At 35.8% G+C, this 115,343-nt stretch carries 108 protein-coding genes, 2 pseudogenes and 1 riboswitch (1 of these 111 running past the window's edge); of the genes and pseudogenes, 15 read left to right on the top strand and 95 right to left on the bottom strand.

All coding sequences use genetic code 11. From position 1 onward, the window contains the following. Positions 1–2,240, bottom strand: the 5' portion of a protein-coding gene (parC, locus tag H3T43_RS00545) for a DNA topoisomerase IV subunit A (RefSeq protein WP_198211794.1). 214 nt of this gene lie to the left of the window's left edge; the window shows 2,240 of its 2,454 coding nt (coding positions 1–2,240); it begins with the start codon at positions 2,238–2,240; its stop codon lies off the left edge, out of view. Positions 2,241–2,255: 15 nt separating this feature from the next. Beyond that, positions 2,256–4,214 (bottom strand): DNA topoisomerase IV subunit B, encoded by a 1,959-nt coding sequence (gene parE, locus H3T43_RS00540; RefSeq protein ID WP_198211793.1) that lies wholly within the window; start codon positions 4,212–4,214, stop codon positions 2,256–2,258. Positions 4,215–4,310: 96 nt separating this feature from the next. Here parE and plsY point away from each other — a divergent pair, with 96 nt between their 5' ends. Further along, the gene (gene plsY / locus H3T43_RS00535) at positions 4,311–4,946 is read left to right on the top strand and encodes a glycerol-3-phosphate 1-O-acyltransferase PlsY (RefSeq protein WP_034979190.1); all 636 of its coding nucleotides are present in this window, start codon (positions 4,311–4,313) and stop codon (positions 4,944–4,946) included. 160 nt (positions 4,947–5,106) lie between these two features. Here the strand turns inward: plsY and H3T43_RS00530 are convergent, their stop codons facing one another. From H3T43_RS00530 to H3T43_RS00480, 11 genes are all read right to left on the bottom strand, one after another. Continuing rightward, entirely contained in the window at positions 5,107–5,997 is an 891-nt protein-coding gene (locus H3T43_RS00530) for an aldose 1-epimerase family protein (protein WP_198211792.1), read from the bottom strand. 18 nt (positions 5,998–6,015) lie between these two features. After that, the gene (hslU, locus tag H3T43_RS00525) at positions 6,016–7,425 is read right to left on the bottom strand and encodes an ATP-dependent protease ATPase subunit HslU (protein WP_034979196.1); all 1,410 of its coding nucleotides are present in this window, start codon (positions 7,423–7,425) and stop codon (positions 6,016–6,018) included. Positions 7,426–7,446: 21 nt separating this feature from the next. Further along, a complete protein-coding gene (hslV, locus tag H3T43_RS00520; protein ID WP_045928061.1) occupies positions 7,447–7,971 on the bottom strand; it encodes an HslVU peptidase proteolytic subunit in 525 nt (174 codons plus the stop codon). Continuing rightward, positions 7,968–8,897, bottom strand: coding sequence for a tyrosine recombinase XerC (xerC, locus tag H3T43_RS00515; RefSeq protein ID WP_198211791.1), 930 nt, complete (start codon positions 8,895–8,897; stop codon positions 7,968–7,970). Before xerC ends, hslV begins: the two co-directional genes overlap by 4 nt. Before the next feature lies 1 nt (position 8,898). Then, positions 8,899–10,215 carry a methylenetetrahydrofolate--tRNA-(uracil(54)-C(5))-methyltransferase (FADH(2)-oxidizing) TrmFO gene (gene trmFO / locus H3T43_RS00510; RefSeq protein WP_198211790.1) on the bottom strand — a complete coding sequence of 439 codons (1,317 nt, stop codon included), beginning with the start codon at positions 10,213–10,215 and terminating at the stop codon, positions 8,899–8,901. 95 nt (positions 10,216–10,310) lie between these two features. Beyond that, complete coding sequence (topA, locus tag H3T43_RS00505) at positions 10,311–12,422, bottom strand: type I DNA topoisomerase (RefSeq protein ID WP_198211789.1); 2,112 nt, start codon at positions 12,420–12,422, stop codon at positions 10,311–10,313. A 59-nt stretch (positions 12,423–12,481) separates the two neighbouring features. After that, positions 12,482–13,333 (bottom strand): DNA-processing protein DprA, encoded by an 852-nt coding sequence (dprA, locus tag H3T43_RS00500; RefSeq protein WP_198211788.1) that lies wholly within the window; start codon positions 13,331–13,333, stop codon positions 12,482–12,484. 44 nt (positions 13,334–13,377) lie between these two features. Then, positions 13,378–14,133, bottom strand: coding sequence for a ribonuclease HII (locus tag H3T43_RS00495; RefSeq protein WP_198211787.1), 756 nt, complete (start codon positions 14,131–14,133; stop codon positions 13,378–13,380). After that, positions 14,130–14,969 (bottom strand): ribosome biogenesis GTPase YlqF, encoded by an 840-nt coding sequence (gene ylqF, locus H3T43_RS00490; protein ID WP_198211786.1) that lies wholly within the window; start codon positions 14,967–14,969, stop codon positions 14,130–14,132. The genes H3T43_RS00495 and ylqF overlap by 4 nt, the downstream gene beginning before the upstream one ends. 51 nt (positions 14,970–15,020) lie before the next feature. Then, positions 15,021–15,251 carry a YozE family protein gene (locus H3T43_RS00485; RefSeq protein WP_034979215.1) on the bottom strand — a complete coding sequence of 77 codons (231 nt, stop codon included), beginning with the start codon at positions 15,249–15,251 and terminating at the stop codon, positions 15,021–15,023. Positions 15,252–15,254: 3 nt separating this feature from the next. Next, positions 15,255–16,115, bottom strand: coding sequence for a DegV family protein (locus H3T43_RS00480; RefSeq protein WP_034979218.1), 861 nt, complete (start codon positions 16,113–16,115; stop codon positions 15,255–15,257). A gap of 121 nt (positions 16,116–16,236) precedes the next feature. Between H3T43_RS00480 and H3T43_RS00475 the strand changes: the two genes are divergently transcribed. Further along, a complete protein-coding gene (locus H3T43_RS00475; protein WP_198212339.1) occupies positions 16,237–16,902 on the top strand; it encodes a hemolysin III family protein in 666 nt (221 codons plus the stop codon). A 1-nt stretch (position 16,903) separates the two neighbouring features. Here the strand turns inward: H3T43_RS00475 and H3T43_RS00470 are convergent, their stop codons facing one another. Further along, a complete protein-coding gene (locus tag H3T43_RS00470; protein WP_198211785.1) occupies positions 16,904–18,103 on the bottom strand; it encodes a CCA tRNA nucleotidyltransferase in 1,200 nt (399 codons plus the stop codon). A gap of 87 nt (positions 18,104–18,190) precedes the next feature. Between H3T43_RS00470 and H3T43_RS00465 the strand changes: the two genes are divergently transcribed. After that, the gene (locus tag H3T43_RS00465) at positions 18,191–19,078 is read left to right on the top strand and encodes a YitT family protein (RefSeq protein ID WP_198211784.1); all 888 of its coding nucleotides are present in this window, start codon (positions 18,191–18,193) and stop codon (positions 19,076–19,078) included. A 147-nt stretch (positions 19,079–19,225) separates the two neighbouring features. Here the strand turns inward: H3T43_RS00465 and H3T43_RS00460 are convergent, their stop codons facing one another. The 16 genes from H3T43_RS00460 to H3T43_RS00385 all read right to left on the bottom strand — a co-directional run bounded on the left by H3T43_RS00460 (position 19,226) and on the right by H3T43_RS00385 (position 36,335). Next, on the bottom strand, positions 19,226–20,479 hold the full coding sequence (locus H3T43_RS00460; protein ID WP_198211783.1) for a tetratricopeptide repeat protein: 1,254 nt from the start codon (positions 20,477–20,479) through the stop codon (positions 19,226–19,228). Positions 20,480–20,592: 113 nt separating this feature from the next. Continuing rightward, positions 20,593–20,868 carry an HU family DNA-binding protein gene (locus H3T43_RS00455; RefSeq protein ID WP_034979230.1) on the bottom strand — a complete coding sequence of 92 codons (276 nt, stop codon included), beginning with the start codon at positions 20,866–20,868 and terminating at the stop codon, positions 20,593–20,595. Between the two features lie 184 nt (positions 20,869–21,052). Next, complete coding sequence (gene der, locus H3T43_RS00450; RefSeq protein WP_198211782.1) at positions 21,053–22,363, bottom strand: ribosome biogenesis GTPase Der; 1,311 nt, start codon at positions 22,361–22,363, stop codon at positions 21,053–21,055. 59 nt (positions 22,364–22,422) lie between these two features. Next, the gene (gene rpsA / locus H3T43_RS00445; RefSeq protein WP_045928051.1) at positions 22,423–23,628 is read right to left on the bottom strand and encodes a 30S ribosomal protein S1; all 1,206 of its coding nucleotides are present in this window, start codon (positions 23,626–23,628) and stop codon (positions 22,423–22,425) included. A gap of 72 nt (positions 23,629–23,700) precedes the next feature. Beyond that, positions 23,701–24,375: a (d)CMP kinase gene (gene cmk / locus H3T43_RS00440; protein ID WP_198211781.1), complete on the bottom strand. Its 675-nt coding sequence runs from the start codon at positions 24,373–24,375 to the stop codon at positions 23,701–23,703. A gap of 39 nt (positions 24,376–24,414) precedes the next feature. After that, a complete protein-coding gene (locus tag H3T43_RS00435) occupies positions 24,415–24,891 on the bottom strand; it encodes a LysM domain-containing protein (protein ID WP_198211780.1) in 477 nt (158 codons plus the stop codon). Between the two features lie 104 nt (positions 24,892–24,995). Then, positions 24,996–25,682, bottom strand: a complete 687-nt coding sequence (locus tag H3T43_RS00430; protein WP_034979471.1) for an ECF transporter S component — start codon at positions 25,680–25,682, stop codon at positions 24,996–24,998. Between the two features lie 82 nt (positions 25,683–25,764). Further along, a riboswitch (FMN riboswitch) is annotated at positions 25,765–25,879 on the bottom strand. Positions 25,880–25,908: 29 nt separating this feature from the next. Next, on the bottom strand, positions 25,909–26,628 hold the full coding sequence (locus tag H3T43_RS00425; RefSeq protein ID WP_198211779.1) for a pseudouridine synthase: 720 nt from the start codon (positions 26,626–26,628) through the stop codon (positions 25,909–25,911). Continuing rightward, entirely contained in the window at positions 26,628–27,236 is a 609-nt protein-coding gene (gene scpB, locus H3T43_RS00420) for an SMC-Scp complex subunit ScpB (RefSeq protein WP_198211778.1), read from the bottom strand. The genes H3T43_RS00425 and scpB overlap by 1 nt, the downstream gene beginning before the upstream one ends. Continuing rightward, positions 27,226–27,963 carry a ScpA family protein gene (locus H3T43_RS00415; RefSeq protein ID WP_034979251.1) on the bottom strand — a complete coding sequence of 246 codons (738 nt, stop codon included), beginning with the start codon at positions 27,961–27,963 and terminating at the stop codon, positions 27,226–27,228. The genes scpB and H3T43_RS00415 overlap by 11 nt, the downstream gene beginning before the upstream one ends. Further along, positions 27,960–28,319: a reductase gene (locus H3T43_RS00410; protein ID WP_187154746.1), complete on the bottom strand. Its 360-nt coding sequence runs from the start codon at positions 28,317–28,319 to the stop codon at positions 27,960–27,962. Before H3T43_RS00410 ends, H3T43_RS00415 begins: the two co-directional genes overlap by 4 nt. A gap of 9 nt (positions 28,320–28,328) precedes the next feature. Next, positions 28,329–29,228, bottom strand: a complete 900-nt coding sequence (xerD, locus tag H3T43_RS00405) for a site-specific tyrosine recombinase XerD (RefSeq protein ID WP_370520761.1) — start codon at positions 29,226–29,228, stop codon at positions 28,329–28,331. Beyond that, positions 29,221–30,108 carry a S1 RNA-binding domain-containing protein gene (locus tag H3T43_RS00400; protein WP_198211776.1) on the bottom strand — a complete coding sequence of 296 codons (888 nt, stop codon included), beginning with the start codon at positions 30,106–30,108 and terminating at the stop codon, positions 29,221–29,223. Before H3T43_RS00400 ends, xerD begins: the two co-directional genes overlap by 8 nt. Before the next feature lie 162 nt (positions 30,109–30,270). Beyond that, on the bottom strand, positions 30,271–32,040 hold the full coding sequence (gene pyk, locus H3T43_RS00395; RefSeq protein WP_034979262.1) for a pyruvate kinase: 1,770 nt from the start codon (positions 32,038–32,040) through the stop codon (positions 30,271–30,273). 29 nt (positions 32,041–32,069) lie between these two features. Continuing rightward, the gene (gene pfkA, locus H3T43_RS00390; RefSeq protein ID WP_198211775.1) at positions 32,070–33,029 is read right to left on the bottom strand and encodes a 6-phosphofructokinase; all 960 of its coding nucleotides are present in this window, start codon (positions 33,027–33,029) and stop codon (positions 32,070–32,072) included. A gap of 165 nt (positions 33,030–33,194) precedes the next feature. Further along, on the bottom strand, positions 33,195–36,335 hold the full coding sequence (locus tag H3T43_RS00385; protein WP_198211774.1) for a DNA polymerase III subunit alpha: 3,141 nt from the start codon (positions 36,333–36,335) through the stop codon (positions 33,195–33,197). A gap of 106 nt (positions 36,336–36,441) precedes the next feature. Here H3T43_RS00385 and H3T43_RS00380 point away from each other — a divergent pair, with 106 nt between their 5' ends. Next, positions 36,442–36,648, top strand: coding sequence for a YjzD family protein (locus tag H3T43_RS00380; RefSeq protein WP_034979269.1), 207 nt, complete (start codon positions 36,442–36,444; stop codon positions 36,646–36,648). A gap of 39 nt (positions 36,649–36,687) precedes the next feature. Here H3T43_RS00380 and H3T43_RS00375 read toward each other — a convergent pair whose 3' ends face one another. The 8 genes from H3T43_RS00375 to uvrC all read right to left on the bottom strand — a co-directional run bounded on the left by H3T43_RS00375 (position 36,688) and on the right by uvrC (position 45,719). Beyond that, complete coding sequence (locus tag H3T43_RS00375; RefSeq protein ID WP_198211773.1) at positions 36,688–38,235, bottom strand: bifunctional UDP-sugar hydrolase/5'-nucleotidase; 1,548 nt, start codon at positions 38,233–38,235, stop codon at positions 36,688–36,690. Between the two features lie 79 nt (positions 38,236–38,314). Further along, the gene (rpmF, locus tag H3T43_RS00370) at positions 38,315–38,506 is read right to left on the bottom strand and encodes a 50S ribosomal protein L32 (protein WP_034979275.1); all 192 of its coding nucleotides are present in this window, start codon (positions 38,504–38,506) and stop codon (positions 38,315–38,317) included. Positions 38,507–38,615: 109 nt separating this feature from the next. Then, positions 38,616–38,837 (bottom strand): lipopolysaccharide assembly protein LapA domain-containing protein, encoded by a 222-nt coding sequence (locus H3T43_RS00365; RefSeq protein ID WP_198211772.1) that lies wholly within the window; start codon positions 38,835–38,837, stop codon positions 38,616–38,618. An 8-nt stretch (positions 38,838–38,845) separates the two neighbouring features. Beyond that, entirely contained in the window at positions 38,846–39,640 is a 795-nt protein-coding gene (locus tag H3T43_RS00360; RefSeq protein ID WP_198211771.1) for an SDR family oxidoreductase, read from the bottom strand. Then, entirely contained in the window at positions 39,633–40,574 is a 942-nt protein-coding gene (gene rnz, locus H3T43_RS00355) for a ribonuclease Z (RefSeq protein ID WP_187154752.1), read from the bottom strand. Before rnz ends, H3T43_RS00360 begins: the two co-directional genes overlap by 8 nt. Positions 40,575–40,585: 11 nt before the next feature. Further along, a complete protein-coding gene (locus H3T43_RS00350; protein WP_198211770.1) occupies positions 40,586–42,505 on the bottom strand; it encodes an acyltransferase family protein in 1,920 nt (639 codons plus the stop codon). 21 nt (positions 42,506–42,526) lie between these two features. Continuing rightward, positions 42,527–43,831, bottom strand: a complete 1,305-nt coding sequence (gene obgE / locus H3T43_RS00345) for a GTPase ObgE (protein WP_198211769.1) — start codon at positions 43,829–43,831, stop codon at positions 42,527–42,529. Between the two features lie 85 nt (positions 43,832–43,916). Next, the gene (gene uvrC / locus H3T43_RS00340) at positions 43,917–45,719 is read right to left on the bottom strand and encodes an excinuclease ABC subunit UvrC (RefSeq protein ID WP_198211768.1); all 1,803 of its coding nucleotides are present in this window, start codon (positions 45,717–45,719) and stop codon (positions 43,917–43,919) included. A 210-nt stretch (positions 45,720–45,929) separates the two neighbouring features. Here uvrC and H3T43_RS09495 point away from each other — a divergent pair, with 210 nt between their 5' ends. After that, positions 45,930–46,058: an SPJ_0845 family protein gene (locus H3T43_RS09495; RefSeq protein ID WP_255534797.1), complete on the top strand. Its 129-nt coding sequence runs from the start codon at positions 45,930–45,932 to the stop codon at positions 46,056–46,058. 39 nt (positions 46,059–46,097) lie between these two features. Here the strand turns inward: H3T43_RS09495 and yihA are convergent, their stop codons facing one another. The 7 genes from yihA to rpsO all read right to left on the bottom strand — a co-directional run bounded on the left by yihA (position 46,098) and on the right by rpsO (position 53,963). Next, positions 46,098–46,682, bottom strand: coding sequence for a ribosome biogenesis GTP-binding protein YihA/YsxC (yihA, locus tag H3T43_RS00335; protein WP_198211767.1), 585 nt, complete (start codon positions 46,680–46,682; stop codon positions 46,098–46,100). Further along, positions 46,672–47,949, bottom strand: a complete 1,278-nt coding sequence (gene clpX, locus H3T43_RS00330) for an ATP-dependent Clp protease ATP-binding subunit ClpX (protein ID WP_198211766.1) — start codon at positions 47,947–47,949, stop codon at positions 46,672–46,674. Before clpX ends, yihA begins: the two co-directional genes overlap by 11 nt. A 122-nt stretch (positions 47,950–48,071) precedes the next feature. Further along, the gene (tig, locus tag H3T43_RS00325; protein WP_198211765.1) at positions 48,072–49,397 is read right to left on the bottom strand and encodes a trigger factor; all 1,326 of its coding nucleotides are present in this window, start codon (positions 49,395–49,397) and stop codon (positions 48,072–48,074) included. A 143-nt stretch (positions 49,398–49,540) separates the two neighbouring features. Continuing rightward, positions 49,541–50,731: an elongation factor Tu gene (gene tuf / locus H3T43_RS00320; RefSeq protein WP_045928030.1), complete on the bottom strand. Its 1,191-nt coding sequence runs from the start codon at positions 50,729–50,731 to the stop codon at positions 49,541–49,543. 185 nt (positions 50,732–50,916) lie between these two features. Next, the gene (locus tag H3T43_RS00315) at positions 50,917–51,750 is read right to left on the bottom strand and encodes a tetratricopeptide repeat protein (RefSeq protein ID WP_034979301.1); all 834 of its coding nucleotides are present in this window, start codon (positions 51,748–51,750) and stop codon (positions 50,917–50,919) included. 2 nt (positions 51,751–51,752) lie between these two features. Then, the gene (locus H3T43_RS00310; RefSeq protein ID WP_081945342.1) at positions 51,753–53,534 is read right to left on the bottom strand and encodes a ribonuclease J; all 1,782 of its coding nucleotides are present in this window, start codon (positions 53,532–53,534) and stop codon (positions 51,753–51,755) included. 159 nt (positions 53,535–53,693) lie between these two features. Beyond that, positions 53,694–53,963 (bottom strand): 30S ribosomal protein S15, encoded by a 270-nt coding sequence (rpsO, locus tag H3T43_RS00305; protein WP_034979304.1) that lies wholly within the window; start codon positions 53,961–53,963, stop codon positions 53,694–53,696. Between the two features lie 200 nt (positions 53,964–54,163). Between rpsO and rpsT the strand changes: the two genes are divergently transcribed. After that, on the top strand, positions 54,164–54,415 hold the full coding sequence (gene rpsT / locus H3T43_RS00300; RefSeq protein WP_034979307.1) for a 30S ribosomal protein S20: 252 nt from the start codon (positions 54,164–54,166) through the stop codon (positions 54,413–54,415). Between the two features lie 70 nt (positions 54,416–54,485). Here rpsT and holA read toward each other — a convergent pair whose 3' ends face one another. The 9 genes and pseudogenes from holA to typA all read right to left on the bottom strand — a co-directional run bounded on the left by holA (position 54,486) and on the right by typA (position 64,059). Next, entirely contained in the window at positions 54,486–55,472 is a 987-nt protein-coding gene (gene holA / locus H3T43_RS00295) for a DNA polymerase III subunit delta (RefSeq protein ID WP_198211764.1), read from the bottom strand. After that, the gene (locus H3T43_RS00290; RefSeq protein WP_198212337.1) at positions 55,469–57,757 is read right to left on the bottom strand and encodes a DNA internalization-related competence protein ComEC/Rec2; all 2,289 of its coding nucleotides are present in this window, start codon (positions 57,755–57,757) and stop codon (positions 55,469–55,471) included. The genes holA and H3T43_RS00290 overlap by 4 nt, the downstream gene beginning before the upstream one ends. Further along, positions 57,726–58,451 (bottom strand): helix-hairpin-helix domain-containing protein, encoded by a 726-nt coding sequence (locus H3T43_RS00285; RefSeq protein ID WP_198211763.1) that lies wholly within the window; start codon positions 58,449–58,451, stop codon positions 57,726–57,728. The genes H3T43_RS00290 and H3T43_RS00285 overlap by 32 nt, the downstream gene beginning before the upstream one ends. A gap of 66 nt (positions 58,452–58,517) precedes the next feature. Beyond that, positions 58,518–59,563, bottom strand: a pseudogene (locus H3T43_RS00280) (SepM family pheromone-processing serine protease). Continuing rightward, a complete protein-coding gene (coaD, locus tag H3T43_RS00275) occupies positions 59,556–60,050 on the bottom strand; it encodes a pantetheine-phosphate adenylyltransferase (protein ID WP_198211762.1) in 495 nt (164 codons plus the stop codon). The pseudogene H3T43_RS00280 and the gene coaD overlap by 8 nt, the downstream one beginning before the upstream one ends. After that, entirely contained in the window at positions 60,050–60,601 is a 552-nt protein-coding gene (gene rsmD / locus H3T43_RS00270) for a 16S rRNA (guanine(966)-N(2))-methyltransferase RsmD (RefSeq protein ID WP_198211761.1), read from the bottom strand. The genes coaD and rsmD overlap by 1 nt, the downstream gene beginning before the upstream one ends. After that, positions 60,598–60,939 (bottom strand): YlbG family protein, encoded by a 342-nt coding sequence (locus H3T43_RS00265; protein ID WP_045928022.1) that lies wholly within the window; start codon positions 60,937–60,939, stop codon positions 60,598–60,600. Before H3T43_RS00265 ends, rsmD begins: the two co-directional genes overlap by 4 nt. Then, positions 60,929–62,116, bottom strand: coding sequence for a putative peptidoglycan glycosyltransferase FtsW (locus tag H3T43_RS00260; RefSeq protein WP_198211760.1), 1,188 nt, complete (start codon positions 62,114–62,116; stop codon positions 60,929–60,931). The genes H3T43_RS00265 and H3T43_RS00260 overlap by 11 nt, the downstream gene beginning before the upstream one ends. Positions 62,117–62,217: 101 nt before the next feature. Next, a complete protein-coding gene (typA, locus tag H3T43_RS00255) occupies positions 62,218–64,059 on the bottom strand; it encodes a translational GTPase TypA (protein WP_034979335.1) in 1,842 nt (613 codons plus the stop codon). A 254-nt stretch (positions 64,060–64,313) separates the two neighbouring features. Between typA and def the strand changes: the two genes are divergently transcribed. The 5 genes and pseudogenes from def (at position 64,314) to H3T43_RS00230 (ending at position 69,830) form a co-directional block, all read left to right on the top strand. Then, positions 64,314–64,868 (top strand): peptide deformylase, encoded by a 555-nt coding sequence (gene def, locus H3T43_RS00250; RefSeq protein WP_045928019.1) that lies wholly within the window; start codon positions 64,314–64,316, stop codon positions 64,866–64,868. Between the two features lie 176 nt (positions 64,869–65,044). Continuing rightward, positions 65,045–65,269 carry a DNA-dependent RNA polymerase subunit epsilon gene (locus tag H3T43_RS00245; RefSeq protein WP_034979341.1) on the top strand — a complete coding sequence of 75 codons (225 nt, stop codon included), beginning with the start codon at positions 65,045–65,047 and terminating at the stop codon, positions 65,267–65,269. A gap of 5 nt (positions 65,270–65,274) precedes the next feature. Continuing rightward, the gene (rnjA, locus tag H3T43_RS00240) at positions 65,275–66,954 is read left to right on the top strand and encodes a ribonuclease J1 (RefSeq protein WP_198211759.1); all 1,680 of its coding nucleotides are present in this window, start codon (positions 65,275–65,277) and stop codon (positions 66,952–66,954) included. A gap of 46 nt (positions 66,955–67,000) precedes the next feature. Then, positions 67,001–67,888, top strand: coding sequence for a diacylglycerol kinase family protein (locus tag H3T43_RS00235; RefSeq protein WP_232350218.1), 888 nt, complete (start codon positions 67,001–67,003; stop codon positions 67,886–67,888). A gap of 161 nt (positions 67,889–68,049) precedes the next feature. Beyond that, a pseudogene (locus H3T43_RS00230) lies at positions 68,050–69,830 on the top strand (oligopeptide ABC transporter substrate-binding protein). Positions 69,831–69,952: 122 nt separating this feature from the next. Here the strand turns inward: H3T43_RS00230 and H3T43_RS00225 are convergent. The 30 genes from H3T43_RS00225 to H3T43_RS00080 all read right to left on the bottom strand — a co-directional run bounded on the left by H3T43_RS00225 (position 69,953) and on the right by H3T43_RS00080 (position 97,905). Further along, positions 69,953–70,375, bottom strand: coding sequence for a GNAT family N-acetyltransferase (locus H3T43_RS00225; protein WP_198211758.1), 423 nt, complete (start codon positions 70,373–70,375; stop codon positions 69,953–69,955). A 134-nt stretch (positions 70,376–70,509) separates the two neighbouring features. Next, the gene (locus tag H3T43_RS00220) at positions 70,510–71,301 is read right to left on the bottom strand and encodes a hypothetical protein (RefSeq protein ID WP_198211757.1); all 792 of its coding nucleotides are present in this window, start codon (positions 71,299–71,301) and stop codon (positions 70,510–70,512) included. Between the two features lie 8 nt (positions 71,302–71,309). Further along, the gene (locus tag H3T43_RS00215; RefSeq protein WP_198211756.1) at positions 71,310–72,023 is read right to left on the bottom strand and encodes an ABC transporter ATP-binding protein; all 714 of its coding nucleotides are present in this window, start codon (positions 72,021–72,023) and stop codon (positions 71,310–71,312) included. Positions 72,024–72,114: 91 nt separating this feature from the next. Next, positions 72,115–72,510: a DUF1828 domain-containing protein gene (locus tag H3T43_RS00210; RefSeq protein ID WP_198211755.1), complete on the bottom strand. Its 396-nt coding sequence runs from the start codon at positions 72,508–72,510 to the stop codon at positions 72,115–72,117. 15 nt (positions 72,511–72,525) lie between these two features. Further along, complete coding sequence (locus H3T43_RS00205; protein WP_198211754.1) at positions 72,526–74,904, bottom strand: ATP-dependent RecD-like DNA helicase; 2,379 nt, start codon at positions 74,902–74,904, stop codon at positions 72,526–72,528. Further along, positions 74,897–75,544, bottom strand: a complete 648-nt coding sequence (locus H3T43_RS00200) for a tetratricopeptide repeat protein (RefSeq protein ID WP_198211753.1) — start codon at positions 75,542–75,544, stop codon at positions 74,897–74,899. Before H3T43_RS00200 ends, H3T43_RS00205 begins: the two co-directional genes overlap by 8 nt. Further along, a complete protein-coding gene (locus H3T43_RS00195) occupies positions 75,541–76,197 on the bottom strand; it encodes a histidine phosphatase family protein (RefSeq protein WP_198211752.1) in 657 nt (218 codons plus the stop codon). The genes H3T43_RS00200 and H3T43_RS00195 overlap by 4 nt, the downstream gene beginning before the upstream one ends. Positions 76,198–76,315: 118 nt before the next feature. After that, entirely contained in the window at positions 76,316–77,440 is a 1,125-nt protein-coding gene (gene mnmA, locus H3T43_RS00190; RefSeq protein ID WP_255534796.1) for a tRNA 2-thiouridine(34) synthase MnmA, read from the bottom strand. 5 nt (positions 77,441–77,445) lie between these two features. Further along, complete coding sequence (locus H3T43_RS00185; RefSeq protein WP_034979365.1) at positions 77,446–77,787, bottom strand: DUF1831 domain-containing protein; 342 nt, start codon at positions 77,785–77,787, stop codon at positions 77,446–77,448. A 54-nt stretch (positions 77,788–77,841) separates the two neighbouring features. Further along, positions 77,842–78,993, bottom strand: a complete 1,152-nt coding sequence (locus tag H3T43_RS00180) for a cysteine desulfurase family protein (RefSeq protein WP_198211751.1) — start codon at positions 78,991–78,993, stop codon at positions 77,842–77,844. Between the two features lie 3 nt (positions 78,994–78,996). Then, positions 78,997–79,692, bottom strand: a complete 696-nt coding sequence (locus tag H3T43_RS00175) for a 5'-methylthioadenosine/adenosylhomocysteine nucleosidase (RefSeq protein ID WP_198211750.1) — start codon at positions 79,690–79,692, stop codon at positions 78,997–78,999. A gap of 19 nt (positions 79,693–79,711) precedes the next feature. After that, positions 79,712–80,050 (bottom strand): hypothetical protein, encoded by a 339-nt coding sequence (locus H3T43_RS00170; protein ID WP_198211749.1) that lies wholly within the window; start codon positions 80,048–80,050, stop codon positions 79,712–79,714. Position 80,051: 1 nt separating this feature from the next. Then, positions 80,052–80,615 carry an NUDIX hydrolase gene (locus tag H3T43_RS00165; protein WP_034979378.1) on the bottom strand — a complete coding sequence of 188 codons (564 nt, stop codon included), beginning with the start codon at positions 80,613–80,615 and terminating at the stop codon, positions 80,052–80,054. A gap of 14 nt (positions 80,616–80,629) precedes the next feature. Then, positions 80,630–80,836 (bottom strand): cold-shock protein, encoded by a 207-nt coding sequence (locus H3T43_RS00160; protein WP_198179357.1) that lies wholly within the window; start codon positions 80,834–80,836, stop codon positions 80,630–80,632. Continuing rightward, a complete protein-coding gene (ileS, locus tag H3T43_RS00155; protein ID WP_198211748.1) occupies positions 80,836–83,625 on the bottom strand; it encodes an isoleucine--tRNA ligase in 2,790 nt (929 codons plus the stop codon). Before ileS ends, H3T43_RS00160 begins: the two co-directional genes overlap by 1 nt. A 223-nt stretch (positions 83,626–83,848) precedes the next feature. Then, positions 83,849–84,661, bottom strand: coding sequence for a DivIVA domain-containing protein (locus H3T43_RS00150; RefSeq protein ID WP_198211747.1), 813 nt, complete (start codon positions 84,659–84,661; stop codon positions 83,849–83,851). Continuing rightward, the gene (locus H3T43_RS00145; protein ID WP_232350229.1) at positions 84,628–85,410 is read right to left on the bottom strand and encodes an RNA-binding protein; all 783 of its coding nucleotides are present in this window, start codon (positions 85,408–85,410) and stop codon (positions 84,628–84,630) included. The genes H3T43_RS00150 and H3T43_RS00145 overlap by 34 nt, the downstream gene beginning before the upstream one ends. A gap of 211 nt (positions 85,411–85,621) precedes the next feature. Next, positions 85,622–85,927: a YggT family protein gene (locus H3T43_RS00140; protein ID WP_198211745.1), complete on the bottom strand. Its 306-nt coding sequence runs from the start codon at positions 85,925–85,927 to the stop codon at positions 85,622–85,624. Further along, on the bottom strand, positions 85,927–86,367 hold the full coding sequence (locus tag H3T43_RS00135; RefSeq protein ID WP_198211744.1) for a cell division protein SepF: 441 nt from the start codon (positions 86,365–86,367) through the stop codon (positions 85,927–85,929). Before H3T43_RS00135 ends, H3T43_RS00140 begins: the two co-directional genes overlap by 1 nt. Before the next feature lie 15 nt (positions 86,368–86,382). Beyond that, positions 86,383–87,717: a cell division protein FtsZ gene (gene ftsZ / locus H3T43_RS00130; protein WP_034979393.1), complete on the bottom strand. Its 1,335-nt coding sequence runs from the start codon at positions 87,715–87,717 to the stop codon at positions 86,383–86,385. Positions 87,718–87,731: 14 nt separating this feature from the next. Further along, positions 87,732–89,090, bottom strand: a complete 1,359-nt coding sequence (ftsA, locus tag H3T43_RS00125; RefSeq protein WP_198211743.1) for a cell division protein FtsA — start codon at positions 89,088–89,090, stop codon at positions 87,732–87,734. 61 nt (positions 89,091–89,151) lie between these two features. After that, positions 89,152–90,006, bottom strand: coding sequence for a cell division protein FtsQ/DivIB (locus tag H3T43_RS00120; RefSeq protein WP_198211742.1), 855 nt, complete (start codon positions 90,004–90,006; stop codon positions 89,152–89,154). A gap of 16 nt (positions 90,007–90,022) precedes the next feature. After that, a complete protein-coding gene (gene murG, locus H3T43_RS00115) occupies positions 90,023–91,129 on the bottom strand; it encodes an undecaprenyldiphospho-muramoylpentapeptide beta-N-acetylglucosaminyltransferase (protein ID WP_198211741.1) in 1,107 nt (368 codons plus the stop codon). A 1-nt stretch (position 91,130) separates the two neighbouring features. After that, positions 91,131–92,510: a UDP-N-acetylmuramoyl-L-alanine--D-glutamate ligase gene (murD, locus tag H3T43_RS00110; RefSeq protein ID WP_198211740.1), complete on the bottom strand. Its 1,380-nt coding sequence runs from the start codon at positions 92,508–92,510 to the stop codon at positions 91,131–91,133. 10 nt (positions 92,511–92,520) lie between these two features. Then, positions 92,521–93,483 carry a phospho-N-acetylmuramoyl-pentapeptide-transferase gene (mraY, locus tag H3T43_RS00105; protein WP_232350217.1) on the bottom strand — a complete coding sequence of 321 codons (963 nt, stop codon included), beginning with the start codon at positions 93,481–93,483 and terminating at the stop codon, positions 92,521–92,523. A gap of 7 nt (positions 93,484–93,490) precedes the next feature. Continuing rightward, positions 93,491–95,656: a penicillin-binding protein gene (locus H3T43_RS00100; RefSeq protein WP_198211739.1), complete on the bottom strand. Its 2,166-nt coding sequence runs from the start codon at positions 95,654–95,656 to the stop codon at positions 93,491–93,493. Continuing rightward, positions 95,656–96,018 (bottom strand): cell division protein FtsL, encoded by a 363-nt coding sequence (gene ftsL, locus H3T43_RS00095; protein WP_198211738.1) that lies wholly within the window; start codon positions 96,016–96,018, stop codon positions 95,656–95,658. Before ftsL ends, H3T43_RS00100 begins: the two co-directional genes overlap by 1 nt. A gap of 12 nt (positions 96,019–96,030) precedes the next feature. Then, on the bottom strand, positions 96,031–96,978 hold the full coding sequence (gene rsmH / locus H3T43_RS00090; protein ID WP_198211737.1) for a 16S rRNA (cytosine(1402)-N(4))-methyltransferase RsmH: 948 nt from the start codon (positions 96,976–96,978) through the stop codon (positions 96,031–96,033). Positions 96,979–96,980: 2 nt separating this feature from the next. Next, positions 96,981–97,412, bottom strand: coding sequence for a division/cell wall cluster transcriptional repressor MraZ (mraZ, locus tag H3T43_RS00085; RefSeq protein ID WP_045927989.1), 432 nt, complete (start codon positions 97,410–97,412; stop codon positions 96,981–96,983). A gap of 166 nt (positions 97,413–97,578) precedes the next feature. Beyond that, positions 97,579–97,905 carry a DUF3397 domain-containing protein gene (locus tag H3T43_RS00080; RefSeq protein ID WP_198211736.1) on the bottom strand — a complete coding sequence of 109 codons (327 nt, stop codon included), beginning with the start codon at positions 97,903–97,905 and terminating at the stop codon, positions 97,579–97,581. Between the two features lie 100 nt (positions 97,906–98,005). On the opposite strand from H3T43_RS00080, the gene H3T43_RS00075 reads away from it, so the two are divergent. Further along, on the top strand, positions 98,006–98,146 hold the full coding sequence (locus H3T43_RS00075; protein WP_081945343.1) for a DUF4044 domain-containing protein: 141 nt from the start codon (positions 98,006–98,008) through the stop codon (positions 98,144–98,146). Positions 98,147–98,174: 28 nt separating this feature from the next. Here H3T43_RS00075 and mreD read toward each other — a convergent pair whose 3' ends face one another. The 10 genes from mreD to ezrA form a co-directional block, all read right to left on the bottom strand. Then, entirely contained in the window at positions 98,175–98,708 is a 534-nt protein-coding gene (gene mreD, locus H3T43_RS00070; RefSeq protein ID WP_198211735.1) for a rod shape-determining protein MreD, read from the bottom strand. Continuing rightward, on the bottom strand, positions 98,708–99,559 hold the full coding sequence (gene mreC, locus H3T43_RS00065; RefSeq protein WP_198211734.1) for a rod shape-determining protein MreC: 852 nt from the start codon (positions 99,557–99,559) through the stop codon (positions 98,708–98,710). Before mreC ends, mreD begins: the two co-directional genes overlap by 1 nt. Positions 99,560–99,609: 50 nt before the next feature. Further along, entirely contained in the window at positions 99,610–100,614 is a 1,005-nt protein-coding gene (locus H3T43_RS00060; protein WP_034979431.1) for a rod shape-determining protein, read from the bottom strand. A gap of 98 nt (positions 100,615–100,712) precedes the next feature. After that, positions 100,713–101,336, bottom strand: coding sequence for a RadC family protein (locus H3T43_RS00055; protein WP_034979433.1), 624 nt, complete (start codon positions 101,334–101,336; stop codon positions 100,713–100,715). 35 nt (positions 101,337–101,371) lie between these two features. After that, entirely contained in the window at positions 101,372–102,052 is a 681-nt protein-coding gene (locus tag H3T43_RS00050; protein WP_198211733.1) for an HAD family phosphatase, read from the bottom strand. Then, on the bottom strand, positions 102,033–103,310 hold the full coding sequence (locus H3T43_RS00045; protein WP_198211732.1) for a folylpolyglutamate synthase/dihydrofolate synthase family protein: 1,278 nt from the start codon (positions 103,308–103,310) through the stop codon (positions 102,033–102,035). Before H3T43_RS00045 ends, H3T43_RS00050 begins: the two co-directional genes overlap by 20 nt. A gap of 1 nt (position 103,311) precedes the next feature. Next, positions 103,312–105,951, bottom strand: coding sequence for a valine--tRNA ligase (locus tag H3T43_RS00040; protein WP_198211731.1), 2,640 nt, complete (start codon positions 105,949–105,951; stop codon positions 103,312–103,314). Positions 105,952–106,220: 269 nt separating this feature from the next. Then, a complete protein-coding gene (thiI, locus tag H3T43_RS00035) occupies positions 106,221–107,438 on the bottom strand; it encodes a tRNA uracil 4-sulfurtransferase ThiI (protein WP_198211730.1) in 1,218 nt (405 codons plus the stop codon). 7 nt (positions 107,439–107,445) lie between these two features. After that, on the bottom strand, positions 107,446–108,603 hold the full coding sequence (locus H3T43_RS00030; protein WP_198211729.1) for a cysteine desulfurase family protein: 1,158 nt from the start codon (positions 108,601–108,603) through the stop codon (positions 107,446–107,448). 161 nt (positions 108,604–108,764) lie between these two features. Beyond that, positions 108,765–110,483 (bottom strand): septation ring formation regulator EzrA, encoded by a 1,719-nt coding sequence (gene ezrA / locus H3T43_RS00025; protein WP_198211728.1) that lies wholly within the window; start codon positions 110,481–110,483, stop codon positions 108,765–108,767. A 421-nt stretch (positions 110,484–110,904) separates the two neighbouring features. On the opposite strand from ezrA, the gene rpsD reads away from it, so the two are divergent. The 3 genes from rpsD to H3T43_RS00010 all read left to right on the top strand — a co-directional run bounded on the left by rpsD (position 110,905) and on the right by H3T43_RS00010 (position 113,357). After that, the gene (rpsD, locus tag H3T43_RS00020) at positions 110,905–111,516 is read left to right on the top strand and encodes a 30S ribosomal protein S4 (protein WP_034979449.1); all 612 of its coding nucleotides are present in this window, start codon (positions 110,905–110,907) and stop codon (positions 111,514–111,516) included. 71 nt (positions 111,517–111,587) lie between these two features. Then, positions 111,588–112,055 (top strand): YueI family protein, encoded by a 468-nt coding sequence (locus tag H3T43_RS00015; RefSeq protein ID WP_198211727.1) that lies wholly within the window; start codon positions 111,588–111,590, stop codon positions 112,053–112,055. Continuing rightward, positions 112,056–113,357 carry a replication-associated recombination protein A gene (locus H3T43_RS00010; protein WP_198211726.1) on the top strand — a complete coding sequence of 434 codons (1,302 nt, stop codon included), beginning with the start codon at positions 112,056–112,058 and terminating at the stop codon, positions 113,355–113,357. Between the two features lie 76 nt (positions 113,358–113,433). Here H3T43_RS00010 and H3T43_RS00005 read toward each other — a convergent pair. After that, on the bottom strand, positions 113,434–115,343 hold a 1,910-nt coding region (locus H3T43_RS00005), incomplete at its 5' end, for an SLAP domain-containing protein (protein WP_198211725.1).

The following is a 115,343-nucleotide window of genomic DNA, read 5'->3' as shown; positions in this document are numbered from 1 at the left end:
TCCCTTAAAACTAATACTCCTCGTTTGGCACGGGATACTTTATTGACTAGCCCAGCCCTAAACTGCTTAAAAGCTCCTCTTTGTGTAATAATACCTATGCGAATTAAATTAAGATAATCAGGATTTATGACTATATACGAAACTACATAGTCTTCATCCTTTAAATTCACAGATTTGACTCCAAATGATTTGGCACCAGATGCAGGAATTTCAGTCAAATCATAGCGGACAGCATAAGCTTTATGCGTAAATAAAATAATCTCTTTATTACTTTCAGGTTTTACTAAATCAACACGAACAACCTTACTGTCTGTTTTTTTCATTTTCATTGCAGTAATTGCGCGTGAACGGTAAGTTCTAGTAGGCTGGAGATTACATAGTTCCAATTGTTTTATATAACCATCATTAGTTGCAATTAAAAAGTTTAGTTTTTGGTTTAATTGTTCAAAATCAAAGACGCGAATGATGTTCTCATTCTCGCTTAAGCCAATTTCCTGAGACAAATGCTGACCGGTTTCTTTCCACTTCGTTTCGACTAATTCATTTACTGGTCTAAAAATGACATTACCACGGTCAGTGAATAAATATAAATTAGTTAACGTTGACAGAGTCTTTTCGAATACAACGTCATCCCCACTCGGCAAACCATTATCCTCATCATCACTAGATTGCCAGGAACGAATAGATGACCTCTTTAAGTACCCATCACGACTGATTAAAACACGTACTTGTTCATCCGCTACCAGTGCTTTTTCATCAATTTGAATCTTAGCGGTTTCGGAAGAAATCTCAGTACGTCGAGGATTACCAAATTCCTTTTTGACGGTCGTTAGTTCCTTAATTATTTCTTTATCTAAGATTTTTTTATTAGACAAAAGTTCTTTAAAACGAGCTATTTTTTCATTTAGTTCGCTTTGCTCTTTAACCAAAGCATCAACATCAGTGTTAGTTAACCTATACAGCTGTAAAGACACAATTGCTTCTGCTTGCCGGGCAGTAAACTTGAACTTATCTGATATATTTTTCTTTGCCTCTGCTTTATTTTTAGATGCTCGAATTACCTTAATTACCTTGTCTAAAATATCCATGGCATGAATCAAACCCTGAATAATTTCAAGACGCTCTTCTGCTTTATTTAAATCAAATTTGGTTCTCTTGATTACTACATCTTTTTCATGTTCTAAGTACGAAGACAATATATGCTTTAAACCAACTTGCATGGGAGTCATATGATCAATGGCAACCATATTAAAGTTATAGGAAACTTGCAATTCAGTATTCTTGAATAAATAATTCAGAATATTTTGTGCATCAGCACCCTTTTTTAACTCTACTACGATTGATAAACCATGACGGTCAGTTTCATCACGCACTTCCGCTATACCATCAATCTCCCTGTTAAGACGAATTTCATCCATCTTTTTAACTAACAAAGCTTTATTAACAGCAAAAGGAATCTCAGTAATGACAATTTCTTCGCGATGCCCTCTAATTTCCTGAATTGAACTTTTTGCTCTTACCTGAATGCGTCCACGTCCAGTTTCATAAGCTTCCCGTAATCCTTTTTGTCCTAAAACAATGGCACCTGTAGGAAAATCAGGACCTTTAACAAAATGCATTAAATCATCAAGACTTGCATCAGGATTCTTTAACAAATAAATAGTAGCATCAATTACTTCTGCCAAGTTATGCGGTGGAATCTCGGTAGCGTAACCAGCCGAAATACCTGTAGAGCCATTAACTAGTAAATTAGGAAACCGAACAGGTAAAACCGTTGGCTCATACTCAGTATCATCAAAGTTCAAGACCATGTTGACAGTATCTTTATCAATATCTTGTAACAACATATTGGAAATCTTGCTTAAACGTGATTCGGTATAACGCATTGCAGCGGGACCATCGCCATCCATTGAACCATTGTTACCGTGCATTTCAATCAGAGGTTCTCGCATTTTCCAGTCTTGAGAAAGGTGAACTAGGGCACCGTAAATGGAACTGTCACCATGGGGATGAAAATTACCCATGATATTACCCACTGCTTTAGCCGCCTTTTTGAATGGCTTGTCATATGTATTATTATCTTGAAACATAGCGTAAAGAATTCTTCTTTGCACTGGTTTTAAACCATCACGAATATCTGGCAAGGCACGCTCTTGGATAATATACTTAGAATATCTGCCAAATCGCTCACCCATGACTTGCTCAAGGGGCATTTCACGAATTCGTTCTTTTGTAGCCATTAATTAAAAACCTCTTTATTCATTTTCTTTTTCTAGGATTGAAACATTATCCCCTAGTCTGAACTTAACGTTTTCTTCAATCCACTTTCGCCTTGCATCTGCTTTGTCACCCATTAGTGTAGTCACACGGCGTTCAGCCAAGGCAGCATCATCAATTTTTACCCGAATAAGCAGCCTTGTTTCTGGATCCATTGTTGTTCTCCACAACTGTTCAGCATTCATCTCTCCCAGACCTTTAAATCGTTGTAAAGCATAACCACGGCCCATTTTCTTTTCATCGGCAGCAAGTTCTTCATCAGTCCAGGAGTACTTTACCTGAGCCTTTTTGCCGCGACCTTTTTGCAAGCGATAAAGAGGAGGTAAAGCAATATAGACTTTGCCGTGCTCAATCATTGGTCTCATATACCGGTAAAAAAAGGTTAACAATAAAATCTGAATATGGGCACCATCATCATCGGCATCCGTCATAATGATTACTTTATCGTAATTTGAATCTTCTACATTAAATTCAGTACCAACACCAGCACCAATAGTGTAAATCATGGTGTTAATTTCTTCATTTTTAAATATATCCTGCAATCTTGCTTTTTGAGTATTTAAAACTTTTCCACGTAAAGGCAATATTGCCTGGAACTTACGATCTCGTCCCTGCTTTGCGGAACCGCCGGCAGAATCCCCCTCAACTAGAAAAAGTTCATTCTTTTTTGGATTACGTGATTGCGCCGGTGTTAGTTTACCAGACAGGACTTCTTTTTTATGGCGTTTTTTGCCATTTCTACTCTCGTTACGAGCCTTTTTCGCAGCTTCACGAGCATCTCTTGCTCTTTGTGCTTTTTTCACCAGCTCTTGTGCCAGTTCACCTTTTTCCATCAGGTAATAAGACATTTTTTCATAAACAATTGCATCAACAACTGATCTAGCTTGAGGAGTTCCCAGTTTGCCCTTGGTCTGCCCTTCAAACTCTAATAGCTCTTCTGGAATTTTAACTGATAAAACAGCGCTTAAACCTTCACGGTAATCTGACCCATCAATATTTTTGTCTTTCTTACCTAACAATCCTTGTTTTTTGGCATAATCATTAAAAGCACGAGTAAAGCCACTTCGTGCACCTACTTCATGACTCCCACCATCTGATGTACGCACATTATTTACAAAAGAAACCAGATTTTCGGAATAACTGTCACTATATTGACCACTAAATTCAACTTCAATTTCGTCCTGTTTACCGGAAAAATAAAAAATATCGCTTAAAGTATCTTTACCTTCATTCAGATAGGATACAAAAGCCTTTATTCCTTCATCATATTTAAAATCATCATGATGTTGGGGATCACGCTCATCTACTAAGACAAAGCGCACACCTTTAAGCAAAAAAGCCGACTCACGTATGCGTTCCTGAATAGTTTCATATTTATATTTAATAGTCGAAAAAATTTTTTCATCTGGTTTAAAAGTAATGGTGGTACCTGTAGATTCCTTTGTTTTACCTAAGCGCTTCAATGTGCCAACGGGATGACCGCCATCTTTAAATTCTTCTTCATATTCAATTCCATCCCGTATAACTTTAACATCCATATAACTGGAAAGAGCATTAACGACAGAGGAACCTACTCCATGAAGTCCGCCGGAAGTTTTATAATTTTGCTCGGTAAATTTACCACCAGCATGCAAGACAGTCAGGATAACTTCAATTGTAGGCTTGCCAGATTTATGCATGCCTGTAGGCATTCCACGACCAAAATCACGTACCGTCACACTGTTATCTTTATGAATCGTTACGTCAATTTCTTTACCAAATCCGGCCATTGCCTCATCTACTGAGTTATCTACAATTTCATAGACTAGCTGATTAAGACCATGAACATCAGTTGATCCAATATACATACCCGGCCTTTTCCGTACAGCTTCCAGGCCATGAAGAATCTGAATTGATGAGTCATCATAGGAATTTGTTTTTTTACTTGTTTTAGTCAAATAGACTCCTCCAGTTAAAAATCATTTATTATTTTAATCCTCATACTTTGTAAACTCTGATAAAATAGCATTAGACTTTAAGAGAGCAGGATATACATGATAAATTTAAATTTAATTCTGATATTTATTCTAGCATATTTAATAGGTTCGTTTCCTACTGGCGTGATCGTCGGCAAGGTGTTTTTTGCAGAAGATATTAGAAATTATGGCTCTGGCAATATCGGAACCACTAACTCTTTTCGCGTTTTTGGACCACTGGCAGGTAGTCTGGTTTTGATTGTTGATGTCCTCAAGGGAACGTTAGCCACAAATTTGCCTAGAATCTTTCATATCAATGCCCCTAAATATTTTTTGTTAATTTCAGGGGGATTAGCCATCCTGGGACACACATGTTCCATCTTTCTAAAATTTAAAGGTGGTAAAGCTGTAGCAACCAGTGCGGGTCTTTTCTTGGGCTATAACCTAAAATTCTTTGGCGTCTGTGCTCTCATTTTCTTACCATTGGTTTTTATCACGTCTTATGTTAGTCTGTCCAGTTTAATTGCAGTTGTCTTAATATTTATTGTAACTTTCTTCTTTCACGATATTTATCTTGAAATTATCGTGGGCTGCATCATGATTATCTTATTTATTCGTCACAGAAGCAATATTAAACGATTATTGCACCATCAAGAGAATATCATTCCCTTTGGTTTATGGTACTGGTATAAGAAAAGACATCATAAATTATGATTGTATATCAAATAAGTATGGCTAGCGAGTTTAGCTAGCTATTTTATTATAGACATAAGAACATTAGTTCGCAAGAAGGTTTTTGCTTGAGTAAATAGGGAACTGTAAAAAAAGAAAGCCTTGAGGCTTTCTTTTCAACCTAAATAATTTATTTTTATACTCATTCATCTTGATCATGAAAAGCCATACTAAAACCAGCTGTAAAAGTGCCACCAGCTTCAAGGTGATTCATGCCGTATTTTTCTTCTAATTTTTGATTAGTGTCACTGCGGTCAGCTATGCCCCACCAGGGTTCAATACAGACATAGTCTGCAGACTTAGGATATTGGGACCACACACCTACAAAAGGAGCATCCCTTAACCAAACATTTACATGAAAATTATTGGCATCTGTTCTTAAAGATACACGGTTGTCGTGTCCACGCATTTGAAAAATCAAAGCATCATCTTTAAACAAATGATCACTCAGTGTAATCAAACTATTGGTCGAGGCTAGCGACCGATTAGGCCAGTCTAAAAATGCTCCTTTAAGAGGAATACGAACTCGGGCACGAGAAGGCTTAGTACTGAAGTAAAAATCTTCCTTAGACAAAGTCTTACTTGTGGGAATGTTAAAGCCGGGATGTCCACCAATGCCAAAAATCATTTCACCATCTGACTTATTAATGACAGAAAAATTCTCTTCCAGCAGATTATTAAGTAAGTTATAGTTCACACGCAATTCAAATTTGAATGGATAAACTTCCCTGGTTTCTGCAGAATCCGTCAGTAAAAAAGTGATGCTTTCCTCTGTATGTCGTTCAACTTTAAACTCTAAATCACGCGCAAAACCATGTTGGGTCAAATGGTATGTTTTGCCCTGATAAGTATATTCATCATCTTTAAGTTTCCCAACAATAGGAAAAAGTACAGGAGCATGTCTATTCCAAACTTCAGGATCAGCCTGCCAAATATATTCATACCCGCTATGTAAACTTTTCACACTTTGAACTTCAGCACCTTTACTCGCAATTTTGACCTGTAAGATGCTATTTTTGATAGTGTAATCCATGCATAATCATCACCTTTGTTAAAGAATGAACTTAGTTAAATCTTTATTTGTTATTATATCACTAAGTTTTTCATTAACGTATGCTTCAGTCACCGTAATTTCGCCCATAGACATATCTGGACCTTCATACAAAACATCTTCCAGTAACTTCTCAAGAATTGTTGACAATCTTCTGGCACCAATGTTATCAGTTCCCTGGTTTACGTCATATGCAATTTGAGCAATTCGATCAACTGCTTCTTGCGTAAAGACTAATTTGATTCCGTCAGCTTTCATCAAGGCTACATATTGTTCTAAAAGTGAATCTTCAGGATCCTTGAGAATCTTAACAAAATCGTCTTTTGTTAAAGCATTGAGTTCTACTCTAATTGGAAAACGACCTTGCAGTTCAGGAATTAAATCACTCGGCTTGGATTCAGAAAATGCTCCAGCGGCAATAAAGAGAATGTGGTCAGTTGCTACTGGACCATATTTAGTTTGAACAGTAGAGCCCTCTACAATTGGCAAAATATCTCTTTGCACGCCTTCACGTGATACTTCACCAGAAGTTTTCTTATTGCCAGCAGTAATTTTATCAATTTCATCAATAAAAATAATACCGTTGTTTGCCGTACGCTCAATAGCTTTTTGATAAAGAGAGTCATAATCAATCAACTTGCGAGACTCTTGTTGAATTAAAACTTCACGTGCGTCTTTTACTTCCAGTGTACGCTTAATTTTCTTTTTAGGAACCAAATCGTTAAGCATCGAACTCATATCGATTCCCATTTGGCCCATCATATCACCCATTGGATTGACTTTAGGAGCTTGCTCAACATTGATAGTGACCTCTCGATTTTCAAGCAGGCCTTTGTTTAACTGCTCAGATACTGTAAGACGCTGATTGCGGACATCATCGGTTATTTCTTCCTGGTCTGCGTCAGAAGACTGATCATTGTTCTGACCTCCTGACATGAGCATTGACATCATATCTTGCCATTCCTGCATCTGATTTTTTCTTTTGTCCTGCTTGATTCCGGGAACAAGCAAACGTACTAAAATTTTATTGGCTTCTTTAGTTGCTTGAGTGCGAACACGGTCAAATTGATCTTTTTCTTCCATGCGCACTGCTTCATTTACCAAATCGCGTACCATTGATTCAACGTCACGACCAACATAACCAACTTCAGTAAATTTTGTAGCTTCCACTTTTACAAATGGCGCATTAACAATCGCTGCTAATCTTCTGGCAATTTCGGTTTTACCAACACCTGTGGGGCCTGCCATTAACAGGTTTTTAGGTGTGATATCTTCCTGCATTTTTTTTGGCAGCTGCATTCTGCGATAACGATTATAAAGGGCCACAGCAACTGCTTTTTTTGCTTCATCTTGACCTATAATGTATTCATTAAGTAAATTAACAATTTGCTTTGGTGTTTTTGTTTCCATATTATTTATCTGCCTCGTTTTTTACAATTCGTCAGTGATAATCTGATTATCAGTAAAAATATCAATTCCGGACGCTATTTCAACAGCTTCATGAGCAATTTCGCTGGCACTCATATTGGAGGAATGTCTGGTCATTGCTATTGCTGCAGCCTGCGCAAAGTTTCCACCAGAACCAATTGCAACTACATTTTCATCTGGTTCAAGCACTTCACCATTGCCAGAAATTAATAAAAGATCTTTTTCATTAAAAGCAATAAGCATTGCTTCCAGTTTTTGCAGGGTGGCATCTTTGCGCCAAGCTTGAGCCATTTCCACAGCAGCTCTGCGCAAGTCACCCCCAAATGCTTCCAGTTTACCTTCAAGCATATCTTGCAAACTGACTGCATCGGCTACGCCTCCCGCAAAACCAATTACTACTTGATCGTGATAAATTCGTCTAATCTTTTTAGCGGTAGATTTTGCAATTACTTTTTCACCCAGCGTTACCTGTCCATCGCCAGCAATTGCGGTTTTACCATTAAATTTTACTGAACATATTGTTGTCATTTTTTTGCCTCATCTTTCTTATCATTGCGAGTGAAGTATTTTTCATAATTTGCCTGTAAGTGGCTCATAGTCACGTGAGTATATATTTGTGTGGTAGATAAATTGTCATGACCCAAAAGTTCCTGTACACTGCGTAAATCTGCTCCATTATTCAACATTGCCGTAGCAAATGAATGTCGCAATTCGTGCGGGTGTACCTTACCATTAATGCCAGCCTTATTAAAAACCCTTTGCATAATATACTCGATGCCACGTTCTGTTAATGGTTTGCCTTTATTATTTAAAAAGACATAATCTGAACTGTCATCATCTTTTACAAGTTGATCGCGACTGTTTTCCAAATAATTAACTAACGCGCCTTTAGTTTTATCATCAAACGCAACGTACCTGTCTTTATTACCTTTACCGTGTACCAGAATTATCTTTAAATCTAAATCTATTTGCTTTCTTGTTAAGTTGCTTACTTCGCTAACCCTCATCCCAGTAGTATAAAACAATTCAATTAATGCTAAATTACGTAAAGTCAAGGGTTCATTTCCACTTAAAGAGTCAAATACCTGCTTCATTTCTGGTGCATAAAAAAACTGGGGTAACTTTCGTTCTTTAGTGCGCAAAACAATTGTTTGCGTTGGATCTATTTTAACAATTTTTCGTCTAGTTAAAAAGTGATAAAACGACCTGAGGCTAGACATTTTACGCGACTGCGTCGAGCGCGCCAATTTGCGTTCTGTTAAGTTTTGTAAAAAAATTTCAACATCACGTCTATTTATTTTTGACCAGCCAGTAAAGCCGCCATTTTTCTGCCAAAATCTCTTAGCCTCAAGCAAATCAGTTTGATACGACAGTATTGTTTTGGGACTATATTGACGTTCAATACGCAAATATGAGGTAAACAGCTTTATCAGTTCGTCTTTTTCAGTATCCATCTTAATTCAGCACTTCTTTTTGAAATTCCTTAAGACATTCTAGACCGCGTTGGCTGATTTTTAAGTGGCGCTCTTTCTTGTTGCGCACTTTAGAACCTTCAAGTCCCGGAATTAATGCAAAACTGGCATTCATAGGTTGAAAATGCTTAATGTCAGCAGTAGTTACGTAATTAGCCATTGATCCTAAAGCTGTTTGTTTAGGAAAAGCAACCGGTTCTTGTCCAATTGCTCTTCTAGCAGCGTTAATCCCTGAAACCAAACCACTGCCAGCACTTTCAACATATCCTTCGACTCCAGTCACTTGTCCTGCAAAGAATAGACCTGGTTGCTTTTTTGCTTCATATGTGGCAGATAATACAGCTGGAGAAGCCATATACGTGTTGCGGTGCATTTTGCCATATCTGATAAAACGGGCATGAGCCAAGCCAGGAATCATAGAAAAAACACGTTTTTGTTCACCATACTTTAGGTGGGTCTGAAAACCAACAATGTTATACATTGAAGCTACGGCATTATCTTGTCTAAGCTGAACAACAGCGTAGGGAGTTTTTCCAGTGACAGGATTTTCCAATCCTACTGGTTTAAGTGGACCAAAAAGCATAGTTTTCATACCTCTTTCAGCCATAACTTCAATCGGCATACAGCCCTCAAAAACATCACTGTTTTCAAAGCTGTGAACTTCTGCAGTCTTCGCACTAACCAATTCCCGGGCAAATCTTTCATATTCTTCCTTTGTCATAGGACAATTTAGATATGCAGCTTCACCTTTGTCATATCGAGATTTTTTATAGACGATATCCATATCAATCGAATCAGCCGCAATTATAGGTGCCGCTGCATCAAAAAAATGCAGGCTTTCATTGCCTGAAAACTTTTGTATCTCTTCGGCCAGTTTGTCACTCGTCAAGGGACCAGTAGCAATAATTGCAATACAATCTTGCGGAATCTGTGTAATCTCTTCATTATGAAAATTAATATTTGACATTGCGTGAAGCTTACTGGTCACAAAATCACTGAATTGCTCTCTGTCAACAGCTAATGCTCCACCAGCAGGTACCTGGGAATGATCAGCAGCTGCCATAATAAGCGAATCAAGCTGACGCATTTCTTCTTTTAATAAACCTACAGCATTAGATAACTGATTTGAACGCATTGAGTTTGTGCACACCAATTCAGCTAGCTTGTCTGTTTTATGCGCCGGGGTCATTTTTTTAGGTCGCATTTCGTAAAAATCGACAGCGATTCCACGCTTTGCTAGTTGCCAGGCTGCCTCACTTCCGGCCAGGCCGCCACCAATTACAGATACTCTTTCAGGCATATGATCATATTCCTTTACTAAAAATATTTTACTTTTTTACTTTATATACAAGAATATCATCAAATCATGAATGATCTGATGATATTAACATAAATTTAACTTTCTACAGTATCTTTTTCAGCACTTGTTTCTTCTTTATAGTCGCCATTTGGACAAAGAACAACAGGTCCTTTTTTATTTCTTTTTTCAACTAGAAAATGGCCACAGTTAGGACAATTTCGGTTAATAGGCTTGTCCCAAGAAACAAAGTCACAATCAGGATAACGTGAACAGCCATAAAACTTGCGGTTACGCTTTGATTTTTTCTCAATCACGTCACCTTTGCCACACTTCGGACAAATAACGCCAACCTTTTTTACAATTGCCTTTGTATTGCGACAATCTGGGAAACGTGAGCAGGCGTAAAATTTACCATAGCGTCCCATTTTAATGACCATGGGTGCACCACAAATATCACAATTGAAACCGGCAGGCTCATCTTTAATTTGCACCTTTTTGATATCAGCATCGGCTTTATCCAGTTCTTTTTTAAAGGGATGGTAATAATCATCAATCACTTTGACCCAATTTTTCTTGCCCTCTTCAATTCCGTCAAGATCATTTTCCAGTTGCGCTGTAAAGTCGATGTTGACAATATCAGGGAAAAATTTTTCGATCAAATTATCGACAATTTCGCCTAGCTCTGTAGGCACAATAGATTTACCATCTAATTTAACGTAGTAGCGTCGCTGGATAGTATCAATTGTCGGTGCATAGGTTGAAGGACGACCAACACCATTTTCCTCTAATGAATGAACTAAGCTGGCTTCAGTATATCTTGCAGGTGGCATAGTGAAATGCTGCTTATTATCAGACTTGGCTAACTTAACTTTATCTCCCTCGTTTAATTCAGGTAATTCGACATTTTTTTCCTGTTGATTATCATAAACTTTTGTAAACCCGGCAAATTTCATTTTTGAGCCTGTAGTTCTGAATACTACTCCATTTTGCGTAATGTCTGCTCTTACTGTGTCATAAACAGCCGGAGTCATTTCACTGGCTAAAAATCTGGACCAAATCAATTTATACAAACGATATTGTTCAGTAGTTAAAACAGATTTGAGAGACTCTGGAGTTCGATAAACACTGGTTGGTCTAATAGCTTCATGTGCATCTTGTGCATCCTCTTGGTTTTTGAAATGGCGTGCTCCTTTAGCGGCATATTCTTTGCCATAATTTTCATTTAAAAACTTAGAGGCTTCTGCTTGTGCGATTGGGGATGTCCGTTTAGAATCAGTTCTCATATAGGTAATCAAACCGACTGTACCCTGTTTACCCAGACTAATACCCTCATAAAGCTGCTGGGCAATGCTCATTGTTCTTCTAGTACGATAATTCAGACGTTTATTTGCTTCCTGTTGCATTGTCGAAGTTGTAAAGGGAGCTGCTGGTTGACGCCTGCGCTCACGTTTAATGACATTTTCAACTGCGAAACTCTTCTTTTTATCAATTTTAGCCAGGATCTTTTGGACAGAATCATTATCAGGCAAATCAGTTTTCTTGCCATTAATACCCCAAAACTGACCATTAAAAGTCTTTTTTAGTTTTTTAAATTCCGCGTCAATTGTCCAATATTCCTGTGGCTTAAAGTTCTTAATTTCCTTTTCGCGATCAATTACCAACTTTAATGCGACTGACTGAACACGTCCAGCACTCAATCCCTTTTTCACTTTTTCCCATAAAATTGGAGATAGTGAATAACCAACAATTCTGTCCAGAATACGGCGAGCTTGTTGAGCATTGACAGTGTCCATATCAATTGTTCTCGGATTTTTAAAGCTATTTTTGACAGCGTCTTTTGTTACCTCATTAAATGTAACCCGATTTTTGTCTTTTTGATCCAAATCAAGTACATGAGCAACATGCCAAGCAATTGCTTCACCTTCACGATCCGGGTCAGACGCTAAATATACATCCTTAGCTTTTTTAGCCTCAGACTTTAGTTCCTTAATAGTGTCGCCTTTACCTCTAATAGAAATATATTTTGGCTTATAGTTATTGTCAAAATCGATTCCCATTTGTGACTTTGGCAAGTCACGAATATGACCCTTTGAAGCAATTACACGGTAATTACGTCCTAAATATTTTTCAATTGTTTTAGCCTTAGCCGGAGACTCAACTATTACTAGTGTCTTCTTACGTTTCTTTGGCTTTGATTTAGTAGGCATCAAAAGCCTCCTCATTAAATTCTTTTTTAAATACTCATTGAGAATAGAATATTTAACTGCTAATTGTCAAATCTTTCAAGTCGCAAATCAAAATCAGTGATTGGATAAGCACCTGCTTGAATAAGTTCATTGGGTCCTTGAGACAGCTCACTGGTAATTGGACCAGGTAAAGCATAAATGTCACGATTCTCTTGTAAAGCTAAGTTTGCTGTAATCAGAGAACCCGATTTTTGTTTAGCTTCAGTAACAATTACACTTTCAGCTATTCCAGCCAAAATTCTGTTTCGTTGGGGAAATCTATAAGGTCTTGGTGGAGTGTCAGGTAGATATTCACTCACTAGTAAGCCTTTTTGAGCAATTTTTTCCTGCACCTGTTGATTTATCGAAGGATAAAAATAATTTAAACCATTACCCACCACTGCAATTGTTTGTCCATTAAATTTCAGTGCCGCCTTATGTGCCATAACATCGACACCCTTAGCCAATCCACTGGCAATAATAAAGTCATCTTTTATTAATTTGGGCACAATTTTGTTCAAAACTAAGCCACTGTAACCAGTGGCTTGACGTGAACCTACAATTGTAACAATTCTTTTCTGAAGTAATTTCAGATTTCCTTGTAAAAATAAAATTAAAGGTGGCTGATAAATTTGACGTAGTTTTTCGGGATATTCTGTATCAAAAAAACTGATAACCTGACATTGTTTCTCTATTCTTCTGATCATTTTATCCGCATAAATATCATTATAAGCATTTAGACAGACTTTTATCAAATTACTCGTCAAATTTAAGTTTTTAATAGTCTGAATGTCAACATCAGCAACTTTTAATTGACTAGCAACACGTAACATCTTAACATATCCGATGCCTTTTTGTAATTTCAAGCGCAAGAGAAAACTGGTAGTCTTCATAAAAAACCTCCTAAATACAAATACGTAAAAAGGAGGCATATTTTTTATTTATAAAAAGAATTCACTGGTGCAAAAGTTTTACGATGAATTGGCGTTGGACCAAATTTTTCAAGTGCTTGAAGATGAGCTTGAGTGCCATAGCCAGCATTTTCATCAAAATGATATTCAGGGTAAATTTTAGCGTAGTCCGCCATCAATTTATCCCTGAATACTTTGGCAACAATTGAAGCAGCAGCAATAGAATTGGATTTTGAGTCACCCTTTATTAATCGGACCTGGGGCAATTTAACTGGTACTTGCATAGCATCAACCAGCAAAGCGTCAGGTTTGACGTCTAAATTCTTTACAGCTTCAGCCATTGCTAAACGGTCTGCTTCATAAATATTTATTTTATCAATTACTTGCGGACTTTTTATGCCAATTGCCACACTAACTGCTTCCTTTAAAATTAAAGGATATAGATCCTGACGGCGCTTGACACTTAATTTTTTAGAGTCATTGACATCTGTCAAATCAAAATTGTCATCAATAATTACAGCAGCTGTCACAACAGGACCAGCTAATGGTCCTCTGCCAACTTCATCTACCCCTGCAACGATCTCCTGTTTGGCCCAAAAAGTTTTCTCATAAACAAACCTTTTTGTAAATGCAGCCTTTTTCTTGGCTAATTTTTGCTGGCGATTATGGTAACTAAGTAAGAGTTTTTGGACACCTACACGAGTATCGTTTTCTAAAATACTCAAATCTTCTGGATTGACCGGGCCTTTTGAAAGAATTTTTTTTATTTCACCAATTGTCATATCCGATCCAAAGTAATCCTTCCTATTTTTCCTTTACGTAAACGTTGCAGTAAGTACATAGAGAAACGATCATAATCGTCACGCATGCCATATTCTTCAGTCAGTGCCAATAACAAATCGGTATCATTAATATGTTCAATTTCATCTTTAGTAGTTCGGGCAAATTTGATTAAATCATTCAAATAGTGCTTGCGTAACTTTGCTAATAAAAATAAGGCAACATCATCAGCGCTAAAAACAGTATCTTTAATTGCCCCAAGCGCAGCAAGCTTTAATCCAACTGTTTGATCCTCAAATTTAGGCCACAAAATGCCAGGTGTATCTAAAATTTGAATATTATCCGCAGTTTTGAGCCAATTTTGCCCCTTGGTTACTCCCGGTTTATTACCAACCTGAGTGACATTGCGACCAACAAGACGATTAATAATTGTGGACTTGCCGCAATTGGGGATACCAGCAATCGCAACTCTGATAACAGGGCTTGATGCACCTTTTTGTTTTAATTTATTTATTTTAGCTTCAGCAGCTTTTTTAATCATCTTCACTAACACTTGCATGTTAGTATTATGAAGAGAATCCATGGCCATAACAAACTTGCCATTAGTCGTATATTTCTTTTGCCACCTTTTAGTCATAACCGGATCAGCCAAATCAGCTTTATTCAGAATAATCAAATGTGGCTTACTGCCTACAAGTTTTTCGATCATTGGGTTACGTGATGATTGAGGAATTCGTGCATCTAAAACTTCTACAATGACATCAATTAAATTCATTTTATCCTCAAGCTGATTCCGAGCCTTATTCATATGCCCGGGATACCACTGAATATTAACCATTTTTTGCCTTTCTTACACCAAAAGGGCTCCATATCACTTGGGAGCCCTAGTTTAATACGTCATCTTTTCACGGTACATTTGATAAGCTTTATCAAAAATACTCATGCTTGGCAGGTAACCACCATTAAGTTCAAGATAATCTGATAGTTTTTCATAATTCTGCTCTTGCTTGGGAAAAGTCTGATCATTTTGTGCATTATTTGCAAACTGCGCAACTTCATCATTTGAATCAGCATTACGCTGTGTCATTAAATAGCGATAAAAGCTTTCTCTATATGCCAATTTTTACTCCGTGTAATACAAAACTGCGTATGCTCCCATCCCTGCATGCGTTGCAATAATAGGACTGGTTTCTCGCACTAAAACATCGATTTTAGAATTAATATCTTTAATTTTTTGGGCAAAATCGAGTAGCTTTTGCGGTGTGCTGCCCGTTGCAACGTATGAGATACCGACTTCCTTGATTTTTTCTTTGTTGGCCTCAATTTCATCTAAAATGCGTTTATCAAAAGCTAAAGAAAACTTTTTGCCTCTGCCTTTTTTTGCAATTTTCAAATGACCATTCGGCATTTGCAATTCAATGTGTATATTAAGCATGTTGACAATTTTACCAGCTAAAGGACCTAGGCGTCCACCTTTAACCACATTTTCTAAATTGACAATAAGTAAATGCAAACGCTGAGTTTTTTTAATTTTTTCAATATGAGCCAAAATTTCAGGAATACTTTTGCCAGCGGCAATATCTCGTGCAGCTGCCAAAACCTGAAATCCTTCAGAACGATCAGTTAATTCTGAGTCAACTATATGCACCAGATCTGATTTACCGGTTAGCTTAACTGCCTGACGAGCTGCATCAATCGTGCCGCTTAATACCTTCGCCAAAAATATGCCAATGACTTCGCTACCATCTTTAGTCAATTCATTAATCGTATCAACCATGGTTCCTATAGGTGGTTGGCTCGTAGTTGGCAACTTTTTAGATTCACTCATTTTTTGGACAAATTGCTGTCTGGTTATTTCCACTCCGTCAAGATAGGTATCACCATCGATTGTGACCGATAAAGGCACAACGGTAATATGATATTTTTTAATTTCTTCCGGCGTTAACTGCGCGGAAGAATCAGTCAAAATTTTTATTTCTGACAACGTACTCGCCCTCAATTCTGATTTGATGTTCTCATTTATGATAGAATGTGAACTGTATTAATTATAAATTATTATAGCAAAAAAACTAGCAAAAAAAAGAAAGCGAACAAACTGTTTCATGATGAAATTGCAAAAAATCTGGCAAGAACCTGAACAAAGATCCAAAACTTATTACATAGTAGATAATATACTCAGTGCTGTCACGCACGGAATTGGTTTTTGCCTGGCAGTTGCCGGATTAGTACTTTTAATTATCAAAGCTGTTTCAACACATAGTCCATTAAGAATAGTTACTTTCACTATTTACGGCTCTTGTTTGCTTCTGCTTTATCTTTTCTCTACGCTTTTTCATAGTCTCATCTTCACTCGGGCTCGCAATGTTTTTCAAATTTTTGATCATTCATCAATTTTTTTGCTGATTGCAGGATCGTATACTCCCTTTTCCCTTGTAGCAATAGGTGGCAAATGGGGCATAATGCTATTTACTCTGGTCTGGATAATCGCGATATTTGGCATCATCTACTACATTTTTAATCGTGGCAAACACGTTATATTAGACACTATTTTATACGTTGCTATGGGCTGGCTCGTGATTTTAGCCGGTAACTATTTGTATGTGCGACTCAGCCCCGTTGGATTTTGGCTACTAGTTAGCGGAGGTGTAGCTTATACTGTTGGTGCACTTTTGTACACAATGAAAAGGATCCCCTTTATTCATGTGATTTGGCACCTGTTTGTTATTTTAGGATCAACTTTAATGTTTTTTTCTGTTCTGCTTTACGTCTAGTTTAATTTATTTGCTGCAAATAATCCTGGATTTCATCCTCAGAATTATCTAACTCTCCTGAAATTACCTTTTGTTTAATTTGATTAAGAATTTGACCCAATTTTGGTCCAGGCTTTATGCCGTTTGCAATTAAGAATTGCCCGTCAATAGCCAATTCTGACATTGACTTAATTGGCAAAGCTGTGTAACGATCAACCAGTGCTTCAGAATTGATCGGCTGTCCTAAAATATGCGCCACGTCTATTGTGTTAAGCAAAATATCTTTGCCGGCATTAAACAGCTCAAGATCAGAAGGCGATTTTTCAGAAATCAAATCAAACAGAGCCACAATTTTTTTGACTTTTTCTGTCATAGCATTTGAATTTTTCCAATCACGCATAAAGCGGGCTATTTGGTTATCTGAAATTTTTAACAAAATAATAATTATAGACCAAAGACTGGTTTCCAAACTTGGGTTAAATTTTAACTTAGGATAAATTGCCAGTAAATCACTTTTACCAGCAAAATCAGGCACGCTTTCGCTTAACTTCGTTTGTAAAAAGATTTTGAAGGCAGCTCGCGAATTTGTTCCAGTGCCCATCTTGACAAATTCATCACGGATTCTTTCGACAGAAATTTTGGACAGTAATTGATGTAAATTACTTACTGCTTCTTTAGTCTGAGATTCAAGGTCAAAATTAAGCTGGCTCATAAAGCGTACCGCTCTCATCATACGCAAAGCATCTTCATGAAATCTTTTCATAGGATCTCCTACGGCTTTAATAAGATGTTTTTGCAAATCCCCCAAGCCATTGAAAAGATCAATTATTTCCCCTGTTCTGTTCATTGCCAATGCATTGATGGTAAAATCACGTCTTTTTAAATCTTCAGCTAGATTTTGTACAAAAGTGACATGATCCGGTCGGCGAAAGTCTTGATAACCCGATTCTGTTCTAAATGTGGTAATTTCATAACTAGCGCCATCATTTAAAACAGTAACAGTACCATGTTTAATTCCTGTATCAATTGTTTTTGGAAAAATTCTTTTTACTTCTGCGGGATATGCACTGGTAGCAATATCTATGTCGTGAATTGGTCTTTTTAAAATCAAATCGCGAATCGATCCTCCTACAAAATATGCTTCATAACCAGCTTGCTCTAACTGCTTGAGCACGGGAAAAGCGGCTGTAAAAATTGGTGGTAAATTGTCTATTTTTATCATTATTATCTCAACTCATTTATCTGTGTTTTTATTTTTAATTTATGGTAATTTTAAAGTATCAATTTATATAAAGAAAGTTTTATTATCATGAAAAAGATTAACAAAAGAAATATTTTTGAACTTATAATGATCATGATTGGCTGTGGAATTTATGGCTTCAGCCTTGACGTGGTATCTGCACCAAATAGGCTTACAGATGGTGGCATTAGTGGCATTACTTTGCTTTTGAGACACTTCTGGGGCATTAACATGGGTTTGTCGTCTTTGCTATTAAATATTCCTTTGATAATTCTAGGATATCGTTTTATGGGTAAAAGACTTTTAGCCTATACTATCTGGGGAACGCTTTGGCTGTCATTTTTCTTGTGGTTCTGGTGCTTAACCCCTATTATATATCAATTGAACTTAGAACACGACCTCTTCTTATCTGCCATACTTGCTGGAACCCTTTCTGGTATTGGCCTGGGTTTAGTTTTTCGGTATAATGGCACTTCTGGTGGCACAGATATTATTGCCCGCATTATGCAAATGAAGTATGGCATGTCTTCTGGCAAAGTTTTATTGTTCTGCGACACGATTATTTTATTATCATCCTTATCATATTTAGACCTCAAGCATATTATGTATACTTTAGTAGCAGCATTTATTCTTTCTAAAGTTATGGATGCCGTCCAGCAAGGAGCCTATTCTGCACGTGGTTTGCTTATTATCTCTGATAATTATCAACAAATTGCTAAAATGATGGATTTAAAATTAGATCGTGGCTTTACTTATCTTGAAGCTCGCGGTGGTTATAAAAAAACCAAACGGCCTGTAATCTATCTTGTTGTCTCACCAAGAGAAATTCCATTAGTAAAAGAATTGATTGCTGCAGAAGATCCTCATGCTTTTGTTAGCGTTATCGAAGTCCATGAAGTCTTAGGAGAGGGTTTTACTTATAAACAAAAAAGCCATCACCTTTTGATTAGAAAATGATTCTTAACATCAAGCTAATTTGGTGAGAGCTGATAAAAACAACAGGGTAATAAATCAAATTTGATTTATTACCCTGTTAAACTTATAAATAATAAAAATGAAGCGTAAAAACTTTCTTTTTCATCAAAGTATATATTGTTTTAATCATTATAACAATTCATTATTCAACTCCTGCATTTCAGTATCCTCAGGTTCGAGTTTCAAATAAGAGTTTAATAATTCTTTGACGATATCTTTTGAGTTTGGCTCAGTATTGAAGAAACGAATCATTTGTTTTAAAAAAGCACTATTATTCTTAAATTCAGGATAAGCCAGTAAAAATTCACTTTTGGCTTTTGCGCTCTGATCTAAATTTTGGTAAGAAAGAGCTAAATTCCAGTGAACTTGAGCTTCCAGATCCTCATCATCAACTTTGGCAAAAAGTGCAATATTTTCATCATTTTTATTTTCTTTAACATAAAAATTAGACAACTGTGTGCGTAAATCTAAACTTTCAGGAATATTTTTAATACCTTTTTTTAGCAAGTTTTCAGCAGTATCCAATTCGTTCAATTTAACTGCTGCCTGCGCACCCTTTTTGTACAAAACAGGATCTAACTCATTGTATGCAATACCTGCCTGAGCAGAACGTAATTCCTGCTCATTATTGTTTTTATGCTCGTAAGCTGTAGTAAGTAAACGGTATGCATTTACATAATCGGGGCTCTGATCAATTACTTCATTCAAATATTTAATTGCCTGATCGTCTTTGTTCAATGCTAACATGACTAATGCAGCCTGATATTTACTATCAATGTCAAGAATATCATTGCCATTTTTGGCAATAACTTCGCCGGCCTCTTCATACCGTCCTAATTTTGCAAGGGTTTGAAAAAGACGATCGTTTAAATTTACTTCACTAAAAGTTTTATGTCGTTTTATCAAATCTTGATATCTGTTAAGAGCCTGTTCGTAGTTACCACTGAGATAATCGAGTTCAGCCAAACCGAACTTTACAACATCCTCATCTGGGGCAATTTTTTCTGCCTCTAGCAGTTTTTTATAGGCTGTTTCAATCAACCCATTGGTTTGATAATAATCAGCTTGAACTAATAAGCTGTCAAGATAAGAGGAAGAATCAGGAGCAATATTATAAAGCAGAGTAAGACCATCTTCATCTTTACCGTCATTTAATAAAATCTCTGCTAAATATATTTTGAAAATGTCCTCTCGGGGAAAACGAGCAATTAAACTGCGATATATTTCTTTCGCCAGATCTGAAAAACCCAATCCTACTAGATTTTCTGCCAATGAGGCTAATATTTCAGGTTTATCCTTTTCTAAAGCTTTTTCTAATAATATTTTTTCTTGAGAAAAATCCTGCTGCTCAATTGCATCAAGAAGCTTTTCAGAGTAGCTCATTCTCATTCCTCCATTACTAACTATCTATATTACCCAACTTAATCAGTTTAAATGATAACACACAAAAAGATGATGGCGAATTAGCCACCATCTTTTTAGATAAAACTATTAAGCTATTTAACAGCTTCTTTAAGAGCTTTACCGGGTCTAAATGCTGGTACAACACTTGCTGGAATTTGAATTTCTTTGCCAGTTTGTGGATTACGTCCTTTACGGGCTGCACGCTTACGCACTTCAAAAGTTCCAAAACCAATCAATTGTACTTTCTTACCTTTAGAAAGGTCATCTTGGATAGAACTAAAAATTGCATCAACTGCTGCAGCTGCATCCTTTTTAGTTAATTTTGTCTTTGATGCAACTTCAGTGACTAATTCTGCCTTATTTGCCATTGGGAAATCACCTCCTGAAACTTGAATCTTATTTTAAGATTCCTAATTAATTCCTCAATTGAGAAACAAGGAATAAATGATTATTTAAATCACTATTTCCTTGATTTCAAAATAGCACAAAACCCCTGATACAACAAGCAATTTAAACTAAAAATGTGATTTTTATGCATTTGGTAGATACAAACTATTTTCTTTTTCGTGCAATTATCTTAATGGGGGTTCCATCAAAATCAAAATTTTCACGTAGCTGATTGATCAAAAAGCGTTGATAAGAAAAATGCATTAATTCAGGATCATTTACGAAAACTACAAATGTCGGCGGATTAGTAGATACCTGGGTCATATAATAAACTCGTAATCTCTTGCCTTTGATCATTGGTGTTGGAACCAATTTGCTTGCTTCTAATAATAAATCGTTTAATACACTGGACTTAATTCTTTGTTGTTGATTTCGATAAACTTTTTGTACTAGTTTCGGAATCTTTTCTATATTTTGACCAGTTTTAGCAGAAACAAACAAGATTGGAGCATAGTCAAGATACTGAAATTCAGTTCGAATAGTTTGTTCAAAGTCCTTGCCGCTATTACTGGTTTTCTTTGGTAAATCCCATTTATTGGCTAAAATAATGATGCCTCGCCCAGCATCATGAGCATATCCTGCAACATGTTTATCCTGCTCCCTAATGCCTGTACTTGCGTCAAGTACCAAACATACAACATTAGAATGCTCAATGGCACCCATTGCTCTCATTACAGAATATTTTTCAGTTTTTTCGTAAACTTTTCCTCTACGTCTTATGCCAGCAGTATCTACAATTCTGAATTTCGTGCCATCCTGGGTTTTAAATGGAGTATCGACTGCATCTCGGGTAGTTCCTTCTTCGTTATTTACGATCACTCTTTTTTCGCCTACTAGACGATTGACAATTGAGGATTTACCTACATTTGGTCGACCAATAACACTAAATGATATTTGCTCATTATTATTCAAGCTTATGTCTTTGGGCAAGCTGGCCACTATTTGATCCAGCAAATCTCCAATACCTGTACCATGCACACTCGAAATTGGAATCGGATCACCAAAACCTAAACTATAAAAGTCATAAATGTCCATACGCTGTTCAGGATTATCTGCTTTGTTAACCGCTAAAATTACCGGTTTTTTAGTTTGATAAAGCATCTGAGCTATGCGTTCATCGAGGTTAGTAACATGATTTGTAACATTAGTTAAAAATAGGATGACGTCGGCTTCTTCAATTGCTATTTCTGCCTGTGCTCTGATTTCTTCTTCAATATTACTATCTTCCCAGGTAATTCCACCAGTATCTATTAAATCAAATTTATGACCTAACCACTCAGCTGGAGCATAATTACGATCTCTGGTAACCCCAGGTTTATCTTCCACTATTGCTAAACGTTGATTAATAATACGGTTGAAAAGCGTTGATTTACCAACATTAGGCTGTCCTACAATTGCAACTACAGGTAAAACCATTTTTCAGCCTCCTTTTACAAATAAAAAAACCGACTCTAAAGTCGGCTTTTTTATTAAATTTAATGACGATCCTTTAATTGATCACCAATGATGTCACCTAAAGCAAAGCCACTGTCATCATTATTCATATACTTCTTGTTAACTGAATTGTGATTGTAAGAATTATGTGAGCGATTTCCCTCGCCATCAGAGTTCTTAGGTTCAGCAGCTTTCATAGAAAGTGAAATGCGACGTTCATTAGGGTCAATATTTAAAACTTTTACTTTAACTTTTTGACCAACTTTTAAAACATCACTAGGCTTGTCTACGTGTTTATATGATATTTCTGAAACATGAACTAAACCTTGAATACCATCAGCAACTTCAACAAAAGCTCCGAAGTTAGTTAAAGACTTAACTTCACCTTCAAATACATCGCCTTCATGTAAGTCAGCTGTAGCTTGTTCGAATGGAGAAGGTTCAGTTTGCTTAATTGAAAGGGAGATGCGATGTCTATCATCATCAATACCAATTACTTTAACTTTTACATCTTGACCTGCCTTTAAAACATCGCTTGGCTTGTCAACATGTTTATATGAAATCTCGGATATATGAACTAAACCGTCCACACCGCCTACATCAACAAAAGCACCAAAGTTAGTCAGACGAGAAACCTTACCTTCAACAACGTCACCCACAACTAATTGTGATGCAACATTATCAAAAGCTTCTTCACGTTCTTCTTCAATTAAGTCTTTGTGAGAGAGAATCAAACGGTTCTTACTTGGATCAATCTCCGTAATCTTGAGTTTCATCGTTTTACCAATGAATGGCTTAAGGTCTGAAACATAACGATTTGAAATCAATGAAGCAGGTAGAAATCCTCTTGTACCCACATCAACTAATAAACCGCCACGAACTGAAGAAGTTACTGTACCTTCAATTGTCTTGCCTTCTTCAAAGTCCTTTTGCAATTCATCGTAAGCTTCTCTTTCCTTTAAGCGAGTAACTGAGAAGAAAAATTCACCATTTTCTTTGTCACCGCCGGCTTTTCTTAAAACTAAAGCTTTAAGCTTATCTCCAGGCTTAACTGCCTCACGTAGGTCAACGTTGCGATCCGAAGTGTATTCACGACGAGGAATTACACCTTCAATACCGGCATTTTCAACACCAACATCGATTTGACCTTCTTCAACGTCTAATACTTCAACATCTACAATATCTCCGACCTCAACTCCTTGCATTTGCTTTAATGCATCTAAAAATTGATTACTGTTTTCTGACATTATTTACCTCCCAATATCATACTCTAATTTTAAATGAAAGTTTGATATTTTTCTACTGTTTTATACCCTTTTTTATAGTTTTTTTTGACTTTTTTTAATTTCTGATAAAATTACATTTACGACTTGATCAACACTCATAGAAGTAGTGTCTATTTCAATAGCATCTTGGGCTTTTTTTAATGGTGAAATTTTTCGGTGTGAGTCTTTGTAATCTCTCTCTGAAATGTCGTGCTCAATTTCTTCAAGAGACTGATTAGTTTTAATTCCTCTTTCTTTAAAATCTATCATTCTTCTTTCAGCGCGAGAGTGAACTGAAGCGACCAAAAATATTTTTACTGCAGCGTTGGGCAAAACAGTAGTTCCAATATCACGTCCATCCATCACAACGTTCATTTCGCCGGCCATTTGCCTTTGCAGACTGACCATTTTTTCCCTGATTCCGGCTAATGCCGAAACTTGAGAAACATTGGCAGAAATATCAGGAGTACGTATTTCTTGAGTAATATCTTTATTACCGGCATATATTTTTTGCTGACCATTTTTAAATCTAAATTCAATTTTTTCCTGGTCAATGGCAGTTAAAATACCTCTTTCATCGCCGTAATCAATGTTATTTTCTCGTGCAATCCAAGTCGAAGCCCGATACATTGCCCCAGTATCAATATATGTAAAATTAAGCTTATGGGCGATAATTTTTGCTACAGTACTTTTTCCAGCTGAAGCTGGACCATCAATTGCTATTTGCATTCCAATAAAAAAGGGACTTAAGTCCCTGTCCTTTCTAAATTATCTAATTCTTAAAGTTTGTCCTGTATCCACCTGGCTATTGGGATCAAGTTGATTCAACTCTGCCAATTGACTAACTGAAATGTTAAAGTGGCGGGCAATACTAGTCAAGGAATCCCCTTCTTGTACGACATATTGTTTAATCACAACATGTTTCTTTTTAGGCTTTTTTGGAGTTTTTTTAGATGATTTTGTCTTTGTTTTAGCCTTGGCTTTGGTTTCTTTACTTTTTACAGGCTGAACCTTAGCTTTTTTCTTAGTATCTTCCTTTTTGGCAGCTTTACGTACTTCAACTGCTTTTTCATTTGAACCATTGTTTGATGCCAATTTATGAACCACAGGAACAAGACCGATAAGAATAACTACAATCAGAATTATCAAAGCAATCCAGCCTTTTGATACGGAAGAATAAGTTTCTACTCTCGACTTTTTTGGACGCTTATAATGCTGATATGGCCCTTTTGAGTTATTATTCATCTGAAAAACCTCCTTACCTAACCTGTTTAATTTTAGCATATTTAACATTTAAGTGGACAAAAAAATCGGTCATTTACTAGACCGATTTACAATATTTTTAAGATTTAATTTTTAAGATTAAAATTTTTCCTTACAAAAGGTTTAAAAGTTCTCAGTACAGTTTCAAATAGTAAATAAACTACGACACCGTTGATTGTTCCTTTTAACAAGTTAAATGGAACTATAATGCCAAAAATGTATGCACTCATTGATGGAATATGTAGCAGTTTACCCAAGTAAACCTTTTCAGTAAAAGAAAGTAAACCAGAATATCCATGTATTGTCGGTAAATTAGGTACAGTAGTTACTGCATAAAAAGGCGTTAAAACCAATGCATTCAGTACAGAAAGTACAAATGCCATAGCTATAATACCGAGAACAATACCTAAAATTGGTTTTAAATATTTTTTAGAAAAATTTTTCTCATCCTTGCTAATATTCTTTGTTAAATAATAAAATGGTAAAGCAAAAGATATTGAAGCTAAAAAAGCTGCTGACTGTCCTACCAAACTAGGTAAAGCAAAGCCTTTATAAATTAAATTAATCAGCATTCTGACAAATGCAATAAAAATACCAGGTCCTGGTCCGAATAAAAATGTCCCAATTGTAATTACGACATCCGAGAAGTCAAACTTTAAGAAACTAGTTACCGGCAATGGTATTTCCAAAAGCATTAATACATAGGCAATTGTACCAATTAAAGTATAAGCCAAAATATTAACTAAATTGTTTCTGCTTTTTTTTTGCAAAATTCTTACCTCCAAAAAAACTCGGTCTGTTGCTCCTAGCAACAGACCGAGTAAAAGTAAGCTTTAGATCTTGGCTTTTAGTTTAGTCTGTCTTCTTTCATCTAGACTCTAACTATCGGTATCTCAATAGATTCCACCACTTTCGTGGGTCGTGGACTTACACCACCGGTCGGGACTTACACCCTGCCATGAAGACAACAAACTTATTTATTAAATTTCACATACTATACTAATCTACGTTTTTTAATCTGTCAACTTCTTCATGAGATAATTCTCGGTATGTTCCTGAGATAAGAGAGTCAAGTGTAAGAAAAGCGTATTTTTCACGAGCTAATTTCTTCACCTGATGGTGAACTGCCTTGAACATTCTTTTTACTTGATGATATTGACCTTCATGAATTGTTAATTGCACTATTTGGTTGTTTTTCTTATGGTCGCTTCTAATGATCTTGACCTTTGCAGGGGCACAGCGATGTCGATCAATTTTGACTCCATGCTTCAGCTGACTGATTTCATCTGGGGTGAGGATTCCAGAAATCTTGGCAACATAAACCTTGGCTACATTGTTTCGCGGATGCATCAATAAATTGGCCAGTTCACCATCATTAGTCATTAAAAGTAATCCAGAAGTATCATAGTCTAGTCTGCCGATTGGATATAGGCGATAAGGCAAATCTTTAAAATAATCGACAACTGTTTTTCTCCCCTTATCATCGTTTGCAGTTGAGACCACTCCTCTAGGCTTGTAAAAGAGATAAGTATGCAAACTTTCTCTTTCAATGGGCTCACCATCAACCGTAATATTACTAAAAGTATCCACTTTAGTACCAAGTTTAGTTACTACATTGCCATCAACAGTGACTCGACCTTCAGAAATCATTTTTTCAGCCTTGCGCCGTGAGGCAATTCCTGCCTCAGCAATTACCTTTTGCAACCGTTCTAAAACCATTATTTTGCTCCTTTTTGAGTTTTTGCAATATTTTTATCTGCTTGACCTTTAGCTGCAAACAAATCTATTTCGCCTTCACTATTGATGCTATCATCTTCGAAATCTTCTATTAATGGTAAATCAGCCAGACTTTGGTACCCAAAGTATTGCAAAAAATACTCACTCGTTACGTACAAATTAGGATGACCCGGAGCATCTTTTTTACCATTAATTTTAACTAATCCACGCCAGATTAACGTTTGCAAAGCCCCAGATGAATTTACGCCTCTGATGTCATCTATTTCTACACGTGTAATTGGCTGCCGATAAGCAATAATAGATAGTATTTCCAACGCCGACTGACTTAAGCTCTTTGATAAATCTTTTTGAAAAAAATTTTCAATTGTTCTACTAACTTCTGGTCTAGTTGTCAATTTGTAAATATCATTGAGATGTTGTATTTGTAATCCTGAATCAGGATTTTTTTGTAGTTTTTCTTGCAAATTTTTGCTTAGTTCGCGCAATGCAGGTTTACCAACCTGCAAAAGTTCACATAAGTTGCTGCTTTCAATGCCATTATCGCCGGCAACATATAATAACGCTTCTAACTGCGCCATTTTACTTATCATTACTACCAACTCTTTCCAAGTTCAGGTCACCAAACATCCTCTTTTGTTTTACCCGAATTTCCTGTTTTTTACAAAGTTCAAGCAGTGCTAGGAACAAACCAATAACATCAGATAAAGTTTTCATTTTTTGACAACAGGCAAAAAAGCTTAACTGCTTGTTTCGCGCCAATTCCTCTTGCAAGAAAGTACTCATCTCTTTGACGGAAGTTTCCTTTACTTCAACTGAAACAATATCTGGCTGTCTGATTTTCAGTCTTTGTAAAATAATAATAAAAGTATTAGCTAATTCAGTAGAAGTAATTTGTCCTTTTGGCAAAGGCTGAATTTTTTTGCTTTCTGGTGCGCTCTCCTCTTTAGCCGCAGTGATCGGGACTTCCTCATTCCGCTTTTTGAAGTATGCTGAAACCTTTTTAAAAACCGAATAAGTGATAAGCTGCTGCACTAATTCATCCCTTGGATCTTCCTGTTCATCATTTTCTTCAGTAAAATCATTTTGCGGAAGAAGAGACTGAGACTTAATTCGCAAAAGCATCGATGACATAACAAAATATTCTCCTGCAATTTTTAAATTAAGTTTTTGCATTTGGTGCAAATAAGCTAGATATTGGCTTGTAATTTGAGCTATTGGAATGTCATAAATGTCAATTTTTTGCACTTTTATTAAATGTAACAGCAGATCCAAAGGACCTTCAAAGTTAGGCAGTTCAAGGGTAAGATTATCACTCATTTTTCTATATCCTTTTTTAGATACTTAATTAAATAAATATATTCAGGAACAGCCGTAATAACTTTGCTGGGATTATTTTGTGCCAACTCTTGAACTGCTTTAGCTTCATACTTAGCTTTACGATAATCAGGAGCAAAAGAAATATAACGAATGATTACAAAATGTTTACTTGATTGTGTACCTACCACCCCTATAAAATTAGGAGCCTTTGAACGATAGAGATATAAGCAAAACTCAGCACTGCTTTTATTTAATTGAATTTCATCCTTGAGATTAGCCAGATTTTTAAAATCAGAGAGATAAGATAATAAGCCCATAGCTACCTTTTCCTTATCATTTTTACATTCAATTAGCATTTAATCACCTTATGTTCGAGGATGCGTTTTTTCATAAACTTGTAAAATATGTTTTTGAGACAAATTTGTATAAATTTGAGTTGTACTAATATCTGAATGTCCCAAAATTTCTTGGACAACACGTAAATCTGCCCCATTTTCCAATAAATGTGTTGCAAAAGTATGTCTTAAAGTATGTGGAGTAACATTTTTTTGAATACCAGCCATTTTACAATAATGCTTAATAATTTGCCAAACGGCTTGTCTTGTTAAAGAGCTTCCCCTACTATTAAGAAAAACAAAATCAGTATTTTTGCCAATTTTTAATATTAATGGATCACGAACTTTTTCCTTATAGCTGTCTATCCAACTTAAAGCTACTTCACTAATTGGAATTAATCGCTCTTTTGATCCCTTGCCAAAAACTTTGACCAATTTCAGTTCTTCATGCAAATCAGTAAATTTGAGGTTAATTAATTCGCTTACTCTAATCCCAGTTGCATACAAAGTTTCAAGTAAGGCTCTATCACGTAAACCTAATTTCTTTTTTGTATCAGGTTGCTCAAGCAAATTATTAACTTCATTAACTGTCAAAGCGACTGGCAAAGTACGACGCTTTTTAGGTGAGTCTATTTCAAGCATTGGATTTAGTTTCTGAATATTCTGTCTTACCAGCCACTGGTAGAACTTTCGCAAACTGGTAATTAAGCGGCTAATAGAACTTGTGGCCTTTTTTTGATCGCGTTGTTCTGCCAAAAAAGCATCGATGTCAACAGCTTGTGTAGGCCAGGAAGTTAAATTTTCTTTTTGAAGAAAACTTATAAAAGAAGTTAAATCCTGCCTGTATGCTGTAATTGTGTTATTACTCAGACCACGTTCAACCTGACTATATCTTAAATAATCTTCAACTTGTTCTGATAAATTAGTCATTTTGGGCATCTTCTGGATCTTTTAATAATGAGATGGAACCAGCATTTTTGTCTTCCTTTATGTATTTAGCTTTAAGCAAGTGTCCTAAAGCTCTCTTAAAAGCTGATTTAGAAATACCAAAATAATTTTTAATATCCTGTGCGTCAGATTTATCGTAAAAAGGTAAGGTCTTATCTCTCTTTCTACGCAAACTCATTAAAATCATTTGTGCATCATCATCAATTTCCTCAAAAGCTCGTGGCAAAGTACTCAGATTCAAGCGACCATATTGGCTGATACCAACCACCCTGCCTCTGAATTGTTCCCCCAAACGCAAAGGACGTGCCATTTGTGATGGATGAACGAAGCCTAAATAATACTCCTTGGTGATTATAAATGCACCTACTTCACGAGCAGAATATACAGTACCAAAAATATCTTTATTCTTCATATCACCAGGAAAATGAGCTGCCAACTGTTCAAAAATATTTTCATCCGCCAATTTTGCCCAAATACGATTTTTTTCATCTGTTTCAAGGTGAACCAAAAGCTGATCTTCAGGTTGGGGCCAACGCTCTTTGTCATAAGGTAAGTCATCCATTGAAATTACGACATCTTTATCTGGCAAGCCAATATCGACGAAGACACCTAGGTTATATTTAACTTCGGTAACTTTGCTCCAGCCATATTGGTCTTGTTGAACAAAGGGTAAAAATTGCGTCATTTCACGATTATGTTGCTTATCATCGTATAAAAATCCCTTAATTTGATCTCCGAGCTGTGGCTTTTCTTCTTGTGTGATTTCTTTTCTTTTCAGTTCATAAGTAATACCGTCAATTTGAACAAAAAAAGATTCTTCGTTTTGGTCTATTATTTTTCCAGTTGCAATTGTGCCAAGCATGATTTTTCTCCTAAATCTAGAATGGGATCTGATAACAAGTATATCATTTTAAAGGAATAAATTGACATTAGTCAATCTAAATTTACTTCTGATCTCTCTAAATTCTAAACCAAACAAAAATAGCCAGTAATAAGCACTGGCTATTTTAATTCTTGCTTTTAATTAAAGATTTGAAACTTCGCCTTGATAAATAGCACCACGACGAGCATCAACAGTAATAGTAATACCACTGCCAATCTTTTCAGTTGCATCAGTAACTCCAACTACAACTGGAATTCCTAATGACAAACCTACAACAGCCGCGTGTGAAGTTAAGCCCGAGGCTTCAACAACTAAACCTGATGCCTTCTTAATTGCCGGCATGTAATCAGGATCAGTGGTCTTAGCAACTAAAATGTCGCCTTCTTTTGCTTTGCTAATAGCTTCTTCGGCACTATTAACAACAACTGTCTTACCGACAACAGAACCATTGCCAACACCAAGTCCCTGAGCCAATTTGCTACCGATGATCTGTAGTTTCATTAAGTTGGTTGTACCTGAATCACCAACAGGAACACCAGCAACGATAATGACCAAATCGCCATCTTTAACATAACCTTGCTCTTTAGCAACTCTAGCTGCTACATCAAACATATCATCAGTAGAAGCTGGTTTATCAGTCAGCATGGGCTGAACACCCCAAGAAATACCAAGTGAATGCTGGATCTTTTCATCAAAAGTTAATGCCAAGATGTTTGCGTTTGGACGGTACTTAGAAATCATTCTAGCAGTATAACCAGAATTAGTAGCCGTAATAATAGTCTTAACTCCTAATTCTTGGGCTGTCCGTACAACAGATTCCCCAATAGCTTCAGTAACATTCGAGCCCTTATATTCTTCAAATCTTTGAAGAGCTAGAGTATTGCGCTTAAGAAGCTCTTGTTCAGTTCTTTCATCAATTTCGGCCATAGCAGAAACAGCTTTAACTGGGTACAAACCATTAGCTGATTCACCAGAAAGCATAGTTGCATCAGTACCATCGAGAACTGCATTAGCAACATCGGAAACTTCAGCACGAGTTGGGCGAGGATTTTCTTGCATTGAGTCAAGCATTTGAGTAGCAGTAATAACAGGCTTACCAAGTGCGTTTGCCCTCTTGATTAAATCTTTTTGAACAAATGGCACATCAATAAACGGAATTTCGACACCCATGTCACCACGGGCTACCATTAAACCATCTGAAACTTGTAAGATTTCATCTGCATTATCAATACCTTCTTGTGACTCAATCTTAGGATAAATCTTAACATAATCACAGCCAGCATCTTCACAAAGCTTACGAATATCAAGAATGTCTTGCGCCTTACGTGCAAACGAAGCAAAGATAAAGTTAATGCCGTGAGCTAAACCAAACTTGATGTCATCAGTGTCTTTTTCAGTAATTCCTGGGAGGCGAATTTCGACACCAGGTGCATTAACACCTTTCTTAGAACCGATAACACCCGTATTTTGAGCTTCACAAACTAATTCTTTCTTTTCTTCGTCTTTTTCTTTAATTAATAAGTCAACTAAACCATCATCAATTAAAACGTGACCACCAACGTGAGTATCACCATAAAGACCTTCGTAAGTAACGTGAATCATGTCCTTGTTACCAGGCTTAGAATCATCCATCGACACACGAATTTGGTCTCCAGTATTAATGGTAAATTTGCCACCTTCTTGATCAGTGGTTCTAATCTCAGCACCTTTGGTATCCAATGCAATACCAAGTACTAAGCCAGTTTCTTTTTCAACTTGACGAACCATTTTCATCCGTGAAAGATGCTCAGCATGGTCACCATGTGAAAAGTTGAAACGAAATACATTTACGCCTGACTTGGCCAAAGCTGTAATAGTTTCAATATCATTTGAAGCTGGCCCTAAGGTACTAACAATTTTAGTTTTCTTCATTATTTAAAAATCTCCCCAAAATCGACTAATTATTTAGTCATTTCTTCATTAATATCAATTAACGATTCTTCACTGGCATGCTTTTCATCAAAAAGATCAAGAATATCATGGGTTTCTAATTGTCCATTCTCCATGCCGACAGCTAAACCGCCTTTACCATCAAGAAGTAACTTAACCGCATAATTTCCCATTTTTGTAGCATTAATCCTATCAGTAACCGTTGGCGCGCCACCGCGCTGCATGTGACCAATTACATTAGCCCTGCAATCGAATTCGCCGTATTTTAGAAGTTCTGTTCTAAAATCAGCGGCATCCATGACACCTTCAGCCAATATGATAATACCATTATCTTTGCCATCTTTAAAACCGCGCTTTAATCTTTCAGCAATTGCTTTAATGTCATAACTTCTTTCTGGAACAACAATTGCATCAGCACCACTTGCCAAACCAACACGCATAGCAATGTCGCCACAATTACGACCCATAACATTAACGACAAAAACACGATGATGACTGCTGGCAGTATCACGAATTCTATCAATGGCTTGCATTGCCGTATTGCAGGCAGTGTCAAGTCCGATAGTATAATCAGTGTATGGAATATCATTATCAATTGTTCCTGGCAAACCAATAGAGTTAATCCCTAAACGAGTCAATGCCAGTGCACCATGATAAGAACCATCACCGCCTATAACAATTACAGTATCAATATCATGCTTTTTTAATTGCTCAACCCCTTTTTCTTGCACTTCTTTTTGTGCAAACTCAGGGTAACGGGCACTATAAAGAAAAGTACCGCCCATGTTGATCATATGATCAACATTTTCAGCAGTCAAAGTAACAAAGTCACCTGCTACAAGCCCGGCATAACCATAACGAATACCAACAACGCCAAGTCCGTGATGAATAGCAGTTTTTGTAACAGCCCTAACAGTTGCATTCATGCCAGGAGCATCGCCACCGCTCGTTAAAATTCCAATTCGCTTCATGAATTCACCTCATCAAGATTTATTGTGTAATTTCTCACATCCACTAAATTTTAACATTCTTTCACGAAAAAATCTCACAAAAAATGATTAAAGTTCTTGATTTGACAGTCTTTTTCGATGTTAGCGTTAACATCAGCAATTTGTTCACGCTTACTCAAAAAAACTCTACTCTTTTAAATTTACAACTTTTAAATTAGTTAAAATATATTGTTTTTTACTTGAGTCGAAACGATCATTCTGAACTTTAACGCCTAATAAATAAATATTACCCTCCTTTAAATTCGATTGAATTTTATCATAAACATGAGGAAAAATTACAATATCCTGCTTACTGGTTGTGTCAGCAAAACTGCCAAAAGCCATTGTTTGACCCTTTTTGGTCCTCACAAGTTTTAATGACATCAGTTTGCCAACAGCTATTCCACCGTCATGAATTTGAAACTCATTTAATGGTTTAGCATTAAACTTCTGAGCATATTTTTGAACTGTAATTAATGGAGAAGTGAGTGTAGAAAAACCTAAAGTTTTTTCTTCCATCAAAGCCAATTCTTGTTTGTTAGGTTCTTTAGCGGGCTTAATAGGAACGCCACCTAGCCCTTCTGACAAAGCGAGATTTTCCCCCGTCAATTTAACATTTTCAATTATTTCAGGACAATTCTGTAACAATTCGTTCCGGTTTTTGTTAAGTTGGTCAAAACAACCAGATTTGATTAAAGATTCAACTACATTTGTAATGCTATTAGCTTTAATAAATTTGACATCAATCTGACGTAAAAAGTTGCTAAGAGAAACAAAAGGTTTCGCTTGACGCTTTGCAATTATTTCTTTAAGAAAATCTATTCTAACCCCTTTAATTGCTCGTAGACCAACCAAAATCCGCCCATCAATTACCTGATAAGCTAAATCACTTTTGTTAATGTCAGGTGGCAAAATTTTTACGCCATCCTCTTGAGCGCGCATTATATATTCGTTCGCCTTATTTTGATTGCCAATATTAGAATTAAGCATAGAGGCATAAAATTCAGCTGGATAATGAACTTGTAAGTATGCGAGCCAAAATGCGATCATTGTATACGCAACGGCATGTGAACGGTTGAAACCATAATTGGCAAATTGTTCAATATAGTCATATACACGGGTTGCAACCTGAACAGTCCTGCCGTTTTTTACTGCACCGTTGATAAATTTAGATTTTTCCTGTTCAATAACCTTTTGATCTTTTTTTGACATTGCTCTGCGTAAAATGTCGGCTTCTCCTAAAGAGAAGCCTGCCAGAACTCGGGCAGTTTGCATGACTTGTTCTTGGTAAACCAAAACACCATATGTTGAAGACAAAATTGGTTTTAAGCTGGGATCAGGGTATGTGACTTTCTGTATGCCCTTCTTGCGTGCAATAAAAGTTTTGATATTCTGCATTGGACCTGGACGATAAAGTGCATTGACTGCTACCAAATCTTCAAAATTATCTGGATGCAATTCACGCAAAACATTGCGAATTCCACCTGATTCAAATTGAAAGACGAGTTCCGTCTCACCCTTTTGAAAAATACTTAAAGTAGCCGGATCATCTAGGGGGATCTGATTAACATCGATCTTTTTTCCTTGCTCGCGAATCATTTTCTCCGTATCACCAAGAATAGTTAAATTTCTTAAGCCTAAAAAATCTATCTTTAATAATCCCAGTGATTCTACATATTTTTTTGTTTGCTGAGTTATCGGTATTCCCAATTGTCCTGATTGCAAGCCGGCAATGGCAGCAATAGAATTATCGCTAAGAACTAAACCAGCAGCATGGATTGAATAGTGGCGTGGCAGGCCTTCTAATCCACTTGCCGTTTCATAAAGCAACTTGTTCATGTCATTTGCATTCACCAGCATTTGCATTTTTTTGGATTCTTTATAAGCCTGAGCCAGACTTATTTTGCCTTTTGCGAAAGGTACGCTTTTAGACCACTCACTTAATTGCATTTCTTGAAGACCAAATACTCTGCCAGTATCACGCAAAACTTGCTTAGCTGCCAAAGTCCCAAATGTGAGAATCTGAGCAGCATGATCCATGCCGTATTTATTAAACATATATTTTATGACATCATCACGACGATTATCTGGTATATCCAAATCAATATCTGGCATTTCGTGTCTGGCAGGATTTAAAAAACGCTCAAATAGCAAGTTATATTTAATTGGATCAACTTCAGTGATATTTAAAGAATAGGAAACTAACGATCCACAAGCTGATCCTCTGCCTGGACCCATCGCAATTCCAACTCGATGGCAGTAGTTTACAACATCCCAAACAATCAAAAAGTAATCGTTAAAGCCCATTTGATCTATTACTTGTAATTCATAATTTAGCTGTTTTTGATAATCAGAGGGAACTTTACGTTGACCAAAACGATTTTGTAAACCCTTTTTAGCCAAAAATTGTAGAAAATCCTTGGAAGTTGAATATTGATCCTGCTTATATTTCGGCAGAACTGGAGTTTGAAATATAATTTTAGCATTGCAGATAGAAGCGATTTTTTCTGTATTTTCTAAAGCCTCATCTAAACCCAGTTTATGGTAGCGTTCGCTCAATTCTTCAATAGAAGGCAAATAATGAGAACCAGATTGTTTAGCTAAATCTGTGATATCTTCCAAAACCTCACCTTTTTTTATAGCTTGTAAAGTTTTACGTAAAAACTGATCGCGAGGCTTTAAATAACAGGTATCTTCAACGCTAACTATTGGTAAATCAAACTGTTTTGATAACCCTCTGACATATTGTATATAATTTTTTTGCTTTTCACTGCCATAAACTCCTATATATAAGGAACTAGATTTAGGTATTATGCTAATTAACTGACGCAAAAAATCTGTTCCTAAATTTTCATTCTGCATCTGCAAGTTTAATAACTCACTATGCAAATTTGCTGGTATAATAAATATCAAATCATTTAAATCCTTGGTTAAATCTGCTATAGTTAGAATTTTTTGCTTATTGCCATTATCTGTCAAAAGGTTGATTCTACTTGATAAACGCAAGATATTTCGATAACCCTCATCAGTCTTTGCTAAAGCGATAAGATCATATCGGTGAGCACTGTCAATTAATCCACTTAACCTTAACTGCATCCCTAAAAGTGGTTTAATCCCAACTTTTTGGGCCACTTCAAAAAAATTAACTAATCCATAGGTTACGTTAATATCAGTTAAGCCTACAGCTTCATAACCTAATTCCTTTGCAGTAGTCAGCAAATCTTTGATTTTTATTGGACTGTCTAAAAGGGTAAAAGAGCTAAGGTTTTGCAATGCAGCGTATTTCATATTCAGTTCACCTTCCATATAAATAAGTATACCAAAAAGCTATCTTTTGGATTGAAAACCTGCATAATATTTGTTAAAATTCAAGGGTATGAAAGAAGGAAACGCTATGGGTCGTTATATCGTAACTATTTGCTGGAGCGTTGTTTACATGTTAATTGTAGGTTTTATTGCCGCTCCTCTAACCCAACATGTTTTTAATCTAAGTGAAGCTGCTATTGTTGGTTTGATTTTTGGTCTGTTATTTGCAGCCATTATCCCCACAATCACGGCACATTCTCATAAAGACAAAAGTAAGTATTCTAAACTTAAGTAAATAAAAAAGTCATTAGCTCTCACCTAATGACTTTTTTATTTACTTAAAACTATAATTGTGTGACAAATTAATCTTTGGATGATTTTTAGTCAAAAATTCTTTGAACATTTCCACATAATCTTTATCCAGAATTTTTTCAATCTTATTAATATTGTAATCAGGGTAGAAGCCACCGCCCATAGCACGATAATTATTAACGGCCAAACGATACTTTTTTTGCTCTAAAATTGGTTGCCCGTTTAATTCAAACTTAGTTAAGCGACTCCCAACAGGTCTCAGAACATCCGCTTCATAATTAAGCGGGTAAAAAACATCAAAATTAAAAAGCTGATTGCGATACTGAGGGTCAAACATAATTTTGCCCCTTTTATCCTTAATTAAAAATTTTAGTGGATATTCGACAATATTGCGTAGTTCTTTCCCGGTTACTTTAACTATACATAATTGATTAGCAAAAGGATAATTTAGCAAAATATCACGCATTGAAACATTTTTATTAAATCCTTGAGCTGTTTCACTCATCAAAGCTGTTGCTGAGACATCAGCCTTTGTAAAATACAGTTGCATATCCTGCAATAAATTAATAAACGGTGAACCCTTAATTCTAGCTTCATCTGCATTTAAAATAAGAGCAGGTTCATCTAAATAAGCAATTGGTTGGTCAAGCCATTTTTGTGCCTTCTGTTCCAGTGACAAACTGGAAGCAGTAATTTCACAATCAGATTCATAGTTTTGAGCGTCAATCAATTCAGTAGAGATTGCTTTTATTTCCTTGCTTCGCTGGTCGATATCCAACACTATTTTACCAATAGATTCTCCGCGATAACCTGGTTGTACAATGGCAGTTTCATGGTCTACGATATTTAGTCTTCGATGCTGATGCCCTGTCAGCATTACATCAATATCAGGAATTTCTTGTAAAATACGATATCCTTCATTTTCTCCTGTTTGTGGCTCCTTGCGTGTTCCAGTGTGAAGATCTGCTTCAAAACCGCCATGATAAAGCACAGCCAAGACATCGACTTTAGGCCTTAAAAAAGCTGTTATTTGCTTAACCTGCTCAAAAGCAGATTTAAATTTTAATCCCTCAACGTGGTCTGCTGGCTCCCAAAACGGTACCCGTTGTGTAGTAATACCAATAATTCCTACCTTTATACCGTTTTTATTGATAATGATATAATCTTGTCCAAAGGCCGGCAAATCATTTTGTTCAGCCAATATATTGCTATTTAAAAAAGTAGCTTTACTATAAGCTAAATATTTTTTTAAATAGCTTAATCCAAAATTAAAGTCATGATTGCCTAAACATCTGACATCATACTCGATGAGATTATAGCAATCTGCAAATGCTTTTAAATTAGCATCACTATTCGACTCATGTACATAAGCCGCTAAAGGCGAGCCTTGAAGACAGTCACCTGAATCGGTCACAATTACATTTTCAGCACCATATTTATCTCGCTGCTGTTTTATTATGCTACTCAGTCTGCTTAATCCAAAAGGAGCAGCATAACTATTTTTTTCTTGATAGTCCGTGGGAAAAATAAAGCCATGAATATCACTTGAATGTAAGAATACGAGTTTCATTTCACCTTTTCCTCTTCCTAGATGGGGAATTGCCTAATTTTTAAAATAAAAAAAGACACCCGTTTTTGGTGTCTTTTAATTATTGATTGTCATTTGAGTTAGTTTGACTAACAACTTGACGACCCTTGTAATATCCTTTAGGTGAAACGCGGTGGCTTAAGCGATATTCACCAGTGGTTGCATCATAATGCATTGCTGGTACAGTTAACTTAATATGACCACGACGTGAACGTTTCTTTTGCTTAGAAGTATGTCTTTTAGGAACTGCCATTTAACTGATCTCCTTTTTTGTAGAATTACGATTTTAGGTTACTTAAAAGTACCCAAAATACTTCACGTTTGTTAATGATACTATTGTATCCCAAATAAATCAAGCTATATTAGTTATTCTTGTCTTGATTATGACCATAAGAACCCCAAAAATAACCAATTAGAACTCCGATAATTATCATCAATACTAAAATAATGATCAAAGGCAATTTGAACTGAAATAAGCCAAAATTAATGGTAACATTATTCGTATTTAAAACAACGAAAATTACAGCCAGTAAGGTTAAAATCAATGTAAAGATGAGCTTAATCTGTTTTGTTTTACTTTTCATACTCTGCACTACTTTCTTGAGGCAAACTTCAGCGATAATTCATCACCTATCGTTGGGAACAGGTTATATAATTTAGCCAAAATTGCTAAACTAACTGGTAAATTGAGCTCACGTTTATTACTACCAAAGAAATGAACCACTTGCCAGGCAACATCATCCGGATCCAGGACAAATTTTTGTACGCTTTCAGCATAATGCCCACTCTTATCAGCAATATTAAAGAAATTTGTATAAACCGGTCCGGGATTAACCGTCATGACCTTAACTCCAAATGGTTTTAGTTCCAAACGCAAAACATTCGAAAATTGAATAACAGCTGCTTTTGATGCACTATATGCAGCTGACTTTACAGTAGGAACTTTACCTGCTATTGAACCAATATTAATAATTTGTCCGGATTTTTGTTCCATCATTAGTCGACCAACTAAGCGGCTAAAATACATTAATCCTAAAACATTAACTTGAAACATGGCTGTAACTTCACGACGGTTTGACTCTACAAAATTTTCAAATTTGCCAAAGCCTGCGCAATTAACTAAATAGTCAACATGCTTAGTTAAATTAATAATTTTAGTAAAAGCAGCATCTATCTGGTCGCTTTGACTCATGTCAGTCACTATAGTATAAGAGTCAGCTCCTGACAACTCATGTGCTTCAGAAGCTACCTTTTCCAGCTTTGCCTTATTTCTGGCAATTAAAATAACTGTTGCTCCTCTGCCAGCACTTTCCAATGCGATAGAATGGCCTATCCCACTTGAAGCTCCTGTTATTACAACCACTTTATTTCTAAGAGAATCACTCATCTTTTTCTCCTTTCATCGGAATTACAATTCGGTCAAAATCATTAGCTAATCTTGTATTTGCAAATATCTTTTGTGCCTGATTTTCCAGCTTTTTGGCTTTAGCTCCTAAATATCTAGCAGAAATATGATTTAAATATAAACGTTTAACATTATTATCACGTGCAACCTTCGCGGCTTCAACTGCCGTAGAATGGTAATATGAATGAGCTAAATCTGCCTCATTACCGGCAAAAGTAGATTCATGCACCAAAACATCCGCATTCTGTGCTAGTTGTGCTATTGCAGGAGTAGCACGTGTATCATAAATAATAGTAATAATTCTACCTTTTTTGTTAGGGCCCAAAAAATCATTTCCATCTAATATAGTACCATTATCTAGAACAATTTTTTCACCATTTTTAAGTTTACCAAGTAAAGGCCCATTAGGTACATTATATTGCGCTAATTTATCCATTAAAAGTTCTCCCGGACGATCATCTTCAACCACTCGATAGCCAAAACTAGGTACTCGATGGGCTAATTTTTCTGCATATACTCTAAAACCATTCTGTTGAAAAATTAATCCTCCATTTTCTAAAACAACAAACTTAATAGGATAGCTAATTTTTGTACGTGAAATTTTTAAAGCTGTTCTAACAAATTGCTCTAGACCTGCAGGTCCATAAATGGTAATGGGACCAACATCTCCTTGAAATGATCTTGTTGCCAGCAATCCAGGCAAGCCGAAAATATGATCACCATGATTGTGGGAAATGAATATTTTTGTGACTTTACGCAATCTAATATTTGTTCGTAAAATTTGATGCTGTGTGGCTTCTCCCACATCAAATAACCAAATTTCATTAATTTCATCAAGCATTTTCAAAGCGATGCTTGATACATTACGTTTCTTTGAGGGTTGCCCTGCTCCAGTTCCTAAAAATTGTAACTCCATACTCTACCTATCTAATACATAGCATTTTCAACTATTTCTTTAACAATTAAAGCACTGTAGTGCTTTGATCCTATTGGTGTTGGATGCGTTTTATCTTCATAAAACCAATTTGGATGATTCTTTGCATATGAATACCAATTAATCACCATAAAATTATGATATTTTTTCGCTGCCTCATTTAATAAATTATTAACATCATTTTGCCAAGGCTTCGCCGGTACATATGTGTTTATCCAAAATACCTGTCTTTTATGTCCTAACTGCTTCATTAAATCATCTATATCAGACATTTTAAATGGACCATTAGTACCCAAACCTATTAATACATTCTTTCCTAAAACATTCTCATTCTGATAATGTTTTAATAAATCGAACGAAACATTTAGTTGACGTGAAATAGCCGCATCAATCACAGCCTTAGGCAACAAATCTTTCAAATCATTGCTAGAGCCAGCCATAACTGAATCACCGATAGCAGTCAAATCAATTTTACGTGCTAATTGAATTTCAATTTGTGAGATACCAAATTTCTCAAAAGATTTTTTTATTGGATGTTTCTTTGCTGCTTGTTTAGCTTCTTTTATAAGTTTAGCCTTTTTTTGTTCTCTGGGACTAATTTTTTGGTATTCCTTGATTAAAGCATTATTGTCTTTTCTTTGTTGTTTGCGATTTGCTCTAATTCTGCGAGCCAATTGACTTTGATTGAAATTTTGGGCTTGTGCAGCAGGAGAAATTAAAATTGCAATGCTACCAGTTAAAAAAATCAAGCCTATAAGAATAGCCCACACTTTTTGAAAATAATTTTTTGATTTCTTATCGCGAAGTTGTTGCAAATATTTTTTTGCTTTTTGTAAAGATATTTTTCCAAATGGTTGTTCTACAACTCTGTATGCAAGCTCACTTGAAATGACTATCAAAATTAGTTCAATAAAGCGATAAAGCAAAACATGATCTGCCATATTGGAAACTTTATCTTCAAAAAAAATCATTATAGGAAACTGATAAAGATAAATTTCATAACTTCTTGAGCCAATCCAATTAAAAATAGGGTTGGTTAACCATTTATTCCAGTGACTCCCTGGATGAGCAGTTACACCAACCAGTATCGTTGTAAACAACGTGAACAAAAACATACCACCCAAATAGGTAAATGCTTTCTCTGCATTCATTATTGGCGAAAGAAATAAAATTATGATTCCACAAAAAGAAATCAGACCGAAAATATCTAATAAAAGGTAATAATTATGCTTGATATTTCTTTTCAACTTGTTCAATGGCCAAACCACAGCCAGTGCAGCCCCTAGGCCTAAAGAAAAAAATCTAGTGTCTGTGCCATAATAAATGCGATTGATATTAACATCGGTTTTAAACATTATTGCCATTTCAATTGCGGAAAGTATTGATAAAATTAGTAAAATGCTAAAAATATTTTTTCTCTTTTTGCCATATTTTACTAATAGGAAAATAACTAATGGCCACAGTATATAAAATTGCCCGTTAATTGACATTGTCCATAAATGGACAAATGGAGATTCGCTAGCGGCAAAACGTTCAAAGTAGCTCTGCCCATTTAAAATTTGCCAAAAATTATAGATATTAAGCAAGTTTGCCACAACTATTTGACTTAGTTTGGCAAGTAAATTCTGCTGAAATAAAACTATATACGCTGCAGAAATCCACAATACTGCAATTAATGGCGGATATATTTTTTTAATTCTACTCCAATAAAACTTTTTTGTATTATAAAACCCATTTTCATCATACGCCTTTAGTATTTGGCATGTAACCAGGTAACCTGACAAAACAAAAAAAATCGGTACGCCAAGATATCCGCCAACAAAAGTATTAGGATCGAAGTGATAAAGAATCACTCCAATTACTGCCAAAGCTCTAAGTCCAGAATATCCTGTGATATATCGATTTTTTGTCATGTTTCAAAACTTTTCTATTTATTATTGGACAAATTCAAAGTTGAATGAGCCAATTATTACATCATCGCCGTCAACGGCTCCTTTTTTACGTAGAGCATCATCCACTCCCAGATTCTTAAGCTTCCGAGCTAATCTCATAACACCATCCTGATAATCAAGATTGGTTCGCTCCACTAATCTTTCCAGGTTTTCACCTTTAATCTCAAAAACATGATCTTCTAGTTTGGTGATAGTAAAATCATTCTTTTGACTTGCCTGATATTTATACTCTTTTACTTTTTGAACAAGTTCAGGCTTCTGCAATGCTCGTTCTTTTTCTACTTGCTCTACTACGGTCGCAGTATCCTGCAACAATTGTTCAATTCCTTCATGTGTCACACTTGAAATAGCATAAACAGGCGCTTGGATTTTTTCCGTTTTCAAATCTTTCTTGAATTGTTTTAATTTTTCACTTGCACCAGAAATATCCATTTGAGTTGCGACAATTATTTCTTTTCTATCTTTTAGATTTTTATCATAAGTTAACAGTTCTTGACGAATTGTCTGGTAATCTCGAAGCGCATCACGGCCATTAGCAGGATCCATCGCCACCAAGTGCAAAATCACCTTTGTTCTTTCAATATGACGTAAAAATTGTATACCAAGACCTACGCCATGACTTGCTCCCTCAATCAAACCAGGCAAATCAGCCATTGAAAAGTCACGACTATCGGGTAAAATAACCATACCCAAATTAGGCGTTAAAGTCGTAAAAGAATAAGCAGCTATTTTGGGTTTAGCTTTCGTGACAACTGATAATAATGTTGACTTGCCAACTGAAGGAAAACCCACAAGACCAACATCTGCCAAAACCTTTAGTTCTAGGCGCAATACTCGGTCTTCACCAGGTTCACCGTTTTCAGCAATTTCAGGTGCAGTATTAACACTCGTTGCAAAGTGAATATTGCCTCGTCCACCTTTACCACCATGCGCTACAACCAATTCTTGTTTATTTTCAGTTAGATCACCAATTTCTTCATTGGTATCAAAGTCATATACAGTCGTTCCAACAGGAACTTTAAGATACAAATCCTTAGCTCCTCGACCATATTGAGATTTTATGCGACCATCTTCACCATTTTCTGCCTTGAACTTACGGCGGTACCGAAAGTCCATTAATGTTCTCAAACCGCTATCAGCGACAAATATAATACTACCGCCACGACCACCATCGCCACCAGCGGGGCCACCATTTGGGACATATTTTTCATGGCGGAAAGCGACCATGCCGTCTCCGCCTTTACCAGCTTGAACTTCAATCTTAGTTTGATCGACAAATGTGGGCATATAAATTCTCCTTCCGTCTTTCTTAACCTTATTACTATACCACTATACCACAAAAAGTTTAGACTATTGTGGTAAAAATTGATATTTACAAAGTCAACTTAACTGTCTGGGCTTGGGGCAATGTTAAGCCAGCAGAACGTAATTCATCAATTGAGGCCTCTTTAATTTTTTTCAAAGAACCAAATTTTCGTAAAAGCTTATTTCTGCTTTTTGGTCCGATCCCTTTAATTGAATCGAGTTTGCTCGATAAAGCATTTTTAGCATGAGTTCTTCTATGGAAAGTGATTGCAAAGCGGTGTACTTCATCTTGAATTCGTGTCATTAAATAGAAACCTTGAGATTTTGGATTCAAGGGTATTAATTTCAAAGGCACTCCATTAATTGGATCTCCATATAAAAGGTGGTTGGTTCTGTGTTTGTTATCCTTGACCATACCAGCTACTGGAATATTAAGGTTCAGCTCATTGCGTAAAATATCTTCACAAGCATCTACCTGAATTTGACCACCATCCATCAAAATTAGATCTGGCATTGGTTTATGTTCCTTAAGTAGTCTGCTATATCTTCTGCGAACAACTTCACGAGTATTACGAACCTCATCGCCACCATTTTGATGCTCAACTTCACCCTTTAATTTATATTTACGATAAGAGTTTTTATCTGGTTCACCATCTTTAAAAACGACTAAAGCTGAAACCGGATCAGCTCCTTGAATATGAGAATGGTCAAAACTTTCAATAACATGACCATAAGGCAAACCTAAGGAATCAAAAATTTCTTTCTGTGCACCCTTTGTTTTTCTATTTCCTAATTCTAATAAGCGAAACTTCTCATCAAGTTTGAGCTTTGCATTGTCTTTTGCCATATTTAATAAAGAGCGTTTTTGACCTCTTTTTGGCGTTCTCACAGGCACATGCAAGACTTCACTCAGTGCCTCATTGTCAATTTTGGCAGGTATTAAAACTTCTTTTGGCAGTATTCTATTCTTTTGCCCATAAAATTGAACAATAAAGGACGCAAACGTATCTTCTGGATCGTTAGTGTCTGTCAGTGGATACATTCTAGTCTCACTTCTAAGCAGCTTTGCTTGCCGTAAAAAGAAAATTTGAATAGCTATCCATGATTTATCAACATAAAAATTAAATATGTCACGCTGAGTATTGTCATTTGAAATAATTTTTTGCTTTTCAACGGTTTCTTCAATGTAATTAAGCTGATCACGAATTTCAGCTGCTCGCTCAAACTCAAGATTTTCAGATGCAGCTGCCATTTTTTCGTTAAGATCTTTCTTTACCCAACCTATATCACCGTTTAAAAAGCTCTTAATCTTTTTTATTTGAGCTTCATAGACTGACTTAGGGACCGTTTTAAAACATGCTCCCAAACATTGTCCCATATGATAATACAAACAAGGCCTGCCCTGCTTGCCATGGCAACGTCTTAAAGGAAAAACTTTTTGAATAAACTTAAGCGTAGCCTGTGCAGCATAAACATTAGGATAAGGTCCAAAATAATAACCACCATCTTTTCTAATAATACTGGTTAATTTGGTTTGTGGATCACGTTCATTAGTAATTTCAATATATGGATAGCCCGTTCCTTGTTTTAACTGCACATTGTAATATGGCTGATATTTTTTAATAAGTGTAACTTCAAGCAAAAATGCTTCTTTATCAGTTGAAACGGTGATGATATCATAATCTCGAATATCTTCAACTAATTCCGCTCTTCTGCCAACTTGAGTACTTTTGAAATAGGAACGTACTCGACTCCTGAGATTTTTCGACTTGCCAACATAAATAACCTTGCCGTTTACATCTTTCATTAAGTAACAGCCAGGCTTAGCTGGTAAAAGTTTTAATTTATTTTCAATCAGCTGAGTTGCCAAAAAATCACTCCCCAAATTCGCTATCATATTTTAACATACAATTCATAGTTTTAAATTTGCTTTTGCTTAGTTATCACTTGATTATTAGAAACTTAAAATTTAAAAATATTAGCTTTACATAATTATATTTATTTAAAGCTAACAAATTATTGTATTTTCTGGCTTGAAGTCTTATTTTTTATTATAATAAAATCAGAAAGGAAAATTATTATGGGGTTAACTTTTAAAAAACAAGACGAGTTAGAAAAACTATTTGATAAATTTGCTACTGTACCTGATGACAAAAAGAAAAAATTGGCTAAAAACAAGGATAAAATAGTTAAAGACAAAGACAATTAAAAATGGTTCTCCAATGAGAACCATTTTTTCTTGCAAATTTTACAGATTTTGTTCAATCCATTGCCACACTTCTTGAACATGCAACTTTTGGACAGAACTAAAAGTAATAACATCAACGTTATCATGATTTAAATCAAGTTTTCGTTTCAATATGGCAAGCACCTGATTTTGCTGACTTTTCTTAACTTTATCAATTTTAGTACAAACTACCAAAATAGGTATATTAAGATATAATGCATAATTATACATAGCTATATCATTTTTAGTAGGCTCATGTCTACCATCCACTAGGATAATTAGTCCTTGTAAGTTTGCCCTGGTTTCAAGATAATCTTGAATCATAGTACCAAACTGTTCACGTTTTTTTTGTGAAACTTTGGCGTAGCCATACCCTGGTACATCGACTAAATAAAAGGCATGATTTACTAAATAGAAATTAAGGGTTTGCGTTTTTCCTGGTTGTGCAGAGGTTCGCGCCAATTTTTTGCGATTCAATAATGTATTTATTAAACTCGACTTGCCCACATTAGAGCGACCAGAAAGTGCTACTTCGGGCAAATTATCAGTTGGATATTGATCCTCGCGTACAGCACTGATTGCATACGAACTATCTTTAATGATCATTAGCTGCCTTTATTTCTTCATTATTTTCCTGATCATCCTCTTTACGTCTTGTTACGTTTGGTTCGGCATTTTTTTCAATGACATCTTCAGTAACTTTAACGTTTTCAATATCAGGCTCACTAGGAGTTTTATACATGATGCCCATCATCGCATTTTCAATTATTGTCCGCAAGCCACGTGCTCCCATATTTCGTTCGATGGCTAAATCTGCAATGGCTTTTAAAGCATCTGGGGTAAATTCTAAGTTAACCTGATCAAGCGACATCAATTTTTTATATTGCTTTACCAGCGCGTTCTTAGGTTCGGTTAAAATTCTAACTAAATCATTTCTATCTAACTTATCTAATGTAGCAATAATAGGAATACGCCCAATAAACTCTGGAATCAGTCCAAACTTGACCAAATCTCCTGTCGTTAAATGCTTAGTCCAAGAATCATCTTGTACTTTATTAAGCTCGTTTTCAGCACTAAAACCAATTACTTTTTTACCCAAACGGCTTTTGACAATTTGTTCGATACCATCGAAAGCTCCACCAACTATAAACAAAATGTTGGTGGTATCTATCTGTATTAATTCTTGCTGAGGGTGTTTACGACCACCTTGCGGTGGTACGGAAGCAATAGTACCTTCCAAAATTTTTAATAATGATTGCTGAACGCCTTCTCCAGAAACATCCCTGGTAATTGAAACATTTTCAGATTTTTTAGATATTTTATCTATTTCATCAATGTAAATGATTCCTCGCTCTGCGCGTTCTATGTCGTAATCTGCATTTTGTAACAATTTAAGTAAAATGTTTTCAACATCTTCTCCAACATACCCTGCCTCAGTTAAGGTAGTTGCATCAGCTATCGCAAATGGCACATCTAAAATGCGGGCCAAAGTTTGAGCCAAGTATGTTTTACCTGAACCTGTTGGTCCAATCAGAGCAATATTTGATTTTTGCAACTCAGTTGAAGAATCTACATCCATTTGCGTAACACGCTTATAATGATTATAAACTGCAACTGACAAAATCTTCTTTGCTCGCTCTTGACCAATAACATACTGATCAAGTTGCTTTTTGATTTCCATTGGCTTTGGCAAATCCTGTGCCTTTTTTAAAGAATCGGATTTTAACTCATCGTCAATAATTCTTTTTGAAAGATCTACACACTCATTACAAATATAAACCCCGTTGCCAGCAATCATCTTTTTAACTTGATCTTGTGTTTTATCACAAAAGGAACATTTAATTACCTCTTGATCAGTAAATTGTGAAGCCATTCTATTCCTCCTTGTATTTACAAGTCTAAGATTAGCATAAAATACGGGTGGTATATGAATTATATGCTTGTAAAAAATAAAAAGGCAGTACAACACCACCTTTTTACTCAGAATTTAAAACTCTACTTTTTATCAGACTTTTTTTCGTCTTTTTTAGTTTTAGATTTAGAAACTTGTTTTGCGTTGTCAGCTACAATATTAATAGCCTTACGTACATTGATATCATGCGAAAGCATGTCATCAGTCAGAGTGTTACGGACAGTTTTTTCATCCATATTATATTCACTAGCTAAATCTTTTATCTCTTTGTCAATTTCTTCTTTAGTAGCTTTAATGCCTTCTTTTTTGACAATTGCTTCAAGTACCAGGTTAGTTTTAACTCTCTCTTCAGCATCCTTAGCAAATTGTGAGCGTAATTGATCTTCTGTAGTATTAGTTATCTTGTAATATGTTTCAGGACTGATTCCTTGACGTTGCATATTACCTAGATATTGATTCATTTGCGTGTTAATGTCTTCCTGAATCATAGCATTCGGAATTTCATCAATAGTAGCATTGGCAACAGCACTTTCAATTGCGGCTTTTTCAATTTCGTCTTGTGCAGCTTCTTCTTTCTTCGCCTTAAGATCCTTCTTGATCTTTTCTTTTAAATCATCAAGAGTATCAACAGAATCATCAACATCTTTAGCAAATTCATCATCTAATTTAGGTAGCTGCTTCGATTTAACTTCATGAATTTTGGTAGCAAAATGAGCTTCCTTACCAGCTAAATCTTTTGCACCATAATCTTCCGGAAAAGTTACGACTACGTCTACATCGTCTCCTGCCTTGTGACCTATTAATTGGTCTTCAAAGCCAGGAATAAATGTATTAGAACCTAATTCAAGTGAATAATCATCCGCTGAACCGCCATCAAAGGCCTTCCCATCTACTGTTCCTTTATAATCAATGGTAACTGTGTCACCTTTAGCTGCAGCACTCTTCTTCAGTACTAACTCAGCATTCTTTTCACGCTCTTCTTTTAATTTGGCATCAACATCTTTGGCATATACTCGAGTGTTTTGTTTAGGAACTTCAACTCCCTTATATTCGCCAAGTTTTACCTCAGGTTGAACAGTAACAGTGGCTTTCATTTGCCAATCTTTACCCTTTTCCATTGAAACCGGCAAAATTTGTGGTTGACCTACAGCCGCAATATCAGCTTCCTTAATCGCTGCTTCATACGCATCTGGTAGAACAATATTCAATGCATTTTCATATAATGATTCTTCACCATAATATTGATCAAAGATCACACGAGAAACATGTCCTTTTCTAAAGCCAGGAACACGTAAGCTGTTCTTTACCCTTCTAAATGCTTGATTTAGCCCACGCTTTACATCAGCTTGGGGAATATCAAAAGTAAGTTCACCGGTAGTTTTATCGGTTTTATTCCATTTTACAGACATTAATTAAATACCTCCAATGTCAAGTTAAATTGCATCTTTACACACTAAATTATCTTACATTAAACGGTCGCAAAAAACAAACTTAGGCAAAAAAAGATGTACTTCTATGAAGAAGTACATCTTTTTAAACTGTTTTTAACGAACTAATCAAGAATTTCAGTAACTTGACCAGCACCAACAGTACGACCACCTTCACGGATAGTGAACTTAGTACCCTTTTCAATGGCTGCTGGTTTAATTAATTTAACAGTAAACTCTGTGTTATCACCAGGCATAACCATCTCAGTACCTTCTGGTAATTCAATTTCACCAGTAATATCAGTAGTGTGGAAATAGAATTGTGGACGGTAGTCTGAGAAGAATGGGGTATGACGTCCGCCTTCCTCTTTCTTCAAAACGTAAACTTGTCCCTTAAATTCGTGGTGAGTCTGAATTGAGCCAGGTGCAGCTAAAACTTGTCCACGAACGACTTGATCACGGTCAATACCACGAAGTAACACACCAACGTTATCTCCGGCTTCACCTAAATCCAAAGTCTTGTGGAACATTTCCAAACCAGTAACAACTGATTTAAGAACTTTATCTACCAAGCCGACAATTTCAACTTCATCACCAATCTTAACTGTACCACGATCAATACGACCTGAAGCAACGGTACCACGACCTGTGATTGTGAAGACATCTTCAACTGGCATCAAGAATGGTTTATCAGTTTGACGTTCAGGAGTTGGAATATATTCATCAACTGTGTCCATCAACTTCATGATAACTTCTTCTTGTTCCTTGTCTCCTTGTAAAGCTTTCAAAGCTGAACCACGGATAACTGGAATATCATCACCAGGGTAATCGTATTCAGTTAACAAGTCACGAACTTCCATCTCAACTAAGTCAATCAATTCTGGGTCGTCAACTAAATCAGTCTTGTTCAAGAAAACAACGATGTAGTTAACACCAACTTGACGAGCAAGTAAAATGTGTTCACGAGTTTGTGGCATAGGACCATCAGTTGCGGCAACAACCAAGATAGCTCCATCCATTTGGGCAGCACCGGTAATCATGTTCTTAATGTAGTCGGCGTGACCTGGGGCATCCATGTGAGCGTAGTGACGATTTTCAGTTTCGTACTCTACGTGAGCGGTATTAATAGTAATACCACGTTCCTTTTCCTCTGGGGCTGCATCGATTTCTGAGTAATCCTCTGCTTTAGCTAAGCCCTTTTCTGATAAAACTTTAGTAATAGCCGCCGTTAAAGTGGTCTTACCATGGTCAACGTGACCGATAGTACCAATGTTTACGTGTGGCTTTGTTCTTACGTAATGTTCTTTTTCTGCCATTAAAATGACCCTCCTGTAAATTTGCAAGAAGTCCGTTGAGTAAGTAACGGATAGTTCTCTGTTGAATATTGTACTACTTTCATTGGCAAATGCCTAGTATTTTAATGCATAGAGCCATGCCTAATGAAAACGTCCTTTGCTATTATACTAAATACTTTGAAAAAGTAAAGGCATTTTATCCAATTTTATTCGGATATATTATTATCGATTTTCTCAAACAGCTTCTGATTGCTTCTGCCATCATGATTATCAATATAAGAAGCAATATCACTGGCAAAACTGTCGGGATCATCAACATACTTATTTAGTTTAGGATAAAGACTTCCTAAAATCAAATTAACTTCACCTAATACAGCTGGAATTTGACTAGGCCTATGGTAGTATCGTGAGCCAATGCCTGAAACAACTTCACGATAAACCGGATCCTTTTCAAGCAAATTGATTTTCTTTGGAATAAATTCCTCTTTCTGCCCTAATACTAGCACTTTAAATTTACTGCTGAGACCAAGACGAAACAAATCCTCACATAAAACTAGGCGAACTGCGAAATTTAAACTCGGATCGATCAATAAGCTTTGTGCAAAATTTTTAAAATTCGATAAGTCGAGTTTAAATAGCTGCTCATAATCATATTTTGTCGGTTTGGATTTTTTCCTAAAAGCAACCATTATTTTTTGTTGCAATTCTGAACTAACAGGTTCTACCGAATCTGACAATTCATATTTAGTGACATTCTTAATTTCTAAGGCTTCAATAAAAAAATTGTTTTTTTTAAGAATTTTACTATATTCAGCAAAAATTTTAGAATTAGTGAAAAGATCCTTTTCTTCTTTAATTAATTCATAAGCAGAATAACTCTGCTTGTTCTTAATATATAGCTCACATAAATTAAGAACAACCTCGTCGCTGTGACCATCCCTTAAAGCTTCTTCTAAATTTTGAATAGCCTGAGCCAAATCACCATTTGCTTCATTTCTTTTTGCCAGATTAATTAAATTTTTTTGACTGAGTGAAGTCATAGTTAATCTTTCTTGATAATTCTTTGACCGGTCTTATTAACATCAACTGGGTGATGAGTTTCCTTTTTTGGCATATCATTTTTGCTATTTCTTTTTTGCATTGCTCGATGTCTGTTTTGGTTAACTTCCATTACAACTGGCAAAACTACCGGGCGTCTATTGGTTTTGCGGTAAAGAAATTTTTCCAAGTCATTACGAACATCCTGTTTAATTTCAGTCCAGTCAAATTTTTTGTGTTCGAAATTATTAGTTATTGTCTTTTTAATAAGCTCAATGCTGTCACGCATCAACTGCTGATTTGCCTTAATATATACAAATCCTCTGCTTGTAACCTGCGGTTGAGCAACAATTTTTTTCTTGCGACGATCAATAGTAACTACTGCAATAAAGATGCCATCATCGGACAAAACTTCGCGATCGCGTAAAACAATATTGCCCACATCACCAATTCCAGACCCATCAATCATTGTGTCCTCTCCAGGAACAGGATCCGTCAAATAAAGTCGTTTTTGATTAAAATCATAGCTTAAGCAATCACCATTTTTAGTGATAAAAATATCATCTTTTTTAAGTCCAGCTCTGATTGCCAAATCTTTGTGAATTTCCAGTAATCGATATTCACCTATTACCGGAATTAAAAATTGTGGCTTTATAATGTCAATAAGCAGTTGTAAATCACGACCCGTCGCATGTCCACTGGTATGTTTTGCTTTACCTAGTTGAATTACAGTACCACCAGCACGATAAACCATATCACTTGTTTGAGCCACAATAGTCTCTACTGAATGAGAAGGCGTTGTAGCAATAAAAACCAAGTCTCCCTTATGAATCGTTATCATACTGTGACGTTTTTTTGCCATTTTTTGTAAAGAGTTTAAAGGCTCACCCATTTGGCCGGTTTCAAGAATAACCGTTTTTTCATCAGGAGTTTCTTTTAAATCTTTAACACGCATCAACAAGCCTTTAGGAACATTCAAATAACCAAGATTCATGGCAGTACGGACTATTTTAGCTAAATCTCTGCCCGTCAGCAAAACGCGTCTGCCAGTTTTATGAGCGGCATTTAAGACTTCCTGAATTCTAATCAGATTAGATGCTTTGGCAGCGACAATTACTCTGCCCTTGGCATTCCGAAAAACATTTGTTACATAGTCCCCAATCTCCTGCTCGGCAACATTGGGCAAAGATGCTTCAGCATTTGAAGAGTCACTTAAAAGTGCTAAAACTTTCTTTTGTCCAATTTCTGCTAAGCGGTCTAAATCCGTACGGTACTTAGGGGCTGCAGAAGGATCAAACTTAAAATCTCCGGTATAAACAACTTCTCCTGCAGGAGTATGCACATCTATTCCTAGCGAATCTGGAATAGAATGAGTAGTCGGGAAAAATGATATATTAGCATTTTTAAAATCAATCTCTGTTTCGGCATCAATAACATGAAAAAGAGTGTTTTTACAGCGCTTATTTTCCCGTTTAACTGTTATTTTTGCCAGTTCTATTGTGAGCTGTGACCCAAAAACTGGTATATCATACTTTCTCAAAATATACGGCAAAGCTCCTATAGAGTCTGCATGTCCATGTGTTAAAAAGATACCGACCACCTGATCAGCATATTGCTCAAAAAAGTCTAAATCTGGAATAACCAGATCAATTCCAAACAATGTGCTGTCAGGATATTTAAGACCAGCATCAAGAACAAAAATTTCATCATTAACTTGAACAGCGAACATGTCTTTTCCTTGTTCACGAACGCCGCTCAAAATCATAATTTTAACTTGATCAGTCATTATATTTCCTTTTCCTTAATTTGCTATTCAGTTGTTATTTATGGATCATATGATCACAACGTAAAAAGTATCTTTTTTTATTCTAGCATAAAATGGTATTTTGACAAAAATAAAAAAGCCGATTCCTAATTGAATCAGCTTTTCTGACATTTCAACTAATTAACGACGCAAACCTAACTTCTTGATTAATTCACGATAACGATTAATATCCTTATTTTGTAAATAACGAAGTAAGTTACGACGGTGACCTATTTTCTTCAACAAGCCAACATATGAATGATGGTCATGTGAATGATTCCGCATATGTTCAGTCAGGTTGTTAATATCTGTAGTCAAGATAGCTACCTGAACCTCAGTTGAACCTGTATCACCCTCGTGAGTCGCAAATTTTTGAATTATTTCATCTTTTTCTGCTTTTGAAATTGCCATATTATTTTCACCTTTCACTAGAATAATTGCCGTTAACAACGTTAACCGTCAGGTGTGAGCGCGCAAACAGCGTTAACGGTTCACAACAATAGTATAATACAGACAAATTTTTTAAAAAGCAAGTATTATTTATCTTGCATCTGCATTTATCTTTCAGTATAATCTATAAAGTAGAATTACGATCAATGGAGGTGAAATTTATGCCACAAATCAAATCAGCTATTAAGCGTGTTAAGACTCAAGATGCTACAAGAAAGCGTAATGCTGCTCAAATGAATCAGTTAAGGACTGCAGTTAAAAAGTTTAAGACTGCTCAAGCTGCCGGTGCTGAAAATGCCTCCGAATTACACGTAGCTGCTGCTCGTGCATTAGATAAAGCTGCTTCTAAAGGTCTTATTCATAAGAATAAAGCTAACCGTGATAAAAGCCGTTTAGCAAAACTTGCAAAATAACGATCTTGCTTAATTAAAAAATAAAAAGACAGAAATGATTTCATTTCTGTCTTTTTATTTCTACCAAAATTCAAACACTGAGAATAAAAAGTTTTAAGAAATTGTCTTCTCGGTATTGACCACTCTTATAATTAAAATCCAACTTAATTGCCTGCTTTAATAATCTTGCTATCTTATCTGGCGATACTCTATTTTTTAGAGCTAATTTAACTCGGTATGGATGAACACCCAGCGTTTTTACAATTTCAGGTTCACTGCGTCCTCTCTCTTTAAGAACCTTAACAATCAAACTCATTTCTAACTGATTTTCAAATACAGCAAGAATCTGTATTGGATTGTTGCCATTGTGCAATTGATTACTTAGTCTTGCCAAAGCTTCCTGGTAATTGCTATTTAACGCTGAATCCAATATGGCAAAAATATTTTGTGCTAATGACAAATCAACATTTTTTTCAACTAATTCAGTTGTAATTTTTCTGTTATCCGTAATCATTTTCAACTTATTATAATTACTCAAAACAGTATCTACCACTTGATCGCTGCGTTCTAATAAAAGATTTAAAGCAGAGCTAGTAATTTGATACCCCTCCATAGAAATCAAATTTCTGATAAATTTACTCAATTCATAGGGTCGAATTTCAGTTTCAACAACATTAAAATGATTCGTAATGAGCTTTGTTATTTTCTTTCGCCGATCAATTTTTTCATATGAAGAAACAATTACTAAAATATCATCCAGTTGCGTAATATTCTCAAAAATATTTTGCAGTTTTGAAATTTGCTTTTGAAATTTCTTAGGGACTTTTGCTGTTAGAAAAAATGGATTTTTAATTGTTATTACCTTTTTCTGACTGAAAAGACTCGATTCAGTGAGATCAGCAATTAATTCATCTAACCCTTCTGAATCGCAATCAACAGAAATTTTCTCATATTCTGACAATTCTTCCTCATGAATATATGAATCAGCAATATATTCGTTTAAGAAAGCGTCACCGCCATTAATCAGAGTATGAGCAGTTTTCTTATTAGAATCTTTAAATAATGAAAGTAATGTCATTTCTTAATCACCGGTAAAAATCTTTTGAATTTAGGCTTCACAAAAGCACCATAAGTCCAAGTAATCATACCACAGTCTTGTGTCGATGCCCACGGAATATGTTGAGTCTGCAGAGTTTCTATGGTCTCAGGATGGGGATGACCAAAGCGATTTCTGCGACCAGCAGAAATAAAAACTCTTTCTGGACGTAAAGCTTTTAGGAATTCTTTATTTGAAGCAGTACGACTACCATGATGACCCAGCTTGAAGTAATTAACATGCAAATGGTACTGATTCATGATCTCCAACTCACCTTCTTGACCTAAATCGCCAGTAAAAAGCCATCTTTTGCCGGCCAGTTTAAATGTTAAAGAAAGAGAATCTTCATTTTTTCCTAAGCCTGGCTTAAAAGGATAAACAGTCTGAAAAGATAGTTGAGAGTCATTAACTTCATTCCCTGCTAACAATTGTATAATTTGGTCTTTCTTGATTTTTCCAGTGATTCTTTTTTGAAAAGAAGGATTTTGAATTAGTCCTCGTGCCACATATAATTTTTCTACTTTGATTTGATTCAAAAGTGGCTTCAAATCACCTACATGATCTGCATCTTGGTGTGTAATAAATATCCCGTTAATTTTGCTTATACCCTGTGCTTTCAAAAATGGGAGAGTAATTTTGTTAACCTGCGGATTTATTTTTTTGCCATTAAAATTAAGTTTTCCGCCGACATCTATTAAATAAACTTTTCTAAAAATCGGAGTAGAAATAAAAATGCTGTCTCCTTGGCCAACGTCAATGAAAGTTACTTGACCTTGAAGTGGGAAATGAATTGTCAAAAAAACTAATCCATATATAAATAAAAGACATACTATAAATCTTTTTATTATTTTTTTACAGTTTGGTTTTTCATTTATCCAAATCAATATAATAGACGTCAGAATTAATAAAAAAAGACATTGCCACCAGTTTATTTTGCCAAATGTTAAAAGGCCGATTTTACTGTTAGAAATTTGTGCAATTTGCTTTTCTCCAAGTTCAAGTATCCTTTCAAATAAAATACTGCATTTTGGATTAATTCTAAAGATCAACAAGTTTAAAAAGGTTAAAGGCATTACTACCCAGTTGAAATATGGCACAATTAACAGATTAAAAAAAACAGTTAGTATATTAAATTGAAAAAAGTAAAATAAAAGCAATGGCAGTAAGAGATTATTTAAAGAAAATGACTGCTTAAATTTAGTCATGTGATTAGTCATTTCCAAACCCAGGGCTAAAATATAGCTTAGAACTGCGCCAGTACTCATCATTAAACGAGGATTGATTATTAAATGCAAGATTGCAGTAAGTCCAAGTAAATCACTTTTGTTAATTTGCAATTTATTTATAGAGAAGAGTTGACCCAAAATATAGGTCAAACTTGCTCTGATAAAACCAACTTGACTATTACTGAGAAAAATCCCTACAAGCAAAATAATCAAACAAAGAACAAATGTCTCGCCCTCTGTTAATTTTAAAAAATAACAAAATTTACTGATTAGTAAGGTATAAATACCAACATGCAGACCAGAAATACTCAAAATATGAATTACGCCAAGGTCACGATAATTATTCAGAATTGTTTGAAATCTTCGACTTGGATTTTCACCTAGGATCAGTTCACTACTAAAAAAAGATAAAATTGGTGGCATTTGCTGAAAAAATTTTTTAAAATGGAATCGCAAAAAATGCAAATAGTTCCAAATGCCACTCTTGTCAATTTTAATTCTATAGCTTGTTAGTTTAACTTCTTGAGAAATATTTTTATATCGATAAAATTTTTGCAAGTCAAATTGTCCATAGTTAGAAGCCGGTTCAATCGGATTTACATCACCAGATAAACAATAAAGTTTAACTCTGTACCCTGATTTTATTTGTTGTATCTGTCTTGAGTTTATTCTCCCAGAGACTTTTACTTTGCCTTTTTCTACTTGACCATCAACTGTGAACCAATCGTCAAAAATATCAATTTGATCAGGGTAAAAAACTATTTGAGATCTTGGACTGATTACAAAGTCAGTTTGCTTTTTATCGAAACAAGTTGCAAAAAATGCTATAAAAAGTATCACAAGAGAAAACCATCTTAAAGAATTAAACTTATAAAAAAGTAAATATGAGAGATAAGCGGCTATTAAAAAAGAACATAACTTTTGAGTTAAGGTATCGCATTGATAGTATAAAAAACTTAAATCAATCAGTAATAATGCTAATACAAGAAGGAAACCTGGTTTTAAGACATCAAACTTCCAATTGGTCTTTAAGTGCCACAAATGTTTTTTCTCCAATTCCAGATACCTGCTTCAGTTCTTCTATGGATTTAAATTGGCCACTCTTTTGACGATAAGCAATAATTTGCTGTGCTTTTTTCTCTCCAATACCATTAAGCTGTTGTAGTTGTTGTGCATTTGCAGTATTGATGTTTACTTTATTGCCTACAGTCGTTTGACCACTATTGTTGCTATTAAATTCACTAGAAACCGAGTCAGATGAATTAGATGAAACCGATTCCACCACTTGCTCTGCCTTTATTTTTTCTCCTTTATAAGGAATATGAATCTTATCCTGATCTTTCAATATCAAAGCCCGGTTAACCCTTTTTAGCTGAGCATTGCCTTTAATACCTCCTGCTGCGGCAATCAGCTCATTCAATCGTGCTCCATTTTTTAGTGTGTATACTCCTTGATGATTAACCGCACCTGAAATGTCACACGTGACATTTTTAGGCTTATCTGCAGCAATTTCTTCTGTTTTTATTTCATTTGAGTTCGTTTTACCAGTCAAGTTGTCAGTGTTGTCTTTTTTACTTTGCAAAAACTCAGTGTTTTCATCATCGAAATCACTTAAATTTTCGTTGGATCCTGACTTCTTAAGCTCAATTAAAAAAACTGCCATTAGACATGCCAATCCAATGAAAAAATACTTTTTGTGCTCATCAATAAAAGTTTTTATTTTTTCCCAATCCATTTTCTCAACTCCTATTTTTAAGTACGCAAAAAAGCCCAAAAACTTTTGGACTTTTATTAATATCTATTAATATTTTTCTTGTAAATAATGGAGTGCATCATCAAATGTGCGTACAGGAACAATTTTCATTTTTGTTCCTATCTGCTTGGCAGTTTTTTTAGCAACCAAATAATTACTTGCACTTTTTTTCATTCCAGCCGTATCGACAGGTGCAAAAAAGACCTCAGCTCCAGCTTTGTCAGCAGCCACAACTTTTTTATCGACACCACCAATCATACCTACTTTTCCTGACGGACTAATTGTCCCAGTTCCGGCAATTTTATGACCTTCAGCTAAGTGCTTGCCGGAAAAAACTTCATAACTTGTTAAAGTGAACATTAACCCGGCAGATGGTCCTCCTATTGCACCAGCATTAATTGTAACTTTTGGCTTAGTTTCGACCTGTACATGCTCCACCAACTGTATTCCGATGCCAGGTTTGCCTGTACCTTTGACCTCGACAATTTTTCCTTTAAAATTTTTTTTTTCTGTTCTCGCACAACATTAATTACAGTTTTAGAACCTAACTGCTTTTTTTGAAAATAACTGATCATTTCTTCTGTTGAGTGAAATTTATGACCATCAGCACCTAAGACAGTGTCTCCGATTTGCAATTTGCCTTTAAAGCTTGAACCCTTTAGTACCTGCATAACGTAAACACCTTTATAGTGGAGTTTAGGTTTTAGTCCCGCCTTTTTGGCGGCATAATATATAGCATTTTGTTGACTAGTTTGCATATACCAATTTTGTAATTCTTGGTATTGACTACTGCTTGATCCACCTAACAATTCAGTTTTTGGTATACGACTAGCATGTTTTTGGGTAAAACTAAAAAGATATTCCCATACTGTTGCCGGTTGACTCGTTTCACTAACAGTCACTAAATAAAAGTTACTTGGTGGTTTAACCTTGCTTTTTACAAATTGGCCAATTGAAACAGCACTGCCTGGCATTTCAATATAATAATTGGTTGGCCAGTTTAAGCCAATAAAAACCAGAAAAAATGTCAAAATAATAAATAGCCATTTTCGAACTTTTGAAAACTTCTGGAGTGGTTTCTTTTCATTATTCATGTTTGTTATAACCTATTTTTTCTTTTAAAGCCTGTGCTGCTTTAGTCGGCAAAAAGCTTGCAAAATCACCATTAAATTGTGCAATTTCTTTTATAATACTGGACGCAACAAAACTATTTTCTGGCTCAGTAAAAAGCAAGACGGTACTTATATCATTTGCCATTTTTTTATTCATTTCTGCAATCTGCTGTTCAAATAAAAAATCTGTAGTATTTCTTACTCCACGCACGATTGTATTTGCGCCTAAATCATGTGCAACGTTAATAGTAAGCTGGTTAGGCTTTAGCAACACTTGAACATTTTTCAGATCTTTAACAGCATCATTAATCAAGTCCTCTCTTTCTTCATTTGTGAAAAGATATTTTTTAGCCGTATTAACCATCACCACTACGTAAACTTTATCAAATATTGCAGCAGCCTGATTAATTATATCAACGTGACCATTTGTAATGGGATCAAAACTTCCTGGAAATATTGCGACACTCATTAATATTCCTTTCCATAAAATCGAACAATAGTTTTACCTAAATGTTTTTCCTTAATTAGCTGAAAGCTACTACTTGTTTCTAAATTTGTTTGATCATCAGTTTCAGCCACCACTACTGCATCACTGTTTAACAGTTCTAGGTCAACCATTTTTGCCATATCATCTGTAATTCTTTGTTTAGCATAAGGTGGATCTAAGAAAACAAGATCAAATTTTTGTTTTTCTTCGGCAAATTTACTTAAAGCTGCATTGCTAGACATTTTATATACTGAAAAAAGTTCAGGCTCTTTTGTCAAAGCAACGTTTTTATGAATGATGTTAACAGCCTGATAATTAATGTCTACTATTGCTGCGTGAGAGCATCCCCGAGAAACAGCCTCAATTGCCAGTGCGCCACTTCCCCCGTATAAATCTAAAACTTCTCCACCATTAAAAAATTGACCTAATGAATTAAACAACGATTCTTTAACCTTATCACTAGTTGGTCTTGTTTTCTGGCTTTTCAACGTAAATAAATTGCGTTTGGCGTATTTTCCGGAAATAATTCTCATAATATTTGTTCTGTATCTTCCTGACGTTCCTGTAATGTTTTTTCGGCTTTTTTGGCTAAATCTCTAATTTGATTCTCAATATGGTCACTGGACAGATCAATTTGATTCCAATTTGATTTTTCTACTTTTTCGACAAAATCAAGTGAATTCAAGTCGTGGCAAACTTGTTCAATTTCTTTTTTATTTACATACATAATACAGTAGGCAAATTTCTTTGAAAAATAAACAATATCGCCATATCGTCTCAATTTGTACTGATCACTAATTGAATTTAAAAAAACAATAAGACTCTGTCTCTGAATAATATTTTTATTTGCTAAATCCTGTTCAATGCTCATTTGCAAACCTTTCTTCATTTTTAATTCGTTCATTTGCTGAAATATTCAAAACGATGCCAATAGCTGCCGACAAAATTATTAAAGATGATCCACCGTAAGAAATAAATGGTAGCGTGACCCCTGTTATAGGCAATAATCCAAGCACTGCACCCACATTAAAAACTGTCTGTGTAAAAATAATTGTAGCCACTCCAAAGCATACTAAGGCATTAAATTGTGAACTGGCATGAATGCCAACTTCCATAATACTCCATATTAAATAAAAAATTAGACCTACCACAATTAGAGCACCAATAACCCCTATTTCTTCTGCAATTACTGCTAAAATGAAGTCTGTATATGGTTCAGGCAGATACCCTCTTTTTTGCATGCTATTGCCCAGCCCAACACCAAATAAGCCACCATTATGAATAGCATAATATGAATTAACCAGTTGTGCTCCGCCTTTTTGCTCCAATTCAAACGGATGAAGGAAAGAAAGAAAACGACGGTACTGGTACTTATTTTGCAGAAATTCAGGATTCCATTTAATAATCAGGAAAACGAGCAGGTATACACCTACTGCAATTCCAATAAGACATAAAACTGCATTTTTCGCTGGCACACCAGAAACCGAAAACATAACAATGACAATCATTGCCAAAACTGCAGTACCACCAAAATCAGGTTCGAGAATTACCAAAAACATCATAAAGGCAGCTAAAATTGCTGGTCTGGATAGGTTTTGAATAATTTGCCCTTTTTTAAAAGACCCATCATGTCGATCTAAAAAATAAGCTAAATAAATTATTAGGGATAATTTGGCAATTTCCAGAGGCTGTATCTTTATTACTTTTAAATCAATCCAACCCACCGAACCATTGACGGCAGCAGCGGAGCCCTTGAAAATTTTCAAGCAAATCAGATAAAAAAGTAATAAAATGCTGATCCCCAGAAACCAAACAACAAACTTACGACTTTTGAAAATATCGAGTTTTAAAAAAAAACAGAGAGCGCCAAAAATAAAAACGGCAAAAAAAGCGTACACGGCTTGGCGAATACCGTAAACTGCCGGATTAAACCCATTCACAAGCAAGATATCTGAGCTAGCAGAATAGACCATCACTATTCCAAAGACCACTAACAAGATATAGGGCAAAAAAATATTGTAATTTAAATGGTGAAGTTTTTGCCGCACAAGCCTACCTCTCCTTCTGTAATAAATTAACCTTTATTATAAGCATTATAAAACAAAAAGAGCACCACTTCATCAGTGAGTGCCCTTCTTAAAAAAATTATTTATTTCTTATTACGTCTTTTATCGGCTTTTTGTCTCTCAGAAGTATTTAAAATTTTCTTTCTTAATCTGATTGAATCAGGAGTTACTTCACAATATTCATCATCATTTAAGAATTCAATGGCTTCTTCAAGGGTCAAAGTCTTAGGAGTTCTAATTGCAGCAGCGTGATCTTTCCCAGCAGCACGTGTATTGGTTAAGTTTTTACCTTTGATAACGTTAACGGCAATATCACGATCTCTCGATGACTGGCCTACAATCATTCCCTCATAAACTTCAACACCTGCACCAATAAACAATTCACCACGTTGCTCAACTGTTTGCAAAGAATACGTGGTTGATTTGCCCTGACTAATGGAAACTAAAGCACCATTTTGACGACCCGGTTCCCAATTCTTAACAACAGGTTTATACGAATCAAAACTATGGTTCATAATGCCGTATCCTCCAGTTTGGGACATAAATTCATTGTTATAACCAATAAGCCCACGTGAAGGAACTAAAAAGTCAAGCCGAGTTTGATTGTTACCTGTGGATGCCATATTCTTCATCTCTCCTTTTCTCTGAGAAAGTGAATCAATGACAGAACCAACGTATTCATCAGGGGTATCTACTTGAACAGCTTCAAATGGTTCGCACATTTTACCATCAATTTCACGGTAAATAACCTTTGGTCTTGATAATTGCAATTCAAAACCTTCACGACGCATTTCTTCAACCAAAATTGAAAGGTGAAGTTCACCACGACCCGAAACTGTCCAAGCATTTAACTGATCAGTAGGTTCAACACGTAGTGAAACATCAGTCCGGGTTTGCTTAATTAAACGATCTTCCAATTTCTTTGGTGTTACTTTGTCACCTTCACGACCGGAAAATGGTGAGTCATTAGCGACAAAATCCATTTGCAGTGTAGGTGGATCAATCTTAAGAAGAGGTAAAGCCTCTGGATTTTCAGCCGAAGCAATAGTTTCACCAACAAAAATATCGTTAATTCCGCTAATGGCAATAATATCGCCTGCTTTAGCTTCTGTGATTTCATTACGCTTCAACCCAAAGAAACCGAACAGTTTAGTAACTCTAAAGTTCTGAGTAGAACCATCACGTTTCATAACAGTGATATTATCGCCAACTTTAACTCGTCCACGATAAATACGACCAACACCTATACGGCCAACATAGTCATCCCAGTCAAGCATTGTAATTTGAAATTGCAAAGGATCATCAGAATTATCAATTGGTGCAGGAATAGATTTAATAATCGTGTCAAAAATAGGATTCATAGTTTCTTCCTGTTTTGACGGATCAGGATCATAAGAAGAAGTACCATTTAAAGCTGAAGCGTAAACAACTGGGAAGTCAAGCTGCTCATCGTTTGCTCCTAATTCAATAAATAATTCGAGAACTTCGTCAAGAACCTCTTTAGGACGTGCACCAGGACGATCAATTTTATTGATGACTACAATTGGCTTCACTCCGGCTTCTAATGCCTTTTTAAGTACGAAACGAGTTTGTGGCATAGTGCCTTCATAAGCATCAACCAATAATAAAGCACCGTCGACCATATGCATGATTCTCTCAACTTCGCCACCGAAATCGGCATGTCCCGGAGTGTCCAAAATATTAATAGTAGTATCACCATATTTAACCGCAGTGTTTTTAGATAAAATAGTTATACCACGCTCACGTTCAATATCATTTGAATCCATTGCACGATCTTCCAAAGCCATGTGTTCAGGGAGAGTGTCGGATTGTTTCAACAATTGGTTAACCAAAGTAGTTTTACCATGGTCAACGTGCGCTATGATAGCTATATTCCTAATATCGTTTCTTCTTTTTTCTGACAAAAGTATTCCTCCTCCACTCCTCAATAAAAAAACTGTGACGTGGTCACAGTTTCGGCGGCACGTCAAAAACATGCTGATCGAAGTGTTTCATATCTGTATATTTACGCTCATTGATTTTACCACCTAACTGTTTAAGGGTCAACGTTTATCCCTCTTTTTCAAATTAAAAATTTAGTATAGAATAAAAAGCAGACAAATTAGTTTATTTTATGTTACAAATATAACTATAAACTTTTATGAAAGAGTGAATGTAATTGATTTTAATGAAAGATATTACCCGTGATGGTAACCCAGTATTGCGCAAAGTAGCTAAACCCCTAACTTTTCCGTTAAGCGAACACTATCAAAATTTGGCTAAAGAAATGATGGAATATCTAGTTAATTCGCAAGATCCAAAAATTGCAGAAAAACATCAATTGCGTGCTGGCGTAGGTCTAGCTGCCCCACAGGTTGGTGAAAGCGTTCAAATGGCCTCCTTACTGGTACCAAATGACAAGGGCGATATTGTTTTTAAGGAAACTTTTGTCAATCCTGAAATTTTATCCGAATCCGTGAGACAAGCTTGCTTAAGTGAAGGTGAAGGATGCCTGAGTGTAGACAAGGTAATAGATGGTTATGTGCCTCGTCCTGATAAATTAAAAATTCATTACTATACTGTAGCTGGAGAAGAAAAAACTATTCGCTTAAAAGACTACCCAGCAATTGTTGCATCCCATGAAATCGAACATTTACGGGGACATCTTTTTTATGACCGTATCAACAAGCAAGATCCATTTAAATTAGCTGAAGATACTATAGTCATTTATTAATTTAATTAAAAAGATTTTTAGCCGTCATTTTATTGCTTTGACGGTTTTTTAATAAAGCCGTCAAAACTTGATTCTATACTTGTTTTTACATGTATGGTAGAATTTTACTAGCTATTGGATACTTTATGTTATCCAAAATTAGAACGTTTTATTAACTGAATAAGGAGAATACAAATATGATCTACAAAGTTTTGTATCAAAAAGACAAGGTTGTCAATCCTAGACGGGAAACAACCCAAACTCTTTATCTTGAGGCCGACAACATGGTGGCCGCAAGAACAATGGTTGAGGAAAATACCCCCTATAATATTGAACTCATCCAAGAATTGGCTGGCAATTCGTTAACTTACGAAAAAGAGCACGCCGATTTTAAATTAACCACTTTTGAGAGTAAGAAGTAGTCTCTGTGCGTATTAAAAATAATGAAGTTGCTGTAGTTGCAATCGGGGGGTTGCACGAAATTGGCAAAAATATGTACTGTGTGCAATATCAAGACGAGATCATCATCATGGATTGTGGAATAAAGTTCCCGGAGGATGACCTTCTTGGTATTAATTATGTGATTTCTGATTATTCTTATTTAATAAAAAATCGCAAAAAAATTAAAGCACTAGTTGTTAGTCACGGACACGAAGACCACATTGGCGGGATCCCCTTCTTACTTGAAAAGATTCCGGAAATTCCGGTATATGCCACACCTTTTGCACTTGCTTTAATCAAAGGAAAACTTGAAGAACACGGCATTCTGAGGACTACAGAATTACATGAAGAACACGAAGACACAGTTCTTAAATTTAAAAAGTTGACCGTTACTTTCTTCAGAACAACTCACTCGATTCCTGACACTTTAGGTATAGCCGTACATACCCCACTTGGTGCAGTAGTATTTACAGGAGATTTTAAATTTGATTTAACGCCTGTGATGAACCAACCCGCTCCGGATTTTCAAAAAATGGCTAAATTGGGCAATGAAGGAGTTTTGGCACTGCTATCAGATTCAACTAATGCTGAAGTAACGCAATTTACTAAGTCTGAACGCTTTGTCGCTAAATCCTTGCATGACATTATTACTGGGATACATGGAAGAATAATTTTTGCTACTTTTGCATCTAACCTCTACCGTGTTTCAACTGCCATCCAAGCAGCCAAAGATACGGGTCGCAAAGTTGCAATTTTCGGGCGTAGTATGGAAAACGGTGTGCAAAACGGCATTGATCTAGGCTACTTAAATGTACCTGACGGCTTAATTGTTGATGCTAACGAAATAAACCATACTCCTGCAGAAGAAGTTATGATTTTATGTACCGGATCTCAAGGTGAACCTTTAGCTGCTCTTTCAAGAATAGCTAACGGCACGCACAGACAAATTAGTTTACAGCCTGGTGACACGGTTATATTTTCATCAAACCCAATTCCTGGAAATACTTTGAGCGTTAACCATTTAATTAATAAATTAATGGAGGGTGGCGCTAGCGTTGTTCACGGCCGAATTAATAATGTTCATACTTCAGGTCATGGTGGCCAAGAAGAACTAAAAATGATGGTTCGCTTAACTAAACCCAAATATATGATTCCAGTTCATGGCGAATACCGCATGCAAGTCATCCACACTGAACTGGCTCAAGCAGCTGGAGTCCCTGCTGATAATACTTTCGTTTTAGAAAATGGTGAAGTTGTTTGTTTTGGACCAGAGGGTTCAAGAATAGCCGGTCATATTCCAGCAGGTGACGTATACGTTGATACTTCAGGCACAGCTGATGTTGGTAATGTAGTTGTTCATGATCGCCAAGTTTTATCTGAAGATGGACTTGTTGTGGTTGTCGCTACAGTCGATTACAAGCACAAGCGCGTCTTAGCAGGGCCTGATGTCTTAAGTCGGGGATTTGTCTATATGCGCGAATCTACTGAACTAATCAATCAGGCTCAGAAACATATTTACCATATTATAAAATCGGAAATGGACAAAATGGATCACCCTAAAGACAGCGTAATTCGTAATGCAATTATTGCTAATCTTTCTGATTTCCTGTATTCTAAAACTAAAAGACGGCCGATGATTTTACCAATATTAGTTGAGAAAAAATAAGCAAAAGCCCATTCTTGAGGGCTTTTTTATATAATGAATAGTATATATGAATAATAAATTAAAAATACATCTCTTAGTTAATGAAGTAGCTGGTAATGGTCATGCTAAAAAAGTTCTTGAGCAAACAAAATCTATACTCATTAATGAAAATATAAATTTTGATCTTAAAAAAAGCAATTATGCAGGAGAAGCAATTCGTATAGCACAAGATTATGGCAATCAAAAACACCTGCCAAATGAAGTTCTTTTAGTTATTGGCGGTGATGGATCGCTCAATGAGGTTCTTAACGGAATTAAGTGGTCAAGCAATCCGGATACACCTATTGCCTACTTACCGGCTGGAACTGGCAATGATTTCGCTCGTGCAGCTAGTTTAACTGATGATCCCAGAATTCTTTTAGAGCATTTTAAAAAAGGCTTTAAACCAGACCTAATTGATTGTGGTTCATTTATTTTCCCAGATATCGCTATTAATAAAAAATACTATTTTGCAAATAGCTTTGGTATCGGTTTTGATGCATTTGTAAACCATAATAGTAATATATCTAAGCTTAAAAAACTGTTAAACCGGCTTAATGAAGGAAAACTAATATACGGTTATAATGTTTTAGCCACTGTTACGAAACAGGACACATTTGGTGTTGAAATTGAACGAGAAGGTCACAAAATTTATTTTGATGACGCTTTTATGGTTACCACTACTAATCATCCATACTTGGGTGGCGGTCTTCCTCTTCTACCCAGTGCTAAAATAGACAATCACAAAATTGATACCGTTGTAGTAGAAAAATTTAGCCTGGCAAAACTGGTAAAATTATTTATTAATCTTCTTAAAGACGGCTCACACGTTAATGATACACAGTTTCACTATAAAGAAATTCTTTTAATATTGAGTTTTCTATTTCAAGTTTTAACTTATTGCGTTAAAAAATAAAAAATTGTTAATAAATTAAAGGAGCTATGCTTTAACTGCTTAGCTCCTTTTTTCATCGAAATTATATTAAAAAATTAATTTTTATTTATTATATTTAAAATGTATCTTTAATGTGGTATTATTTGATGTGTTAAATCATCATAAACTAGTACTCATAAGGGATGAAGAATCATGAAAAAAGCAATGTTTTAAGCTCTATTGGTATTTTGGCGGCTACAGCTCTAACCCTTCACGGCCTGCGGTAAAAGCGGCAATAATCAAGAAAATAGCGCAAAAGAAGCAAGCAAATTTCCTGCAAAAATGCCTTCAAAACCAACGAAACGAGGCGGTACTGTGAGAGTAGCATTACAGACTGATACACCATTCACAGGTATCTTTTCTGATCAATTACAAGTAACTGCTACAGATGCTGACCTCTCCTCTCCTGGTTCGGAATCCTTATTCGATACAGATGATAATTACCGTTTCACTAATAAAGGGCCTGCAACCCTAAAGATTAATAATAAAAATAAGACAATTACAATTGTTGTTAAAAAAGGAGTTAGATGGTCAGATGGTCGACAGGTCACGGCCAAGAATGTGGAATACCCGTATGAAATATTATCCAATAAAGGTACTGATTCACAAAGGTATTCCAGCCAGTTTGAACTTATTAAAGGCTTAAAAGAATACCATGAAGGAAAAGCTAAATCTATTTCAGGCATTGAAATGCCTGATGGTGAAAATGGCAGAAAAGTCATTTTGCACTTTAAACAATTAAAACCAGGTATGTACAATAGTGGAAATGGCTATTTTTCAGAATATACAGCTCCTTATCATTACTTAAAAGATGTCCCTTTTAACAAATTACAGTCATCTAATAAGATTAGGAAAAAGCCTTTGTATTTCGGAGCCTATAAGTTAGAAAAATTAGTTCGTGGACAATCAGCTGTTTGGGTGCCAAACAAATATTATTGGCGTGGTAAACCCAAACTGGATAAAATTATTTATCAGGTGATTTCTCCTAACTCATCATCGCAATCAATAAAGAGTCATAAATTCGATGTCATTAATGTTGTAAATTCCCAATGGGATGAAGTGAAGCATATTAAAAAAGTTAAGTTCATAGCAGAAATCCCTCTTTCATACTGGTTCATTGGCTTTAAATTAGGTAAATGGGATGCCAAACACAATAAGAGCATTATGAATCATAATAGCAAAATGAACAATACATCTTTACGCAGAGCAATTGGTTATGCGATGAATGTTGATGAAGTAACTAAACATTATACTCATGGGCTAACTTTTCATATAGCCACCCTAATTCAACCTCAATTTGGTGACTATTTCAATAAAAATGTTAAGGGTTATGATTATAATTTAAAAAAGGCCAACGATATTCTTGATAAAGCCGGATATAAGAAGAAAGGCAAATGGCGTGTACAACCTAATGGCAAGCCTTTAAAGATTACATTTATGGCCAAAGCTGGTGACCCAACGCAAGGTCCAATTATACAAAATTATATCCAGCAGTGGCATAAAATAGGACTAAATGTTAATTTATTGAATGGTCGATTGACTGAGACAAATTCATTTTACGACAAACTTAACAAAGATGATCCTCAGGTTGATATGTTTGAAACCGGTTTGGTATATGTCTACTGAACCATCACAGGATGGAATGTACGGTGACAGCACCGCAGCAAACTATGATCGTTTCGTGACACCAGAAAATACTAAACTGCTTAAGGAAATGGATTCACAAAAAGCTTTTGATCATAAATACCGTGTGAAAGTCTTTCATGACTGGCAACAATATATTTTTGATCAAGCTTACATGATTCCAACAGTTAACTCATACAAAATCAGAGCGATCAATGACCACATTTCAGGTTATTCCCTTAAACCATCTGAAAATAATAATGGGCATGTCCTATGGTATAAAGTCGGATACATTAAATAAATTTAAAAAGGATAATCAATAACTCAAATTATTGATTATCCTTTTAATTTTTAAAATATTAATAAGCTATGGTATACAGAAAAATAAACGTGTAATTTTGGTCAAAATAACTATTTGTTTAATTATCTGGAAACAATTTTAAACTTATAGCAATTGAAACTCATTTGCTCCAGTAATCGACTTAAATTGCTTTTTTTAAAGCTTCCATCAGAACATAGTATCGAGTAATGTCCACCCTCATCGACCAAATTACTTTTAGTTAGTCTAAAGCCATTGCGCTTGTAAAATGATAACCGGTTAAGTCTTTGAGAATAATTCTTTGCTGTTTTAATAACTGGCTCAATATCTAAAACTATTTCTTTTTCAGAATAACGTTGTTTCATCGAATTTAGAATTTGACTGCCGTAGCCCTTTCCACGCCAAACTGGGTCAACAGCCAAATAACCAATATAAATAATCTTTTCGGCATATGTCCAAAAAATTAACCCAATAAAATTATCATGGTCATAGACTGCTTGCAAATTAACTCTTTTTTGCAAAGCCATCGCCAGCAACCCGACAAATGGAAATCGTTCATTTTTGGGAAATGCGCCTAAATATAATTTTCTTACTTTAAAATAATTTTTTGTCCCCCATTTAACATTTTTGAACGTTAAAATAAATATCACCTTTCTTAAAATTAAAAAGCATCAAATGAGCCATCTTTGCGTTCTTTCTTAATACAATAATTGAATATTAAAATACCAATTAAGAACCAAACAACATTTACCCCTATAAATATTATCAGTTTTGGCAATGAAACTCCATGACCCAGAAATATTTGCCGAACTATTTCGATGCCACCAACATAGGGAATGACCTCCTGAAAGACATTATATACTGGTAAATAAACATTTGACAACATCAATAATAAAGCCTGCAGTATAGTAGACCACTGACCCATTCTTTTAAATCTAATAGAACCAGAGGCAAAAATCATCCCGATGCCAAACATTCCAAAATTGGAAATTAAAGAAAATACAAATGTTAACAATAAAGCTTCTAATAATTCAGCTACCGTGAAAATTGAAAAAAACGAAGCAATAAAGCCTATGATTAAAAGATAAATCCATACAAATAAATTATTTGCCAAAGTTTCGATAAAATATAGGGTCCATAAGGGAAAAACAGACTGAGTTTCACTTTCAAGCAAACCAGTTTGCTCATCAGATTCTACTCCGTTACTACATTGACCCATTGAGGCAATACCAATACTCCAAAACAAAAAACCAACAATAGTAAATAAAACCCCTTGCTTTGTACCATATGCCTGACCAAGTTGTGCAGGATCAGTGAAAAAGATAACAATCAAGAAAGCTCCGGCATATAAAACCAGCGAACTAATCGCAGAATTAACATAACGAAATTGTAGTTTTAGCTGTAAATATAATTGTACCCAAAAAATATTAAATAGCTTTTTAATTTTTTTCATTTTTAATCCTACTTTCGCTGATAAATTTCACGGTATTCAGAAATCAGATCATTTTCAGTCATTTTATGTCCAATATTTTCCTCTATTTGGCCATCTCTTAAAAACAGATAATGATCAACAACACCAGAAAGCATTTGTGTGTCATGCGATGAAATAAAAATAGTATTACCGTATTTATTTTTCAAATCCAGAATAAAGGACGCTAAATCTTCTTGAGCAGCTATGTCAAGTCCGTTTGATGGCTCGTCCAAAAGTAAAACTTCTGTTTCCATTGCAGCTCCGACAAGGATAGCAGCTTTTTTCTTCAAACCAGTAGACAAATTTTGAAAATAAGTGTTAAGTTCATTTGAAAAATTGAAATCCTGCGCCATTTTTCGAATATTGTTTTCTGTTTTTTTAATACTAATTCCTTTAAGTGAAGAAAAATACATCCCATTTTCAAGAGTATTTAGCCTGTACATAAGACCTCTTTCACCTGAAGCAACGAAAATAGTATGCAAGCTGGCCCACTTAACATATGGTTCATTAGCCTGGTCATTTTTGATCAATCCTTCGGTTGGTTCCAATACCCCCGCAAGCAACCTTAACATGGTTGACTTGCCTACACCGTTAGGTCCGACCAAACCAATTACTGTTGGTTCTAAAGGAATTTTAAAATTTAGGTTATAAAATACAGGCTTCTTACCGTAGTTTTTCTTTACCCTATCAAAAATAATTGCCATAGGCTTTCTTCCTTTTGCTTAAAATGATACCAATAATTTAATCATTATTTTTTAAAATTAGCAATAAAAAATAGTATTTAGTGATAGCTTTTTAATTAAGATATGAAACGTTTACTTCTAATTGTCCTAATTGCATAATGCTTTCAGCCAAAGTTTGTTCATTACATTCACAGCTGATCACTCCATTTTCAGCATTAAAAGAAAAACCACTGGCTGTGATTAAATCTACGCTGGCAGCTATCAAATCTTCGTCACTTGCGCTGGGATCTAACTTAAAAAGTGTACGACCATCATCTGTAACTTTATATTTATCAAATTCAATTTTCTCGACAAAGCAATACACTGATTCGCCAAATGAATCTTTAAAAATAGTTTCAATTTCAAATATGTCTGGACCAAAATTTAAAATATGAGTGTTAGTGGCAACCCACTCTGCAAGTTCTTTCTGCAAGTTTATACTAACTTGTTCATTTTTTATCTTTGTCATTGTTTTAAAAGTCCCTTATTTTGTTTTTGCATCTAATTTAATGTCCTGCATCCCAATCATAGGATCAATTCGACCCGAATAAATCAATTCCGGTGTTAATATATGATCCTGAGTTAGATCTTCAAGCACATCAGAATTTGCTTCTTCTTGTTCATTTTTATTTTTACCTGAATCTTTTTCTTGAACAGTTTTATCTTGCACATTTAATATTTTTTGCAGTTTAACAGTTAATCCTGTCTGACGGTCATTACCAGAAGTATTAAAAGCCATTTCATAAGCGCGTGGATCACCAATTAAAACCAAATTTTTCTCTGCACGAGTAACAGCAGTGTACAATAAGTTACGTTTAAGCATGACATAGTTTTGCATAGTCAAACTCAAAATTACTAACGGGAATTCAGAACCTTGAGCTTTGTGAATGGTAATTGCGTATGCTCTGGTTAAATCAAACAGATCTTTTTTACTAAAGGTTATTTCTCTGTCATCAAAATCAGCCACCATGCATTTTTGAGAATTATCATTATCAATTGCGAGGATTTTACCGATTTGGCCATTATAAATGTCTTTTTCCGGATTATTTTGTAATTGCAAAATGCGGTCACCAATGCGAAAAATTTCATCGTGTACTTCCAGTGTTTTACTGTTTTGCTTTGAAGGATTAATAATTTCTTGAATAACATTATTCAAATTGTTAACCCCGCCATCACCTTGGTACATTGCTCCTAGTACCTGAACGTCATCAGGATCAAAACCCTTTGCTAAAGCACGTTGGACGATTTGACTAACAACATGCGAAACTTCATGTGGTGGACATGAAATAAATGAGTAGTTTTTGGTCTTTTTAAATAATTCCTGGGGGTTCTTTCCTTCATTAATGTCATGAGCCAACGTAATAATGCTGGAATCATCTCCTTGACGGTGAATTTGCTTAAGAACGGTTGTAGGAAAGGCCTGTGATTTGATTAAATCAGCAAAAACGTTTCCTGCACCAACTGATGGCAGTTGATCCTTATCACCAACAAAAACAATGTGCTTAGTTTCGTTAATGCTGGAAACCAGTTGCCTAAACAAAAACATATCTACCATCGACATTTCATCAATAATTAAAATTTCACCATTTAATTCATTCAGATCAGTTGCATCATTTTCACCAATCCCTAAACCTAGTAAACGATGGATAGTTTTAGCTGTAATCCCAGTAATTTCTTCCATTCTCTTGGCTGCACGACCAGTGGGTGCAGCAAGTAAAAATGGCGGGTCTGTACTATAAAGAGACGATGATGGTATTTCTGCCAGCTCTTTCAATGCTAATAAAATACCGTTTATGATAGTAGTTTTACCAGTTCCGGGACCACCAGTTAAAATTGAAATTGGGTTAGTTAGTGCGTTTTTAATCGCTGTCTTTTGAGTATTATCATAGTGAATTTTCAGCTTAGTTTCAGCGTTAGCTATTGCAAGGTTTAAATCTTTTTCACCGTAACTTGAACTCTTTTGCTTTTTTTCAACTAGATTTTTCATTGCGTTGGCAATATCAGTTTCAGTTTCATAAATTTCCTGTAATGCAGCGTTTTCTCCCATTACTACAACTTTACCTTGATGTTGGAGATTATTAACACAAGTTGCTATGGTGTCATACTCATTAATTTGAAGTAGTTTACCCGCTTCTTGCAGCAGCTGCTCAAGTTTAACGTATGTATTGCCTTCTTTAGCAACTTCATCAAGTAAAATTTGAAAAACAGCACCATTGACTCTTTTGGGATCATTTGAACTAATTCCTAATTTACTGCCAATTCGATCGGCACTCTTAAATGCATAACCCGTAACTTCAGCAATAGAGGCATAAGGATCTTCTTCAAGTTTAGCTAAGGTTTCGCCATGATAAAGTTGGTATAGTCTGCTCGCTACCTTCTTATTCAAACCAAATTGAGCCAGTTTTAATACAGTTTCAGAGTATGAATCCATTGTACTGACACCATTTAACAAACTTTCTTTTTGCTTTTTCGAAATTGACAAAGTTCGAACCTTTTCAGGTTTTTCCTTTAAAACTGTCAGTGCATCCATTCCCAAGTCTGAAATTATTGTATCAGCCGCTTTTTTACCAATCCCAGGAAATTTACTGGAACTTAAATAATTAATCAAACTACCTTTTTCATGAGGCAAGGCCAATTTATAATTATCACAACGAAATTGCAGACCAAATTTATTATGTACAATCAATCTTCCGGAAAAAGTATAAGTTGCACCAACTTGAACGTCTCCAAAACTGCCAGTTACTTTAATATCTTCTCGATCATATTTTTCTAATTTTCCGATTATGGCAACATCAAGTATCTTATACAAGTCTTGATCGTTTTCAAAAACTATTCGATTAATTTTTCCAGTAAATTCAGTCATTGTTTTTTCTCGCATCATTCACTAATCTTAGTAACGAAGAATATTTTTTTTGCTCTTGTTCAAAAACTTTAGGATCTTGCTTTTTTGACTTTGTTAAGTATTTTTCAGCCTCTTGTCGATTTCTAGCTAAAACTGTGATTCCCAGCATGAAATTGATTTTGGCCGATCTTTTTTCGGTATCTATTTTTTTATAAGTTGACTCTGCTTCCTGAGTGTTACCGAGGCTTAGCCAAATATCCCCTATTAATTCCAACACTTTTGCATCAACATTCTTAATTGTTAGAGCGTATGCCAGTGCTTTTTGGCTTTGACCAACTTTGAAAAAAACGAGTGCTTTTTGATATAAAACTAAATCATCATTAGGAATTTGATTAAGGATTTTTAGTGCCAAATCAAATTTACCTTGTAGATAGTAACAAACGGCCAAATCATAATCCAAATCCTGAGGATGAGTAACTAACTTTTTGGCTTTTTCTAAAAGTTCAGTTGCTTGGTCATTACTGCCCTGTTCTATTAAATAAGTTGCCAAATTTAAATAGTTTTCACTATTTTGCGGTTGTTTATCAATTTTCGTTATTAGTTTGTGTACCTTTTTGGAAACCCCGTTTGAATTATCAGCTATTTTTCTTTTTTGTCTCATAATGAATCCGAATCTACCATTTTCCTGTCCAAAAATTTCGTCTCATTCCATACCAGAGCTTTAAAGGTTTTGCCCCTATCTTTTGTTTCCAAAATAGTAAGGCTAGTATTGCTTAAACCACCATTCTGGCGGATATCCGGTAGCGAATAACCCAATAATCCACCCATAATCGCTCCTAGAGCTGCTCCATGGCTCACTGCCAGTATTTTATCATCTTGTTTAAATTGTAGTCCAACGTCTCTGCCAAAGCTTTTACCACGTGCAATTACCTCAGGATAATTTTCTCCTCCAATGCTGTGACCATCATATTTCGCAGGTTCGTCCCAAATATCAGTGACCTGCTTCGGATACCTGGCTTTAGCCTCAGTAAACGTAAGTCCTTCCATTTCCCCCAAATCAAATTCTCGCAAACGATCATCTATCTTGACAGAAAAGGGACTACCTAGATTCTTAGTAAGTTTTTCTGCAGTAGTTCTGGCTCTTTTCAGTGGGCTTGAATAGATTGCTGCGAATTTTGTTTCACCTAAAAAGTCGCTTAATTTTTGAATATCAATTAAACTTTGAGGTAAAAGTGGTGAGTCACCATGTGCTCCTTGAAAACGTTTCTGTAAGTTCCACTCTGTTTTACCATGTCTGACAAAATAAATCTGCATTCATTAATTACTCTTTTCTGTAACTGTTATTTTCTAGTTTATCATTTAATAGTTTAAAAGAGAAAACGTAGACAAATAAAAAGGAAAATGTATATAAACATTTTCCTTTCAAGTGACATTAAACTAATTGAAGCTGAAGATCATTTTGATAGGCACAATCAATATTGCCACCACCAAGACATTCCTCACCCTGATAAAGAACAAGAGCTTGTCCGGGTGTAACTGCCCGGGCTGGCTCATCAAAGTATACTTTTGCCTTGTTTTTTTCTGCATCATAAGATACCGTTACCCCAACATCGGGTTGGCGATAACGAAACTTGGCACTGCAATGAATTTTGAAATCGTGATCAGGCTGTCCGGTAAAGAATGACATATCACTAGCTTCCAATTCAGTTGCGTAAAGCAATTTGCTGTCATATCCTTGCTCGACGATCAATTGATTTTTTTGTAGATCCTTACCAACCACAAACCATGGAGCAGTTGATTCTTTTGTTGAACCCAGTCCTAATCCTGATCTTTGACCAATTGTATAATACATTAGTCCTGCATGATGACCAACTACTTTTCCATCTGGTGTGATCATCTCTCCAGATTGAGCCGGCAGAAATTCACTCAAAAATTTGCGAAAATTCCTTTCACCAATAAAACAAATACCAGTTGAATCCTTCTTTTTTGCTGTAGCCAAACCATTTTTGATTGCAATTTCGCGCACCTGTGGTTTAGTTAAATTAGCCAACGGAAAAATAACTCGACTAATCTGATTTTGGCTTAATTGACTTAAAAAGTAAGTTTGATCCTTATTGCCATCTTTAGGGCGCATCATATGAGTGATACCATTTTTGTCAGTTATAGTTTTCGCATAATGACCCATTGCAATGTAATCTGCATCAAGATTAAGTGCAAACTCTAAAAATGATTTAAACTTTATCTGACTATTGCACATAACATCCGGATTAGGCGTACGGCCTTTTTTATATTCATTTAAAAAATACTCAAAAACGCGATGCCAATATTCTTTTTCAAAATTGATTGAATAGTAAGGAATCCCGATTTGATCTGCTACTCTTTTTACATCTTCGTAATCGTCAGTAGCAGTGCAGACACCAGAATCATCAGTGTCATCCCAATTTTTCATAAATACGCCAATTACATCGTATCCCTGTTCTTTTAAAAGGAGTGCCGAAACGGAAGAGTCCACTCCCCCACTCATGCCAACTACAACTCTGGTTTTTTTCTTTACCAAATTAATCAATCCTTTACAGCAACAATAATATTGCGCTCTTCTAAATCCTTTAATATATAATCTAAAAGTTCAACAGTAGGAGCTAATTTTTCGTTCTTAAAAATGTTGACCTTTTGTAAACCATTTTTGTCTGTGACAACCATGGTCAGATGAGTCATTTCTTTATTTATGGTCATCTTCAGTTTAGTTGGAGCATTATACGGCGAATCATTATAAAGTGGATGCTCATAATTAAAATTACCCTTAACTGTTTTAACAAAACCTGCATCAATCAGAGCGTATAGTTTTAGTTCTGGACTAAGGGTAAACTTGCGTTTATCCCCATTAATAATAACTGTATTTGCCATAATTCTACCTCACTTACTAATAATAAGCATATTTAACTAAAAAAGCAATTAAATTTATTTATTCTGGATTTTGCTCACAATTTTAGCTAGTTCCTTTGCGAAGACTCTAACTTCTTCTTCAGTGGTGTAACGTCCAAAAGAAATGCGAATAGATTCATTTGTTCTCGGAGAATTTTTACCAAAACAGGCAACTAAAACATGGGATGGTTCAATTGAACCTGCAGTACACGCAGATCCCCCTGAAACAGCAAAGCCTGCTAAATCCAAATTTGTCTGCAAAACTGTTGTTGGAATACCATTAAAATGCAAGTTCAACACATGATGAGAATCAAATTTTTTTGTTCCACCGTTAACTTGATATTTAACATTAGATTGATTGAGCTCATTTAAAATAAGATTTTGCAAGTTCTGATATTTAGTTTGCAAATTTTCTTTATCTATCGCTGCAATTTCAGTGATAGCTTCACCAAAACCGGCAATTCCAGGCACATTTTCTGTTCCTGCTCTACGCTTGGTTTCTTGCTCTCCACCATAAACTAGAGGCGGTAAATTAAGCGAGTTCTTTTCATATAAAAATCCAAGAAATTTAGGACCATTTATTTTATGAGCTGAAGTTGATAATAAATCAATATTCATCTTAACAACATCAAGATCTATATTGCCTAATCCTTGTACAGCATCAACATGAAAGTATGCATTGCTTTGTTTTACTATATTGCCAATTTCAGTCAAAGGATTAATTGTTCCCAATTCATTATTAACGGCCATAATGGAAACTAAGGTAGTTTGTGGAGTTAGTGCATCTTTTAAATCGGCGAGTGAAATACAACCATTATCATCGACATCAAGATATATGACTTCATAGCCTTCACTTTCTAAACGTTTCATCGGCTCTAAAACAGATGGATGCTCAATCTTGGTTGTAATTATACGTTTACCGATATCTTGACGACCATGAGCAGTCCCAAAAATAGCAGTATTATTGCTTTCTGAACCACCTGAAGTAAAAATTATTTCATTTTCCTTTGCGTTAATAATTCTGGCAGCTTCTTGTCTTGCCTGATCAATAACATGTCGTGCTTTGCGGCCCAGTTCATAAGTACTTGAGGCATTACCAAAATTGTTTTTCATTTCACCGGTTATTACGTCGATTACTTTAGGCGACATTGGTGTCGTAGCAGCATTGTCCAGATAAATTTCTGTCATTTGTTAATTCATCTTCTCTATGTAAGTACAAATAATCCTTGCAGCCTTAGCTCCCACTTTTTGAGCAAATTGATCAAAATCCTCGTTCGCGTCTTGATTTCCATTGTCAGAAATAGCTCGTACAGCTATCAAAGGTTTTTTAAAATGATAAGCTACCTGTGCAAAAGCAGCTCCTTCCATTTCAACACCTAATGCGTGAGCAAAATTTTGCTTAATCTCATCTTTTTGCTTCTCAGAGCCAATGAAGGAATCACCTGTAACAATTAATCCCTCTTTAAATTCAATGTTGTTTTCTTGCAAAAACTGTGCAAATTCCTTTCTCTCAGAGGAATTTAAGTCAAATTTAGCTGGTTCTCCAGGTATTTGTCCTTCAACATAATTACCTGCCAAAGTATTATGAGCATCGTGATATGCAAACGAATCAGCTAAAATCAAATCTTCTTTGTGAACTTGCTTTTGCAATGATCCCGCCGTACCAGTCATGAAAATCAAATCAATATCAACATTGCTTAGTAAATTGGCTAAATTCATAGCAGCCTGCACTTTGCCAATTCCACTCAAACCAATGTACAAATCATTGTGGTTAACGCAAAAATGCTCGAATGTAGTAGATCCGAACATTTCTTTGTGACCAGAGTGAAAATACTTATGATAATATTCAGCCTCAATTTCCATTGGGACAATAATCGCTATCTTCATTTTTACCCTCGTTTTATTTTTATAAGTGAAATAACGCTAATAAAACCAAAATAATTAAAACAGCAACAATTAAAATTGCACGGTTAAGTTTACTTTTCAGCTTTAATGCTTTTTCTTGACTTGTGGTTAACTGAGACTGAGATTTGGTCTCTTCTCTTCTTGGAGCCTGCTCCTGTTTTTTTACCCTGTCATTTGCAAAATTATTTGATTCTGCAACTTCATCTTTATCACGGGTAAAATCAGGATTAACATCAACTTCTTCATCACTATCGTCAAAAGCAGATTTAATTGTATTCAAAAAGTTTTTGCTTTTTTTATGTTTTAATTTTTTACGGTAATCAGATCGTTTTTCAGTCATTTTATTCCTTTGCGTCAGCACCGGTGAGCAGCATGTTTTCCCAAACACTCATTGCATATAATGTCTTGGCATCAACGATTTTACCCTGTGCCGAAAGTCTTTTCAACTCTTCCAAACTAAACCAATGACTAGTTAAAAACTCATCAGGATCAAGATCTTTTTTATCAGTCAATTTAGTTAATGTATCGCAATAAAATAAGTAGAGTTTCTCATTAGTAAAACCGGGAGATGAATAAAACTCAGTTATCTTTTCCCAGTAGTCTGCATGATAGCCGCCTTCTTCGTTTAACTCTCTTTTCATTGCATCAAGTGGACTAGCATCAGTTTCGTCTATTAAACCTGCTGGAATTTCTAAAGTCAACTCTTTGATAGGCTCACGCCATTGTTCAACTAACAGCATTTCCTGCTTTTCATTCACAGCTATAGCAGCTGATGCAGGTTGATGTTTTACTACTTCTCTTGTAGCAGTCTCACCATTAGGCAATTTGATCGTTCTTACTGAAAGATCAACTATACGACCTGTAAAAATTTGTTTTGAAGAGATTTCAGTTTCTGTTAAATCCATTATTCACTTTCCTGCTAATCAGCTAAATATACATTAACACATTGCAATCCATTTTTTCCTTGAGCGAGCTGATATTTGACTTTTTGTCCGACATGTAAGCGACGATATCCTTCTTCTTTAATAGCAGTATAAAAGACAAAGTACGCCTTCTGATTTTCATCGTCAGTGATAAAACCAAAACTACTGTTTTGATCAAACTGCTTTACCTTACCGTAACGCATTATTCTTCTAAACCTTCTTGTACAGCTTCAGGATAATCTTCTTTAACAATTTTAGCACATCTGCCACAAAGCATTGGTACTTCGCTATCAGCTCCAATATCCGTTCTGATCATACGACACCGAGGACAAACTTCACCTTCTGCATGTTCAACAAGAAATGCACCATTTGGTAATTTTTCTGCATTTGCAGGTGCTTCACCATCAGCAATAGTTAATTTAGAAACTATTAAAATTTGCCTAAAGTTTGCATCTAGATTGGCTAAAACTGCTCTCATCTCATCAGTCGGATAAACTGTAACTGCTGCTTCGAAAGATTTACCGATTAATTTCTGATCTCGTGCTTCTTCTAAGACTTTCAAAACATCATCGCGGAAATTCATAAACTTCTTCCAGTTATCAAGGAGATTATCATGATTTGCATATTGTTCAATTTCAGGCATTTCAGCAAGTTGGACGTAATCTTCTTTTTCCTTTAAGAAAGACCAAACTTCCTCCATAGTATGTGGCAAGACAGGCGTCAAAACCTTAGCCAACTTAACTGCTGCATCATAAATCACTGTTTGCATTGACCTTCTTGCATGACTATTTTTACTCTCAATATAAAGAACATCTTTGGCAAAGTCCAAATAAAATGCTGAAAGATCATTAGAAATAAATGCAAAAATCTTTTTATAAACATTATTAAAGTCGTAACGCTCATAACTGTCAAGACAAATTTTAACCAAATCGTTGAGTTTAACTTCCATATATTGGTCAATGGAGTTTAGATCTTCATAAGCGACTCTATTTGTTTGCGGGTCAAAATCAGAAGTATTAGCCAACATATAACGGAAAGTATTTCTTATTTTGCGGTAACTTTCAGAAGCTTGGCGCAAAATATTTTGCGAAACAGCAACATCAGAAGTAGTGTCTACAGAAGCTACCCACAAGCGAATAATTTCTGCTCCCATTTGTTTGATAACGTCGTTTGGCGAAATTACATTACCTAACGATTTAGACATTTTATGTCCTTTTTCATCTAAAACGAAACCTTGAGACAAAATACCGCGATAAGGTGCTTTACCCGTGGCAGCTACAGCTGTAATCAGACTTGAATTGAACCAGCCACGGTACTGATCACTGCCTTCAAGATATAGATCACATGGGAAATTCAAATCTGGTCTTTTAGCCATAACAGCTTGATGAGAAGATCCGGAATCAAACCAAACATCTAAAATATCTTTTTCCTTTGTAAATTTACCATTTGGTGAATGCTCAGAAGTAAATCCGTCTGGCAACAATTCCTTAGCACTTCTTCTATACCATGCATTTGACCCCTCTTTAGCAAAAATCTGGGCAATATGTTCAATAGTTTCTGGTGTGACAATCGCAGTACCGTCTTCTGCATAAAAGATTGGCAATGGAACTCCCCATGCACGTTGTCTTGAGATTACCCAATCACCACGATCCTTAATCATATTATGCAAGCGTAATTGACCCCATGATGGCGTGAATTTAACCTTATCAATTTGATCAAGAATCTGTTGACGGAACTTTTCAACTGAAGCAAACCATTGTGTAGTAGCTCGATAAATCACAGGTTTCTTTGTACGCCAATCATGAGGGTAAGAGTGAGTAAAGAAGCTAAGCTTAAGTAAATTGCCTGATTTCTTTAATTTTTCACTGACGACTTTATTGGCATCATCATAAAACAACCCTGCTAAATCTGGATCGTTAATATCTTCAGTGAAGCAACCTTTGTCGTCCATTGGACTGTACACAGGAATACCATATTTTTGAGCAACATTATAGTCATCTTCACCAAAACCAGAAGCCGTGTGAACTAGTCCAGTACCATCACTAGCAGTAACGTGCATCGCATTCATCAAAATAGAATCACGATCGTATAAAGGATGCTTGGCAACCATATGGTCCATTTCAGTACCCTTAAGATGTTGAACTACTTCATAGTCCTTCCAACCTAATTCTTCAGCAACAGCCTCTAAACGATCAGTTCCAACAACATAGCGCTTATCACCGACCTGAGCTACAGAGTAATCAAACCCTGGATTTACTGTAATACCCTGATTAGTAGGGATAGTCCAAGGTGTAGTTGTCCAAATTAAGAAATATGTATTTTTCGGATCTAAAATGCCCTTACCGTCTTTTACAGGAAATGAAACATAAATCGAAGGTGACTTAATATCATGATATTCAACTTCAGCTTCTGCCAATGTTGATTCACTTGAAGGTGACCAATAAACAGGTTTCTTACCTTTATAGATATAACCCTTTTCATACATTTTACCAAAGACGCGAATTTCTTCTGCTTCGTATTCGGGTTGATAAGTAATGTAAGGGTGGTCCCAGTCTCCCATTACTCCCAGTCGCTTAAAGTCAGTCATTTGCTTTTTAACTTCTTTACTGGCAAAATCTTGACAAAGCTGACGGTAATCCGCAAGATTCATCTTTTTGCGATCAACGCCTTGTTTTGTTAATTGCTGTTCAATTGGTAAACCATGAGTATCCCAACCAGGAACATAGGGAGCATAATAGCCGTTCATATTTTTAAAACGAACAATTATGTCTTTTGAAACTTTGTTCATAGCGTGGCCAATGTGAATATTACCGTTTGCAAAAGGAGGACCATCATGTAAATCAAATCTCGGCTTTCCTTTATTCAGTTTTAATCTTTGTTCATATAATTTGTTTTCTTCCCACTCTTTTTGCCATTGCGCTTCGCGAACTGGCAAATTGCCCCGCATCTTAAATTTGGTTTTACCCATATTAAGTGTATTTTTCACTCTCATTTTTTAATCCTCCCTATAAAAAAATCCTCGTCCTAAGATTAGGGCGAGGTTAATATCGTGGTACCACCTAAATTGAGTTGTTAAACTCCACTTAACGATTGCGTATCGTGCAACTAACGTAACAAACTAATGCTAACAGCTGATCAACCATTAAGCTCTTATATTAGTCTCACACCATCGCTAATTCGCTGAATTGCTCTCAAGTTTTACTGTCAGTTTGTTATTAATGATTTTTATAGTCATCTGGGAAAATAACAGTAGTACCAGAGCCATTATTAGAACTAGTATCTTCGTTATTAACAGTTTCAACACTAGGACTGTCACCAGTCATTGGTTTAGGACTATTATTATCTTCTTCAGTGTCTTGTTCAAAGTTTACTTCATCATCAATGCCATTGTCAACCTCTACTTCTTCGTCTTCGTCGATATCTTCGTCGATATCTTCATCATCATCGTCTTCATCGACATCTTCGTCTTCATCAGTTAACATTATAGGTTCAGCACCATCTGGGGGATAAAATCGTTCAGTATCGAAATATTTATCGAGTGCTTTTTGCCAATTTTCATCATTAAGATTTTCAATTGCTTTTTGTAAAAGATCTTGAATATAAGAGCGATAACCTGAAGCTTCCTTTTTCACACGTTCATAGTCTGATTTAATAGTTTCAAGTTGTTGACGTTGATAATCAGTATCAATTTTTGCTTGTTCAGTAGTATTATTAGCTTGAACTGTAGCATCATTGATAATTCTTTCTGCTTGAATTTTAGCGTTACCTACAGCTTCTTTCGTAGCATCTTCATTCTGCTTGTACTGTTTAACTTGTTTTTGTAAATCCGAAACCTGATCTTGCAAGTTCACAATTTCATTCTTCAAGTCAACCGTTTGATCTAACGCATCACCATAATCATTGATTATTTGGTCAAGAAAACTGTCTACTTCGCGCCTATCATAGCCACTTAAACCTCTCTTTTTGAATTCTTTATTATGAATTTCAAGCGGAGTCAATTTCTGCGATTCCTTTTTCTCGTCTGCCATAGCTTATACACCACCTTATACTTGCCTTTTCGTGTCGTTGATATATACTTAATTTCACATCTGCCAAAATGTCTTAAACTTAAGACATCATTTTCATTAACCATTATATTAAAATCTTTGATACTATGCCAATTTAATTTAACTAAATTATCTGATATATATGTTTTTATTTTCTGTCTGCTATCATTTGTGATTGAAGCTAAAACTGCATCCAACCTTAGTGAAGAAACAATTGCAGTTAACAGTTCACTTTCATCATCAACTGCTATTACTTTCTGATTTAGACTAGGTCTTATTCTAACCTTTGTCCTTCCTATATAGGTGATTTCATATTGAAAAAAATCTTTTAGTTCGCTCTTAGCAAAAAATTGCCACTTACCATTGCCATCGGTAATAATGTCACCAAATGTTGAGGTTTCTATGCCTGCATTAGCTAGGCTTCCTAATATTGCACTATGTGACAAACAAGTAAATTTCTGAGGATATTCAATATTAAAAACTGTAACCTGATATGCAAGAGGTGCAATAGTATCCCAGTCTTCAGTTATAAAAACTCTTTTCTTTTCAGCATTTAAATACCCACCATAGCTCTGCAAACAAACTTCAGTGCCAGCTATTTTTTTAAGAACATCTCTTTCTCCAGGATTCAAAAAATCTGTTAAAACTTCTTCATGCTTGTCAAGAACGTTATTTGTGAGTCCGTTCATCTTATCTACTATTTTCTGGTCAGATAAATCACCTTTAAACAAAACATTCTTAGCATAAGCACTTCGTTTTGCTATGTTTTTTGCGTTCACACAATGCCCCCTGTTAATGAAGGTAAAAGACACATTGGTCTTTTCTAAAATCATTATAGCATGAACTTTAAAAGACATTCATTTAACAAAGAAAACTATTTGCATAATTCAAGAAAAAATAAAAGGCTAACAAATCATAAAATTTATCAGCTTTTTATAAAAATTAAACAAACAATCTAAATAAAATGTTTGCCACCCATCTTAAGACATAATTTTGCAAAAAATAAAGTAATAGTAAGCCAATTAAAAATGAAATATCCAACCCAGTGGCATTAGATAGTCTTAGAATCGGCCCTTTACGGAAAAGGTTCAAATAAGGATCAATTAACAGATTAATTATGCGACCCAGACTTGAATCACGTAAAAAGGGAACCCAACTTAAAATTGCATCAATTACCATAATAATGCTGTAGATCCATATTATATAATCAAGAATGTTAATACCGTAATATATGATATTTGCTGCCATTAACTTAAAGTATCTTTCTTATCAACTAAGTCACTAATTTTGCCATTAGTAACGAATTTAGGAGGTGTTGCCAGAAATATCTTATCCCCGATGCGTTGAATTTCACCATTCAGGGCATAAACTGTCCCCGTTATAAAATCGACAACTCTCCTAGCAGAGGCATCTTCCATCCTGCTAAAATTAATAATCACTGCTTTGTTATTCAACAAGTTTTGTGCAACATCCTTGGCATCAGAATAAACACGTGGCTCATAAAGAACAATTTTGCTCTTAGCCGCATTCATGCCGGACTTTATCGAAACTACATTGTCACGATCAGCTGCACCAGCAGAATAATTGTCCTCATTATTTAATTGCTGGTCTTCTGAATATTCATCATCCAGCATTTCATCTTCATCATTTGCAACACCGAAAAATTTACCTATTTTACTAAAAGCCATTTTTCTTGCCTCCTATTAGTTTTCACCACGATGCCTGAAAAATGGAATATCATCAGTATCATCGTCATCAAAAGCGTTGGTTTCGATTTGTGAAATACTGCTTTGATCGTCGTCATCAAACGAGCTCGATCTTTCCTCTTGATTTGTGGCAGATGGTGTTGAACGACGATTTCCTTCATCATCGTTATCCAAACCCCATACACTTGTAGGATCGACCATAGGTTTATGCTTTGGAGCAGTCTGAACATTTTGTGAACCATCATCAGTTGAAGGTCTAGGCTCAACAGGTCTCTCGACCGAATTGGTATTTTGCCCAGATGAATTAGTTTGACTAGGTTGTGACTTTATCTGGTGACTGTGACCAGGAAGCTGTTTAGAAGCTTCCTCTTCTGCTTGTGAATTTATTCCTGTAGCTATAACAGTGACAACAACCTCATCTCCTAAATTAGGATTAATGGACGTACCAAAAATGATATTAACATCATCACCTGCAGCCTTTGAAACAATTTCAGAAGCATCTTGTGCTTCAAATAAAGTCAAATCAGGTCCACCGGTGATATTCAGGAGAACCTGCTTAGCGCCATCAATTGAAACCTCAAGCAATGGTGAAGAAATTGCCAGCTTAGTTGCTTCAACAGTCCGGTTCTCTCCACTTGCACGACCAATTCCCATTAAAGCGGCACCTTGGTTAGCCATAACAGTTTTAACATCTGCAAAATCCAAGTTGACATAGTCGGTTGAAGTGATTAAATCGGAAATGCCTTGAACACCCTGTTTTAAAACATTATCAGCTTCTTTAAAGGCATCCATCATAGGAGTCTTTTTATCGACCATTTCCAACAACCGGTTATTAGCAATGATAACGAGAGTATCAACATACTGTTTTAACTGAGAAATGCCTTCAGCTGCATTTTTGGACCTTTTGGGTCCTTCAAATGTAAAAGGACGAGTAACAACACCAACTGTTAATGCTCCAGTTTCTCGTGCAATTTTGGCTACAATTGGAGCAGCACCAGTTCCCGTGCCGCCTCCCATGCCAGCGGTAATAAAAATCATATCTGCACCTTTTAGCGCATCTTCAATCGTCTGCTCACTTTCTTCAGCAGCTTTTTGACCCACCTCAGGATGTGAACCAGCTCCAAGTCCTCTTGTCAACTTTGGCCCAAGCTGAATTTTATTTTCAGCTTTATTACTATTTAATGCTTGTACATCTGTGTTAGCAGCTACAAAAGATACTCCTTGTACGCCATCATCGATCATTCGATTAACAGCATTACCACCAGCACCGCCGACACCAATAACTTTGATGACAGCATTTTTATTGTCGTCAGAATCAAACGTAAAATCCATCTAATTAACCACCTTTAATCAAAGAACTTTTTGAAGAAGTTCTTAAAGCCTTTATCTTTATTTTGCGTATTATTTTTCGTTTTACTTTGCGAAGATTTTTCTCGCTTCAGTAACTCACGTCTATTATATTCTTCTTTTCTTTTACTTTCATTAACAGTAGCTGTTCTTTTCGAAGTTTTTGTTTTTTCTTGAACAGTCACTTCTTCTTGACCAAGTGCATCCTTGCCGTATATTGCGTTAATTACTAAAAAGTCAATATCAGACATTTTATATGCATAGTTAACGACTCCATATGCAGCTGAATATATTGGATTGCGCATTCCAATTTGGTCAGGTTGATAGATTCTGGCTTTGACATTTAAAGTATTGGCTATTATGCCATCAAAACCTTGTAACAGACTGCTTCCACCAGTGATAATGACACCACCAGGCAAACTTAAAGCATCATGTTTAACTAAGCCTTTTTCAATTCTGTCAATGGTCTGCATAACTCTGGCATTAATAATTTCACTTAAGTAGCTCTCGTCAACCATCTGTTGACCATTTGAGCCTACGCTATTAACAGCAAATTTATTTTTTTCAGAAGCTAAATTTGGATCAGCATATCCATAATCAAGTTTTATTTGTTCTGCATCCCTTTTTGATGTACTAAGAACAACAGAGATGTCATTGCTAATATCGCTACCTCCTTCAAAGTCAATATTAGCATATTTAATCTGATTATTGTGAATGACCGTGGCAGTAGTCACGCCACCACCTAAATCAAGGATAATCGAGCCAAACTGTCGCTCACTTTCATTTAAAGCTACACTGGCAATAGCAAGTGGAGTTGGAACAAAAAAGTTATTAGAATAACCTGCACGCTCTATAGCCTTTTTAATATTATGCAAAGGACTTGCCGGAGCCGTTAACATGATGCCCTGCACCGACAGAGAATGAGCAATCATTTTTCGGGGATCATCGACTTCCGTTTTACCATCAATTAAAAAGCGGCTTGGCAAAAAAGCAATAGGTTCACGTTCGTTTTTTACTGCAGACCTGATAGCAGCACGTACTACACGTCTGACATCATGGTTGCCAACCTCCTGACCATTATCGCTTACATTAACCAAATCGCTTGCAGTTTCAAGTTGAAGCATACCCACCGGTATGCCTGTTACAACTCGATAAATCTTTGCGTTTGTCTTTTTAGCTATTTCTTTTAAAGCTCTATTAATAGCAGCTGCTGTCTCATCAATATCAACTATATTGCCATGGCGCATCCCTCTGTTAGGAACAGCTACAGCTCCGATAACTTTACTATTATCAGCTACAACCGCTTTCACGCTTGTGGTACCAATATCTAAGCCCACTAATAAATTTGTATTGTCCAAAATTTACCCCCTGTCAGTGCTCTTTACAAAAATTTTACCATAAAAGTAGCTCAAATTCAGCCTAAGTTAAACCATAAGCTTTCTTTTCACTTGGTGTAAGCGGCCTGCTAAACGCACCTACTTCCAAATCAATTAAAGTATTTTTTCCCACTTTAGTTTTTATTTTATTATAGTACTTTAATTTACTTTTGAGGGTAGAAACGTTGCCAATTACTACATTTCCATTTTTCATTAGAAAAATTACCTGTGATTTTCTTCTAGTGTTGCCGCTTAACAATTTTATCTGATTTTGAAAATCTGGAGGCAGACTATTAAACAAGTGAAGAGTTTCTTTCAATGATAATTCATGGTTATATCCCACAAAAACCGGCTTATCCGGGCTTACCTTTGACCACGGAATTATCTGAGAACCCAATTTGCCGTGTGTAAGTATTTTCCGGTATCCTTTGGCATTTTTAATGTAACCAATCGTATGGTATTCGTCAATATTAAGAATCAAATGGTTAAAATTTTTAACATGGACATTTATGGTTTTTATTTCAGAGTATCTTGATGACAGTTTATGGTCTATGCTGTCCTTATTAAGCAGATGGTCAATTACTTTATCACTGGCTTTAATATCAGTAGTTTTTACAACTTCATTTATTGGTAAATCATTTTCTCCTTTTATTTGAATGCTTTTCACATTTGCTAAAGGAGAAATATAATAACCTAGTCCCAAAATTGACACTACTGAGATTCCCACAACAAGTCCCAAACGTTTAAATAATGCAGTTTTACGTTCACTATGTAACTTTGACAAAGAGGCAGAGACTTTTGTTTTAGCTTTAAACTTTTTCTTCCGATTAGATTCGTGATCTAAATAAGGTGATAATTTTTCTTTTGGATCAATTTTTGTTACTCGCTTCTTAGTCAACTGCCTCACCTTCTTCTTACTGAGATATATCTTGCATTACTTTAATTACTTCGTCAGAAGCATCTGGAACGCCCAATTTCTTTGAAGCTTTACTCATTTCTGTATAATATTTACGGTCTAAAACGATATGATCAATTGAGGAAATAAAATTATTGATATTAAGATCGCTTTCAGCAATCACCGTCGCAGCGCCTGCTTTTTCCAGGTCAAGTGCGTTTTTCATCTGATGGTTATGAGTAACGTTAGGACTAGGAATTAATATTGCGGGAACACCCAGAGCTGTAAATTCCGCAATGCTGGTTGCTCCAGATCGTGAAACCACACAAATCATTTTAGGCAAAAGTGCTGGCATATCCTTAACATATGGTAAAATTTTAATACTTTTACCATAGTCTATATTAGCCAGTTTTTCTTGGATTTCTTTAAAATAATATGTTCCAGTTACCCAAATTATTTGGTATGGTTTTTTTTGCAGACGAGTTAGTGACTTAAGCATAATACGATTGATTGCTAAAGCTCCACGAGATCCTCCAAAAACTAATACTGTAGGTATTATTGGATTCAGATTCCATTTACTTTGCATATCAACTTTTGCTGATGATAAGTTCAATACCTGCTGAGAACGCGGATTCCCAGTTTTTACCAATTTTTTCTTTTCAGAAAACTGTTTAGCTGCGTCATCAAACGTATAACAAATCTTATTTACATAGTGACCTAAAAACTTATTAGCAACTCCAACAACCGAATTCGATTCATGAATCAAGGTTGGTATCTTCATTTTAGCTGCTTCATAAACTACAGCACCACTCACGTAGCCACCAGTACCCATTACGATATCAGGCTTAAACTCATTAATAATTCTTTGAGCCTTTTTTGTAGCTTTAAGAAACAACCTAATTGTAGCAAAATTACTCATTATATGTTTACGTGAAAACCCGCGCATTTCAATTGTTTTGAAATTTACGCCAGCCGCCGGAACAATTTTTGCTTCAAGACCATTTTTAGTACCTACAAACAGAATTTCATCATTTGTAGCTAAGTTGCGCTCTTTTAATCTTTCAATGATAGCCATAATAGGATAAATATGACCACCGGTTCCTCCACCAGTAAATATTATTCTCATTTTATTTCGTCTTCAATTCCTTTACAAAATTAACAAAATAGTCTCCACGTTCTTCAAATGTTCTAAATTGATCCCATGACGCACAAGCCGGTGAAAACAACAATACGTCACCAGGTTTTGTTAATTCATATGCGCTAGGAACTGCTTCCTGTAAAGTGTTTTCAATTACAATTTGTTTAATACCCGCTTTTCTAGCAGCATCTGCTAATAAATAACGACTTTCTCCATATAAAACAGCCGCTTTAACGTGTTTTTTTAAAAGAGGTACTAAAGAATCAAAAGTAAATCCTCGATCTAAGCCACCAGCGATCCAGACCTCCGGATCTTCAAAAGAAGGAATTGCAACAGAAGCTGCTTCAATATTTGTAGATTTAGAATCGTTGTATATTTTGCGCCCCTCTAATGTCATCACGTATTGCAAGCGGTGCTTTGCGCCGGCAAAAGTTGTTAAAACAGCTTTAATATCATTGGTATCTGCACCCATTATTTGTGCAATTGCACTTGCAACTAATGCGTTTTGCTGGTTATGAATTCCAGGTAATTTCATGTCAGATGTCTTCATTATTTTTTCTTGCTGATTTTGTAAATATCCATCGGCAATAAAATAATCAGCATTTTGACTATTTTCAGAAAAAGTTACTAATTTTGCTCTTGTAACTTTCCTTTCTTTTTTCAAAATATCTTTTTGATCAAAATTAGCTAAAAAATAATGATCTGGACTCTGCGTACGAGTAACATTCAGTTTGGCATTAACATAATTTTCAAAAGTTTTATGATAATCCAAGTGAACATTGTGGTAAATGTCAATGATTGCTGCCACCTTAGGATTAATATCTGTAACACCAAGTAACTGAAAACTGGAAGTTTCGCAGACTAAAATATCATCCTTGGTCGCTTTTTCAACCACTTCAGATATTGGTACGCCAATGTTCCCTACTGCGTATGCATGATGTCCACTTTTAGACAAATGATGATCAAGAATTTTCTGGGTCAGCATTACTGTAGTGGTCTTCCCATTCGAACCTGTAACGCAAATATAAGGGGCATCACTAACACTCAATGCAATTTCTGGCTCGGTAATAATAGGCAAGTTTAGTTTTTGGGCTTCTTGTACCATTGGATTTTCATAAGGGATGCCAGGATTCTTTATTAAATAATCAAAACTTTCTTGACTTAATAATTCAATTGGATGCCTGCCGCCAATCACGCGGACACCCTTTTTTTTCAATTCCTGTGCATTTTGATTTTTACTCAAATCAGCTTGATCATTTAAAGTCAGCTTTGCACCTAGTTTAAGCAGCAATTTACTAACTGCAAAACCGCTTTTGCCCAGACCTAAAACCAAAATGTTTTTGTTCTGATAAGTCTCAATCTGCTTCATTTGCCTAATTTTATCCCCATATTATTAAATATAAAAAACTACCAATTAATCCAACTATCCAAAAAATAATATCTACTTTCCATTCAGAATACCCCAGCATTTCGAAATGATGATGAATTGGTGTCATTTTAAAAATCCTCTTACCTGTAGTTTGAAAAGAGATTACTTGTAGAATTACACTCGCTGTTTCACAAACAAACACAATTCCAATTAATAAAAGAGACCAAGGTCTGTTTAAAAAAATACTGACAGCAGCCAATCCACCTCCTAATGCCAAAGATCCGGCATCACCCATGAAAATTTTAGCAGGTTTATGATTAAAAATAAAAAATGAAATCAAACCACCTATAACACTCATACAAAAAATTAAAATACCAAAATTCTTTTGTTTAAGTGCAATATAAGAATAAGTAGCATAAGAAATAATTGACAGTCCCGTTGCTAGACCATCTAATCCATCTGAGAGATTAACAGCGTTGGAAAAGCCAACCAGCCAAAAAATTACAAAAATGGTAAATAAAATAGCACTGTTCACAATACCAAAAAATGGTATAAAAAGTTTAAATTGAAAATTATCTGTAGCTGCAATAATGACAATCACAATAGCAACGAGTATTTGTAAGGAAAATTTTTGCCAGGCATGCAAACCTAAATTGCGCTTGTAAAACAGTTTAATACCATCATCTAAAAAGCCGATTATTCCGTAGCCAAGCAAACTGATTAGTAAAATCCAAATTAGTTTAGAAGTTTGGTGTTGCCAAATGCTAACCCAAATGGTAGATACTGCAGCTGCCAAAACAAAGACTATCCCACCCATTGTGGGCGTTCCTGATTTCTTTTCATGCCATTTAGGACCTTCATCACGAATTTCTTGTCCTTCGTGATGGGTCCTCATGAAAATAATCATCCAAGGCAGAATGATCCCAGTCAACGCTAGTGAACTTACTAATGCAATAATGCTAATAATCAGCATAAAAATGCTACTCCTTTAATTGTATTTTTATTTTTGTGCCTGATTTAACAGGTTGTCCTATAGCCAAGCTTTGCTTAAAAACTACTCCTGTACCTTTTATGCTTAGCTTAACCCCAGTTAAATCAGCAAACTGGTGCAACTCATCAATAGACCAGCCCTTCATGTCTGGACATTCTATACTTCCAGCAGTACGAACAAGCATTAATTTTCCTGACTGTTGTTTTTGACCTGCCGAGTAAGACTGTTCAGTTATTTTATCACCCTTACCAATCTTAGCAAGTCTTAAACCAACACGCTGTGCAACCTTTTCGGCCTCTTTGTAGTTTAAGCCTTTTAGATTGGGCGTTTTAACAGCAGTTGGACTGCTTAACCCATTTTTAGACATTAGAATTACTCTATTCATCATGGGTTTAAAAATTGATGAAAGTATTACTTCAGCTGGTTTACTCATTTTACGTGGCTGTTTGACAGTAATGTAAATGCAGTATCGTGGATGCTTAGCAGGAGTGACCCCAACCACTGAAAAGATGTAATTATTGTTACCCTTAAGATAGCCTCCGCCCTTAAGGTTAGCAATCTGAGCAGTACCTGTTTTAACGGCAATACTCTTACCTTTCATTTGGTATGCGGAACCTGTTCCAATGCGTTTATTTAAAACTCGACGCATATTTTCAAGTACGGTAGATGCAGTTTCTTTAGTGTAAACTGGTTGACCTACATTTTTAATTTGATAACCGGTTATAGTATGATTATCAGCATCCGTAATTTTTTCAACGAATTGCGGTTTTACCATTTGCCCATCATTTGCCAGACTGCTAAATGCCTGCATCATTTGCATAACATTGACATCAACACCTTGACCAAAACTAGTTACTGCTTGATCAATCGGAGAACTGAATGCTATGGTTCCTGGTTGTTCACCGGGCAAGGTTACTCCAGTTTTTTCGCCAATATGAAACTTTTTCAAATATTTTTTCCAGGTCTTGGCACCCATTTGCTGCTCAATATGAACAAAGCCAGTATTACTCGAACGAGGAAAAGCTTGTGAAAATGGTATACTTCCCCAGCCGTGAGGCTGCCAGTCGTGAATTACGGATCCATTAACAGAAACAGATCCTGAATTATAATATTGATTAGAGTGGTAATTTCCACTATTTACAGATGATGAAAGCGTTAGAACTTTAAATACAGAGCCTGGTTCATAAGTATCTTGTACTAAAATATTGCGATATGAGTTTTTTAGACCCTTTTTCGTTTGCGGATTAAAAGTTGGTCTTTGAGACGCAGCTAAAACTTTACCCGTTTTAATGTCTTCAACGACAGCCGTCATGGAAACCGGATTAAACGTATTTTGGACATAGGAGAGCCTATTTTCAAGATACTCTTGCAATTGTGAATCAATAGTTAGATAAATATTGTTACCGTCAACCGGTGCCTTGTAAGTATGCGCACTATTTGGCGTCTGAAAATTAGAAGCATCCACCGCTGAAACCTGATAACCATTTTTTCCAGTAAGCACGTCATCATACCATGCTTCAAGTCCCATGGTACCCTCAAGATTCTGCTGCTTGGTTTTTTTATCATATACCGGGGTAGCCATTCCTATTACGTGAGAAGCAAAATTACCGTTAGGATAAAGCCGAGACTGGGTTTCAAAGAATTTAATACCAGGCAAATTCATCTTTTCAATTTTATCTTTTTGCTTTTTTGATAAATTGGAACCTGCAGTACCAAATTGTACCTGAAAAACAGGGTGTGCAGGATTAAGATATTTTAAAATTTCGTCAGTTTTAAGAGGTAAGACTTGGGCTAATTTGTTAGCAGTCTTATTCTTATCCACAACATATTCAGGCTTATTTTTATAATTGATAGAAGATTTATCTAAAATAGCATAAATAGTATATAAATGAGAATCTTGAGCAACTGCCAGGCCATTACGGTCATATATAGTACCGCGATTAGCCTTTAATACCTGATTACGCATATATAATTGCTCAGTTTTAGCAGTTAAATTTTGTCCACTAATAGTCTTTGAAATGCCAATATATAAAAATCTTCCTATAAATACGAGAAAAACCAAAGCAACAGCTACCTCGAGAAATCTCCCGACTGTAAAACGGTATCCGTGAGCTTTGGAATTAGAGTTACTTATTTTGCTATTATGCTTTTTCATCAGCGTATAGTCCTAATATTTTTCTCATTCAAAGCTAACCCCTTGCTACGTGCAATTTTACTCATACGAGAGCTTGAGGTTAACTCACCTAATTCTTGATGCAAATCTCCAACTTGACTTTGCCCTTTTGCAACAGACCGTTGCACCTTGGTAAGTTCATGTTGAGCTGAAGTAGCAGAAATACTGGAAGAAACTAGCATTGTCACTAAGCCAATGGTTATTATTGTTCCCAATACAAGCAAGGACTTTTCAAAGCCGGTCCAAGCAACGTTGTGATGATTGAGAACTTGACGTTGTCTCTTCTTTGGATCCCTTTGCTCATTAGGATTAAACTCTACTTTTCTTGCTAAATTATCAGCCATTGTTTTTCCTCTTTACAATTTTTCTGCGACTCGCAACTTTGCACTGTGTGAGCGATTATTATTCTTTAGCTCTTCGGGTGAGGCAACAATGGGTTTGCGGTTAACTAAACGAAGCATTGGCTTCAAGTTGTCAGGAATAACTGGCATTCCCCTAGGTACATCAACTTCAGAGTATTTTTTAAAAATATTTTTTACAATTTTGTCTTCATCAGACTGAAAGGTAATCACACCAATTCGACCACCAGGTTTTAACAAATGAACCGCCTCTTCAAGTGATTCATTTAAAACATCAAGCTCGTGATTCACAGCAACACGCAAAGCCTGAAAGGTCTTTTTTGCTGGGTGCCCACCAGTCCTTCTTGCAAACGCAGGAATTGCTTCCTTAATTATATCAACTAGTTCAAATGTTGTCTCAATTGGCTTTTTTTGTCTTTTAATGACAATTTTATGGGCAATCTGGCGAGAATATTTTTCTCCACCAAATTTATACAAAATATTCGCCAATTCTTTTTGGCTTGAGTTATTAACTAATTGATAAGCATCAAGACTTTGCTCTTGATCCATTCTCATATCTAATCTTGCATCAAAGCGATAAGAAAAACCCCTTTGTGCTTGATCAAATTGTGGCGATGAAACTCCCAAATCATAGTAAATCCCATCTATACCATTTTGATAACCCAGCTCAACCAGATTCGCTTTTAAATGGCTAAAATTATCATGTACCAATTTTAATTTAGGATCGGCATTTTGAGTAAGTAAATCAGCAAAGTTTAACTTAGCCGAATTTATTGCGTATTCGTCTTGATCAAAACCAATTAATGTACCACTTGTAAGTTTGCTCAATAAATATTTTGCATGACCGCCACCGCCAAAAGTTGCGTCTACATAAAGACCACCATTTTTTAGTTTTAAATTATCGATTGTTTGGTGTAAGAGTACACTGGTGTGTTTGAATTCCATAATTATAGTTCAATTTCATCCAAATTTTCTGCGATATCATCATAGTTTTCATTGGCTTCATCACTAAAGCTTTCCCAACGTTCCTTAGACCAAATTTCAATTCGATCAGAAACTCCTACAATGACACATTCTTTGACAAGGGAAGCATGTTTCTTCAGCGTTGTGGTCAGATTCACACGACCTTGTTTGTCAAATTCGCATTCCATCGCACCAGAGTAGAACAAACGCGTAAAGCTACGCGCATTTCTCTTAGTCAATGGAAGTTGCGCTAATTTAGCTTCAATTTTTTGCCATGCCTCAGTAGTATAGCCAAAAATGCAGCCTTCCATTCCGCGAGTAAATATCATTTTGTCACCTATTTGGCTACGCAAACGGGCAGGTATAATTAAACGCCCTTTGCTGTCAAGATTGTGATGATATTCACCCATGAACATGGCTTAGCCTCCTTCCACTAAATAATTTACCACAATTCACCACTTCCTACCACTTTTTAGTCAAAAAAGTTAAATATTTATTTTTTAATGACACAAAAAGAAAAAATCGCAAACCAATTCAGGTTTGCGACTAGATTTTTTAAAATTTTTTTATTAAAAAGTTTGACTATATCATCAAAAATAATAGACCCAGATACCAAAAAATAGTATTTACAGTTAAGTAATCCCAGATTTTACGCAGAGTTTGACTTAAAGAGAGATTTTTATTTTTAACAGCATCAGATATTGCTATAACTATAACTAAGAAGAAAAAAACGAAGAAACCATAAGGCAAAAACTCAGGTCTTTTTTGGTGTATGGTAATTAAGTGACATGCATATATAAAAAAGAAAGGCAATAGGTCATATCCCCTGAATTGAGCTTTAGGAAACATTTTATTAACAATATAAGCTAAAGCAAGACCTATAACAGGTATCAAGATAATTAAAAACATTGGCTACATCCTCTATCATTTAATATCTATTTTATCTTACTCCGCGATTGAAAAAAACTATTAAGTAGCATAAAATATTGTTCAAGTAGGAGGTCAATCAATGACGCGAAGACATAAGAAAAAGAGATCCAAATTTCAAAAATTAACAATTGCTATGGCTTGGCTGATGGCAATAATTACGTTAGCGGCAGTTGTAATGCAGGCTGTTGGTGCATTATCAAGCTTTGGCTTTTTCGAATAAAAAACGTGAGACTTATATCTCACGTTTTTTATTGCCGGTAATTTTCTAAATTAACCATAAAAGGATAGTTAAGAGCCAGATTCCACCATAATTTATAGGTGGCACAAATAAATATAAATACCCAGCACAGAGTTGGCAAAATACTTTGCACCAGCTTCAAAATACCAATACTTGACAAACCTGTCATATTCAAAATCAGCCACGTGAAGCCTTGAGTTAGAACAGAAGCAATTAAAACTGCCAGAACTCTGGCCCAAAATACCTCAGGCAAAAATCGTGCAGATTTTTGCAATAGCCATGAAACTATTGGCAAAATAATTGCGTAAATACCTATAATGCCAAAAAAATAAATGTCACTGACTATACCTGCACCTAAAGCCAACCAAATTTCTTTATCATTAGTGTCATCAAATAGCGCGATTAGCATCATGCTAACAGGTACTAATAAGTTCGAAGCTTTGCCGAATGAAAAAAACTGATGCAGGTAAAAGGACAAGCTTCCGCTAACAGCTAAAGCAACATATAATGCTAAGACAAGAGTAAATTTTCGCAGTGTCTTCATTAGTCGCTCACTTTCCTTTTGATAACAGTGACAACTGAAGGATCGTTTAATTCGCCAGCTGGATTTATTTTGATTAAATCAGATAAGCCAAATGAGTCATGTGTTGTAGCAGAAATAGTTCCTACTAATAATCCTTTAGGAGAATTACCGCCCATTCCACTAGTGTAAATTTTCGTACCACGCTTGAGCTTTTTACTATCCATTGCTTGAGTAAAAGCTAAAGTTTTGTTGCCTATCACTGTAATTATGCCATGAACCTTTTTTCCGTTTGTGGCTTGAGCTTGAACTGCAAAGCGGTTTGCCGACTTGTCACTAGTGGTAATTAATTCCACCTTTGCAGAAGCAGCATTTACCTCTATTATACGACCAATAACTCCACCGCCCGACATCACAGCCATGTTTTTACGTAAGCCAGAAGTAGTTCCCTTGTTGATAACTAAAAGATCTGTCCAACTGTCTGGTGAACGCGAAATTACCGAAGCCTGAACCATATTATAGTCAGTTAAAGTTTCTTTTAACTTTAAAGCGGACTTAAGTTGTTTGTTTTCTGCTTCAAGACTTGAGTTACGAGCCTTTGTTTGTTCCAAATCGGTTATTTGGCTCTTAAGATAGTTATTTTCATCTTGAGTATTCAGCAAATCATGCACATTATTTAAACTGCCAGACACAAAACTAAGAGGAAAATCAATAACCCTTGACCCTACAGCGACTATATCATTACCAAAGCTTTGAATAATTAATGGAGTGTTGCGCTTATTACGCAAGCTTACACTACCACCTAAAACTATAAATACTACAATAACTGCAAGACATGCTGACAACAGTTTTTTATTCTGTAAAAATTTCTTCATTTGGATACAGTCCCTAAAGAAAAATCGGCAATAATAGCCGACTTTTTATATTATCTGCGACTTCTACGCATTACTTCAATATTTTTCAGAGACTCACCTGTACCAACTGCAACACAATCTAATGGGTCTTGTGCTATAAATACTGGAACTTTAGTAGCTTCTGAAATAACATCTGGTAAATTCTTTAGTAAAGCACCACCACCAGTTAGCACAATACCATGATCAATTACATCTGCTGCAATTTCAGGAGAGGTTTGTTCTAGAGTTTCTTTAATAGCAACAATAATATCTTGAACGACATCTTGAATTGCTTTTGAAACATCAACTGCTTTAACATCAACTGATTTTGGCAATCCGGTAACTAAATCACGTCCACGAATATTGACAGATTCAATTCCTTCTGCCTTTTCAACTGAAGCGGAGCCAATTTGGATTTTTATGTCTTCAGCGGTTCTTTCACCGATCAAAAGATTAAAATTTGAATGTACATAATTTACAATTGCAGTATTAAACTTATCACCAGCTTGACGAATTGATGTAGATGAAACAATTCCACCAAGAGAAATCGTTGCTACATCAGTAGTCCCACCACCAATATCCACGACCATTGAACCAGTAGGATCCATTACTGGCAATCCAGCTCCAATGGCGGCTGCAAACGGTTCTTCTATTACAAAGGCTTCACGCGCACCAGCTACACGAGCAGCATCAATAACTGCCCGTTTTTCAACTTCAGTTACTCCCGAAGGTACACAAATCATAGCTGAAGGTTTGGAGTTGCCTACAGTCTTTTCTATAAAATACTTAAGCATAGAGGCAGTTGTATCATAATCAGCAATTACACCATCTTTCATTGGCCTGATAGCCACTATGCTTTCCGGTGTCCTTCCGATCATTTCTCTTGCTTCTGACCCTACCGCTATTACTTTTCCAGTATGGGTATTTTTAGCCACAACAGAAGGCTCCCTTAAGACAATTCCTTTGCCTTCCATATAAACAAGAGTATTGGCCGTCCCTAAATCGATGCCAATATTTTTTGCTCCTAATCCAAACACGTAAATCTCTCCTTAATTATTGCAGTCTCTAAATCTTGAATAATTATAGCATAAAGTGCAACTTAAAAAAGAAAATGAAATGTAACTTTAAGATGAATTTAAAATAATTGTCGTTCACGCAAACTCACATATTGTCCCTTCCCCACAATAAAATGATCAAGAAAGTCAATATGAAATAATTCAGAAGCAGCAAAAAGCATTTTAGTTAGCTCTATATCGCTTTTTGATGGAATTAAATTGCCACTTGGATGATTATGAACCACAAAAAAGCCGGCACAGGCATAAATTACTGCCCAACGGAAAATTTCCCGTGGGTGAGCAATTGACTTATCTAAAGTTCCTTGAAATAATCTTTTTTCAGCAACAATATGATTACTGTTATCAATATAAACTGCCCAAAGCTCTTCTTGTTTACGGCCAGCCAACTTATCCAATAAATAGGTACCTACTTCATCACTGGATGTCATAATAAGTTCACGATCTGGAACCGCCGACCTCAGTCTTTCAAGCAGTCCCTCACAAAGAACAGCTAAATTTTTATCGCATTGACTGCCAGAAATATATTTAAGCAAATCATCTAAATTCATGATTTTTAGCTCTGTCAGTTTTATAAAAAGTTCATCGAACTTCTCTATTCCATGTTCTTTTAACTCAGCAAAAAGGCTGTTTAACATTTCCCAGTCAGTTTTCAATAAATAGTGATTAGATTTTATCAATTCCATAAAACCATTCCTTTCACTATTAAATACGTCGAAAATTAACAAACCTTTTTCAGAAATTCATTAAAATCTTTACAGACAAATGCAGCATTTTGATAGTCGTTTTTACTTGCCGGAATTAAATCAGGCACCATTACACATTTTAAACCTGCGTTAACAGCCGCTAATAACCCTGGAGAAGAATCCTCAAAAACTAAAATGTTATTTTGAGGAACACGTAGCTTTTTAGTCGCCAAAAGATAAATATCCGGAGCAGGCTTTGGCTGAACATTATTTTTTCTAACATCATCATAATTTAAATGAAACTGAAAATAATTGCGGCTACCTGTTGCCCACAAATTATGCTCTACCACATCTTCTGTGTTACTGGTAACCACTGCCATCGGCAAACCAGCTTTTTGAAAAAGATCAAGAGCTTTTTGTACTCCAGGACGCAATTTTAGTTTACCTTCCTCGGTCCACTGCCACACTAACTCATCCGTACGCTTAATAAATTGGTCCCGCTGCTTCTTATTTTTAAAGTATTTCCGATAAAAATCGTCCATATCAGTGGTTGTTGAGCCAACTAATTTAAGATAGATATCATCCGGAGTGCCTAGATTTGCTTCTTTAGCAGCCTGTATGTTAGCTTCCCAATACAAATTTTCAGAATTGACCAGCAATCCGTCCATATCGAATAATATTCCCTTAATTTCATCATCAAGACCTTGAACCCGCATTTTTTGTCTCCATTTGTAAAATATTTCCGACTAAATAAAACGATCCCGTCACTAGCAGTATATCATTTGTTTGACTCTTCTGCTTTAAACTCCTAAAAGATGTTTTCCAGTCAGCTTGGTATTGGTATTTTTCTTGAATCCAAGTCGGGAAATCTTTTTTCTTGGCTGCACGAGGATAATCAATTGTTGTAATGTATACTTCATCTTCTGGTTTAAACAATTTAAATACTTGCTCAATATCCTTATCTTTCATCATCATAATCAAAACTCTAACTTTGCCCTGTTTTTTCTTCTGTTCAAAATGAGCAAAATTAAGCAGGTTTTGCATGGCTTGAATATTATGTGCGCCATCAAGAATAACTAATGGGTTATTTTGCACTATTTGATAACGACCAGGAATTTTGGTTTGATTTATTGCCTCTTTAATTTCAGCTGCAGAAAGTTTCACTCCCAAAAGGCTAACAGCAGAAATAGCGATACCTACATCATAACCTTCTACTAAAGGTCTGGGTAAAAAGGAAATTTTCTTATTTTGATCTTGATAAGTTAAATTTTCTTGCAAGGAAATTTTAAAATCTTTTCCTAATAGTTTTATTGTCGCATGTTCTTTTTGTGCTTTTTGCTGAATTATGGGCAACACCTCTTTAGAAATATTACCCAAAACTACAGGACGATTCCTTTTAATTATTCCACTTTTTTCACGCGCAATATCCTGAAGTGTGGGTCCGATAATTTGTTCATGATCTAAACCAATCGTGGTAATTATGCTGACTTCAGGTGTAATCACGTTTGTCTTGTCATGTTCACCGCCTATACCGACTTCTATGACAGCATAATCACATTTTTTTCTTGCAAAATAGAAAAGGGCCATTACCACTTCATACTCAAAAGTTACTAAAGAAAAATTGTTGTTTGTTTTACGAATTTTTGTCAAAGCTGATTCTATGGCATTAGCTGTCTTTACTAAATCTGCGTCACTAATATTTTGCCCATTTAATTGAATACGTTCGTTAAATTCGAACACATATGGCGAAACAAAAAGGCCAGTCTTCTGACCAGCCTTTTGCAGCAAGCTGCTCAAATAGTATGAAGTAGATCCTTTACCATTAGTGCCCGTGACGTGAATTGTTTTAACTTTATCTTGCGGATTATCCAAAAAGGTCAGCACTTTTTTTATGTAAGATAGATCTGCCTTTTCATGTAATTTAGGAAGTGAATATAAATAATTAATCACATCTTGAGCTTTAGTAAAAGTCACATTATTCACTCTTCTTTAATTCTTGAATTCTTTCCTGAACGCTTTGCAGTTGATTTTCATAATCAGCTTTTTTAGCTTTTTCCTTATTAATTACTGCTTCTGGTGCGTGAGCTACAAAGCCTTGATTATTCAGTTTTTTGGTTGAGCGTTCAACTTCAGCTTGGAGATCTTTCTCCTCTTTTGTCATGCGCTTGATTTCGTCATCAATATTAACTAAATCGGCTAGTGGAACAAAAATTTGAGCTCCTGCAATCACAGCAGTTTTAGCTAATTTTGGAGCAGTTATATTGGCAGCAATAGTCAGGTTCTTCGGGTGCAAGAAATTCTTGACGTAATCTTCGTTTTCAGTCAAAATCCGTTCATTATTGCTGTCTTCTAATTGAATCATAATATCAATCGGTGAAGAAAGTGGTGCATTAACTTCCATTCGAATATTACGTACAGCTTTAATAATTTCGATCAAGAAAGCCATATCGCGCCGCGCTCTGTCATTAACAAATTCATCGTGAGGTTTAGGGTACTTCGCAACCATGATTGATTTGCCTTCATGAGGCATTGACAGCCACAGCTTTTCAGTCACAAATGGCATAATTGGATGAAGCAAACGTAAAATTTGATCAAGAATCCAAATTAAATTCTCTTGTTTTCTAGTCTTCAGTTCTTCATCTGAACCATTGAGAGCAACTTTGGCCATTTCGATATACCAGTCGCAGAAATCATTCCAGATAAAGTTATAAAGTTCGCGCCCAGCTTCGCCAAATTGATAATCATCAAATAAACGAATTACTTCGCTTACAGTGTGATTTAAGCGGTCAAAAATCCAGCTGTCTGACAGATCAAACTTGCTGGTATCAGGGATATGGGCTGCTTGTGCATCTTCTGGTAAATTCATAATCACAAATCTGGCAGCATTCCAAATCTTATTAATGAAGTTCCATGCAGATGCCAATTGCTTAGGATTATAACGTGTATCCTGTCCAGGAGCTGTGCCATTGAGCAAGAACCAGCGTAAAGCATCTGCACCATATTGATCAATAACGTCCATTGGATCAACACCGTTACCCAGAGATTTACTCATCTTGCGACCTTGTTCATCACGAATCAAGCCGTGAAGAACAACATCATTAAATGGTCTCTTGTGGGTAAAATGCAGACTCTGGAAAATCATCCGTGAAACCCAGAAAAAGATAATATCATAACCGGTAACTAAAGCATTGGTTGGGAAATAGCGTTTAAAATCAGCAGAATCTTCATCAGGCCAGCCTAATGTTGAAAATGGCCATAAAGCACTTGAAAACCAGGTGTCTAGAACATCTGGGTCCTGTTTCCAGTTTTCAATGTCTTTTGGTGCTTCTTCGCCAACATACATTTCGCCAGTCTTCTTGTTATACCAAGCTGGAATTCTGTGTCCCCACCATAATTGACGTGAAATTACCCAGTCATGAACATCTTCCATCCAATGATTTAAAGTTTGTTCAAACCTCTTTGGTACAAAATTGACTTTGCCCGAAGTTTTTTGATTCTCTAAAACTTTATCCGCCAGAGGTTTCATCTTAACAAACCATTGAGTTGACAGACGTGGTTCAACTTGAACACCAGAACGTTCCGAGTGTCCAACTGAGTGTACAATTGGCTTAACTTTAATTAAGTAGCCTTGCTCCTTTAAATCTTTAACCAATGCTTCACGGCATTCAAAACGGTCCATACCTTCATACTTACCGGCATTTTCGTTCATAGTACCGTCGTCATTCATTACATTAATCCGTTTTAAGTTATGACGATTGCCTACCAAGAAGTCATTAGGATCATGAGCCGGAGTAATTTTTACCAAACCAGTACCAAATTCTGGATCAACGTGTTGATCCTCAATAATTGGAATATGACGTCCTACTATTGGCAAAATCAGTTCCTTGCCCACTATATCCTTGTAGCGTTCATCTCCGGGAGCTACAGCAACAGCAGTATCACCGAACATTGTCTCAGGACGAGTAGTAGCAATCTCAACAAAACCGGAACCATCAGCAAACGGATACTTAATATGGTAAAAAGCACCTTTATCGTCTTGGTGAATAACTTCAATGTCACTTAAAGCTGTTTGCAGCTCCGGATCCCAATTAATAATATATTCACCACGGTAAATTAGACCCTCATTATACAGTTGCACAAAAACGCGACGCACTGCCTTGGATAAGCCTTTATCCAAAGTGAATCTCTCTCTGGAATAGTCGAGAGACAGACCTAATTTTGCCCACTGACTCTTGATAATAGCAGCGTATTCATCTTTCCAGTCCCAAACTTGCTTAACAAAAGCTTCACGACCCATTTCATGTCGGTCTTTGCCTTGTTTGCGTAATTTGGCTTCAACTTTAGCTTGAGTTGCAATTCCTGCATGATCCATCCCTGGAAGATACAAGGTATCATAACCCTGCATCCTTTTAAGTCGAATTAATGTATCTTGAATTGCAGTATCCCAGGCATGCCCCAAGTGAAGTTTGCCAGTTACATTTGGTGGCGGAATAACAATAGAATATGGGTCTGCTTTTTTATCCCCGGATGGCTTGAACAAGTCTTGATCAAGCCACTTTTGGTATCTGCCTTGTTCGACCTCTTTTGGATCGTATTTTGGTGCTAAATCTGTCATAATTCTCCTCCCAATAAAAAAGTCCTAGACAAAATGTCTAGGACGATATAATTAACCGCGGTACCACCTAAGGTTAAACAGAATAAATTCTGCTTCTCTTAAAAATGATAACGGCACATTTGCCGGATTAGCTTACTCTCAGTTCAGCCAACCAGTCCAATCGAGCTACCAATTAACCTTCATTCGGCTTTTCACCATCAACGAGCCTTTCTCTATCTATAAGGTTAATACCTCTCAATTACTGCTTTGGGCGTATTATAACATACTTTTTAAAGTAGTGAAGCATCTTCTTCTGCTTTATCTGCTAAAAACTTATCATTTGGGTAAATTGAAGTCACTTGTATGCCCGCCAGAGCACGTTCAATTAAGCCATCTACATCCAGGCGATTTTCAAATTCACGTGCTTTTTCAATTTTAGGTTTTGTTTTTGGACGAGGAGGCGCAAAAATGGTGCAGCAATCTTCGAAGGGTTGAATAGATAAATCAAATGTTCCAATTTCTTCTGCTAATTTAATGATTTCGGTTTTATCCATTGTAGCAACTGGTCTGATGACCGGTGTAGTGGTTACATCGTTAATTGCTGCCATTGACTCTAAAGTTTGTGAAGCTACTTGCCCAACAGACTCACCATTAAAAATAGCCAATCCTCTTCTTTTAGCTCTAATTTTATCAGCTAGCTGTAACATGAATCTTCTTTGCACAGTCATCAAATAGCCCTCGGGAATTTTTTCCTTAATGGTTTCCTGAATTTCTGCAAACGGTACTGCAATAAAATTGATTTTACCAGCATAATTAGCCAAAATGCCGGTTAATTCTTTGGCTTTATTCAAAGCTTTTTCGGTGGTATATGGTGGGCTGTAAAAATGCACCATGTCAATATCAACACCACGTTTTAAGGCCAGATAGGAAGCCACTGGCGAATCAATGCCTCCTGATAGCATCATGACGGCTCGACCACCGGTACCAACAGGCATTCCCCCAGCTCCATGAAGCAGCTGGTTAGAAATGTAAACTGCATCTTTACGCACTTCAATTCTGAGTACAATGTCAGGATGTTTCATTTCTACTTTTAGATCATCCATGTGTGAAAAAAGGTAGTCACCAACCATTTTATTCAATTCATTAGTATCATATAAAAACTGATGGTCACTTCGCTTAGTGTTAACCTTGAAAGTCATTCCTTTTTTAAAAGTTTCCTTCATTAAAGCAAGTGCAGTTTTTTCAATTTCCGCCAGCGTTTTTTCTACTTTAATAGTTGGTGAATAAGTTTGTATGCCAAAAACCTTTTTTAAGCGTTGATCGACTTCTTCAAAAGGAGCATCGTTTAAAACAATATGCATCCGATCATGACGGGGATGAATTTCAACCTGTGGAAATTCACGCAGCACTTTAGTAACGTTACCGTCTAAGCGACCGATAAAATCTTTCCGGTTCTTTCCTTTTGTTGAAAGCTCACCGTAACGCACCATTATTTCAGTATATTTCATAAAAAATCTATTCTCCTAAATGATTAATTGGGGCAAAATGACGGTAAATTTTGTCAAAAACTCTTATAAACTCATCGGCTTCATCAAGCGTATTGGATTCATCAAAACTGAGACGAATTGCACTGGTGGCAATTTTATCATCAACATGCATTGCTACTAATGTGCTGGCTTGATCAACTTTTGTCGAGGAGCATGCGGAAGTAGTGGAAGTATAAATGTCATATTCTTCAAGTGTATGGACTAAAGTTTCTCCCCTGATGCCTTCAAGTGCAAAACATAAAATATGAGGCGCAAAATTGTCATTGACAGGAGAAAATATAGTAATGCCAGGCTTGCCCTGCAAATAATTTACTATTTTTTCCTTAATAGCAGCCTCTCTTGCAGCTTTTTCCTGCTCATTTTCTAAAAGCAAGCGTACAGCCTTAGCCATTCCTGCTATCGCTGGCAAATTTTCTGTGCCAGATCTGAGACCTTTTTCCTGTCCGCCACCATCATGCAAAGGATCCAGCATCTTGCCTTCTTTTTTATAAAGAACACCAGTACCTCTTGGTGCGTGAAATTTATGGGCGGAAAGGCTTGAGAAATCAACACGCGGAGTAAAAACTCGTGACCAAATATTTTTACCCAGTGACTGAACATTATCAACGTGAAAGCTTACAGTCGGATAGTTAGACAATAAATCACTGATCTCATCAATTGGCTGAATTGAACCAATCTCATTATTGACACCCATTATTGAAACTAATGTGGTGTCAGAATCAAGAGCATTGCGCAAATCATTGACATTGACACGCCCTTGTTTATCAACTGGCAAGTGAGTTACGCGAAAGCCGATGTATTCCAGCGCATTAAAAGCATTAGCGACAGAAGCATGTTCAACATTCGATGTAATGAGATGCTTGCCAAATTGCCGTTTTTGTAATGCTGTGCCCTTTATAGCCCAATTGTTTGATTCTGTACCACCGGAAGTAAAGAAAATTTCATCCTGCTTTGTACCCAAAAGATTAGCAATCTGTTTACGCGAGCTTTCTAAAAGTTGGTAAGCACGGTCTCCCAGTTTATGTAAACTAGATGGATTACCCCAAATAGTTTGTGCTACTTTATCATAAGTCGCTAAAACAGCAGGATCAATTTTGGTCGTGGCGCTATTATCAAAGTAAATCACGGAATTTCTCCTCCAACACACTACAAGGTCAGCTATTAACTTATAAATTGTAACTTAAAATAATCTAAGCTTCAATTATTTATTCATTAGCAATAAAAAAGCCTTAAAATCCTTTACAAATTTTAAAGCTGAGATTTTTGTTTGACAAAAGTTTATAAAATTTAGTCATTATTTTTCTTATCCGAATAATATAAATTTTCTAAACGCTGGTACGAACCCGGTTCCACTTTTTCAATAGCAGTTGCAATGGTATCAAGAGCATCCTTATAATTATAATCTTGCTCATAAAGATCCATTGCTTTTTTCTGAGCACTTTGTATTGAACCATTGTCAGAATATTTGTTTGAATACTGCAAAGTCAGTTGGACTAAATCCGCAGAATTAATAATGTCATCAGCTTCTCTTTTTAGTCTTTCAACATCATCAGTGATTTGGATTAATTCCTGTGATATTTTTTCCATATTTAAACGAACTTGACTCAATTCTTTTGCTACATGACCGATTTCATTAACAACTAATGTATACATTTGAACAAAAGAATCCGGATTACCTGGCAAATTTTTACGTTCTAACCGCCGATAAACTAAAGACACTTCTTGTTTAAAACGATTGATTGAATCATTAGCGACATTCTCCGAATCATAAAGGCCATCGACGTCTTGCGACATTGTCTTTTGCTGATTGCTAATTTCACGTAAACGGTCAAGCATGTTTAACCACGATGACTTGATTTGTGAATAAACTCCTTTGCCGTCAGCAACATTTTGCGTGTCAACTGTATATTGCCGTTCCATGTCATTGACTTCCTGCTCTAGTTGCCTGCTGGTAGCAAGCTCATTATGCGTAAGCTCGTAACTCTCATCAATATGACGCAATTTGGCCACCAAGTTTTTAGACTCAACCTGCTCATGAGCAAGAAGTCTCTGGATTTTGTCCTGATTTTCTTCTACAAAAGGTCTTGCCTTATATTCATTAGCCAAAGTATCGTATAGAGCAGCAATCTCCTTTTTGATTTTTGCAATACTTGTGTTTAAATCAGATATTTTTAATTCTGTCAGTAATCTGGCTGCATCAGCCACTTGACCGCGAATTTTTTTAATTTCGGCTAAAACGTCAACTTGAGTAATGTAGTATTTTGAAGACATCATTTTCTTATAACTATCAGAAAGCTCATCCAGTTGGTCTTTGAAAACTGTATCAATTTGGTGACATGCATTTTTAACTTCTGGAAGAACGGAACTGATATTTGTCAAAGCCACTTTAATCTTTGATAAAATGCGCTTTGCTTCAACCTGGTCTCCTTGAGCAGTCAGACTCTTAGCTTCTGAAAAGTCAGTTTCCATATTAGTCAAATCAGTTTCAATTTTATCAAGTGCAGTGCCATATTCGTATGAATTTGCCAAAACACCCTTACGCAGTTCTTTAAATTGATTGAATAAGTCATTATACTGCTTTTGGTTTTCACGGTTTGATTCAAGTAATTCGGTAAAAACTTCCTTTGTGTTTTTAGCGTCTTTATATGTTGAACCCATGATTTCCTGAGCCTGTTTAATATTTTTGTGGGCCTTGAATATTTGATAATGAGCGTTTTGGTCAGCAGCTTGTTCAAGAAAGCTCTGCGCAGCAGGAATTTTTTTAGTCGATGCCTGCTCATAGCTTTTGCGCCAAGTAGTCAGTGTAGTCAGACTCTCACCTGCTAAATCCATTTTATCCAGATTAATAATGTCTGTTTCTAAATGCATTTTGGCAATTTTAGTGATCAAATCGTCCACTTCAAGAATCTGCCTTAATTGGCGTCGATTGACTATGATCATGAGTGCTATAATTATAATAATGATTAAAATTGCAATGATTACAACTATGGATTGAGTCGATGACATATTTTTCCTCCAAAACTACCCCAATTATACCAAACTTCTACATTATTGTGGGCAAGAGTTTTTAAACTAGCACATTTCATTATGCTATAAAAATTGATATGCAGTATTGATAAATACTACATTATTTTTAAACAAAATATTGATTTTTATATGTCTTTATAAACCAAATTTTCTTTTTCTTCCTATAATACTTAAAGCAGTCAATGTTTTCCTTGCTTTAATAAGTCAATACAACTATAATATAGAACGTGTAAAATATTTGCAGCTATAAGTGGCAAGAACGTCAACATCTTAATACGTTTTAGTGAACGAGTAACCGACGCTGCAATAGGCGAAAATGAAAATTAAGATGCACGAATGTTAAACTTATACGTAATTATTTTACTCCAAAAACTGTTATCAGATTTTATTGGAGGATTTTATGTCAAGATATACAGGTCCAAGTTGGAAACGTTCCAGAAGATTAGGAATCTCACTTTCAGGTACTGGTAAAGAGCTTAGCCGTCGTAACTATGCTCCTGGTCAACACGGTCCTAATTCACGTGGTCGTTTATCAGAATACGGCGAGCAATTGCACGAAAAGCAAAAGTTGCGTTGGATGTATGGTTTAAACGAGCGTCAATTTAGAACTTTGTTCAAACGTGCTGGTAAGATTCGTGAAGGTGAACACGGTACTAACTTCATGGCTTTACTTGAATGCCGTTTAGACAGCATCGTTTACCGTTTAGGTTTTGCTACTACAAGAGAGCAAGCAAGACAATTGGTTAACCACGGTCACATTACTGTTGACGGCAAGCGTGTTGATATTCCTTCATACGAAGTCAAGGTTGGTGAAACCATTGGCCTCAAGGAAAAGTCTAAGAACTTGCAACAAGTTAAGGATGCACTGGAAGCAGTTGTATCCCGTCCATCCTTTGTTTCATTTGATGATAACAAAGTAGAAGGTTCACTTGTTCGTCTTCCAGAACGTGATGAAATGGAACCAGAAATTAACGAAGCTCTAGTTGTTGAATATTACAATAAGTTACTTTAATTTCTACATTTTCACAAAACCCCTTTCCTACTTGGAGAGGGGTTTTTGCTACCCGAAAGGAAATCTCACCAATGACTGAAGATTTAAATACCAGAGTTTCAAATGCTGCACAAGGCATCACGCCACAGACAAAACCGGATGAACGCAGAAGATTTTTAGGGTCTCTTCGTGAACGAGTTTTGGTTAGAATGACTAATTCTGAAGTGCAGGATCCCAAATTAACCAGACTTTTTTTACAACACTTCAAAGATTATGTCGGTTACAATATACTGATAAATGGTAATTTGCATGATAATTTTGTTGATCAGGTAGAAACTTATTGTAGCAAATACGAAACTTCTTTTACCATTGTTAATAATGAGACAGCTAAAACTGGTCCTGATGATTCAGCAATATTAGTGGTAGCTTCCAGTGCCATTAACAAAATGCGCATTGAAATAAGTCAAGTTTATCCACCAGAAATGCCTAAAGCTCAGCTTGCTGATACAAGTCAAAAAAAAGCTGGCTTTTGGCATAGGCTTTTCCATGGAGATAATTAAATGAAGCCATTAGCTTATAGAATGAGACCGCAAAATTTGAATCAAGTTGTTGGTCAACAACATTTAATTGGTCCCGGAAAAATTATTCGGAGAATGGTCGAAGCCAAAATGTTATCTTCGATGATTCTTTATGGCCCCCCTGGAATCGGCAAAACCAGTATTGCCAGTGCTATTGCAGGCTCCACTAAATATGCCTTTCGCCAGCTTAACGCTGCTACTGATAGCAAAAAGCAGTTAGAACAAGTAGCAGCTGAAGGAAAATTAAGTGGAACTGTCATACTGTTACTAGACGAAATTCATCGGTTAGATAAAACGAAACAGGATTTTCTCCTGCCACTTTTAGAATCAGGGCAAATTATTTTAATTGGGGCGACAACTGAAAACCCCTATATTGCTATCTCACCCGCTATTCGTTCTCGCTGTCAGATTTTTGAACTAAAACCACTGGCAAAAGAAGACGTAAATAAGGCAATTGACCGTGCGCTTATAGATGATAAAAATGGTTTAGGAAAATACCATGTAAAATTAACTAATGATGCCAGAGAATTATTGGTGCAAAAAGGCAACGGTGATTTACGCGCCACATTAAATGGACTGGAACTGGCAGTGCGATCAACCAAGCAGGAAATGATTGCAGCTGGTCAAAATGATGAAGATGAAATAACTATTAATCAAGATGAAATGGCTAATTCTATTCAGTTACGCAGTCAAAACTTTGACGCCAAAGGTGACGGTCATTACGACTTGGTATCTGCTTTTCAAAAGTCAATTCGTGGTTCTGATACGGATGCATCTTTGCATTATTTGGCCAGATTAATTGAATCAGGAGATTTAGTCGCAATTTGTCGACGATTAAGTGTGATTGCTTATGAAGATATCGGTTTGGCAAATCCAGCTGCTGTGCAGCACACACAAATTGCCATTCAAGCAGCAAAGAATCTGGGATTTCCAGAAGCGCGCATCCCGTTAGCTAATGCAGTAATAGAATTGGCATTATCGCCAAAGAGCAATAGCGCTATTAGTGCCATTGATTCAGCCTTGCAAGATGTAAAAAATAAAGATTATGGCGGAATACCGGCGGACTTAAAAGATACTCATTACTCTGGTGCCACAAAATTAGGGCATGGCAAAGGTTATATTTACCCTCACTCTTTTGCAAGCGATTGGGTGCCTCAACAGTATCTACCAGATAAACTGGTTGGGAAAAAATATTTTCAACCTAAAGGTAATTCTAAAATTGAAAAGGGATTAAAAAAACAATACGAAACTTTGCATGAAATGCAGCAAGATGGTTTAAAATAATAAAATTTTTCTATAAAAAATGCCACAATTGTTATCTCAAACAATTGTGGCATTCTTTTTTAGTTAGGAAAATTTACTATCCTTTAACATTTGCTTTCTTAACAAATTTGCTTGTTGTCATAGTGTAGTACTTCTTACCTTTAATCTTTACTGGATTACCGTAAGTCTTAATTGATTTACGTTTCTTCAGTACTTTCTTACCTAGACGATTACCATATTTACTGTATACATAGGCATTATGCTTCAATTTCAGTTTCTTGGCATCGATATTTCCTGCAGCTATATACAAGCCATTTTCAAGTGCATAATATAACTTCTTGTTGATAACTTTTTGCGATACTACGTCTATATTTGAACCAGCATTTATTACCAAGCCGTTTGCACGAACACCATTTTGATCATAAAGATAAGCATTATGCATTACCTTCTTATTAATAATGATATGAGATTGGTCTCCTGCCTCAACAGCAGCAGTTTGGTTAACTGTTACTTTTTCGATTGTTACATCTTGACTTGCAATATTTGCTGCTTTTACATAACGATTCTTGGCAATGATAAAGTACTTCTTACCGCGAATCTTAACGCTACTGCCGTAAGTGGTAATAACTTCGCCTGACTTTAGTTTGCCTGCTTTCTTTACCCGTTGACCATATTGGTTGTAAACATAAGCATTGTGCTTCAGTTTTTGAGCTGTACTCTTAACATTGCCAATTGCAACATAGTACTTCTTATTATTAGCACCCTTGTCAACTAGTACATAATATTGGTCACCGTTAATTGTTTCAATGCCGTAAGTATCAAGAACTGAACCGGTTCCTAATGTAATGCCGTTTGCACGTTGACCTTTACTATTGTAAAGATAAGCATTATGCATCAAAACTACTTTTTCAGATTTTGTTTGTTCTGGCTCTTTATTATCAGGCTTGTTATTTGGTACTGGCGCTGGCGTTACTGGCGTTAACTGACCGCCTCCTCCGTTTATAACATTCTCAGTAGTATTATTTATTTTGCTTTCTGTCGCATCACGATATATCTGGGCTATCCCATCATCACGTTTTTGCGTTATCAGCTCACTAACTGCTGCACTCTCTTTTATGCGGTTAGAAAAATCATCATAATCTTTCTGGATTTGTTGCTTTATCTGTCCCTTTACTGCATCACTGTAGTCGGAGTTGCCATCAACACGCTTATTTGCAGCTGCCTTGGCATCTGTTAAAGCTCCCTGAGCAATCTCTTTTTCACCATTAAGTTCAGTCGCTAAGTCTTTTGGCTTTTCATTAAGCTTTGCCTGTGCATCTTTAAAGGCTGCAATTATAGAACTAGTATCTGTATCTTTACCAAATTTGTCTTGTACGGCCTTAATTGCAGATTCTCGAGCCTGAGCAAGTCTTTCTCTTAGAACTTCTGGATCTTGTTCGATTACATTATTGCCTTCTGGACTGTCAGCGATCGACTCATTAACAATCTTGTTAACTGCAGTTTCACGGGCTTTATCCACACCTGCTGTATCTTGAGCTTGATCAATAGTCCCTTTAGCATCAACAGCCTCATGAACATCTTCTTCAATCTGATTCCTTAAAGCATTCTTTTCTGCTTCAGTATAGTCATTTCCGTTCTTATGCTTTAAGCCGTTAACTCTATTCTTTGCATTGGCTCCAGTGTCCTTAACTTCGCCTTTAGCCAATTCCCTTTCGGCTGCTAGTTCGTTTGCTTTAACTTCTTCTACTGTTGTACCAGTGATGTTTTTATGTGTATCAAATGCATTGTCAACTTCTGTTGTCACAGCATCTTTGCCAAATTCATTCTTGAGTCTTGCTACTGCTTCATCATGCTTTTTACTGAATTCAGTCTTAGCATCACTTATTAATTGTTCTAAGCTTTCACTGTCAGCACTATTCTTGATTTCTTTGATGTCACTAATAGCTTTATCCTTAATGCTGTTGACTGAATCTACACTTGTCGCTGCTTCAATATCTTTATCTGCTT

The sequence above is a fragment of the Lactobacillus sp. M0396 genome (assembly GCF_016101625.1).
In the GTDB taxonomy this organism is placed as follows: Bacteria; Bacillota; Bacilli; order Lactobacillales; family Lactobacillaceae; genus Lactobacillus; species Lactobacillus huangpiensis.
Note: the sequence above shows the minus strand (reverse complement) of the source record. Positions and strands in the feature narration are given on the sequence as shown.

Coding starts and splice junctions, on each gene's coding strand:
- plsY (WP_034979190.1), top strand. CDS start 4,311: ATGATAAATTTAAATTTAATTCTGATATTTATTCTAGCATATTTAATA.
- H3T43_RS00530 (WP_198211792.1), bottom strand. CDS start 5,997: ATGGATTACACTATCAAAAATAGCATCTTACAGGTCAAAATTGCGAGT.
- hslU (WP_034979196.1), bottom strand. CDS start 7,425: ATGGAAACAAAAACACCAAAGCAAATTGTTAATTTACTTAATGAATAC.
- hslV (WP_045928061.1), bottom strand. CDS start 7,971: ATGACAACAATATGTTCAGTAAAATTTAATGGTAAAACCGCAATTGCT.
- xerC (WP_198211791.1), bottom strand. CDS start 8,897: ATGGATACTGAAAAAGACGAACTGATAAAGCTGTTTACCTCATATTTG.
- trmFO (WP_198211790.1), bottom strand. CDS start 10,215: ATGCCTGAAAGAGTATCTGTAATTGGTGGCGGCCTGGCCGGAAGTGAG.
- topA (WP_198211789.1), bottom strand. CDS start 12,422: ATGCCTACTAAATCAAAGCCAAAGAAACGTAAGAAGACACTAGTAATA.
- dprA (WP_198211788.1), bottom strand. CDS start 13,333: ATGAAGACTACCAGTTTTCTCTTGCGCTTGAAATTACAAAAAGGCATC.
- H3T43_RS00495 (WP_198211787.1), bottom strand. CDS start 14,133: ATGACAATTGGTGAAATAAAAAAAATTCTTTCAAAAGGCCCGGTCAAT.
- ylqF (WP_198211786.1), bottom strand. CDS start 14,969: ATGGTTAATATTCAGTGGTATCCCGGGCATATGAATAAGGCTCGGAAT.
- H3T43_RS00475 (WP_198212339.1), top strand. CDS start 16,237: ATGAAATTGCAAAAAATCTGGCAAGAACCTGAACAAAGATCCAAAACT.
- H3T43_RS00470 (WP_198211785.1), bottom strand. CDS start 18,103: ATGATAAAAATAGACAATTTACCACCAATTTTTACAGCCGCTTTTCCC.
- H3T43_RS00465 (WP_198211784.1), top strand. CDS start 18,191: ATGAAAAAGATTAACAAAAGAAATATTTTTGAACTTATAATGATCATG.
- H3T43_RS00460 (WP_198211783.1), bottom strand. CDS start 20,479: ATGAGCTACTCTGAAAAGCTTCTTGATGCAATTGAGCAGCAGGATTTT.
- H3T43_RS00455 (WP_034979230.1), bottom strand. CDS start 20,868: ATGGCAAATAAGGCAGAATTAGTCACTGAAGTTGCATCAAAGACAAAA.
- der (WP_198211782.1), bottom strand. CDS start 22,363: ATGGTTTTACCTGTAGTTGCAATTGTAGGACAGCCTAATGTTGGTAAA.
- rpsA (WP_045928051.1), bottom strand. CDS start 23,628: ATGTCAGAAAACAGTAATCAATTTTTAGATGCATTAAAGCAAATGCAA.
- cmk (WP_198211781.1), bottom strand. CDS start 24,375: ATGCAAATAGCAATTGATGGTCCAGCTTCAGCTGGAAAAAGTACTGTA.
- H3T43_RS00435 (WP_198211780.1), bottom strand. CDS start 24,891: ATGAATAATAACTCAAAAGGGCCATATCAGCATTATAAGCGTCCAAAA.
- H3T43_RS00425 (WP_198211779.1), bottom strand. CDS start 26,628: ATGGTTTTAGAACGGTTGCAAAAGGTAATTGCTGAGGCAGGAATTGCC.
- scpB (WP_198211778.1), bottom strand. CDS start 27,236: ATGATAAGTAAAATGGCGCAGTTAGAAGCGTTATTATATGTTGCCGGC.
- H3T43_RS00415 (WP_034979251.1), bottom strand. CDS start 27,963: ATGAGTGATAATCTTACCCTTGAACTGCCTAACTTTGAAGGTCCTTTG.
- H3T43_RS00410 (WP_187154746.1), bottom strand. CDS start 28,319: ATGCTAATTGAATGTAAAAATGATAAGGAAAAGGTAGCTATGGGCTTA.
- xerD (WP_370520761.1), bottom strand. CDS start 29,228: ATGACTAATTTATCAGAACAAGTTGAAGATTATTTAAGATATAGTCAG.
- H3T43_RS00400 (WP_198211776.1), bottom strand. CDS start 30,108: ATGCTTGGCACAATTGCAACTGGAAAAATAATAGACCAAAACGAAGAA.
- pyk (WP_034979262.1), bottom strand. CDS start 32,040: ATGAAGAAAACTAAAATTGTTAGTACCTTAGGGCCAGCTTCAAATGAT.
- pfkA (WP_198211775.1), bottom strand. CDS start 33,029: ATGAAGCGAATTGGAATTTTAACGAGCGGTGGCGATGCTCCTGGCATG.
- H3T43_RS00385 (WP_198211774.1), bottom strand. CDS start 36,335: ATGAAATACGCTGCATTGCAAAACCTTAGCTCTTTTACCCTTTTAGAC.
- H3T43_RS00380 (WP_034979269.1), top strand. CDS start 36,442: ATGGGTCGTTATATCGTAACTATTTGCTGGAGCGTTGTTTACATGTTA.
- H3T43_RS00375 (WP_198211773.1), bottom strand. CDS start 38,235: ATGAAACTCGTATTCTTACATTCAAGTGATATTCATGGCTTTATTTTT.
- rpmF (WP_034979275.1), bottom strand. CDS start 38,506: ATGGCAGTTCCTAAAAGACATACTTCTAAGCAAAAGAAACGTTCACGT.
- H3T43_RS00365 (WP_198211772.1), bottom strand. CDS start 38,837: ATGAAAAGTAAAACAAAACAGATTAAGCTCATCTTTACATTGATTTTA.
- H3T43_RS00360 (WP_198211771.1), bottom strand. CDS start 39,640: ATGAGTGATTCTCTTAGAAATAAAGTGGTTGTAATAACAGGAGCTTCA.
- rnz (WP_187154752.1), bottom strand. CDS start 40,574: ATGGAGTTACAATTTTTAGGAACTGGAGCAGGGCAACCCTCAAAGAAA.
- H3T43_RS00350 (WP_198211770.1), bottom strand. CDS start 42,505: ATGACAAAAAATCGATATATCACAGGATATTCTGGACTTAGAGCTTTG.
- obgE (WP_198211769.1), bottom strand. CDS start 43,831: ATGCCCACATTTGTCGATCAAACTAAGATTGAAGTTCAAGCTGGTAAA.
- H3T43_RS09495 (WP_255534797.1), top strand. CDS start 45,930: ATGGGGTTAACTTTTAAAAAACAAGACGAGTTAGAAAAACTATTTGAT.
- yihA (WP_198211767.1), bottom strand. CDS start 46,682: ATGATCATTAAAGATAGTTCGTATGCAATCAGTGCTGTACGCGAGGAT.
- clpX (WP_198211766.1), bottom strand. CDS start 47,949: ATGGCTTCACAATTTACTGATCAAGAGGTAATTAAATGTTCCTTTTGT.
- tig (WP_198211765.1), bottom strand. CDS start 49,397: ATGTCTGTAAAATGGAATAAAACCGATAAAACTACCGGTGAACTTACT.
- tuf (WP_045928030.1), bottom strand. CDS start 50,731: ATGGCAGAAAAAGAACATTACGTAAGAACAAAGCCACACGTAAACATT.
- H3T43_RS00315 (WP_034979301.1), bottom strand. CDS start 51,750: ATGACTTCACTCAGTCAAAAAAATTTAATTAATCTGGCAAAAAGAAAT.
- H3T43_RS00310 (WP_081945342.1), bottom strand. CDS start 53,534: ATGACTGATCAAGTTAAAATTATGATTTTGAGCGGCGTTCGTGAACAA.
- rpsO (WP_034979304.1), bottom strand. CDS start 53,963: ATGGCAATTTCAAAAGCAGAAAAAGATGAAATAATTCAAAAATTTGCG.
- rpsT (WP_034979307.1), top strand. CDS start 54,164: ATGCCACAAATCAAATCAGCTATTAAGCGTGTTAAGACTCAAGATGCT.
- holA (WP_198211764.1), bottom strand. CDS start 55,472: ATGACATTACTTTCATTATTTAAAGATTCTAATAAGAAAACTGCTCAT.
- H3T43_RS00285 (WP_198211763.1), bottom strand. CDS start 58,451: ATGGATTGGGAAAAAATAAAAACTTTTATTGATGAGCACAAAAAGTAT.
- coaD (WP_198211762.1), bottom strand. CDS start 60,050: ATGAGTGTCGCAATATTTCCAGGAAGTTTTGATCCCATTACAAATGGT.
- rsmD (WP_198211761.1), bottom strand. CDS start 60,601: ATGAGAATTATTTCCGGAAAATACGCCAAACGCAATTTATTTACGTTG.
- H3T43_RS00265 (WP_045928022.1), bottom strand. CDS start 60,939: ATGAGCATTGAACAGGATTTAGCAAATAAAAATATTATTCAGAGACAG.
- H3T43_RS00245 (WP_034979341.1), top strand. CDS start 65,045: ATGATCTACAAAGTTTTGTATCAAAAAGACAAGGTTGTCAATCCTAGA.
- H3T43_RS00235 (WP_232350218.1), top strand. CDS start 67,001: ATGAATAATAAATTAAAAATACATCTCTTAGTTAATGAAGTAGCTGGT.
- H3T43_RS00225 (WP_198211758.1), bottom strand. CDS start 70,375: ATGGCTTTGCAAAAAAGAGTTAATTTGCAAGCAGTCTATGACCATGAT.
- H3T43_RS00220 (WP_198211757.1), bottom strand. CDS start 71,301: ATGAAAAAAATTAAAAAGCTATTTAATATTTTTTGGGTACAATTATAT.
- H3T43_RS00215 (WP_198211756.1), bottom strand. CDS start 72,023: ATGGCAATTATTTTTGATAGGGTAAAGAAAAACTACGGTAAGAAGCCT.
- H3T43_RS00210 (WP_198211755.1), bottom strand. CDS start 72,510: ATGACAAAGATAAAAAATGAACAAGTTAGTATAAACTTGCAGAAAGAA.
- H3T43_RS00205 (WP_198211754.1), bottom strand. CDS start 74,904: ATGACTGAATTTACTGGAAAAATTAATCGAATAGTTTTTGAAAACGAT.
- H3T43_RS00200 (WP_198211753.1), bottom strand. CDS start 75,544: ATGAGACAAAAAAGAAAAATAGCTGATAATTCAAACGGGGTTTCCAAA.
- H3T43_RS00195 (WP_198211752.1), bottom strand. CDS start 76,197: ATGCAGATTTATTTTGTCAGACATGGTAAAACAGAGTGGAACTTACAG.
- H3T43_RS00185 (WP_034979365.1), bottom strand. CDS start 77,787: ATGGCAAATACAGTTATTATTAATGGGGATAAACGCAAGTTTACCCTT.
- H3T43_RS00180 (WP_198211751.1), bottom strand. CDS start 78,993: ATGACAGAAATTTATCTGGACAATGCTGCTACGACACCAATGTCGCCT.
- H3T43_RS00175 (WP_198211750.1), bottom strand. CDS start 79,692: ATGAAGATAGCGATTATTGTCCCAATGGAAATTGAGGCTGAATATTAT.
- H3T43_RS00170 (WP_198211749.1), bottom strand. CDS start 80,050: ATGACTGAAAAACGATCTGATTACCGTAAAAAATTAAAACATAAAAAA.
- H3T43_RS00165 (WP_034979378.1), bottom strand. CDS start 80,615: ATGGATTTAACAGAAACTGAAATCTCTTCAAAACAAATTTTTACAGGT.
- H3T43_RS00160 (WP_198179357.1), bottom strand. CDS start 80,836: ATGCGTTACGGTAAGGTAAAGCAGTTTGATCAAAACAGTAGTTTTGGT.
- ileS (WP_198211748.1), bottom strand. CDS start 83,625: ATGAGAGTGAAAAATACACTTAATATGGGTAAAACCAAATTTAAGATG.
- H3T43_RS00150 (WP_198211747.1), bottom strand. CDS start 84,661: ATGGCAGACGAGAAAAAGGAATCGCAGAAATTGACTCCGCTTGAAATT.
- H3T43_RS00140 (WP_198211745.1), bottom strand. CDS start 85,927: ATGGCAGCAAATATCATATATTACGGTATTAACATTCTTGATTATATA.
- H3T43_RS00135 (WP_198211744.1), bottom strand. CDS start 86,367: ATGGCTTTTAGTAAAATAGGTAAATTTTTCGGTGTTGCAAATGATGAA.
- ftsZ (WP_034979393.1), bottom strand. CDS start 87,717: ATGGATTTTACGTTTGATTCTGACGACAATAAAAATGCTGTCATCAAA.
- murG (WP_198211741.1), bottom strand. CDS start 91,129: ATGAGAATAATATTTACTGGTGGAGGAACCGGTGGTCATATTTATCCT.
- murD (WP_198211740.1), bottom strand. CDS start 92,510: ATGAAGCAGATTGAGACTTATCAGAACAAAAACATTTTGGTTTTAGGT.
- mraY (WP_232350217.1), bottom strand. CDS start 93,483: ATGCTGATTATTAGCATTATTGCATTAGTAAGTTCACTAGCGTTGACT.
- H3T43_RS00100 (WP_198211739.1), bottom strand. CDS start 95,656: ATGAAAAAGCATAATAGCAAAATAAGTAACTCTAATTCCAAAGCTCAC.
- ftsL (WP_198211738.1), bottom strand. CDS start 96,018: ATGGCTGATAATTTAGCAAGAAAAGTAGAGTTTAATCCTAATGAGCAA.
- rsmH (WP_198211737.1), bottom strand. CDS start 96,978: ATGGAATTCAAACACACCAGTGTACTCTTACACCAAACAATCGATAAT.
- mraZ (WP_045927989.1), bottom strand. CDS start 97,412: ATGTTCATGGGTGAATATCATCACAATCTTGACAGCAAAGGGCGTTTA.
- H3T43_RS00080 (WP_198211736.1), bottom strand. CDS start 97,905: ATGTTTTTAATTATCTTGATACCTGTTATAGGTCTTGCTTTAGCTTAT.
- H3T43_RS00075 (WP_081945343.1), top strand. CDS start 98,006: ATGACGCGAAGACATAAGAAAAAGAGATCCAAATTTCAAAAATTAACA.
- mreD (WP_198211735.1), bottom strand. CDS start 98,708: ATGAAGACACTGCGAAAATTTACTCTTGTCTTAGCATTATATGTTGCT.
- mreC (WP_198211734.1), bottom strand. CDS start 99,559: ATGAAGAAATTTTTACAGAATAAAAAACTGTTGTCAGCATGTCTTGCA.
- H3T43_RS00055 (WP_034979433.1), bottom strand. CDS start 101,336: ATGGAATTGATAAAATCTAATCACTATTTATTGAAAACTGACTGGGAA.
- H3T43_RS00050 (WP_198211733.1), bottom strand. CDS start 102,052: ATGCGGGTTCAAGGTCTTGATGATGAAATTAAGGGAATATTATTCGAT.
- H3T43_RS00040 (WP_198211731.1), bottom strand. CDS start 105,951: ATGACAGATTTAGCACCAAAATACGATCCAAAAGAGGTCGAACAAGGC.
- thiI (WP_198211730.1), bottom strand. CDS start 107,438: ATGAAATATACTGAAATAATGGTGCGTTACGGTGAGCTTTCAACAAAA.
- ezrA (WP_198211728.1), bottom strand. CDS start 110,483: ATGTCATCGACTCAATCCATAGTTGTAATCATTGCAATTTTAATCATT.
- rpsD (WP_034979449.1), top strand. CDS start 110,905: ATGTCAAGATATACAGGTCCAAGTTGGAAACGTTCCAGAAGATTAGGA.
- H3T43_RS00015 (WP_198211727.1), top strand. CDS start 111,588: ATGACTGAAGATTTAAATACCAGAGTTTCAAATGCTGCACAAGGCATC.
- H3T43_RS00010 (WP_198211726.1), top strand. CDS start 112,056: ATGAAGCCATTAGCTTATAGAATGAGACCGCAAAATTTGAATCAAGTT.